This is a genomic window from Pseudoalteromonas luteoviolacea (genome assembly GCF_001696455.1).
Classification (GTDB): Bacteria; Pseudomonadota; Gammaproteobacteria; order Enterobacterales; family Alteromonadaceae; genus Pseudoalteromonas; species Pseudoalteromonas luteoviolacea_C.
Map to the genome: position 1 here is coordinate 1 of NZ_MAUJ01000002.1, position 115,343 is coordinate 115,343.

102 protein-coding genes and 1 pseudogene (1 of these 103 running past the window's edge) are annotated in these 115,343 nt (G+C 41.9%); 57 read left to right on the forward strand and 46 right to left on the reverse strand.

The genetic code is table 11. The features are described 5' to 3' along the window. The 6 genes from A7985_RS08650 to A7985_RS26430 all read left to right on the forward strand — a co-directional run. Nucleotides 1-764 (forward strand): transposase (locus A7985_RS08650; protein ID WP_065790065.1); only part of this gene is annotated, 764 nt, incomplete at its 5' end. 470 nt (nucleotides 765-1,234) lie between these two features. Next, on the forward strand, nucleotides 1,235-3,343 hold the full coding sequence (locus tag A7985_RS08655; RefSeq protein ID WP_065790066.1) for an ATP-dependent nuclease: 2,109 nt from the start codon (nucleotides 1,235-1,237) through the stop codon (nucleotides 3,341-3,343). Then, a complete protein-coding gene (locus tag A7985_RS08660) occupies nucleotides 3,328-5,220 on the forward strand; it encodes a UvrD-helicase domain-containing protein (protein WP_065790067.1) in 1,893 nt (630 codons plus the stop codon). Before A7985_RS08655 ends, A7985_RS08660 begins: the two co-directional genes overlap by 16 nt. A 40-nt stretch (nucleotides 5,221-5,260) precedes the next feature. Continuing rightward, on the forward strand, nucleotides 5,261-5,935 hold the full coding sequence (locus A7985_RS26885) for an RHS repeat-associated core domain-containing protein (RefSeq protein WP_065790068.1): 675 nt from the start codon (nucleotides 5,261-5,263) through the stop codon (nucleotides 5,933-5,935). Beyond that, nucleotides 5,936-6,451 carry a hypothetical protein gene (locus A7985_RS08670; protein WP_065790069.1) on the forward strand — a complete coding sequence of 172 codons (516 nt, stop codon included), beginning with the start codon at nucleotides 5,936-5,938 and terminating at the stop codon, nucleotides 6,449-6,451. Between the two features lie 93 nt (nucleotides 6,452-6,544). Next, the gene (locus A7985_RS26430) at nucleotides 6,545-6,697 is read left to right on the forward strand and encodes a hypothetical protein (RefSeq protein WP_176716711.1); all 153 of its coding nucleotides are present in this window, start codon (nucleotides 6,545-6,547) and stop codon (nucleotides 6,695-6,697) included. 518 nt (nucleotides 6,698-7,215) lie between these two features. Here the strand turns inward: A7985_RS26430 and A7985_RS08675 are convergent. The 7 genes from A7985_RS08675 to A7985_RS08705 form a co-directional block, all read right to left on the reverse strand. Further along, nucleotides 7,216-7,755 (reverse strand): cytochrome b, encoded by a 540-nt coding sequence (locus A7985_RS08675; protein WP_065790070.1) that lies wholly within the window; start codon nucleotides 7,753-7,755, stop codon nucleotides 7,216-7,218. A 317-nt stretch (nucleotides 7,756-8,072) separates the two neighbouring features. Beyond that, a complete protein-coding gene (locus A7985_RS08680) occupies nucleotides 8,073-8,933 on the reverse strand; it encodes a LytR/AlgR family response regulator transcription factor (protein ID WP_065790071.1) in 861 nt (286 codons plus the stop codon). Between the two features lie 189 nt (nucleotides 8,934-9,122). Then, nucleotides 9,123-10,475, reverse strand: a complete 1,353-nt coding sequence (locus tag A7985_RS08685) for a DUF1501 domain-containing protein (RefSeq protein WP_065790072.1) — start codon at nucleotides 10,473-10,475, stop codon at nucleotides 9,123-9,125. 11 nt (nucleotides 10,476-10,486) lie between these two features. After that, nucleotides 10,487-12,406, reverse strand: coding sequence for a DUF1800 domain-containing protein (locus A7985_RS08690; protein WP_081310483.1), 1,920 nt, complete (start codon nucleotides 12,404-12,406; stop codon nucleotides 10,487-10,489). A 109-nt stretch (nucleotides 12,407-12,515) separates the two neighbouring features. Next, the gene (locus tag A7985_RS08695) at nucleotides 12,516-13,796 is read right to left on the reverse strand and encodes a sensor histidine kinase (RefSeq protein ID WP_176716712.1); all 1,281 of its coding nucleotides are present in this window, start codon (nucleotides 13,794-13,796) and stop codon (nucleotides 12,516-12,518) included. A gap of 94 nt (nucleotides 13,797-13,890) precedes the next feature. Beyond that, a complete protein-coding gene (locus A7985_RS08700) occupies nucleotides 13,891-14,568 on the reverse strand; it encodes a response regulator transcription factor (RefSeq protein ID WP_065790074.1) in 678 nt (225 codons plus the stop codon). 136 nt (nucleotides 14,569-14,704) lie between these two features. Next, nucleotides 14,705-16,759, reverse strand: coding sequence for a S9 family peptidase (locus A7985_RS08705; protein WP_065790075.1), 2,055 nt, complete (start codon nucleotides 16,757-16,759; stop codon nucleotides 14,705-14,707). 136 nt (nucleotides 16,760-16,895) lie between these two features. On the opposite strand from A7985_RS08705, the gene A7985_RS08710 reads away from it, so the two are divergent. Then, entirely contained in the window at nucleotides 16,896-17,411 is a 516-nt protein-coding gene (locus A7985_RS08710) for a DUF2975 domain-containing protein (RefSeq protein WP_065790076.1), read from the forward strand. Nucleotides 17,412-17,413: 2 nt separating this feature from the next. Continuing rightward, nucleotides 17,414-17,620 (forward strand): helix-turn-helix domain-containing protein, encoded by a 207-nt coding sequence (locus A7985_RS08715; RefSeq protein WP_065790077.1) that lies wholly within the window; start codon nucleotides 17,414-17,416, stop codon nucleotides 17,618-17,620. A gap of 81 nt (nucleotides 17,621-17,701) precedes the next feature. On the opposite strand, the gene A7985_RS08720 is transcribed toward A7985_RS08715, so the two are convergent. Beyond that, nucleotides 17,702-20,980: a two-component regulator propeller domain-containing protein gene (locus A7985_RS08720; RefSeq protein WP_065790078.1), complete on the reverse strand. Its 3,279-nt coding sequence runs from the start codon at nucleotides 20,978-20,980 to the stop codon at nucleotides 17,702-17,704. 307 nt (nucleotides 20,981-21,287) lie between these two features. Next, the gene (locus tag A7985_RS08725; protein ID WP_065790079.1) at nucleotides 21,288-21,854 is read right to left on the reverse strand and encodes an HD domain-containing protein; all 567 of its coding nucleotides are present in this window, start codon (nucleotides 21,852-21,854) and stop codon (nucleotides 21,288-21,290) included. A 109-nt stretch (nucleotides 21,855-21,963) separates the two neighbouring features. Here A7985_RS08725 and A7985_RS08730 point away from each other — a divergent pair, with 109 nt between their 5' ends. From A7985_RS08730 to A7985_RS08775, 10 genes are all read left to right on the forward strand, one after another. After that, complete coding sequence (locus A7985_RS08730) at nucleotides 21,964-22,908, forward strand: GlxA family transcriptional regulator (protein ID WP_065790080.1); 945 nt, start codon at nucleotides 21,964-21,966, stop codon at nucleotides 22,906-22,908. Between the two features lie 185 nt (nucleotides 22,909-23,093). Beyond that, complete coding sequence (locus tag A7985_RS08735) at nucleotides 23,094-23,840, forward strand: MipA/OmpV family protein (protein WP_065790081.1); 747 nt, start codon at nucleotides 23,094-23,096, stop codon at nucleotides 23,838-23,840. Further along, nucleotides 23,830-24,918, forward strand: coding sequence for an efflux RND transporter periplasmic adaptor subunit (locus tag A7985_RS08740; protein WP_065790083.1), 1,089 nt, complete (start codon nucleotides 23,830-23,832; stop codon nucleotides 24,916-24,918). The genes A7985_RS08735 and A7985_RS08740 overlap by 11 nt, the downstream gene beginning before the upstream one ends. Further along, nucleotides 24,911-27,949, forward strand: coding sequence for an efflux RND transporter permease subunit (locus A7985_RS08745; protein ID WP_065790084.1), 3,039 nt, complete (start codon nucleotides 24,911-24,913; stop codon nucleotides 27,947-27,949). Before A7985_RS08740 ends, A7985_RS08745 begins: the two co-directional genes overlap by 8 nt. Nucleotides 27,950-27,967: 18 nt before the next feature. Beyond that, entirely contained in the window at nucleotides 27,968-28,633 is a 666-nt protein-coding gene (locus A7985_RS08750) for a response regulator (RefSeq protein WP_065790086.1), read from the forward strand. After that, nucleotides 28,630-29,997, forward strand: a complete 1,368-nt coding sequence (locus tag A7985_RS08755; RefSeq protein WP_065790088.1) for a sensor histidine kinase — start codon at nucleotides 28,630-28,632, stop codon at nucleotides 29,995-29,997. The genes A7985_RS08750 and A7985_RS08755 overlap by 4 nt, the downstream gene beginning before the upstream one ends. Before the next feature lie 30 nt (nucleotides 29,998-30,027). Continuing rightward, entirely contained in the window at nucleotides 30,028-30,489 is a 462-nt protein-coding gene (locus A7985_RS08760; protein WP_065790090.1) for a GNAT family N-acetyltransferase, read from the forward strand. Nucleotides 30,490-30,675: 186 nt separating this feature from the next. After that, a complete protein-coding gene (locus A7985_RS08765; RefSeq protein ID WP_065790092.1) occupies nucleotides 30,676-31,803 on the forward strand; it encodes a glycosyltransferase family 4 protein in 1,128 nt (375 codons plus the stop codon). Nucleotides 31,804-31,912: 109 nt separating this feature from the next. Beyond that, a complete protein-coding gene (locus tag A7985_RS08770) occupies nucleotides 31,913-32,593 on the forward strand; it encodes a hypothetical protein (RefSeq protein ID WP_065790096.1) in 681 nt (226 codons plus the stop codon). A 114-nt stretch (nucleotides 32,594-32,707) separates the two neighbouring features. Beyond that, on the forward strand, nucleotides 32,708-33,703 hold the full coding sequence (locus A7985_RS08775; RefSeq protein ID WP_065790098.1) for a substrate-binding domain-containing protein: 996 nt from the start codon (nucleotides 32,708-32,710) through the stop codon (nucleotides 33,701-33,703). Between the two features lie 58 nt (nucleotides 33,704-33,761). On the opposite strand, the gene A7985_RS08780 is transcribed toward A7985_RS08775, so the two are convergent. The 7 genes from A7985_RS08780 to A7985_RS08810 all read right to left on the reverse strand — a co-directional run bounded on the left by A7985_RS08780 (nucleotide 33,762) and on the right by A7985_RS08810 (nucleotide 41,428). Then, nucleotides 33,762-34,631: a 2-phospho-L-lactate transferase CofD family protein gene (locus A7985_RS08780; RefSeq protein ID WP_065790099.1), complete on the reverse strand. Its 870-nt coding sequence runs from the start codon at nucleotides 34,629-34,631 to the stop codon at nucleotides 33,762-33,764. A 195-nt stretch (nucleotides 34,632-34,826) separates the two neighbouring features. Beyond that, nucleotides 34,827-36,149 (reverse strand): Na+/H+ antiporter family protein, encoded by a 1,323-nt coding sequence (locus A7985_RS08785; RefSeq protein WP_065790101.1) that lies wholly within the window; start codon nucleotides 36,147-36,149, stop codon nucleotides 34,827-34,829. 1 nt (nucleotide 36,150) lies between these two features. Continuing rightward, the gene (locus A7985_RS08790) at nucleotides 36,151-38,100 is read right to left on the reverse strand and encodes a transglutaminase family protein (protein ID WP_081310486.1); all 1,950 of its coding nucleotides are present in this window, start codon (nucleotides 38,098-38,100) and stop codon (nucleotides 36,151-36,153) included. Next, nucleotides 38,090-38,842, reverse strand: a complete 753-nt coding sequence (locus A7985_RS08795; RefSeq protein WP_176716713.1) for a DUF58 domain-containing protein — start codon at nucleotides 38,840-38,842, stop codon at nucleotides 38,090-38,092. Before A7985_RS08795 ends, A7985_RS08790 begins: the two co-directional genes overlap by 11 nt. A gap of 197 nt (nucleotides 38,843-39,039) precedes the next feature. Continuing rightward, nucleotides 39,040-39,951: an AAA family ATPase gene (locus A7985_RS08800; protein WP_065790105.1), complete on the reverse strand. Its 912-nt coding sequence runs from the start codon at nucleotides 39,949-39,951 to the stop codon at nucleotides 39,040-39,042. Then, nucleotides 39,948-40,331 carry a response regulator gene (locus A7985_RS08805; protein WP_065790106.1) on the reverse strand — a complete coding sequence of 128 codons (384 nt, stop codon included), beginning with the start codon at nucleotides 40,329-40,331 and terminating at the stop codon, nucleotides 39,948-39,950. Before A7985_RS08805 ends, A7985_RS08800 begins: the two co-directional genes overlap by 4 nt. A gap of 224 nt (nucleotides 40,332-40,555) precedes the next feature. Beyond that, entirely contained in the window at nucleotides 40,556-41,428 is an 873-nt protein-coding gene (locus tag A7985_RS08810) for a hypothetical protein (RefSeq protein WP_065790107.1), read from the reverse strand. 266 nt (nucleotides 41,429-41,694) lie between these two features. Here A7985_RS08810 and A7985_RS08815 point away from each other — a divergent pair, with 266 nt between their 5' ends. Continuing rightward, the gene (locus tag A7985_RS08815) at nucleotides 41,695-42,177 is read left to right on the forward strand and encodes a hypothetical protein (RefSeq protein ID WP_065790108.1); all 483 of its coding nucleotides are present in this window, start codon (nucleotides 41,695-41,697) and stop codon (nucleotides 42,175-42,177) included. Nucleotides 42,178-42,191: 14 nt separating this feature from the next. On the opposite strand, the gene A7985_RS08820 is transcribed toward A7985_RS08815, so the two are convergent. After that, nucleotides 42,192-43,472, reverse strand: a complete 1,281-nt coding sequence (locus tag A7985_RS08820; RefSeq protein WP_256096666.1) for a dicarboxylate/amino acid:cation symporter — start codon at nucleotides 43,470-43,472, stop codon at nucleotides 42,192-42,194. 545 nt (nucleotides 43,473-44,017) lie between these two features. On the opposite strand from A7985_RS08820, the gene A7985_RS26435 reads away from it, so the two are divergent. Beyond that, complete coding sequence (locus A7985_RS26435) at nucleotides 44,018-44,173, forward strand: hypothetical protein (RefSeq protein ID WP_176716714.1); 156 nt, start codon at nucleotides 44,018-44,020, stop codon at nucleotides 44,171-44,173. 98 nt (nucleotides 44,174-44,271) lie between these two features. On the opposite strand, the gene A7985_RS08825 is transcribed toward A7985_RS26435, so the two are convergent. After that, nucleotides 44,272-44,754, reverse strand: a complete 483-nt coding sequence (locus A7985_RS08825) for a hypothetical protein (RefSeq protein ID WP_065790110.1) — start codon at nucleotides 44,752-44,754, stop codon at nucleotides 44,272-44,274. Nucleotides 44,755-45,374: 620 nt separating this feature from the next. Here A7985_RS08825 and A7985_RS08830 point away from each other — a divergent pair. Together A7985_RS08830 and A7985_RS08835 are read left to right on the forward strand one after the other, a co-directional pair. Further along, a complete protein-coding gene (locus A7985_RS08830; RefSeq protein ID WP_065790111.1) occupies nucleotides 45,375-47,060 on the forward strand; it encodes a hypothetical protein in 1,686 nt (561 codons plus the stop codon). 246 nt (nucleotides 47,061-47,306) lie between these two features. After that, complete coding sequence (locus A7985_RS08835; RefSeq protein WP_065790112.1) at nucleotides 47,307-47,600, forward strand: hypothetical protein; 294 nt, start codon at nucleotides 47,307-47,309, stop codon at nucleotides 47,598-47,600. A gap of 120 nt (nucleotides 47,601-47,720) precedes the next feature. Here A7985_RS08835 and A7985_RS08840 read toward each other — a convergent pair whose 3' ends face one another. Then, complete coding sequence (locus A7985_RS08840; RefSeq protein ID WP_176716715.1) at nucleotides 47,721-49,844, reverse strand: winged helix-turn-helix domain-containing protein; 2,124 nt, start codon at nucleotides 49,842-49,844, stop codon at nucleotides 47,721-47,723. Between the two features lie 458 nt (nucleotides 49,845-50,302). Here A7985_RS08840 and A7985_RS08845 point away from each other — a divergent pair, with 458 nt between their 5' ends. Then, nucleotides 50,303-54,724, forward strand: a complete 4,422-nt coding sequence (locus A7985_RS08845) for an FG-GAP repeat domain-containing protein (protein ID WP_065790114.1) — start codon at nucleotides 50,303-50,305, stop codon at nucleotides 54,722-54,724. A 48-nt stretch (nucleotides 54,725-54,772) separates the two neighbouring features. Continuing rightward, entirely contained in the window at nucleotides 54,773-55,672 is a 900-nt protein-coding gene (locus tag A7985_RS08850) for a hypothetical protein (protein ID WP_065790115.1), read from the forward strand. Nucleotides 55,673-55,777: 105 nt separating this feature from the next. On the opposite strand, the gene A7985_RS26440 is transcribed toward A7985_RS08850, so the two are convergent. Further along, nucleotides 55,778-55,939 (reverse strand): hypothetical protein, encoded by a 162-nt coding sequence (locus tag A7985_RS26440; RefSeq protein WP_176716716.1) that lies wholly within the window; start codon nucleotides 55,937-55,939, stop codon nucleotides 55,778-55,780. A gap of 366 nt (nucleotides 55,940-56,305) precedes the next feature. On the opposite strand from A7985_RS26440, the gene A7985_RS08855 reads away from it, so the two are divergent. The 3 genes from A7985_RS08855 to A7985_RS08865 all read left to right on the forward strand — a co-directional run bounded on the left by A7985_RS08855 (nucleotide 56,306) and on the right by A7985_RS08865 (nucleotide 58,150). Continuing rightward, complete coding sequence (locus tag A7985_RS08855; RefSeq protein WP_065790116.1) at nucleotides 56,306-56,497, forward strand: hypothetical protein; 192 nt, start codon at nucleotides 56,306-56,308, stop codon at nucleotides 56,495-56,497. A gap of 152 nt (nucleotides 56,498-56,649) precedes the next feature. Further along, entirely contained in the window at nucleotides 56,650-57,180 is a 531-nt protein-coding gene (locus tag A7985_RS08860) for a hypothetical protein (RefSeq protein WP_065790117.1), read from the forward strand. Nucleotides 57,181-57,619: 439 nt separating this feature from the next. After that, complete coding sequence (locus A7985_RS08865; RefSeq protein ID WP_141685309.1) at nucleotides 57,620-58,150, forward strand: hypothetical protein; 531 nt, start codon at nucleotides 57,620-57,622, stop codon at nucleotides 58,148-58,150. Nucleotides 58,151-58,325: 175 nt separating this feature from the next. Here A7985_RS08865 and A7985_RS08870 read toward each other — a convergent pair whose 3' ends face one another. Further along, nucleotides 58,326-61,118: an amidohydrolase gene (locus A7985_RS08870; RefSeq protein ID WP_065790119.1), complete on the reverse strand. Its 2,793-nt coding sequence runs from the start codon at nucleotides 61,116-61,118 to the stop codon at nucleotides 58,326-58,328. A gap of 689 nt (nucleotides 61,119-61,807) precedes the next feature. Between A7985_RS08870 and A7985_RS08875 the strand changes: the two genes are divergently transcribed. From A7985_RS08875 to A7985_RS08910, 10 genes and pseudogenes are all read left to right on the forward strand, one after another. Beyond that, nucleotides 61,808-63,097 (forward strand): efflux RND transporter periplasmic adaptor subunit, encoded by a 1,290-nt coding sequence (locus A7985_RS08875; RefSeq protein ID WP_065790120.1) that lies wholly within the window; start codon nucleotides 61,808-61,810, stop codon nucleotides 63,095-63,097. 7 nt (nucleotides 63,098-63,104) lie between these two features. Next, nucleotides 63,105-66,257, forward strand: a complete 3,153-nt coding sequence (locus tag A7985_RS08880) for an efflux RND transporter permease subunit (protein WP_065790121.1) — start codon at nucleotides 63,105-63,107, stop codon at nucleotides 66,255-66,257. Between the two features lie 6 nt (nucleotides 66,258-66,263). Then, on the forward strand, nucleotides 66,264-66,884 hold the full coding sequence (locus A7985_RS08885) for a TetR family transcriptional regulator (RefSeq protein WP_065790122.1): 621 nt from the start codon (nucleotides 66,264-66,266) through the stop codon (nucleotides 66,882-66,884). Between the two features lie 320 nt (nucleotides 66,885-67,204). Next, nucleotides 67,205-67,588, forward strand: coding sequence for a DUF6678 family protein (locus A7985_RS08890; protein WP_065790123.1), 384 nt, complete (start codon nucleotides 67,205-67,207; stop codon nucleotides 67,586-67,588). A gap of 280 nt (nucleotides 67,589-67,868) precedes the next feature. Next, complete coding sequence (locus A7985_RS08895) at nucleotides 67,869-68,432, forward strand: GNAT family N-acetyltransferase (protein WP_065790124.1); 564 nt, start codon at nucleotides 67,869-67,871, stop codon at nucleotides 68,430-68,432. 42 nt (nucleotides 68,433-68,474) lie between these two features. Continuing rightward, nucleotides 68,475-68,857: pseudogene (locus tag A7985_RS26225) on the forward strand (transposase); the annotation flags it as partial. A 474-nt stretch (nucleotides 68,858-69,331) separates the two neighbouring features. After that, nucleotides 69,332-69,943: a hypothetical protein gene (locus A7985_RS08900; protein ID WP_141685311.1), complete on the forward strand. Its 612-nt coding sequence runs from the start codon at nucleotides 69,332-69,334 to the stop codon at nucleotides 69,941-69,943. 88 nt (nucleotides 69,944-70,031) lie between these two features. After that, nucleotides 70,032-70,664, forward strand: a complete 633-nt coding sequence (locus A7985_RS08905) for a hypothetical protein (protein WP_065790126.1) — start codon at nucleotides 70,032-70,034, stop codon at nucleotides 70,662-70,664. 612 nt (nucleotides 70,665-71,276) lie between these two features. After that, a complete protein-coding gene (locus tag A7985_RS26445; RefSeq protein ID WP_176716717.1) occupies nucleotides 71,277-71,414 on the forward strand; it encodes a hypothetical protein in 138 nt (45 codons plus the stop codon). 402 nt (nucleotides 71,415-71,816) lie between these two features. Beyond that, nucleotides 71,817-72,353: a hypothetical protein gene (locus A7985_RS08910; RefSeq protein WP_065790127.1), complete on the forward strand. Its 537-nt coding sequence runs from the start codon at nucleotides 71,817-71,819 to the stop codon at nucleotides 72,351-72,353. Nucleotides 72,354-72,530: 177 nt separating this feature from the next. On the opposite strand, the gene A7985_RS08915 is transcribed toward A7985_RS08910, so the two are convergent. The 8 genes from A7985_RS08915 to A7985_RS08950 form a co-directional block, all read right to left on the reverse strand. Then, nucleotides 72,531-74,327: a hypothetical protein gene (locus A7985_RS08915; RefSeq protein WP_065790128.1), complete on the reverse strand. Its 1,797-nt coding sequence runs from the start codon at nucleotides 74,325-74,327 to the stop codon at nucleotides 72,531-72,533. Next, nucleotides 74,294-75,439: a hypothetical protein gene (locus A7985_RS08920; protein WP_065790129.1), complete on the reverse strand. Its 1,146-nt coding sequence runs from the start codon at nucleotides 75,437-75,439 to the stop codon at nucleotides 74,294-74,296. Before A7985_RS08920 ends, A7985_RS08915 begins: the two co-directional genes overlap by 34 nt. Nucleotides 75,440-75,444: 5 nt before the next feature. Continuing rightward, nucleotides 75,445-81,366 (reverse strand): phage tail protein, encoded by a 5,922-nt coding sequence (locus tag A7985_RS08925; RefSeq protein ID WP_176716718.1) that lies wholly within the window; start codon nucleotides 81,364-81,366, stop codon nucleotides 75,445-75,447. Next, nucleotides 81,291-81,971, reverse strand: a complete 681-nt coding sequence (locus tag A7985_RS08930) for a hypothetical protein (RefSeq protein WP_065790131.1) — start codon at nucleotides 81,969-81,971, stop codon at nucleotides 81,291-81,293. The genes A7985_RS08925 and A7985_RS08930 overlap by 76 nt, the downstream gene beginning before the upstream one ends. After that, entirely contained in the window at nucleotides 81,964-82,431 is a 468-nt protein-coding gene (locus A7985_RS08935; RefSeq protein ID WP_256096667.1) for a DUF6950 family protein, read from the reverse strand. The genes A7985_RS08930 and A7985_RS08935 overlap by 8 nt, the downstream gene beginning before the upstream one ends. Beyond that, the gene (locus A7985_RS08940; protein ID WP_065790132.1) at nucleotides 82,412-82,999 is read right to left on the reverse strand and encodes a hypothetical protein; all 588 of its coding nucleotides are present in this window, start codon (nucleotides 82,997-82,999) and stop codon (nucleotides 82,412-82,414) included. The genes A7985_RS08935 and A7985_RS08940 overlap by 20 nt, the downstream gene beginning before the upstream one ends. Further along, nucleotides 82,999-83,532, reverse strand: coding sequence for a hypothetical protein (locus A7985_RS08945; RefSeq protein WP_256096670.1), 534 nt, complete (start codon nucleotides 83,530-83,532; stop codon nucleotides 82,999-83,001). Before A7985_RS08945 ends, A7985_RS08940 begins: the two co-directional genes overlap by 1 nt. Before the next feature lie 147 nt (nucleotides 83,533-83,679). Then, nucleotides 83,680-84,879 carry a hypothetical protein gene (locus A7985_RS08950; RefSeq protein ID WP_065790134.1) on the reverse strand — a complete coding sequence of 400 codons (1,200 nt, stop codon included), beginning with the start codon at nucleotides 84,877-84,879 and terminating at the stop codon, nucleotides 83,680-83,682. A 95-nt stretch (nucleotides 84,880-84,974) separates the two neighbouring features. On the opposite strand from A7985_RS08950, the gene A7985_RS08955 reads away from it, so the two are divergent. Next, nucleotides 84,975-85,904, forward strand: a complete 930-nt coding sequence (locus A7985_RS08955; protein ID WP_065790135.1) for a hypothetical protein — start codon at nucleotides 84,975-84,977, stop codon at nucleotides 85,902-85,904. A gap of 360 nt (nucleotides 85,905-86,264) precedes the next feature. Here A7985_RS08955 and A7985_RS08960 read toward each other — a convergent pair whose 3' ends face one another. From A7985_RS08960 to A7985_RS09005, 11 genes are read right to left on the reverse strand one after another with little or no spacing between them, the layout of a single operon-like run. After that, a complete protein-coding gene (locus tag A7985_RS08960) occupies nucleotides 86,265-89,207 on the reverse strand; it encodes a tape measure protein (RefSeq protein ID WP_065790136.1) in 2,943 nt (980 codons plus the stop codon). Then, nucleotides 89,167-89,508 carry a DUF1799 domain-containing protein gene (locus A7985_RS08965; RefSeq protein WP_065790137.1) on the reverse strand — a complete coding sequence of 114 codons (342 nt, stop codon included), beginning with the start codon at nucleotides 89,506-89,508 and terminating at the stop codon, nucleotides 89,167-89,169. Before A7985_RS08965 ends, A7985_RS08960 begins: the two co-directional genes overlap by 41 nt. A gap of 20 nt (nucleotides 89,509-89,528) precedes the next feature. After that, the gene (locus tag A7985_RS08970) at nucleotides 89,529-89,855 is read right to left on the reverse strand and encodes a hypothetical protein (RefSeq protein WP_063365144.1); all 327 of its coding nucleotides are present in this window, start codon (nucleotides 89,853-89,855) and stop codon (nucleotides 89,529-89,531) included. Between the two features lie 5 nt (nucleotides 89,856-89,860). Beyond that, on the reverse strand, nucleotides 89,861-90,757 hold the full coding sequence (locus A7985_RS08975) for a hypothetical protein (RefSeq protein WP_065790138.1): 897 nt from the start codon (nucleotides 90,755-90,757) through the stop codon (nucleotides 89,861-89,863). Then, nucleotides 90,754-90,915: a hypothetical protein gene (locus tag A7985_RS26450; protein WP_155734335.1), complete on the reverse strand. Its 162-nt coding sequence runs from the start codon at nucleotides 90,913-90,915 to the stop codon at nucleotides 90,754-90,756. Before A7985_RS26450 ends, A7985_RS08975 begins: the two co-directional genes overlap by 4 nt. Then, nucleotides 90,912-91,349, reverse strand: a complete 438-nt coding sequence (locus A7985_RS08980) for a phage tail terminator protein (protein ID WP_065790139.1) — start codon at nucleotides 91,347-91,349, stop codon at nucleotides 90,912-90,914. Before A7985_RS08980 ends, A7985_RS26450 begins: the two co-directional genes overlap by 4 nt. A gap of 14 nt (nucleotides 91,350-91,363) precedes the next feature. Beyond that, the gene (locus A7985_RS08985; RefSeq protein ID WP_065790140.1) at nucleotides 91,364-91,786 is read right to left on the reverse strand and encodes a phage virion morphogenesis protein; all 423 of its coding nucleotides are present in this window, start codon (nucleotides 91,784-91,786) and stop codon (nucleotides 91,364-91,366) included. Nucleotides 91,787-91,789: 3 nt separating this feature from the next. Next, nucleotides 91,790-92,260, reverse strand: coding sequence for a phage protein Gp36 family protein (locus tag A7985_RS08990; protein ID WP_065790141.1), 471 nt, complete (start codon nucleotides 92,258-92,260; stop codon nucleotides 91,790-91,792). A 56-nt stretch (nucleotides 92,261-92,316) separates the two neighbouring features. Beyond that, a complete protein-coding gene (locus tag A7985_RS08995) occupies nucleotides 92,317-93,249 on the reverse strand; it encodes a capsid protein (protein WP_065790142.1) in 933 nt (310 codons plus the stop codon). Between the two features lie 11 nt (nucleotides 93,250-93,260). Then, entirely contained in the window at nucleotides 93,261-93,641 is a 381-nt protein-coding gene (locus A7985_RS09000; protein WP_065790143.1) for a hypothetical protein, read from the reverse strand. Beyond that, the gene (locus A7985_RS09005) at nucleotides 93,641-94,795 is read right to left on the reverse strand and encodes a hypothetical protein (protein WP_065790144.1); all 1,155 of its coding nucleotides are present in this window, start codon (nucleotides 94,793-94,795) and stop codon (nucleotides 93,641-93,643) included. Before A7985_RS09005 ends, A7985_RS09000 begins: the two co-directional genes overlap by 1 nt. A 523-nt stretch (nucleotides 94,796-95,318) precedes the next feature. On the opposite strand from A7985_RS09005, the gene A7985_RS09010 reads away from it, so the two are divergent. Both A7985_RS09010 and A7985_RS09015 read left to right on the forward strand, forming a co-directional pair. After that, entirely contained in the window at nucleotides 95,319-95,825 is a 507-nt protein-coding gene (locus tag A7985_RS09010; RefSeq protein WP_065790145.1) for a hypothetical protein, read from the forward strand. A 43-nt stretch (nucleotides 95,826-95,868) separates the two neighbouring features. Beyond that, entirely contained in the window at nucleotides 95,869-97,338 is a 1,470-nt protein-coding gene (locus A7985_RS09015) for a KAP family P-loop NTPase fold protein (protein WP_065790146.1), read from the forward strand. Between the two features lie 16 nt (nucleotides 97,339-97,354). On the opposite strand, the gene A7985_RS09020 is transcribed toward A7985_RS09015, so the two are convergent. Genes A7985_RS09020 through A7985_RS09035 form a run of 4 tightly spaced genes read right to left on the reverse strand, consistent with a single transcriptional unit; the run spans nucleotide 97,355 to nucleotide 102,391 of the window. Then, the gene (locus A7985_RS09020) at nucleotides 97,355-98,623 is read right to left on the reverse strand and encodes a hypothetical protein (RefSeq protein ID WP_065790147.1); all 1,269 of its coding nucleotides are present in this window, start codon (nucleotides 98,621-98,623) and stop codon (nucleotides 97,355-97,357) included. A gap of 3 nt (nucleotides 98,624-98,626) precedes the next feature. Then, entirely contained in the window at nucleotides 98,627-101,317 is a 2,691-nt protein-coding gene (locus A7985_RS09025; protein ID WP_065790148.1) for a sensor histidine kinase, read from the reverse strand. Nucleotides 101,318-101,367: 50 nt separating this feature from the next. Then, complete coding sequence (locus tag A7985_RS09030; protein ID WP_065790149.1) at nucleotides 101,368-101,889, reverse strand: hypothetical protein; 522 nt, start codon at nucleotides 101,887-101,889, stop codon at nucleotides 101,368-101,370. Between the two features lie 10 nt (nucleotides 101,890-101,899). After that, a complete protein-coding gene (locus tag A7985_RS09035; RefSeq protein ID WP_065790150.1) occupies nucleotides 101,900-102,391 on the reverse strand; it encodes a helix-turn-helix domain-containing protein in 492 nt (163 codons plus the stop codon). Nucleotides 102,392-102,533: 142 nt separating this feature from the next. On the opposite strand from A7985_RS09035, the gene A7985_RS09040 reads away from it, so the two are divergent. Genes A7985_RS09040 through A7985_RS09085 form a run of 10 tightly spaced genes read left to right on the forward strand, consistent with a single transcriptional unit; the run spans nucleotide 102,534 to nucleotide 108,537 of the window. Next, nucleotides 102,534-102,848: a helix-turn-helix domain-containing protein gene (locus tag A7985_RS09040; RefSeq protein ID WP_065790151.1), complete on the forward strand. Its 315-nt coding sequence runs from the start codon at nucleotides 102,534-102,536 to the stop codon at nucleotides 102,846-102,848. A gap of 38 nt (nucleotides 102,849-102,886) precedes the next feature. Beyond that, nucleotides 102,887-103,309, forward strand: a complete 423-nt coding sequence (locus tag A7985_RS09045; RefSeq protein WP_065790152.1) for a hypothetical protein — start codon at nucleotides 102,887-102,889, stop codon at nucleotides 103,307-103,309. Nucleotides 103,310-103,369: 60 nt separating this feature from the next. Continuing rightward, a complete protein-coding gene (locus A7985_RS09050) occupies nucleotides 103,370-103,705 on the forward strand; it encodes a hypothetical protein (RefSeq protein ID WP_065790153.1) in 336 nt (111 codons plus the stop codon). Continuing rightward, nucleotides 103,693-104,280 carry a hypothetical protein gene (locus tag A7985_RS09055; protein ID WP_065790154.1) on the forward strand — a complete coding sequence of 196 codons (588 nt, stop codon included), beginning with the start codon at nucleotides 103,693-103,695 and terminating at the stop codon, nucleotides 104,278-104,280. The genes A7985_RS09050 and A7985_RS09055 overlap by 13 nt, the downstream gene beginning before the upstream one ends. Beyond that, on the forward strand, nucleotides 104,280-105,926 hold the full coding sequence (locus tag A7985_RS09060; protein ID WP_065790155.1) for a Mu transposase C-terminal domain-containing protein: 1,647 nt from the start codon (nucleotides 104,280-104,282) through the stop codon (nucleotides 105,924-105,926). The genes A7985_RS09055 and A7985_RS09060 overlap by 1 nt, the downstream gene beginning before the upstream one ends. Continuing rightward, nucleotides 105,919-107,157 (forward strand): AAA family ATPase, encoded by a 1,239-nt coding sequence (locus A7985_RS09065; RefSeq protein WP_065790156.1) that lies wholly within the window; start codon nucleotides 105,919-105,921, stop codon nucleotides 107,155-107,157. The genes A7985_RS09060 and A7985_RS09065 overlap by 8 nt, the downstream gene beginning before the upstream one ends. Nucleotides 107,158-107,204: 47 nt before the next feature. Continuing rightward, nucleotides 107,205-107,561: a hypothetical protein gene (locus A7985_RS09070; protein WP_065790157.1), complete on the forward strand. Its 357-nt coding sequence runs from the start codon at nucleotides 107,205-107,207 to the stop codon at nucleotides 107,559-107,561. Next, a complete protein-coding gene (locus tag A7985_RS09075; protein ID WP_065790158.1) occupies nucleotides 107,558-107,944 on the forward strand; it encodes a phage protein GemA/Gp16 family protein in 387 nt (128 codons plus the stop codon). The genes A7985_RS09070 and A7985_RS09075 overlap by 4 nt, the downstream gene beginning before the upstream one ends. Continuing rightward, nucleotides 107,937-108,128, forward strand: coding sequence for a hypothetical protein (locus tag A7985_RS09080; protein WP_063365122.1), 192 nt, complete (start codon nucleotides 107,937-107,939; stop codon nucleotides 108,126-108,128). The genes A7985_RS09075 and A7985_RS09080 overlap by 8 nt, the downstream gene beginning before the upstream one ends. Continuing rightward, the gene (locus A7985_RS09085) at nucleotides 108,121-108,537 is read left to right on the forward strand and encodes a Mor transcription activator family protein (protein WP_063373733.1); all 417 of its coding nucleotides are present in this window, start codon (nucleotides 108,121-108,123) and stop codon (nucleotides 108,535-108,537) included. Before A7985_RS09080 ends, A7985_RS09085 begins: the two co-directional genes overlap by 8 nt. Nucleotides 108,538-108,654: 117 nt before the next feature. On the opposite strand, the gene A7985_RS09090 is transcribed toward A7985_RS09085, so the two are convergent. Beyond that, entirely contained in the window at nucleotides 108,655-109,356 is a 702-nt protein-coding gene (locus A7985_RS09090) for a hypothetical protein (protein ID WP_065790159.1), read from the reverse strand. A 118-nt stretch (nucleotides 109,357-109,474) separates the two neighbouring features. Continuing rightward, the gene (locus tag A7985_RS09095; RefSeq protein ID WP_065790160.1) at nucleotides 109,475-109,915 is read right to left on the reverse strand and encodes a hypothetical protein; all 441 of its coding nucleotides are present in this window, start codon (nucleotides 109,913-109,915) and stop codon (nucleotides 109,475-109,477) included. A gap of 348 nt (nucleotides 109,916-110,263) precedes the next feature. Between A7985_RS09095 and A7985_RS09100 the strand changes: the two genes are divergently transcribed. The 7 genes in view from A7985_RS09100 to A7985_RS09130 are tightly spaced (at most 4 nt apart) and all read left to right on the forward strand, a layout consistent with a single transcriptional unit that may run on beyond the window. Beyond that, nucleotides 110,264-110,680 carry a glycoside hydrolase family protein gene (locus A7985_RS09100; RefSeq protein WP_065790161.1) on the forward strand — a complete coding sequence of 139 codons (417 nt, stop codon included), beginning with the start codon at nucleotides 110,264-110,266 and terminating at the stop codon, nucleotides 110,678-110,680. After that, nucleotides 110,670-110,921 (forward strand): hypothetical protein, encoded by a 252-nt coding sequence (locus tag A7985_RS09105; protein WP_065790162.1) that lies wholly within the window; start codon nucleotides 110,670-110,672, stop codon nucleotides 110,919-110,921. Before A7985_RS09100 ends, A7985_RS09105 begins: the two co-directional genes overlap by 11 nt. Further along, nucleotides 110,921-111,421, forward strand: a complete 501-nt coding sequence (locus tag A7985_RS09110; RefSeq protein WP_065790163.1) for a DUF1804 family protein — start codon at nucleotides 110,921-110,923, stop codon at nucleotides 111,419-111,421. The genes A7985_RS09105 and A7985_RS09110 overlap by 1 nt, the downstream gene beginning before the upstream one ends. Next, a complete protein-coding gene (locus A7985_RS09115; protein ID WP_065790164.1) occupies nucleotides 111,421-113,163 on the forward strand; it encodes a hypothetical protein in 1,743 nt (580 codons plus the stop codon). The genes A7985_RS09110 and A7985_RS09115 overlap by 1 nt, the downstream gene beginning before the upstream one ends. Next, complete coding sequence (locus tag A7985_RS09120; RefSeq protein WP_065790165.1) at nucleotides 113,156-114,628, forward strand: phage portal protein family protein; 1,473 nt, start codon at nucleotides 113,156-113,158, stop codon at nucleotides 114,626-114,628. Before A7985_RS09115 ends, A7985_RS09120 begins: the two co-directional genes overlap by 8 nt. Before the next feature lie 4 nt (nucleotides 114,629-114,632). After that, the gene (locus A7985_RS09125) at nucleotides 114,633-115,247 is read left to right on the forward strand and encodes a DUF3164 family protein (protein ID WP_065790166.1); all 615 of its coding nucleotides are present in this window, start codon (nucleotides 114,633-114,635) and stop codon (nucleotides 115,245-115,247) included. 1 nt (nucleotide 115,248) lies between these two features. Further along, a protein-coding gene (locus tag A7985_RS09130) for a phage head morphogenesis protein (RefSeq protein ID WP_065790167.1) crosses the window boundary here: on the forward strand, nucleotides 115,249-115,343 show its 5' portion. Its footprint extends 1,048 nt past the window's final position; 95 of the gene's 1,143 nt are visible here — the first part of the coding sequence; its start codon is at nucleotides 115,249-115,251; the stop codon falls past the right edge of the window.

A 115,343-nucleotide genomic window follows, 5' to 3' on the forward strand; every position in this document is an offset into this window, starting at 1 on the left:
ACCATACGCATATTGTTTTATATGTTGATGATAAAAAAGCAAAACGTCTAACGGATAAAGCCATTATTATACGCTGGCACAAGCAATTTAAAGGGACTTGGCTGACGCATAAGTTTATCAATGGCGATTCACTGACCAATTCAGAGCGTTGTTTACTGTCAGAGTTAATAGACAAATACCGAACACGACTAGCTGATATAAGCTGGTTTATGCGCACGCTAAATGAAGATATCGCGCGCAAAGCCAATAGAGAAGATGGCTGTACAGGGCGATTCTGGGAAGGGCGTTTTAAATCTCAGGCTTTGTTAGATGAAGCCGCGCTGGCAGCGTGTTTAGCGTATGTGGATTTGAATCCAGTAAGAGCCAAAATGGCAGAGACGCCAGAAGAATCAGAGCATACCAGCATTAAAAAACGTATTGAAACAGCAAAAGCGGGTAAACAACCTAAGTCACTTATGCGCTTTGCAGGTAACCCAAGAAAACACATGCCAAAAGGCCTGCCATTTGAATTCAAATACTATATAGAGCTTGTTGATTTAACTGGTCGATGCATACGTGAGGATAAATGTGGGTTTATCACAGACGCTCAGCCCATCTTAGCAAGACTCAATATCCAACCAGAGAATTGGTTAAAGCTCACCACTCAGTTTACCAAGGTGTTTAAAGGTTCAGTGGGTAGGCCTGATGCTAAACAAAAGTATTGCGAGCACTTAAAGTTAAAACGACGAGGCAATCTCACTCAGTGTAGTGAATTGCTCGCTTAGTCCTTAATATACATTAACACGCCAATTTCAACGTGACTTTTAAAAGATACGTGGTTAGTCATGTCTGAAATCCCGATAAAGTTATCAAGTTAAGCAATTTATCAAAGGTTCAAAGCGAATTGAGCAATTTTTAGTGGTTTGTTTCTGCTTTGAGAAATGTCGAGGGGTAGTTGTGGTATAAATTAAGATGGGTGTCAAGCTCTTAAAGATGGGTGTCAAGCTCTTATCAAGCTCTTAATGTATGTGCAGGAGTTACTTGGGCACGCAGATATATCGACCACTCAAATATATACCCATGTTAGCAGAGCTAAATTAAGTGCCGTGTATTCAGAAACACATCCATCTGCTCAAGGCGATAGTGGACTGTTTGATTAGCTTTATAAATTCTTTTTAAGACATATCTTTTGTGTTAGTTTTAAGTATTAAATTGCTGATAAATAATTATTTTATTCGGTTTTCAAGGAGGAAGGGTGAGACTAGAGCGCATAACGATAGATAACTTTCGGTTACTAAAGGAATTTGAGCTAAATTTAGAAAAAGACCTATCACTGGTAATTGGAAAGAATAACACCGGAAAAACTTCAATCCTTTCTGCGTTGGACAAGTTAGTAATTCAATCTGAACGCAACTCAATTAATTATGAAGACTTTAACGTTGACTTACGCTCTTTTCTGGAAGCATACCTTGACGGAAAATTAGAGTTACTGCCTGAAGAAAGTTTTGTGCCGCTGGGGATAAGATTAAAGCTATATATAAAATATGATCTTAATGATGACTTATCTCAAGTGAGTCAAGTGATTATGAACCTAGATCCAGAAGACGATAATATTATTCTTTCTTTTGAGTATTTAGCGGAATATAACGAGCTTTCTCAACTAAAAGCTGATTATCTGGATGCAGCGGATAAATTTGAAAATAAACCCAAATTATTCTTGAAAGACAAGCATAGCGATTATTTTGGTCGGATTATTAAAAAAAGTATTCTCTTTGATGATGAAAGCCAGTTTATTGACTTACAGAAGGAGCGGATTAATTTAAAGGACATTGTTTCTATTCAGTTTATTAGTGCAAAACGTAGTGTAACCAATAAACAGAATGATAAAACTCTATCTAACCAAACATCGACTTTATATAAACAAGCTGATGAGTCGGAAGAACAAATAGAAGCTTCCGATGAATTCAAGAAGGAACTTAGAAAAACTGATGAGGTTCTAGGTGGAATTTATCAAAAAATGTTTGATGGAGTAATTCAGAAAGTTAGTAAATTTGGTGGGTTATCACCGTCAGAAACCGATATCAGAGTTGCTTCAACGCTTCAACATAGAGAACTTCTAGAGGGCAATACGACTGTTATGTATGCCCACCGAGATCATGAACTCCCAGAGCACTACAATGGTTTAGGCTATATGAACCTAATAAGCATGATTTTTGAAATAGAAATGCTTATGAGTAGGTTGAGAAGATCGCTTTCCGAAAAGCCAGCTGCGGTGAACGTTTTGTTTATTGAAGAGCCTGAAGCCCACACTCATCCACAAATGCAGTATGTTTTTATAAACAATATCAAAGAGCTACTTAAAGAAAATCAGAAACGAGAAGATGGCATAGTTATCCAGCTTCAATCGATTATTACAACACATTCCTCGCACATAGTAGCTGAAAGTGATTTTGATGACATAAAGTTTCTGAAAAAGTGCAGTGTTTCAAACAGAGTAGTTGCTAAAAACCTTAAGGAATTAGCCTCCCGATATCAAAGTCAGGACGCTAGGGAGGATGAGATTCTTCAGTTAAGGTACAAGTTTCTTAAACAGTATTTAACTCTAAACCGAGCTGAATTATTTTTTGCAGACAAAGCCATATTTATCGAAGGTGACACAGAGCGAATTGTTTTACCTGCGATGATGAAAAAAATAGATATGGAGGAGCCAAATCAAGATGAACTTCCTTTACTGTCTCAAAATGTCTCAATAGTTGAGGTTGGTGCTCATTCACAAATTTTTGAAAAGTTCATCGAGTTCTTAGGTATCAAGTCACTAGTAATCACTGATATTGACAGTAACAAGGAAGTACCTGATGACGATGACCCAGAAAAAATGAGCCGAGAAAAGTGTAAACCATCCGACCCTGATGCTTCACAAACATCAAATAGTTCACTTGATTTTTACTTCGGCACTAAGGAACTAGAATTTTACAAGAATCTTGAGTTTGACAAAAAGTCTTTAAATAAGTCAGGGAGAGATAATACTTGGAAACAAGACGATGGTGGTTTTCTCAAAATAGTTTATCAAACAGAGGAGCAAGGTTATTTTGCTAGATCCTATGAGGATGCTTTTTTTAGCATTAATAAGCCTCTATTGGAGCTTGGTCATGACGCTTTCCCATCGCTTACGAAAAAGTGGCTAAATAAATATTTGGATGGAAATATTGATGCATATGAATTTGCAGAAAAAGGAGTTGGAAGTAAGCCTTCGCTAGCAATTGAGATTTTACTTCATAGTAAACCTAATGCAGGAGGCAATGAATTTTCGAACTGGCAAGTTCCTCTTTACATTAAGGAGGGGTTGTTATGGCTTCGAAATTAACAGAACGGGATATTTCTGAAGAATCCAATAGCATCATGGAGCTAATTAGAGAAAAAAAGAACTTTTTACTCAGTGGTGGTGCAGGCAGCGGAAAAACTTATTCTCTGGTAGAAGTATTGAATTGTGTTCTTTTGGAAAACCCTTCGTTTAATGTCGCTTGTATCACATATACAAATGCCGCCGTTGAAGAAATAGAGAGTAGAATCGATAGTGAAAACTTATATACATCTACTATTCATGATTTTCTATGGGGTAATATTAAGCACTTCCAAAAAGAGCTTATAGAAACTTTTATAGAGTTATTAGAGGATGAAGAGCAGTCAAGATTTAAACTACCGGAAGGACATGTAATTGAAGATATAGCCACAAGGGTGGAGTCTATTCAATATAAAGAATATTTAAGGCTAGCAAAAGGAATCGTTTCTCATGACGAAGTAATTATTTTGGCCGCAAAAATGTTTGAAAAGTATGAAAAGCTTTGTGCAATAGTTAAAGATAAATACCCGCATATTCTTGTTGACGAGTACCAAGATACAGACCCTAAAGTGATTGATATTTTGTTGAAATACCTTGCCAAAGCGAATAAAGAAAACGTTATTGGATTTTTTGGTGATGCGATGCAATCTATTTATGAAGGGAGCGTTGGAAATTTGCTTGTGTACACCTCAACATATCCACCTCAAGTTCATGAAGTGCTCAAAAAACAAAATAGACGAAATCCAAAGAGTGTTATCGATCTAGCCAATAAGCTGCGCCATGATCAAATCGTGCAAGAGCCTTCGAACGATCAAAGTGCCCCTAATATTGACAACTCAGGTAATGTAAAGCTCGGTGAAATAAAGTTTTTATATTCAAAAGAAAATGAATTACACAAGGCCAGGAATTATTTAGGCTGGGATTTTGACGATACGGAGCAAGTAAAAGAATTAAATTTGACTCATAACTTAATATCTCAAAAAGCTGATTTTCCAGAGCTAATGAGAATTTATGATAAAGATAAAATCCGCGATTATGCCAAGAGGTTAAAAAATAGGCTTAAAGAAGAAGCCCCAGAGTTTGAAACTGACGGCAAAACACTAGCTGAAGTAATAACTCATGTGAAGGCCCCTGCGCCAACTCCAGCTCAAAGAGAATATATAGCTGCTCATACCAATTATTTTGAGTTAGCAAAACAACAGCCCTTCAGAGACATAGCACAAGCATATATTGACAAAGAACAGTTACTAGATGATAAAAAAAGCCACATTGGTGATCCAGACAAACCAGGTTCTAACAGAGATAACTTAATTCGTCACCTGTTCAAAATTGAAAATTGCGTTCGATTATATCAGGCAAAACAGTTTAATAAGTTTATAAAGGCTACTGACTTTCAAGTTAAGTCAACCGAGGGTAAAGCAGTGCTAAATGACGCTATTCGTTCATTTGTTTTGGGTGATGAAGTTACTATAGGCGAAGCGATAGAACTGGCGGACGAGCTAGGACTAGTTGTGAAAGATGACAAATTTGAAGAGTTTAAAGCAAATAAGTTTTATTTGTTCAAACAAGTATGTGACGTTAAATATTTTGAGTTTAGAAGGGTATACGAATATTTAGAAGGTATTCTGCCTTTATCTACACAGCACAAAACGAAAGGTAGCGAATACCCCAATGTATTAGTGGTATTAGATAACGGACGTTGGAACCAATATAACTTTAAATACTTATTTGAAAAAACAGGAAATGAAAGCGTAAAACAGCGTACCCAGAAACTGTTTTATGTATGTTGTACTCGCGCAAAAGAAAAATTAGCGGTATTTTTTCCCAATCCAACGCAATTGGTGCTGCAAACAGCGAAGGAGTGGTTCGGAGAAGAGAATGTTGTCAATCTCGATGAGTAAATAGGCTGCTACAGATTTTATTGGATCGTATATGTAACTAATGTATATGCAGGCACGATACTATGATCCGGTTATAGGGAGGTTTTATTCGAATGATCCTATTGGTTATACGGCTAAAAACCCTGTTATGTCGTTCAACCGTTATATGTATGTAAATAATAATCCTTATAAATATACAGACCCAGACGGTGAATTTTTTAATTTTGCATTAGGTGCAATCGGAGCTACTGTAGGCGCTATAACTGGTGGTGTTTCTTCTTATATGCAAAGTGATGGTGATTGGGGGGCCACTATGGAAGGAGCTGGTTTAGGTGCAGGAATAGGCTTACTGGCAGGGGTTACTGGAGGAAGTAGCTTAGTTGGTTTTGGAAAGGCTGCTGATATGTCATTTAAAGCTAGTTCAGCCTCAAGTGCATTAAGCACAATGGGGAGCAGCTCGTTGAAAATGGCTGCGACATCTGGGGCATCAAATGCCGCAGGGCAGATAGTTGGAGGAGCAGAGGAAGTAAATATGACTCAAGTTGCGACTTCAGCGGCAGGTGGATTAATTCCTGGAGCAGGTGCGGGGGCGATTTTAGCATCCACTGGGACAAAAACAGTTAACTCTGTTGCTGGTACTGCAATCGCGACTGTAGTTGCTGATACACTTAATGTGGGAACACAAGCTGTGGCAAATGAAGTCGCGAAAAGTCTAGAGAAAGACAAACAACAATAAATGAAAAAATCATTACCTATTAGTAACATATTAACAAAATACGGCAGTTTTTTAGCTGTCGTGTTTTGTATTGGTGGAATCTTTCCAATACTTAGTTACAGCTATCAATTAAATATTCCTTTTTGGTTCACGTTTAAGTATTTGGGCAGTGTAATAGCCATTGTAGTTATTGCGTACACATTGCGTGTGTTTAAGACTCACGGGGCTATTAGAGCGTTATCATTTTTTATTGATAAAACTCTTAAAAGTGGAGTCCTATGCTTGATGACAACAGGATATGTATTAGTAATTAACGCAAATGTAGGTACTCAGACAGAAACTTGTTTTGATGGGAAAGTTATCGATAAAAAGATAGACAGACAATCAGGTCTTACTTCGACTTTTATTATCGAATTAAATAAGGGTAATAGCACTTCTAAGTTGATAGTAAGCAAAAAAGAATTTGATCGTTATGTAAAGGGAGATTCTTATAAGTCTTGTTGGAATGAAGGCTTGCTCGGGTTGCTGTATAAGTAGCCTGCATTCCATGATACTGTTTTTGCTATGAAAGCCTCGCAACTAGCGGGGCTTTGTTATAATTGGGCTATAAATCTTTGAACATGAAGCGCAATGAATACTCTCTTTCTTTGTACAGCTAATATCCACCGTAGTAAAACCGCTGAAGAACTATTTCAAGTGTTTGATATCCGAAACATCTATCGCTCTGATGGATTGAGTGCAAAGTATGTGGTCAAAGCAGGTTCAACTTTACACTCAGAATAACTGCGAGTGTCGCTGATAAAAGTTACTTTTTTGAGCAAGCTCATGCAGACCGAGTTAGCTTGCAAACCAGAAGCAAACTTATCAAAAATCATTAGCCTTAATACTCCTGCTGGATTTTAATATTTCCAACGCGAGTTGGTACTTTTACTACTAGAGCGCCTGACAAGATCAGATGTAACGGGTTAAATGAACGTCTATTCTCAATGTGATTTATGCCTTCTTTTCGCCTAATTAAGCGCCGTCTTGTCATGTTGAACAAATTACAAATACCCCCAAACTAATCATTTTTTTGGTTTTTTCTGTGGCTTTTCAACTTTTCTCTTTGCTTGCGACCGACCCAAAATAACAGATAAATCGCAACGATAATGAGTATAAGCGCCAAGCTTCCGGCATTCGTAGTAAAAACCATAAGCAAAATCCGAAATCAGTTTGATGAATAAACGATAGCGCACTTTGCTTGAGTTAGCATTGCACCTAAATCATTTTCAGGCGCTAATAAACTCAATACACAGCGCGTATTAGACTTTGCCTGTCATACGCTTTAAAGTGTCGTCTTTGTCAATGACGTGGTGTTTTATTGCGCCAGCAACATGAAGCAAAATTGCAGCACTCAAACAGTAGCCAATTACCCAATGGCTTGCTTTAGAAATTACGAATATTGACTCGTTATATGGCACAATACTGTCATCAACAACATTTTCACTGACTAAAGACAAACCAAAAATATCAACGCCATAGCCACCAAAGCCCGAATATAACATGCCACTTACTGGCATCATTAAGGTGCCAATGAGCAAAACCCAATGGACTAAATGAGACACTTTCTGTTCCCATTGGCTATGAGCACTGTTCGCTTCTGGGAAGCCTTGAATGAGCCTGTAAATTACGCGGGGGAGAATCAGTAACAGCGCCAAAACTCCCATGCTTTTGTGTATGTCATATAATGCCCAGACCTCAAAATTAGCCATATAAATACCAACAATGATTAGGCTCAACATAGTTATACCGACCAGCCAATGTAATGAGCGGGTCGCTAAAGAGAAGGATGTATTTGTCATAGTGTGTTCCTACCTAGATACTTTAAACAAAGCCTAATGACAGGGCGAAGCAAAATAAAGCGAGCAGGGGCCATTGGATTAAGTTTGGGACGTTTTACCAACATCCTCCATTCGTCCCAATAGCTATTCATTGATTTTTATAGATATATTTTTTGAAAAGGCAAAAGCGCCATTAACCGGTACTCGCAATGTTTAGTTAAACAGTGAATAAAGTGCATTATTTGTCATTAATTGCAGAGGCAGATTTCAGTGCTAAAAAGAACTGCAATCTAGCGCTAATAAATGTAAAAGGTATGGGCGAAGTCAGAATGTAGGGCTTAACTAAGGGCATCACGCACTGTGGCGCGTTTGCTTTTGCTAACAGGCACCACTTCGCCATTCGACAAACATAAATCACCATGGCCCGAGCGATGATTCTTAAGTGATTGGATCTTAGACAGGTTGACAAGATACGAGCGGTGACATCTCACAAACTGACCATCATCAAGCAACTGCTCCAGCTCTTTGAGCGTTTTCCTAACAAGGTGTACATTATTGCTTGTTTTGATCTCAAGGTAGTTTCCACATGCTTGAACAAAGTAGACTTCGTCGTGATTAAGCTCAATGCTTGGGTTATCTAACTTCAGTACACTTTGACTGCCTTGATTTGACGGCGCCTGTTCATAGGTTGAAGCTGGCAAACAAGGTGCATTAGATGTTTTTAGTTGTAACTGGTGCGTATGTGCTGGTGTATTTGAAGCGGGCTGCGTTTCTCCGTCAATCCTACGCATCATTTTCCACACAACGACAATCGCAACAAAGGCAATTACATGCTTGTGCCAGCTATAAAACAAGCTTTCTTGCCAATGCAACTCTTCAGTGTAAACATCAACAAATGTACTTACAAATAGTGCAAAGCCAATTGCATAAAAACCTGTCACCGCATAATTTAATATCGGTCTTTGTTGATTGCGAGACGCATTCAAGACAAAACAAATAGGGGGAGTCATTACAAGCCAAACACCAAACTCCTTTAAAGACCAACCTATGGAGGAAATGATGTCTACTTGTTCTTTTGCAATGAGTAAACTGTGGGCCGTGCAATTAAGACATACTGCAGCCAGCACAAAGAGCCAACCGATTAATATCAATTGATAATCTTCAAATCGTCTTAGGTTGTTTAGAATCGAATGCCCCATTTTCGCCCCTGCTATCTATTTTTCCAAAACCATTAGATGAACAGAGCCAGTGTACCTTTTTATTGAAAAGTAACAACCTTACTCAGTATTTATTACTTTGGCGCCAAATAGCGGCTGAAAATAGCCTGTAGCGGAGTTTTAATATTATATAACTGCGCCGGCATGGGCGCAGTTATATAGCTTGGCGTTTTAAGCAAACAAATTAGGGGTTTGACCAAATTTGCTCAAGTTTGGAAAAACATCGTTTAACGTTGTATCGTCCAACCCAAGCCAACGCCCTAATGAGGCCGCATATTGATCCACAGCCATGGTGGGGATCAAACGGCCGCTACCAGCATCGAGTTCATGATTGAACTCAGCTTGAGGAATATCACCGAAAATCGTTCCGCCGTTTATTGCCCCTCCCATTAAAAAGTGATGAGCTCCCCATCCATGGTCGGTGCCATCACCATTAATAGCCAATGTTCGACCAAAATCAGATGCGGTGAAAAGCGTCACATTATTACTTAATCCCATGCTTTCCATCGCGCCATTAAATGCGGTCAGTGCGCCATCAAGCGCGGCCTGTAGCCTAGGGAGGCTTCTGACTTGTTCAGAGTGCGTATCAAACCCGCCCATCGCAACCACAAAAATTTGTCGCTTGGTTTGCAGTTGTTCTCGAATTGCAATGGCTCTTGTAACAGACTCTAATTGACGACCAAGTGACGTTTTTGGAAACTCTGCAATATTAACCGTTTGACCAGAAATCGCTTGGTTGTACATTGCATTGGCTTCAAAAGATTGATTTATTTTTGCACTCAAGTCTTGTTCGAGGATGTTATCGGTCTGATGTCCAAGTGCACTAAAGTGAGCTTGCACCTCATCATTTCCAGCAAACTGTGCTAACACATCAATGGTTGCGGCCTTGCCGTCCGTTACATGATAAGGCGTGGTGTTTGTACCTGTGACTAACAAGCCAGCGCTTGAAGTTGTGATTGCAGAGAACGTATTCGCCTGCTGTGCGCCAGAGTTAATCAAGGCATCATTGAGCTTGCCAGCCCAACCAAACTGCGCCCCCTCCGCTTTACCAGACATCCAAGTACTTTGCTGATCATTATGCGAGAATAACCTTGATGGTAACTTGGCGGTCTCAGCCTGTATTTGGCTTGCAGTCACAGGCTCAAGCAAAGGGCCAACATTACCTACAATTGATAGCTTGCCTTGCTGGTATAAATTTGCGATCCCCGCCATTTCTGGAGGTAAGGCGAATTGCCTCCCTGCAAATCTCGCTGGCGTGTTAATTGGTTTTAACCCCGCCAAATCACGTTTGGTTGTGTACTGATTTAGTAATGGCTGTCTAATTTGTGCCCATTTGTTATAGCTGTCAGTATCGAATGGAATAACCGTGTCGTGATTGTCCATTCCCCCATATAAAAATACACATACTAATGCTCGGTACTCATCACCTTCTACCGCAGTGTTTGCCAATACCTCTCCCATGTTCAAAATAGAAGAAGCCACTACACTTGCACTCGCACTTTTCAAGAAATTACGTCTATTCATAGTATTACCTCCTATTTTTGAACCAAGTAATCTGGCGAAGACATCACCATAAGAATTGCTAAATGAACACGAGGCAAAAGGCCATCATCCTCATCGCTTGGGACTTTGGATAACGCAGTCGTGATATTTTGTTTTGTTTGATCACTTAGCTGCTGAGCACATAATAGCAAGTCTAAATAGGCAACTAGCTCAGTAGGAGAGTCTGCAATTTCTAGTAGTGGGTCATAATTGGGTCTAAAACTCTGCAACGCCTTCTGGAGATCGAACTCAACACCTATCTCATCGAATTCTTCTTTTAGTTCATCGACATCGGCTTCTTGTTGCTGACCCATTACAAAGTAGGTCATAAAGTTTATATAGCCGGGAATGGAACTTGCGTTTGTTATTTGCAATTCAGGCGCCACTAAACCAAGTTCGGCACTTTTACTGCCCGGCGCTTTATATCCCGGACGAAAATAATTAAACACGCTCGGAGAACGGTAGGGGTGTTGTCCTAAATCTGCTGTTGCGCCTGTTTCCCATAATTGTGGAATATATTGAGGTTCAATATTTTCCACATTGAAAGCCCTTGCCCAATGGGTAAAGCGTAAAATGGGCTCGCGTATTTTACCGCCCTTGTCAGCTGCTTGTGTTCGAGCTTCTTCGTCAAACAAAATTGCAGCGAATGTTGCTGCGAGATCGCCTCGACCTGATGACCCGACACTTGAACCATCTGGTAACTCATAGACTCCAGACTCAAAGGCACTTACCACACGAGAGATATACTCTGGACTTGGGTTTGAAGTAACAAGCCTTTGAATTAACTGCTTACCCACAAAAGGCGCTAGATTCGCATGATTGAATATATGGTCTAATGCCTGTGTAATAGAGGCCTTTGCACCCGTTCCAGCAGGGATGGTCAAACCTAAAAATACTTTATCTTTTTCTGAGTGTGATTCAGGAAAGATTTGCATCGGCTTGGTAAATCGCGTGTTGATGAGCTCTTCGGGATCGTCTTCATTCAAATTTAAACCGGTAAACACTCTGGCCAAGCCTGTAATGTCGGTGTTGTTGTATAGCTCCACTGGCGCATCTTCACTATTCAGTTGCACACTGCCATCTTTATTCAGCGCGACGATACCCAATGTAAATAATTGCAGTAGCTCTCGGGCGTAATTTTCATCAGGCATCCTGCCGGTTTGCTCGTTGCCTTTTTCACTGCCCATGTAAGTTAAGTAGTGGCCCATTGCAGGAGAGTAAGTCACCAGCTCTAGAATACTACGGTAGTTACCGAAGGCATTTTGAATCAGTATATCTTGATAGGCAGCAACGGCTTCTGGAATGTCTGTTAGCACTTCACCGCCTGCATTTGAAACCACCAAGAGTTCAGACAACGCAAACGCCATTCTCTGTCTGAGTTGATCCTCTCCTGCAATGCTATTTCGCCAAAAAGCAAGGGAGGTCTGCTCAATATGAAATAAGTTAAATCCATCGTCCGGGTCATCTGGTGCCGCAGCAACTACCGAAGGCAAAACTAAGCTAGCAGGTTGTTCCATTTGGGCCTTAAACCATTCAGACGCACTCTTTTCATGTAAGGACACAATTTGCGCAGGTGTTGCACCAAATGTGGCTTGCTGTATGAACTGAGAAACTTGTTGTTTTGATGAAAAAGTGTCGTCAGACTGAGTCGAATCGCTCTGATCTCCGTTATCTTGGTCGGAACCACTCTGGTCTGAACCGTCTTGACCTGAATTATCATCGCCCGAGGTATCTCCGCCTTGGTTGTTGTTATTATTGGTATTATCTTGACCCGTATTAGGACTTTGAGTTGATGTGCTATTCGAAACGTCACCATTGCTACTTTGTTCACTACCTCCACCGCCACCACAGCCGACTAACAAGCTGAAAAATAGCACAAAGGTATAGTGCAAGATGGTACTTTTTATTGTCATGATCTGGCCCCATGCTTATTGTTATCACTGTCATAAGTGTAGAGCCAAATCCCGTTTTTGTGTTTTACACTTCTCATACAAGAAGCATACAAAATTGTATAGTTCGCAATTATGATGTGGATATTGGGACTTCAATATTAAAAACCGCGCCCTTTTGTCCGGGTAGCAGGTCTAGTTTTGCACCGTGAACCTGACAAATCGCCTTAACAATGCTAAGTCCGAGTCCGTTTCCTGGTTTAGAGCGACTGATATCTGCACGATAGAACCTCTCAAAAACATGAGGCTGGTCACTTTTGGCAATACCCGGACCATTATCCCCAATTTGTAATAGCGCTGACCCCGTATGACTTTGCAAACGCAGCCACACTTGTGCATCATAGTTGCTGTACTCAAGTGCATTTTCTAGCAAATTACAAATGAGCTGGCTGAGTAAATCAGCATCCCCAAAACAGATCACGTCTTTAACTGTGGAAATTTCGAGTGTGCGACCTGAGTCCTCAAACACGGGCAAATAACTCTGTGCCAAGTCATAGATCAATTCAGATAGGTTAAGCTTTACAAACTTTTCTTTGTGCTGGCCTGATTCAATACTATTCAGACGAACCAAATTATTGAAGGTTGAAATGACAGCATTTAAATCATTGCTCGCATGGTTTAGGTGCGTTTCAATTAGGTGTGGGTCATTAATATCATGCTGCATACTTTGCAAGCGATTGGCCACTCTCGAAAGCGGTGTTTTCAAGTCATGCGCAATACCCACTGACATGGTCTTCATGTTACCGTGTAAATCGGTTATCTCATCTAGCATCTCGTTAATGCTCTTTGCCAAATCTCTATCACCACTTGCGTGCTTAGGCACGGATAAGCGAACCGAGTCTGGCGCTTTAGCAATATCTAGTAGCTGCTTATCGATACTGGACCTTTTTACTTGATCACGAACCTGAATATAAATAAAGAGGCCGAACAGGCTTATCGCAAAAAGGGTTACAAAATACAAATACACTTGCCAAATTGCAGCTGCAATAAAACGACTTTCATAGCTTTTCGGCTGCAAAATCGTAACCGACAAGGACTCGTCTAAATCAACCCGAATAGTTAAAAGCTCAAACTGCCGAGCGCTATCAAAGCGCAAGGTTTGCCACTTCGCAGTCTCTTGTGCCGCAAAACTTAGCTGACTCCCGAGCAACAATTGGCCAGATTGTACGACTTTAAACAAATTATCATGCTCATCTAAGCGTTCTAAACTTTGACTACGATTCCAAATAGGCATTTCGTCAAGTTCCAAATCGTCTAGTATCCAGTCTAATCCATGTTCTTCATATTGCGATTTAAGTTCTTCTGTTAATTCAGTCAATTCACTTTCTTGCTCTTTCGAAATTGAATTAATCAAAACACTGCCACATAAAGCGAATAGGGCAGTGCAAAGCACCGTTATCACACTCGTCAGAAAAAGTGCATGTTTAAAGTTATAAGGTTTTAAAAGGTTAATCATGATCAGAAATAATGTACCCGCAACCACGAATGGTTTTTATCAACTCAGTGTCAAAAGGCTTGTCCACCTTATTTCTTAGGCGACTAACATGGGTTTGCACCAAACTCGTTTTAGGGTCGAAATTAAAGCCCCATACTTTTTCTAATAACATGGTTTTGGTTACCAGTTGTCCAGGATTCAACATTAAATATTCGAGAATTTGATATTCCTTCGGATTTAGATCTAACGCTTGACCGCCTCTCGACACTTTACGTGCAGTGCGCTCTAAACGCAGATCAGCAATATTCAGTGACAGGGCTTCTTGCTTTAATGGCGTTCGGCGTGTAAGCGCCTTCAACCTTGCATATAACTCCGAAAAGTCGAATGGCTTTACTAAGTAGTCATCAGCGCCGGCATCTAAACCAGATACGCGATCAGCCGTTTCGCTTAACGCCGTCAACATGATAATGGGTGTAACAACATTACTGCCTCTCAAAATACGTACAGCATCTATGCCGTCCATCTTTGGCAGTAATCGGTCAAATATGATTACATCAAATTCTTCGCTAGTGGCCAGTACCATCCCTTGTTGCGCTGTACCAACATGATGAGCGGTGTCGCCATTTTGCTCAAGTCCTCGTTTAATGAAGTCAGCGGTATCAAAATCATCTTCAACAATAAGTACTTTCATATCATCGTTAATTGTCTTTTTTTACAGTGTAACCGATTAGTGATGATCGCTGAGATACAATTTTGTATGAATGTTGAAATAAGAAGGCCAGCATGACGCTGACCTTGGAGTTTAAGTTGGTTGTGAAACTATATTGTTATAATTTACTGGTATCTACTTTCAGAGAAGCGAGATGTGCTTGAATTTTTGCGTCCACATTCTTCGATTTAGTCCCACCTAAATGGGTCGCAAAGAAAGCTTCCATCGCAATAACTGTGGCAACTTTATTGTCGTGCTTTTTGAACCCATGCCCTTCATCTTTAGCTAAAATATACTCAACATTTCTACCTGTCTTATGTAATTCCCTCGCGATATTGTCAGACTCTAATTGCGTAACGCGCGGGTCATTTGCGCCTTGAATCAACATTAACGGTGTTTTAATTCTATCTACAAAATTAATCGGTGATCGTGATGCCATATCTTGTCTATCAGATTCGATTAAAGGGTCACCGACTGCTTTAAACCAAGTGCCTAAATAAGGACGATATACTTCAGGCCAAGACTCAACTAACGTGATCAAACTAGAAGGCCCTACGTATGATATCGCTGCTTGATATAAATCAGGTGTGAATGTAGTACCAGCAAGGGCAGCATAGCCTCCATAAGATGCTCCCATAATGCCGATGCGTTTAGGGTCAGCAACTCCTCGTTCAATCAAAAACTTAACCCCATCGGTTAAATCCTGCTGCATTAAACCAGTGCCCCAATTACGTTCACCTTGCATCGTAAATCGTTTACCAAAGCCTAGAGAACCCCTAAAGTTAGGCTGCAATACCGCATAACCTCTGTTTGCAAAGAAGTGAGCAAAAGGGACAAAATAATTACTGCTGTAACCCCAGTAATCTCGATGCCAAGGACCGCCATGAGGTAGCACAATCAAAGGGAGATCTGTTTTTGCTTCTCGCGGTAATGTTAAATAAGCTTGTATCTGCTGACCATCCGACGCGGTATATGTAATACTTTTCCTAGTACCAAGTAGACTAGGATCTACTTTTGGCGTTTGATTTAGTAAATCGATGAATTGTTTAGTATTTTCCGAGTATACAAATTTTCGTTTTGGTCTTTGAGAGGAAGATACAGAGATGTGCCACTGACTTTGCGCGTGATCAATTCTATCTACCAAAATATCAACGTCTTCGTTAAAGCTTGCATTAATTTCGGATAGCACATGCTTAGCAGAGTCTGTGAGCGGGTAATTTCTCAACCGACCGCCGTAATACGAAACAATCAAAGGCTTCCCCGCTTTATCAAACACAACATGATGTAAATCAGATTGGCTAATCGGGTCTTTATGAGCAGTTGTTATCTTATCATTTGTTAAATCTACTAGGAGTAATTCTTGCTTATCTCTACCTTGAATATCGGCGCTTATATATGCTGTGCTTGTTTCTTTATCATAGCTATGAAAATCAAAGCTCTCGCCGGGCAAAGAAGTCATCACGGCAACCCAATCGCCGTCCTTAAGCTTATATAGCGTGCTGGAATTATCTCTGTTTAAATTAGCGCCGAGCACTGTTTGGCCTTCATCATCGATAAACTGCGCAAAAAAACCCAATTCATTAATGAATACGTTGGTCATTTGCTTCGTATTCATGTTTAAGTGAAAAAGATCGATTCGGCCTCTTTCATCATGGTTTGCATCAACAACCAGCACATCAGGCGAGGCCTCTAATTGCGACTGAAAACCATAGTTAACGTCGTCATGAGGCGTCAACCTTTCAAGTTTCGGTGTAAGACTCAAATCGTCTTCAAAGCTAAGCCTAAATATTTGGCTGTTCTCATTGCCTTCATTGTCCCTAAACACAAATAGCTCGTTACTGTTCGTAGACCATTGAAACCCATCTACACCGTCACGATAGTTGGTAAGCGGTGCCGCCTGATTTAACGTGCCATTCTGAGGAACTACAAACAAGTTTTGTGCGCCCTCGTGGACTTTCATAAAAGCTATCCATTTACTGTCCTTCGACATAGAGACACCATGAATCTCACTTTTATCGAAAATAGCTTCTACTGGAATAAGTGCGTTTTCAGCTGCTTGAAATTCTGCTGGCCGAGCAGAGTCCGTCGTCGTACCGCAGCCCGTTAGTAATAAGCCTGAACAGATTGCAGCGCTAATTAGTGACTTTTTAATCAAAGAAAATTTGTCTGTCATAGTGAGATACTCCGTAATCAACTTAAAAACATCATTGCATGAATATTTATTATTGTAAAACGATAATTTTATGTTTTTTTACAGCAATTATTTTATGTGTTACCATTGCCATAGTTTAATTTTGGAGTGCCTATGCATGTCACCGTACGCATATAAAGTACAAAAACTCAGTAAAACCGTTCGATGGTCAATACTGGGGGTTTCTGCGATTGTTTTACTTTTTATGAGTTATCAATTGTTGATAAATGGCCAAATAAGATACATCGATAGCAGACCTTTTATGACGTTATGGGAATCAAATGAGGTCAGTCGCACCATCTTGTTTCTTGCATCTGCGCCAACACTGTTTTTGGTGTTTTTTAGCATTTACTGGATGAACAAGTTGCTCTTAGAATTTCAACAAGGCGACTTTTTCAGTCACACATCATTTCGTTGTTACATTGGGTTTGTTTGGACAAAAATTATCGCCATCTTGTATGGTACCGTGCTTAATTTCGCGATGGGTATGTGGCATTCAAAATTTTATGAGTCAACAGATCTCGTGGTTAAGATAGAATTTGGATACCTTACAACACTGGTACTCCTTGCTATTGTTGCGCACCTACTCAAGGCCGCTAAAGCGCTAGAAGACGAAAATAAAGAGTTTGTTTAACCATGGAAATTATCGTAAACCTAGACGTGATGATGGCCATGCGCAAAGTATCGTCCAAAGAGCTGGCCAAGGCCATTGGTATCACAGAAGCAAACCTATCATTGCTTAAACGCGGCAAAGTTAAAGGGGTTCGATTCGAAACACTTGCCGCAATTTGCAACTATTTAGAGTGCCAACCAGGGGATATTTTGGCTTTCAAAGCAGATTAAACCACCAAACAACGTGAATCAGATAAAGAGGGCACTTTTCGTGCCCTTTGATTATTCAGCTAAGTCTTGCGACTAATCTAGCTACTCCAACGTGTCTAACGTCATTACTATGGATAACCCACCCAATTCACTATGTTTTGCAACAATGCTGCCGCCATGTCGTTCAACTAAATCCTGACAGATAGCCAGGCCCAATCCAGTACCACCTTTGTACAGAGACTTATTTTTCTCACTTTGATACATACGCTCAAAGATAGTCTCAAGCTCGGTATTCAATACACCGGGTGAACTGTCTGATATGGTGATCAACAATTTTTGCTCAGACAAACTCGCTGCTAGTTCAATTTTTGCAGGTGACGCTGTGTACCTTAAACTGTTAGACAATAGATTAGTAAGGACTTGCGTAAGTCGGTCTTTATCGGCACTTATCTTAACTGTACTAGATAAGTCTAAATGATATTTAAAATCATAGCCCTGTAATTGCGATACTCTTGCTCTGGCATCATTACACCATGACTCTAACCATGACTTTACAATCACATCTTCTAAGTTAAGCGCTCGCTCATCTAACTCGGTGCTGGCTAACTGGTCAATATCAGCGACCAACAAGTTAATATCCCCGATCCTGCGATGCAGCAGTTGATAAGTTTTTTCGGTGTCTTCTAGGAGGTTATATTCCAGACCTTCGATAGACATTTTCAACACGCTCAGTGGGGTTCGAATTTCGTGAGATACTTCCGCTAACAACTGTTTTTTCCTTTCTAACAGTGCCTCGGAAAACTCTGCTCTATCTTTAATGCGTTGTTGTTTCGCTAAGAAACTAAAACGCCATTTAATTGCGTAATAGAGGAGCAAAACAACCGTACAACACAAAAATGTGTATGCCCACCATCTCTGCCACCAAGGTGCCAACAGTGTAAACGGGTAGCTTGTGATCTCACCGATATCATTTGCAGTTATTGCCCTTACTTGAAATTCATACTGGCCTGGTGTTAGGTGGTTATACGTGATCTCACTGAAAGGAGCTGGCTCACTCCATACCTCACTACTCCCTAATAAACGTGTTTGATATATAACTCTCTCTGGTGCCGCCCAATCATTGTGACTGAATTTGAAAAAGATTTGCAGTGTTTGAGGAGAAAACTCAACGCGTTTTTCAGCTGGGCTTTCATTTGGTGCATGGGCGTGTGAACGGGTCCCACTTAATGAAAATGCTTCTAAGATCCGACTTTGTAAACTTACGTTTAGCTCTAGCCTTCTCGGGTCAAAGTACGTGACGCCACTACTGGACCCCCAATAGAATGTGTTATCTAAGTACACCGCTGTATTTAGCGTGGCATCAACCGCCAAATACCCGTTATCATAAACAAATGAGTCTAGCTCCAAAGGCTTTTGGGTATCAAAAAGGTTTGCCGTACGCAGTCGATTATTTCCTCGTTCTGTTCCTACCCACAAATAGTCCTCAAGAACTTTTAGCCCTAATACAATATGACTGCTTAGCCCTTCTTTCATACCAATATGTCTGCCTAACCAAGCATCTCCTTGCTCTTGCAGTGCAAAGACGCCTCTACGAGACCCAATGAACATGGTGTTGTCATTGCTTTGCGCAATACTATATGCCCAATCGCTGGGTAAACCATCTGCTTCGTTGAGCCTGTACACAGAATCATCTTTTACGAAATAAGTGCCACCGCCATTGGTTACAAACCAAATTCGGTTATTCTTGTCCGAAAACACATCAATAACGTACTCTTGTTGGTCTAATGCTAGATACTGCAGCGTATCGTTACAGCTTCTATAAAGCCCTTTTTCAGTCGCAATATACGTGCATTTACTCGGGGTGCTGATAATTTGGTGAATGATATTCGCTTGTAAACCTTGATCGTGCCAAAGATGAGCAACACGGTCTTCACCAAGAACCATAACCCCCTGCCTACTGCCGACCCAAACTCGGCCCTGGTGATCTTGCGAGATAGCGTGAACATATTGATTAAACAACTCAAGGCTGGGTTTCAACCATTTGCCTTTGTCTAAGACTTGAATTCCAGTACCATACTGGCCTAACCACAGCTGCGAATCGATGGCTACTAACGCACTGACTCGCTCTCGTAACAAGCCACTGCGCTTGGTCAATAATCGAAAGCCATCTTCCTTAATTCTATTAATACCCGCACCATACGTAGACACCCAGATATGCCCCTGTGCATCTTTCATCAGCCCACGTATATGTTGGTCACTTAAGCCATTTTGCTTGTTGTAAAGATACGCACTACCACTGCTTACTTTAACAACGCCCTTGCTGTCATCACCAATCCATAGTGTATCCGCCGCTTCGTCAAAAAGTAATGCCTTAACATTGAGCGTACTGACACCCGTTAATTGGTTTACGCTTTGCTCATTCTTATCCAAAGTACAAATGCCAAGATTTGAAACAGCAAAAGTAATTCTTTGCGTTGAGCTGGCAATCGCGGATACCGCACCGTTGCAAGCATGGTCAAAAACAATCGAAGACAATCGTCCTTTTGAGAGGCGATGCAGTCCAACTGAGGTAGCAATCCAAAGATCATCTCCATCAGCCACTAAATCTCTCACTTTGCCTAGATCTTTAGCGACTTTTTCTAGCGTACCTCCTTGGTAACGATATAACGCAGTATCGGTCGAGAAATAAACCGCGTCACCTAACGTCTCGACGTGATTCACCTTATCTTTAAAGTCATTGTTGTCTATTGTGAGCGAGTGAAACTGATTACCATCAAAAACGTTTATGCCTCTGTCTGTAGCCAATAGGAGCGAGCCGCTCGGCTTAATTTTGATATCCCATATTCGGTTGTTATTAAGGCCGTGTACATCGGTAAAACACCTAAAATAGTCTGCAACGTATTGGCAAACACCTTCACCATTTGTCGCCAGCCACAGTACACCTTCACCATCTTGCGCCACCGCGTAAACCGCACCGGTAGGTAACCCTTGGCGAGGGGAAAAGTGTCTAATGTCGGATAGCGTATTGAGCTCGTATTGAGCCGATTTCACTTTACTCCAGTGGTTAAACGCTTTCTCTTGATGTACTTTTTCAAAAGTTACATTCGGGATGACGTCAAATGCTTTGACATTGTCTTTGAAATCGAACTTACTGACAAAATGCCACTGAGCCTGTATCGCTTGATCTAAATCTATTTGGTTTGACTCAACTAACTTTGGCTTGCCCGATGGTAGAGTATGCGCTGATACACTCTGCCAATCGGCCTTGTATAACAATTGCGCTTTTACTTCAAAAACAGAGTCTTCTAAAGAGGTAGTTTGAGCCTTAACAAAACAACATATACTAAGACATAACAACAATGTGATTAGTCGATACAACAACAGATTTCCTAATGAGGCTTATATAAATTTTATAAGTAGAGGTTTTACTAAAAATACCGCAGTTATTGTTCCCACAATTCGTTATTTCTCACTATCACGGCTAAATAAACAAGTAAAATCAGCGGCCAAGCGCAATAGTATCACATAAAGTTATTAATTAAATGATAAGGGTATCAGGCCATAGTTTGAGTATCTGTTGCATAAGCATACACTTATTCTAGTAATGCGCTGTGTCATCACCGTAGCGTGTACATTGGCAGGTAGAGCAAGCGCCTGAACGACGCTTTAAGATCAGTTTACTCACTAATTAAGATGACTTATTGTATAAGTTTTTACGGCGCATCATCGGTAGGGGATCCCAAGGCTTTCTCAACAGCTGTTTGAAGGTAAATCGCAAGAGGGTTAAATGAAATCCTGCATTGGGCAAGGCTGAATTAACGGCTTTAATAAAGCTAGGTTCAATACCAAACTTAATTAAACCGCCGGAAAAATCCACAAGATCTGCTTTTCTGAATATTTCTGTTAATTCTTCATATGGACCCTGGTACGTGCCTATCAAATGATGCATATCAATGATGATTTGCACTTCCTCAGAGATATCTTCCATATTTTTGTCAATTAGGTATTTTTTACATTCATTATAAGACGGCACCAAATAATCCACTCGATCATGGGTCCACAACGCAATATCATGAAAAGCGGCGGCAATTTGCAATTTTCTACTTTGCACTTCATCTATTTCAGGCAGTAAGTAATGGCAATAGTTCAGCATGCGCATCACGTGATTTCTATATCCAATAAAATCTGAATCTATCTTGATTTTATACTCTAACAGTACCTTCTCTGCGATTGGGTAATGTGTGTTTACTTTCATACTGACGCTCATAGTGTAATTGAATGATATAAGTTGAAAGTGTACATATGTGAAGCGTTCTGCAACAATGGCCAAATAGACATTAATCAATACTATTAGGCCAACTACTATGAAGCATATCGCTATTGTCGCATTTGATGAAATCAGTATGTTTCACTTGTCGGTCCCGTTGGCAGTGTTTGCAGATGCAATTCCAGATTGCGACAACTACTTTTCGACGACTGTGTGTGCCGAGCGAAAAGGGCGTGTATCTGTTTCTGGCGGGCTGGATTTATTTGTATCTCATACCTTCGATGAATTAAGCAATGCAGATATTATTATCATTCCAAGCTGGCCTCCCACAAAACAAATTGATGTTAGCCTTAAAGAACATCTTCAACATGCAAAGGCAAGCAACAAGTTAATTGTGGGTCTGTGTTTAGGCGCGTATGCGCTGGCATATTCAGGCCTACTCGATGGTAAAAGAGCGACAACACACTGGAAGTTTAGTTATGATTTTAGACAGCGATTTCCCGATGTTGACCTCGATACCAACCCTTTGTTTGTCGTTCATGAGAACATCATAACTTCCGCAGGCAGCGCGGCCGCTATCGACTGTTGTCTTCATATAGTAAAAAGTGTTTATGGCGTTAAATTTGCGAATCAAATAGCCCGAATGATGGTCTCACCGCCAAGTCGAACTGGAGGCCAAAACCAGTTTATAGATAGTCCTGTCGTCCACAGGCCCAGTGATACTCGGCTTGCAAAATTAGTTGATACATTTCAAGGCGACTTATCCACCAGCCTGTCAGTCGGTCAAGCAGCCAATTTGTGCTCTATGAGCGTGCGTTCGTTCACTCGTCACTTTAAAGCAAATTACGGTACGAGCTTTATTACTTGGCAAATATTAATGCGATTGAATGCCGGCCTCGAATTACTCGAATCATCCGACGCCAGTATCGCAACGATCAGTGAAACGATTGGTTTTAGCTCAGAGCAGGTATTTCGAAAGCACTTTAAAGCACAATTTGATTGCTCCCCTCAAGCCTGGCGACGCTTATTTAATAACAAATGACACTCTGCGGCCTGCAACACGAGTAAGACCGGGTTTCACTATTTCCCTCAATTCATCTTCCGAGTCAATTTGACCAATTCTTACGAAAACTTTCGTCCTGTAAGTTTCGAGAAAGTTTGTCCCTTTATTCTCTCGTTCGTAGACAAATTAATTGCAACGAATTTCGAGAAAACTAAGGAAAACTTATGAAACTTTCAGTAATGGCTTTAGCAACAATAGCAATGTTCAGCACCACAGCTATTGGGCAAGAACAGGAAGACGAGCTTCGCTTTGGCCTAGGTGGGGCTGTTGTAGTGCAAGATGAGGGTTACAAAGATGTCGGTAGTGAAACACAATTTGTGCCAGCAATCGCAATTGAGTACGGCGACTTCAGATTATTAGGCCCTTACGCTTCGTATACTTTTTTCAAAACAGATAACTTTGAACTTGCAGCAACGGGAATGTTGCGCCTAGATGGGTATGAACAAGCTGATAGTGAAATCTTCAAAGGCATGGAAGACAGAGACATGAGCTTTGATTTTGGCCTTGAAGCAGAGATTGACACGGACTTTGGTGAATTTGGTATTAAATACACTCAGGACGTCACCAACACGCATGAAGGATATGAAGCAACACTTTCATATGGCATGCCATTCACCGTAGATAGAGGTCGTATCGCGCCATACATAGCAGTGAGCTTTGCGAGTGAGGACTTAGCTAATTATTACTATGGCGTCAAAGCTCATGAGGCAACAGCGAGTAGAGCTTTCTATCAGGTAGATAGCGCAACGAACTTTGAAATCGGCGTAAGCAGTGATTGGTTTTTTGGTCAAAACCACATGATTAAGGCCGATGTGAGTTACACATCATTCGACAGCACCATTAAAGATTCACCATTAGTTGATAAGTCGGGGACATTCCAACTGCTTTTAGGGTACGTTTATGTATTTTAACCGAAGCCCAAAAAGCCAATTAGCAGCTTTGAGTTGTATTACATTTTTAGTATTGCTAAGCGGATGCGAAGACAACACTGAAATTGCGCCTGAAAAACAGGTGCAACACACCGCACGCGCTATAACCTATGCAAAGCCTGTTTCTCCTCCGAGTAAAGTGTTTTATGGCAAGATCCAAGGCAGCATAGGCTATGATATTGCCTCATTTAGCGATGGCAGAGTAGATTCTATGCTCGTTAAAGAAGGAGAGTATGTCAAAAAAGGCCAGCTTCTTGCGAAGCTCTACTCTCCATCGCTGGAAGCCGTCGTGTTGCAAAGGCAAGCGCAGCTTAACGCAGCGATTACGGCGGCGGATGATTCTGTGCGAGAACTCAAACGGGTGACAAACCTTCATCAAAAAAACTTAGCGCCAGAAGCCACCTTAGAGCAAGCTCAACGAGCAGCACAAATAGCGGCAGAGTCGGTATTAGAAGCGAAAGCTTTGCTTTCACAAGCACGTAATCAGCTTAAAGACATTTCAATTTTTGCCATTGAAGACGGGCTTATTGCAAGGCTATTTGCTCGAGAGGGACAGTTTGTATCCTCAAGTGAGCCGATTATTAGATTAGAAGAAATAGGTAAGCAAAAGATACAATTTTCAATCCCAGAAAGTGATGCCTTCAAGTTAAGTGTCGGCGATACTGTTCAGGTCTTTATTCGCGCATCCAAAAAGACATTTAAGGCAAAAGTAACAGAGAAAGCCATTCCCAAACTCTCAGGGCCCTCGCTATTTTCAGTGACCGTTGAACTGCAAGCGCATACACCACAATCTTTAGGTTTAACTGCACAACTAAGAATCCCCTTAACCGAGCGTCAAGTTTACAGCATAGATGCCAGTGCCGTTCGCTTTATGAGTGATGGGAAAAGCTATTTGCTGGATGATAATTTACGCCATTATGCCATCGAAATACTTGCAACTCGCCAAGACAAACTTTTGATTAGTACCGCAGCCTTGATACAAGGGATCGCTTTCAACACATCACCAGAGCCTACCCTACAAAAAAATCTGATGATTGCCAAAGAGGGCACATATGAGTAGTACGAATGAAACACATGAGTCTTGGTATCAAAACCCAAGGCTCATTCTTGGGATCATTAGTATCTTTGTTTTAGTTGGTGTGCTTGGATGGTTCACAGCCAGCGAACAGGAAGATCCTCAATTCCCGTATCGTAACGGATTTATATCACTCAATGCGGATGGATTGACCATCGCCCAGATTAGAGACAAAGCCGTCATTCCCATTGAGCGCGCACTCAGTGAAATTGATGAAATTCGCACTTATCAAGCACGCATTAAAAATGGCAATGCAACGATTGATATTGAACTTGATGAACAGATCTATAACACCGATACAGTTTGGCAAAGAATAAAGAGCGATATAGCCGCTTTAGAAGGCAAAATAGCCCCCATAAAATCCACCGTAAACGATCGCGCCCAAGACACTCAGGGAATCGTGGTCGCTATCACTAAACCGCATTCACTCGACGAAAAACGCAGACTTGCATTAAAACTGCGCTCAGAACTTGAGCAAATTCCCACCATTAGAAGTGTAACGCTGGTTGGTGATCCCCAAGAGCAGATTGTTATTGACTATTCAATGCAAGCAATGCGCGATACGGGCGCATCACCATACAAAATTGCCGCTTTGTTTGAAAACCCAGACGGTAACGCTGCTACATTACAATCGAATGGGCTTACGACTAATCTCAACCCCATTGGTAAAATCGACAACATTAACAAGGTAAAAAATACGCAATTACAATTATCTGATGGAAGTACTCTCTCATTGTCCAGTATCGCCGATGTCTATTACAGAACAAATCCATACGCGCCAGAGCAATTTATTTTAAATGGTGAGCAAGTTGTTGGGTTAGCAATCTCTTTACCAGCCAATACTGTTCGAGTAACAGAAGTCGGGGAGCAAATATTAGATTCGATTGAAACATTTAACAGGCGCTATGAACACGCACCCGCTGAAGTGGTGTTATTTCAACCGAAATGGACCGCTGAGAGAAAATCTGGGCTACTCTTGTCACTTGCCACAGGCTGTATTGGCGTAGCTGTCATTTTAATAGTCATGATGTCAGCCAGAACAGCGCTCGTTGTTGTTATTTCTATCCCCACCATTGCCCTTTGTTCACTTGGCGTATTTACCGCTGGTCAAGGTGTAATTCATCAAATGACCATCGCTGGCATGGTACTCTCGTTGGGTTTAATGGTAGACAATAGCATTGTCCTAGCCGAAAAAATTTTACAGCTCATTGAACAGGGAAGATCTAAATTCGATGCAAGTACAGATGCTGTAAAGGCGCTTTACAAGCCATTGGCGACTGCTACTGCAACAACCATAGCGGCATTTTTACCCATGCTTTTAGCGACAGGCAGCGTTGCAGACTTTATCGCTTCGATTCCTGTTTTGGTGATCCTTTGTATTAGTTTTAGTTATATCATTGCATTAACGCTGGTACCCATTCTTGCTAGATTTACTTTTAAACCTCAAGGACTGAAACACCAATCAGAATCTAAGTTTGGTCGTTGGGGCAGAAAAGTTGCGACTGTTGCGCTTCAAAAGCCAAAAACCGTCTCTTTGGTTTTTGTGGCAATGTGCATTGGTACTTTTATATTGCCATCTAAAACTGGTGAGTTTTTTCCAAAAACAAACCGCAATCAAGCATATGTCGATATTCAACTTCCTTACGGGAGCGATATTGTGCGCACATCACAAACAGCGCGAGACGTGAGCCGAGCGATAGCGTCTTATACAGGTGTTAGTAAGACCTTTTCGTTTAGTGGCTCATCAGGACCACGCTTTTATTACAATTTAGTTCAACAGCCCGGCGAAACCAACATAGCCAGAGTTGTGTTTGAGGTGAAACCCGAAGTTGATGTTTCATCCTTAACAGCACGTCTGAATAATAACTTGCCAGCTCAGTTTCCAAGTACGTTTATTGTCGCAAGAGAACTCGGGCAAGGCCCGCCAATTGAAAGCCCTATCGAGCTGCGTTTAATAAGTGACAAGCGCGTTGATTTATATCGCGCCGCAGAGGAGATGCTCGCTATTCTAACATCTCGAGAAGAAACTCAGAATGCAAGGCGCGCTTTTAGCTATGGTGTACCGCAGCTTTCAATGAATATAGACCAACATGCGCTCAAATCTGCAAACCTAACGGAGCAAGAGTTGAGTAGTTACGTTGCTTGGCAAGGAACAGGGCTTCATATCTCTTCACTTCTGTATAAAACGGAACCAGTTGAATTACTAATCCAAGATACATCTTCATCCCAAGATACGGAGCGACTTCTTACTTTGGATGTGGTTGACGGTGAAAACGCATTTTTACCATTCTCCCTACTTGCGAACGCACAAATACAAGGCATGTTAGGCGTCGAAACAAGAAGAAATGGCAGAAAAGAAATCAGGCTGCTATCTGATGTAAAAACCGGTATAGATGAAGAGACTATATTACTGTCTTTGCTTCCAGAGCTTTATGATATTGCCAATCGATATCAAATAACGCTTGAACTCGGTGGCGAATTTGAAGAATCAGCAGAAGCCAACTCCGCTTTGTTGCTCGCACTGCCCGCGGGGTTTGTACTGCTATTTGTCGCCTTAATATTGCAATTTAATTCTTACCGACTGACATTATTGGTAATGTTAAGTATTCCACTAGGAGTACTTGGCGCGCCAGCGATGCTGGCAGTGGTCGGCGTACCGTTTGGATTCATGTCTGTACTCGGCGTCTTAGCACTTACAGGTATCGTGGTTAATACTGCGATTCTACTCATAGACAACGCAATTAGTGACATAAAACAAGGCATAGACAAAAATGAGGCAATCATAAAAGCTGTAGAAACAAGGTTGCGAGCCATAATGCTAACTACAGTGACAACCATTGTTGGTATGCTGCCGTTGACATCTGCACAAAGTCCATTGTGGCCACCACTGGCATGGGCCGTGATAGGCGGATTAATAACGTCGACATTTTTAATGCTGGTCATTATGCCTATCTGGATGAATCTGCTAATTGATCCAAAAAAGTATGTTCAACGAATTAATGAGTGCACTAAATAAAAAGGACAGTCAAAATTTATGCGAATTTTAATCACAGAAGATAACAACCAACTCGCACAATTTATCCAACAAGCCATTTTGCAAGATGGGCATGCCGCAGACATCGCAAACTGTGCAGGAAAAATGCAATCTCTTTTGGACGGTTGGCAGTATGACGCGCTCGTTTTAGATCTTGGCTTACCTGATACCGATGGTATCGATGTCATCCGTGAGTTAAGGGCCAAAGAAAACCCAATACCCATTTTAATTTTGACTGCGCGGGGCGGCGTCGAAGACAGAATAAAGGGACTCGATTTGGGCGCTGACGACTACCTAAACAAGCCGTTTGCCATTGATGAACTAAAAGCAAGGCTGAGGGCAATTTTGAGAAGACCTGTCGAATACTCAGGTAATGTGCTTACTCGCGGAAATATTGCTTTGGATACTAAATCAAGGCGCGTCTTAATTGAGGATAAGAACATCAGCATGGGTAAGACCGAAGTTGCCATTTTAGAATACATGATCAGGCACGCCAGCTTAACGGTGAGTAAAGACGCAATATACGATGCAATTTACGCTTTGGGTTTCGAGGTTACAGACAATGCAATTCAAGTCGCAATGCATAGGATCCGCAAGAAGTTAGAGCAAGCCGGCGCAAGTGCTGAAATTAAAACGATAAGAGGGATAGGGTACATCTTGTCATGAAGTCTAACCGTAACGATTCACTCGCTCGAAAGCTATTTTTATTGTTCACCGTACTAGGGTGTGGAGTCTTCGCGTTAATAGCTGGGATTTTATTTTTGTTCTCAATCAATTTTGCCAACATCGCTGTCGAAAAAAGCATGCACGGCATGGCTGAGGATATTCCTGACACGCTACATTTTGACGAAAGGGGAGCGCTAGTTTACACCGCAACGAACATAGCAAAAAAATGGGGATATGATGCGCTGTTTAATAACCTTGCGTTTAAAGTCTCGGACAGTATAACGGGTGATGTCTTGTTGACATCTAACCCCCATCAAGCAACGTCCGTAGCTTTGCTAGCCCTGCCACAATCGATGCCAGAGGGTTACTCTTTTTCAAATGGTATCGATAGGTACCGTATCGCCGTAGAAATACAAGGCAGAGCACTGTTCGTAGATCTTGCTCGTGATGACATGATTGGAGAGCTCGCCAACGAGGCCGTGTTGCCCATGTTAGGGCAAGTACTGACATTGACGATGGTTTCTGCATTTCTCATATTCATATTTGTTGGGTACATTTCTATCAAGGCGGTTGTAAAACCAGTTAAAAACGTCGCTTCTCAACTAGATAGTATCGAACCATCTCAACTTGATAGGCGATTAGACAAGCTGGGGGTACCGAGTGAGATGCTGCCACTTGTCAACGCATTGAACGACACAATGGATAGGGTTGAGACAGGGTTTAACGAACAAAAGCGCTTTGTAGCCAATGCAGCACATGAATTAAAAACGCCATTGGCCGTTTTAAGAACTCGATTAGAGCTAGCTAATTTGCCAGATAAAATAGGCTGCGAACTAATGGGGGACATCACCTATATGACAAGAGTTGTAGAGCAGCTGTTAGATTTATCCAGAGCACAAAACCAAAATAGCTACTTACATAAGTCGGTAAATATATCAGATGTTGCAAAAGATGTTTGCATGCTGCTAGGGCCCCTTACATTAACCTATAAGAAAGACTTAGCACTCGAGGAAATCGACAAGAATGCGACGGTGATTGGGGATCAAGCTGCACTGATTATAATGCTCAAAAACCTTTTAGAGAATGCGTTAAAGCATGCAGAAGAAGGTGCGCAAATCATTGTCGAGGTCGCATGCGACAGAATATCTGTAAAAGACTCAGGTCCGGGTATTAATGAAGCAGATCGCGTAAAGTTGTTCGAGCGTTTTTGGCGAAAAGAACAATCAACGTTAACTGGTAGCGGACTCGGATTAGCCATAGTCAATGAAGTTGTTATTGCTCACAACGCTCGTATCGATGTAGAGTGCAATAACGACATGGGTGGTGCCACCTTCCATGTATATTTTTATGACAAACCCCATTAAATACATATCTCGCATTAAAAGGACGTAAAAATGGAAATCAGATATGCAAAACAAAAAGACGTTGAACAGATAACAGCACTTATCACCCATGTCTCAGAGCTAGACGTTCTTCCGCTATTTGATTCGCAAGGGAGGCGCGAATATATGAGCAGAGTGATCCCGGATATTGAAACTACTTTTAATACCAATTTATTTGATACGTTCGTCGCCACCCAAAATGAGCAAGTTGTTGGATTCGCAGCGCTTAGGGATAAGCACTATATCACTCACCTATTTGTCGCGAAAAAATTGCAAGGCAGCGGATTTGGAAAAGCTTTGCTTGATAAATTACTCGCACAAACCAGAGCAAAGCATGTGTCATTACGTTCTTCTGTCAATGCACAACACTTTTATGAAAAATATGGCTTTACTGCTTCTGAGCCTGAGTGCGCGTTTATGGGAATAAGGTACGTGCCTATGACACTAGACAACAGATTACGAGCAAACGGATAGAAAGCAGTAGTACGCACGTTAAAACTCAGCATAAGCTATCACTCAATTTGCCATTCAAAATGCGATGCAAAATGGGAAGCTTTTCGTTAGCTGCCCACCAGAAAACATAAGTAGCTGTTTATCATAAGTAATAATGTTGGTTCAATTCTTGTTAGGTCTTGGTAACTGATTCAACGAGGCCTCTACATGAAACATATAGCGATTTATACTGATAGTCGGAACCTACAAGAAGTCGCAATGCTCATCAGCGAAGCAAATGCACTCGCAGAAATGGGTCACAAAGTAACGATAATCACCAACGTAAAGTATAAAAACGTTAGAAACCTCAAACCCGACGTAAATATGAAGTACGTGCCTACACCAGGGCTTAGTGACTTAGCGGGTCAGGTTGCAAACTTTAAAAATTTAAGGAATTGTTTTTCGATATGGTATAAATACAGAGTTGGTAGCTTAATTTCTCTACTATGCAGAGGCTTAAAGCTTGCCAAAGTCCTACAGCAAAATGATATTGACCATATACATTTTGAATCAAGCGAGGCGATGTATCCCGCAAGTCTAGCGAGTGCTAATTGTGTCGGCGCATCCATTTCAAGTTTTTCAGACGTCGCTTGTCCGAAAGGTCCGGCCAAATGGGTTGCAGATACCTGCAACTTATCAGTCTTAGAGCTCGAAAGTTTGAGGACCACCAAAAACAGCGAGGCAATTGTACTTAAGCGCGGACTAGACTTATCTTTATATAAAACGGCGATTAAGAACAAAAGCGCGATAAAACTTATTTTTGTTGGCAATATCGTCGAAGGGTCAGGCCTGCAATACTTACTCAAGGCACTCGCGGCGTTACCATCTCGTACCGAGGTCATGATAGATGTTGTCGGTAACGGCCCGATGAAGAAACAACTCGTCAATGCCCTGATAAAATTACGGCTCAATCAAAAAGTGCATTTTTTAGGAGACAAACCTAGAAAGTGGCTATTGAAGAATTTGCCTAAGTACAGCGGGATGATCACGCCATTTTGCTCTGACGCCGACGTTATTAACGTAAACAACATTAATTATATTAAAGAGGCTATGGCATGTGGTTTGCCGATATTAACCTCAAATATCGCTGTATGTGATGAGTTAACTAGTTCAAATACCGGGATGAAATGCCCCCCTAACAGTGTCGATGCACTCAAAAACATGTTATTAGCTTTTTTGAAATTGGGCCCTTACCATCAGCACTTGCTTGGCGAAAATGCGCGTAAATATGCAGAACAAAACTACAATGTTAAACATCAAGCGCGTACGCTTTCTCGCTGGATTCAAGCCCTGTAAAAACAGATATGAACTACACTTTGAGGAGCGTCTGCTTTCGGTATTGGCTGTACCTGAGACTCTGTAACACGTCGCAATGATAAGCAGATATAAATATAAGGAGATTTCCATGTCTGACTCAATATACAGAGCACTTAAAGGGTTAAGTCGTAAAGAAAATATTAGCCACAATACCCACTCTAACTTACCAAACCAATTTGAAATCAAAATTTACCTAACTTACCTCACAAGCATTATCGTTGCGATAATCGTGGCATTTATTTGGCAAATAACCCAGTTAGAACAGTTTAAGCTGACCTCGTTAATTTTACTCATGCTTGGCTATATCGGAATAATCATCCACCCTGCAATTATATTTTTCCTGCGTAGAAGTGAAATAAGGGATAGCATCAGAAACCCATTAGCAGTCCTTTATAATAATGCCAAGCTAAACGACTGCTTTGATAAAAAGTACATGGTGTTTTTGCACTCTAAAAGCTTAGAAGATCTTGAGTTCACATTACTAGAAGTCAAAGCAGAGAAAGTGGCGTTTGAAAAACGTACTTCGTTGCTCGTCGGCTCCATTGAAAGAGTAGGCTTTGCGCCTGGAGTGTTAGCATTACTGATATCTCTAGACAAATTAAACGAAATTGAGCTCGATTGGGTGCTTTCAATTGCTTACGCAATTCCTATCCTCTATTTTTTTGGTGCTTTTAGCCACATACTCGCAACAAAAATTGGTAGACACATTGCGATTATTGAGCTTGTAATTGAAAAGAAAAAGGCACGCGCACATCCCCGTAGAGAATGACGCCTTACGTTGTCCGAAGTTATATCAACAGGTTTTCATTGCCTTAGTCCCAAAAAGCGTTAAACTCATATCATATGATGCAGGCTAATTGCAATTTTGTCAGGGACTTAGCATTTGAAAATCAGGTTGATTTACTTCCTAGGCTGGAGCTTAATACCGCTGTTAATGTTCAGCTCAAACGTGTTTGCTCAACTGACGTTTGCCTTGATTGGAAAAACGAAAAACGACTCTTTTTATGAGCAATCGTTTAAAGGTTGCCAAGCATTTTCGCGTACAATTGCAGATCTAAACTGCGTATATGACGGCGCAGATGACTATCAAGATGTCCGCACGCAAGTGCTGATCGTAAAAGAATACATCAACCGGGGCGTAGACGGCCTTTTGATTTCTACAACGGATTCTAGCTTTTTGGTGTCAGGCGCGCTAAAACTGGCGCAACAAAAAGGGATACCCGTCATTACGTTCGACTCAGATCTCTTGAAGGAGCACCATGCTTATCGCCTTGCTTATGTTGGCACTAATAATTTCGATTTTGGTGTTGCATTGGGGCAAGCTGCCAAACAATTTAAACGACAAGATCCACAACCTATTTGCATTCAGTCTGGCCATCAGACTACCCCTAATTTAAATAAACGCATACAAGGTGTTCGACATGCTTTATCCGGCAAAAAAGAGGGTAAGCTCGATGGAAGTTCGGGCTGGATAGAGTATGATCGTTGCCCATTATATACCATGGGTAGACGAGACGATTCCCTCAGCCAACTGTTAACCATTTTAGATTACAAACAACCTCCTATATTCTTAGCAGTCGCCGGGTTTGCTCAATTCAACCCTGAGTATTTAACCAAACTGTTACCCTATAAAAAGCGCATAAAAGAGGAGAATATCGCCATTATTTCAGCGGATACTGAGCAAATTCAGCTCACAGCGCTAAGTAATAGCCTCTCTAGCATTAATATTGGTCAAAAGCCTTACGAGATGGGCAAGCTAAGCGCAGAGCTATTATACCGTTATGTTAAATCAGGCACTAAGCCAGAGAAAAGTGAGCATTACCTTGATTTTCATTACTGTAACCAGAAGAACGTGGCTACCTGTACTGTTAACTATTAAAAAAGCGACTACCCAAAAAGAAGTAGCCGCTCTCGCACGCACCATAAATTAAAAAGACTTAGTTTCTTGTAGGCTCTAAATTGATGCCAGACTGCTTGATTGCGTTCATGGTTGCGAGCGTCGGCACCTTAAACAGCTCGTCCATCATATCCAATGTGTTGTTAGTACCCACATCTTTTGGCGAGTTAGACTTACTTTCTCGATAATGAAAGCTGAGAATATCTGTAAACTGATTAGAAATAGCAACATCGAAAAACTGATATCCAATCTGATTTTTCATCCATTCTAAATAACGCGACGCGCTGCACCCTTTCAACAATAAACTTCCCGTAACAGGAGTATCAATTAGTAACCTACTTGCTGATGTTTCTAGTACTGCATTTTTAATATCTTGTATGAGTAGTAATGGCATTAAATCAGTGATGGGGTTACAAGGCCCAAAAATGAGTAAGTCGGCTTGCGCTATCGCATCTATCGCACCGGCAGGTGAGGGAACATCTTTTGACAAAAACACCTCATGAGGAAATTCAGCTAACGCATCAATGTTTTTTGTGCCAACGACGGTGTTGCCGCACTCTGTGATTGCAACTAGATCAGTAGCATAGTCTGACATGGGATATATACAGCTTTTGCTGTTAAGCGATTTATTAAAATAACTGATGGCTTCTGTTGGTGTGTTGCACATCAAAGATAAGAGCTCTAAATTTGCTGTGTGTCTTGTTTCAGCGCGCTCTTTGTTGGAGCACAACGATAGACTCATATTTTGTAGCGTTTCTAGTTGGGAGTAAGAGAGTAGAGCGCACTTGTTGTCAATATCAAAGCTTGCCTCTGGCGTGGCGCAAATGGCACTCATATTTCGACAAAGGGGTTTGAGCTTTTTCATTATCCCTAGCATTTCTTGGCCTGCGCCAATAAAAACCACATTCATAGTGTCACCTTAAAATTTAGTTAATCTAACCTTTAAGTGCACTATATGTGCCAAATGATAATGCTTTGTTTTTGTTTTGTTTTCTGGAATTTAAACTGATTAAGTCGCAGTTTGCTTCTCACAATGAAAAGTGAATTTTCGATTTAAAAATTAAATGGGCTCCTCTCTCAAAATGAGCCCACATGCGCACTGAACTTACAATACCATTGCCGCTATCCAGCCAAAAATTAACAACGGTATGTTGAAATGTATAAAGGTGGGAACAACAGAGTCCCATATATGATCATGTTGTCCGTCAGTATTTAAACCAGAAGTTGGACCCAGCGTGGAGTCTGACGCTGGTGAGCCTGCATCACCCAAAGCACCGGCAGTCCCAACTAAAGCCACTGTAGCCATTGCAGAAAATCCTACTTCTAATGACAGAGGTACAAATAACGTCGCTATGATAGGCACCGTAGAAAATGAGCTGCCAATACCCATAGTAATTAATAACCCAACTAATAAAATGACGGCAGCTGCAAGCGGTTTGCTATCTCCAATAACTTCTGCACACGCCGACACTAAGGACGCAACATCACCGGTTTCCTTCATTACCGACGCAAAGCCCTGAGCAGAAATCATAATAAAGCCTATCATGGCCATCATCGCGACACCTTTGGTGAAGATATCAGAACTTTGATCCCATTTTACCAAACCAAACAATGCAAACATCATGACGCCGACCAGTCCGCCAAGTATCATAGAACCACTGACATTTTGCGCAAGTAGAGAACAAATAATTGCAATACCACCAGCAATTAGTACTTTTCGTTGATCCTCAACCTTAATGCTAGATTTGGTGTCCGCTTGATTTTCATCTCTATATTCTCTTGGTTTACGGTAGCTAATAAACACTGCAATTAATAAACCGACCAGCATTCCGAGTGCAGGTATAATCATCGCATAAGGTACAGCGGTATTTGCGATTTCTAGCCCATTGTCAGTGATGTTTTTATGTAAGATTGAATACAAATAAATACCACCAAACCCGTAGGGCAATACCATGTAGGAAGTCGCTAAGCCAAATGTGAGTACGCACGCAATGGCTCTTCTATCCATCTTTAATTTATTAAAAATGACAATTAGAGGCGGAATTAAGATGGGAATAAACGCAATATGAACAGGTACAAGGTTTTGTGAAGCCACGGCACAACCCATTATTACCACTAAAATCAGCATACTTAAATAAGAGGCAGAGTCTTCGTTCTTACTGTTAACAAGCCCAAGTAGCTTGCTAGCGAGGATAAGGGTTAACCCGGATTTTGAAATTGCCACCGCAAATGCACCTAGCATTGCATAACTGAGCGCAATTTCTGCACCGCCCGACAGACCATCGTTAAATGCGTTTAAGGTTTGTTCAAGACCAAGTCCCGCGGTTAAACCTGCAACCAAAGCACTCAATGTCATTGCGACAATCACATTCACCCTATAAAGGGATAGGCCAAGCATTAAGATGACCCCAATAGCTACTGCATTCATATTATTTTATTTTTGCCTTTTTTATTATTTGCCTGTTTAGATAATACAGCCTCTTATACTGCGCTGGCGAAAGCGCAACATTCTGATACCTTGCCGATTCAAACAAGTCGTAAAACTCCGCAAGCTCCTCTTGGACATCAGGGAGCTTTTGCTTGAGTAACTCAAACGATTGCTTCGGTGTTAGGCCAACCGATTGTACCTTACCAAAGTCCAGCAGCCTATTATAGAGCCTAATTTCTTTTGGTTGCTTGTTCCAATTTCTAAAGTTCAAATACGCAAACCAAGCACCAAACGCGGTAACAAGTAATAAAACTACAGAAAGTGCAGGTAAATAATTACTCTTATTACCAAATAAGGCTTTGAGTAAAGAAGACTGTTTTTTATCATCGAAATTAAGTACCCACTGAGTCCAATGAAAGTCTAATTGCTCTAGCTGTAGGCGCAACCAGTTAATTGCTTGAATATTAGAAAATGAGGCTAAACTGATCCCGAGGTTATCCTGAAATTCTTGCTGTAATTGCGCTAAATCAGACAGCGAGCCAAACATTCGATCTGGTGCAACCCAAGAAGTCGGGTCGAGTCTGAGCCAGCCCAACTGTGGGACATAGTACTCAACCCATGCGTGTGCATCGTATTGATAAACGGCATAGTATTTACTTTGTTGGTTAAACTCTCCACCTAAATACCCAGATACCAAACGCGTTGGGATCCCCGCCGTACGCATTAAAAACGCTGCCGATGAGGCAAAATGACCACAAAACCCTGTCTGAGTAGAAAACAAAAATTCATCCACATTGTGTTTTTCTAAAATGGCCGGCGGCGTCAGGCTATAATTGAATTCGCTTGTTACAAAAAAAGACTTCATTTTTGTAATGAATTCCTGCGTATTACTGGTTTGTTGATCCCACTCCAGTGCCAACGCGACTGCCCTCGGGTTATAACCTTCAGGCAATTGCGTATTCATCGCGTATTCCCACCTTGTCAAGCGAGCATCGTCTATATCCACAGGTGACACTTCATATTGGATGGGCTTATTGGACAGCTTTTTCTGATAAATTGTCCCAAAGTTATTAACACCCATCCCTTTGCTTGCAGGGATCCCATCACCTAAAGTATAAAGCCAGCGAGTACTTGATGGTTCAGCAATGACCGAGTATACCGGCCCCATTGGCTGATAAGTTCTCTGCAGTCCAACACCTTGTAAGCGAGACTTTTGCCACTTTTTTCCATCAAACCTATCGTGAACTATCGCACGCCAATAAAACGGAGGCTGAAACATATCAGCAGCGGGTAACAGAGCACGAAAGGCGAGCTCTGATGAACGAGAAAGCTCGGAAATTTCAAAAGGGTCTACGTCTTCTGATAACCCTGAGTTTGCTGATTTCGCATTTGGTAATTGCCAAAAAGGTGGAAGCTTGGGTACAAGGAGCACCATTGCAATCGCAAGCGGTAAGCTAAAAACAAACTTTTTAACCGAGCCTTTATAAGCTTGCTTAATGGGTAAACTATGTGAAATGCTAAACAACTGAGCCAAATTAAAAAGCAGTAAAGCCGCAACGAATGTAAAGGCCAAAATATTTTGTGAAAACAAATAAAAGCAAGGATACGTAAAGAAATTCAGAATGTAAGTCGATGCTGCCTGTTTGGTCGTGGTTACTTGCAACATTTTTAAAGCGCACGCTCCTAGTAACATGGCCACAAACATTTCGATGGTATTTTTTAATCCAAGAGAAAGGAACACGACAACAATAACGGTTACAGCGAGCAAATTAACCACAAGTTTAGAAGGATGCTTCACAGCGCCTAACGATGTGCTCAATTTGAAAATAGTCACCAAAATAATAGAGACACAAAACACATAGCCCAAACTTTGAAAAAGCAGCAGCGATATTGCGCAGTATATCAAAGATGTGATTAACGTATTCTGCTTCACAAAAACATTAGCACTCACTCAATGCCTCCAAGCACTGCGTCACGTGTTTTTCACCAGAGCCCATCTTGATATAGCCATTTGGCAGCTTAAGTGCAAATTCATGACCTTGTTTATCTGCTTCTGTCACTTGATAGCACAACTTGGACAGCTTGGTTTCTTTCGCCCCTTCTACTTTGTAAAAATCTAACACATGGCTGATTGACTGTTCTTCCCCTTCGTAATCTTTGACTAAAAGCTCTTGGCTCTTTGCAAAATGTCGCCATGAAATACGGTTTTTGCTCATTCCTTTCTGATATTTAGTCAGACTATTAAAGTCTTCGAAGCTGTCGGAGCGCCTTGATTTAACACCCGTGTCGGTATCAGCTTCTAGAGAGCTGTGAATATCGAGCTCACATTTAAGAGGCGCTGGATATACGTAAAATTGCTTGTTTGGCAGCAAATAGCTCCAGACATTTACAAGACCAAAGGGATAACTGCTTTGGATCTTGAATTTTCCGCTACTGTATTTACCTCTCTGCTCAAGATGTAACTTTATGATTTGGTTTTGCGTCTTCGTATTTAAATGCTTATTCTGAAAATCTAAATTCGAAAACTCTGAGTGAAATATGTTCAGTGAGAAAACTTCAGAAGAGGGGGTAATTCGAAATTTTGCTAGATTGTGGTTGCCAGCAAAATTGCTTTTAATATCTAGCAATTCTACCCGCATACCATGGAGGTTCATATAACCATAAAACAATGCCGAAATCTGCAACATCAGCATAAGGTAGGAAACCCCTAAGATTAGGTTGTTTTGATAATTAATCCCTATTACAAAATTTAAAAGCGCAAAAAATAAAAACAAAAAGCCGCTTTTTGAAGGAACGACATAGATATTTTCATGACTGAGCGCAATCGAGTTCGCTGAATGCTTTTTTGTTATAACTTTATTTAGCCAGTCTTTGTATGAACCCGATATCATTACATAGGTACCGGAACTCGATTAAAAATGGACTCAACCACAGGCAACTGTTCATTACATGGCACATTAAGCCTATGACCCGCGACAGGCCCAAACACGGCTTGTACATCATCAGGCAACACGTATTCACGACCAGAAATCAAGGCATACGCTCTTGACGCTAGGCCCAAGGCAATACTTGCTCTTGGGGAGAGTGGATCAGCAAATTCTCCAGAATCTCGCGTAAAGCTAACTAAATCGATAATGTACTGGATTACCGGTTCAGAAAGTTCAACGGTCATGACTTGATTTTGTAGTTTAGATAGCTCTTCAGTGGTCAGAGCAAGGCTAAGATCCTCAGATTTTATCGCGCGGTCATTACCAGACACAATCAAGCTTTTTTCTGCCTCAGTATCTGGATAACCCAAACTAATACGTATAAAGAACCTATCTAACTGAGATTCTGGAAGTGGGTGGGTTCCGGATTGATGAAGCGGATTTTGTGTCGCAATTACAAAGAATGGCTGCGGCAACGCATGTGTAGTGCCATCGACAGTAACTTGGCCTTCTTCCATTGCTTCAAGTAAAGCACTCTGAGTTTTGGGACTTGCACGATTAATTTCGTCAGCTAATAGTACCTGACTGAAAATAGGACCTGAATGAAAATCAAAGCTGTGCGTTTGCGTATTAAAAATACTCGACCCTGTGATATCCGCGGGAAGTAGGTCACTTGTGAACTGAACTCGCTGGTAACTTAACCCAAGTACATTTGCAAGCCCATGAGATAGTGTCGTTTTACCCATTCCTGGCAAGTCTTCAATTAGTAAATGACCCTTGCTCAGAAGGCAGCATAAAGCGAGTTTAAGCTGCTCGTCTTTACCTAATATGAGTTTAGACAGTTTAGATATGATATTTTGTGAGACTTGATTCATGCGATCATTTCTAATCTTTTCATAACTGTATCCACTTTCTTCGCGTTAAACGGCTTTGCTATAAAACCTTTCGCTCCCAATTCCCAAGTATTTTGAACATTTTCAAGGCTATTGTGTCCAGAGCACATAATAACGTGTGTATTCGGATATGTGTCGTTGACGTATTCTAGTATTTGCGTGCCGTCCGTATCAGGAAGCTCTATATCTAAAAATAATACATTGGGAGATTTTGACTGCAACAATGGCTTAGCTGAAGAGAAGTCCTTGGATTCATAAATTTCTTCAAACCCTAGGTTTTCTAATATTTCGATTAAGTAGCTACGTACTTCTTCAACGTCATCGATGATGAGAATTGGTTCTAACGGTCTAACAAGTTCCATATTGTAATACTATCTAAAAACAACTGATTTAATACTAAGGCATGGCGCCAACGAGAACAATGTTTTATTTACATCTAAATTTGCTTTTGCAGATTTGTAAAACATGAAAAAGTATTGAATACAATCTACAAGCAACCCAAAACAGTTATACATAAGACTTCATACCATTTTTTGAATACTTTTCATATCGTTACTAGTTTCCTTCATAGAGTTTATGCTTTATTTCAATTACTAGACTTGACCACTTTGTTTTGATAATAGCCTTTAATATAGTCATCTAGGGCGGAGTGCTCGCTAGCTGGTAAGTAGTCTGTATGTGCCTCTATAAACTCTTGACTTAAATACAGCTCCATGAGAACCGCATTCACTTTCACTATGAACTTTTCACTTAGCGCATTTTTATTACACATAATATGACCAATCACAACTTTTGGTGCATTAGCTATGTGGTAAGACTGAACAGGTAATTCTTGGTTATTACTGTATCGATGAAACTCAGCGGGGTAGCTGAGTAAAAAGTCAACTCGCCCCAATATAAACATTCTATGGACGGTTTCGTAATGATCACTGCCTCCTCGAATAACAAGATTGTGTTTGTCTACTTTTTGCAATTGAGTGTCCAGAAAATCGCCGTAAGAAAAGTTGTCTGCAATCACAATCAATTTATTTTGAAATTCTTTAAACATTTCGGGTAAAGAGCTAATTTCACCTCTGGAATTTAGAACGGCTTGCATATCAGGCTTGTTATTGTTGTATGTATATAACTTGTGAGACCAATAAAAGTTGACTGGCAGGCTGAACAAAAACTTTGACTTACGATCAACCGTATTAATTTTATTGACCGTACATGCAGGAAAATCGGCACCTTCCATAATTTTAATCGTACGATTGAAGCTCGCTTTTGAGAAAATCATTTGTGTATTTTCACCGAGATTAGCAAATACAAGTTTGTTAGTTGCACCTGCGATGTTCTCAGGCTTGCTGTTGGCATTATTAAACAGCTCAAAATCTAGCTGATCGTCTAAGTAAATATGCACTTTTTGAGCAGCATGCGCGTTAACACAAATACAAAACAGCATAACTATCGTTTGCTGCATTCTGCTAAACCATCCCACTCACTATCCCCATTACTACGTTCAATATAAAGTGTAGTGTAAAAATAAAAAAGGGATACCTTTGAGCTAATCGCATGATAATATTATGAATATAGCATGGTGTCTCAGACCTTACTGAAGTAAAAACCTCATTCACAGGCGCTACAAAGAAAAGTTGTTCATTTAAATCAAGGCTGTTATTGATTTAGATTAAAAACATCAACAATAACCAAATTTGGATACAATTGAACATGGAAGGAAAAAGATATATGTGGTTGTTTATTACAATATTTTTCTCGACTGATGGGTTGACTAGCGAATCACAACATTTGGCGCTTATCAATGGCCATTGGCACTGTGTACAGAACATCAAGGAAAGTGAAATCTCGATAAAGATCACCTCAAAATATAGCTACAATGCTTCTGAATATACCTACATCTATGATGCTGTTAGCAAATATAAGTACCTTGATAAGCTGGACATAGGCTCGATAAACGTAAGAATTAAAGGCAGTTTTACGTATAAAGAATCAAAAATGAAATATACCACTGCACAAATTCAGACCAATATTATCAGCAACCCTTTAGGTGGCATTAGCACGGATATGATAAAAGACCTCGAGCAGGCATTTAGAGAGGACACCACTGAGTATCACACAACACTCATAACGGATACCGAATGGGAAACCGTAGACCCGACAAATAATGAAAAGACCCGTTGCTTTAGGCAGCCTTCCAAATTAGAGGTTTAGTGCAGGGCCTGCCATCAATCACGAACCGGTAACCAACGGTTCATCACCACGCATGCGGTTAAATCACCAGTAACGTTCAAGGTTGTGCGGCACATATCTAATATTCGGTCTACGCCGAGAATAAGCGCAATGCCTGAAGGCGGAATCCCAAAACTGGCCAATACAGAGGCTAATATCACGATACCTACGCCTGGGGTGCTGGGTGAGCCAATCGAAGCGCCGACGGTTGTTAGCATCAATAATACGACTTGGCTATTTGAAAGGTGTATTCCAAAAACCTGTGTTAAAAACAGGGCAGCGATTACTTGATATAAGGCGGTACCGTCCATATTAATAGTTGCCCCAAGTGGCACAATAAACTGGACAATTGGTTTTTTAACACCAAGCCTGTGCTCAGCAATTTGCATAGACAAAGGCATCACAGCAGCTGAACTAGATGTTGAAAATGCCAAAAGTTGTGCATCCTTTATGGACTTTATAAAAGTCCAAGGGTTCAAGCGAGCAATCAAGCAAACCAACGACAAATAGACGAAAAGTAAAACAAGCAGACCGACAATCACAGTTCCGACATAGGCTGAAACGCCAACCAAAGCATCAATGCCAATTCGAATTGTGATATCACAAAGCAGGCCAAATACAGCAAATGGAGCAAGGTGCATGGCCCAATTCACAATCTTTAAAGACAAAGATTGTACGGCTTGCGTTAAATCAAGCAGTAATAACTTTTGCTTTACTACGAGTGTTGTCAATGCAACCCCGATGAAGCCTGCATACATAACCACTGCAAACATGTCTTTATCTAGTGTTGATTGTGTGAAATTTGCAGGGATCATCGAAGCCACTCGTTCAGGAATGCTCATTGCTGCTAAAGGCTCTGATGACGTCGCTGCTATGCTCACACCCAAATTGGTTAACAACTGGCTTTCTACATAAAAACCTGGGTTGAACAAGCTAACAATGAGTACCCCTATACTAACAGAGATAATTGTAGTGACGACAAAGTAGGGGAATATTCTTAATCCGACCCTTTTCAAAAAACGCGTATCTTGATTTCCGGCTATGCCCAAAATAATCGATGACATCACCAATGGGATTACCACCATCTGAATCAGCGCCAAAAACAATTTCCCTGGCAGCGCAACCCACTGTGCAACTTGCTCTGCATCTTGCTGATCCAGTAAAGCGGCTCCTTTTGGCGAAAGTACTAAACCAATCACGACGCCAAGGGTAAGTGCTATTAAGATCTGTAACCAAAGTAGTCTCTTATTAAACAACAAGCTTGTAAAATCGCGCATGGACATGTTCCTTATTGTCTTGGGAGGCTTAATCTTAACAATGACTAGGTCTGCACAGATTGATGGTTATCAACATTAACCCCGTTTTTAATAACGCCATAAATCGACACCATCCAAGTTTTGTAATCCACCCGAGGGACCAACAATTTTGTAAGGGAAGTAATCGCGTTCTACAAACACAGCCCGCCGCAGTTACCCACCTGTATAAACAAATGGCACACTGATTTGCTCTTACAGGGATCGTCAGTAGGAGAGACTCAAACCTCTAGTTCAACGAGGCGTAGTCGCTTACTTATTGGGTAAGTTACGTAAAGCTAGGGAAATGGAATAGGGGGCAGCAATCAAGAAGCAAACGCTGAAACGCTTTGAGATATTGCAATTATCTAAATATACAGGTAAGTTTTTATTGTTGCGCAAAATATAACCGCACAACGAGGGCAGGTATATCTCAATAAAAGAGACAACCTGTTTCAATAAAATATAAAACCGTGCATTACCCACATACAGGGTTCAGTTTTATTACTTTAAATTTTTAAGGAAATAAAATGAAAGTAATATTAATTAAAAGAAAATTAAAAAGTCTTAGCAACGATGGTAAGTACCTATCTGAAGAAATAACGCCAAAAGTTGCGGGTGGCAAGCCAAAAGATTCTGCATATACACATTTTTGCACTGCATACTCTGTGTGCCGAACGCATTAACCTCAATCAGGTAATAATAGATTAGTAAAACCGGGCTTGTGACAGTCCAAGCCCGCTTATTAGCACTTATTTCTTTAAAATAAGCCAATAGACCTTGTTTAGCGTTTTCTTATACCAGGTACACACGCGTAAAAATTAGTTGGGGGGGCGCCAAACCAACTTGTTAGCTTAGATGCTTGAACAGCATAAAGCTCATACTCTGCACCCGGCTCTAGAGTCACAGCGATTGACGCTTTTCCGCGATATCCGCCAGGATTTGTATTTTTGTTTAGATTGCATTGTAAATGTAATACCACCTCACCGGCCGCGATACTTCTGGGCTGGCTTCCTTCACCCGTGTAGTAAATACTGTTGTTATCATCATAAGTTACCTCTGGTAACAAAGCGGCGTTATTACCATCAAAGTCAAAATCATTGACTGTTGACACTCTAACTACGTCAACGTGAGCATAAATAGCCTGATCTGGAACTGTTGGAGGCGTGAGTATTTGATCATACGAATAAACTGTTGCCGTTGTTGCCAAGGCTACGTTTGGCAGAACGACAGTTGATAAAGTAAGGGCTGCTAGCATTTTTTTCATTTCATTATCCTTATTTTTAAACTGCTCATGCAAAGGTACACACTAGAAAAATGTGACAAAAACCAGTCTCTTTAAATCAAAATGTAAAAACAATTGAATTATTTGTGATCAAAAACACCAATTTACCTTTTAATAAATTTCAACAACGTTGCTATCCACTTTATCTATTTATCCGTTAATAGGGTGATTCTGCCACTTATTAACGTGGACTTTCCCCACGAGCATTGTAAAAGCTTAACTAGACTCACCATCATTTAAGCAAATATAGATTTCTCCACTCTCATTTCATTCGATGAATGGCAATCCACGATAAATGAAAGCATAAAGCATTCGTCCTATTGCTGATTCTAAAAAAACAAGTGTATACAATATATTGATCGCAAAGTTCAGCAGTGATAAATTATTACAACCACACCATGCTACACAAAATAGTTAGGTTAGTTTGCAACAATTCATTGTATTTCCATTACCCGTCTCGCGCTCAAAATAGCTCACATTATAAAGCAAGAGCCACAATAAAAGTCTTTCAATAATCGAGGAGGCTATTCAACCTCACTAATAAAATGCGAACAATCAAAAATATGTAATCAAATCAAAACGTACTTAAAAGGAAATTTATTTTGGAAAAAAATATATTCACCACAAGCGGCATCATGCTGCTCACAACGCTTATGTCTACAAATTTGTATGCTCAGTCAGGTTCAACTCTAAGTCAGATTTACGACATTGATTTTCGTCAAAATAAGATTACTGATGCACTGCTTGGAGACGAGTGTGGGGCCATAGGAGTCACAGCATTTGCATATGAAGAAGGAAAAAAAATAACATACTCCCTTACCGATAATGCCGACGGATGTTTTGAAATAAAAAGTGGGAGCGGCAAGGTGTTTATGACAAGGTATGAGTGTCTGAATCCCTTAGACAATCCAATAAAAAATATCACAGTAAAAGCGGTAAGTGAGAGTGGAAGCACGGTCGAGGCTAATTTCGCCATTGACCTAGCTCTTCATACGCCGCCTGATAATGGCGGGGGCGATGGCGATCCAAATGATGGGAACGAGCCGCCCGAAATACCGATTGAATCAAATGGCGTACTGTTTGATTGGAACAAAGGCTTGAATCAATCTTTAGAAGGGTGGACTTGGCAAGATGACGTTGCCTACAGCAACCCAGGTTGGATACTTGGTAGCCATTCAACTTTAGGAGATGGCGAGCGATTTAGATGGGGGCAGGGCCCACGCTCATTCAACAAAGGGGATTATGGTAAATTAAACACTGCGAGGGTAACGGTCACAGATAGAGCACCTTCTACGAACTCAGGTGGCGCGCTTGTCGTAGAGGAATTGCCCAATAGCACCGACCACAGAAGCACTTGGTGGCTTTGGTATGATGGAAAACCATTAAGTGAAAGGGGGATCACCAATAACAGTACCGATAGAATGAGTTTTTACTTAAAAGCAGAAGGTTTAGCGCCGATGAGCGATGACGGCGGTATGGGCAGTATAGGTACAAACTTTCATGTCGGCACATATCTATGCTGGCGAACTGGAGGTGACCCATCAGGCAGTGGTCAAGGGTGCCCATATGAGGGTCCGGGTAATCAACATTACTATCATTATTTAGGAATAAACCCAGGCGCTTGGATCCACGTTTTACTGGATCAACACCCAACACATCATCGTGGCCAAAACGGTAAGCCGTTGGCTAATAACCCCACACTAGAAAGTGATGGAAAGCATTATTTTGCACAGCTTAATCAGATGTATATGGAAATCCGATACCCGCAACCAACCAAAACAAGTTATGTCATCGATGAACTGAAATTCTACTCGACTTCTGATACAGATGAACCTCATCAAAACGATGAATCAATTACGTCACTTTGGGTTGGCTATTGGCCAAACACAGACAACTGGGAAATAGGCTTTAAAGACAAGTCGTTCGACAAGCTGGGCAACGGCAAGTTTAGTACATTCGAGATTCGCTGGTCTCTGGCCCCCATTACCAACGACAACTTTGCTGACGCAACGCCCATCAATGCACTTAAATATTCTGGCGAAAGATATACGGGAACCACAAATACCAGCAGAATTCGAAGACCTAACGATTGGAAACCGGACGTATGGACTCGTTTTCAATTACCAGATGAAATCGAACAAACCGACAAGAAAATTTACTTTGCAATTAAGGATGTCTCTGTCGCTGGTGGAAATGCCGGTACAGGCTGGCCTTGGAACAGAACTGATGGACACAATTCACCAAGCCCTTATGTGAAAGTCATTGATTACCACTTAAACGTTCATTAATTCTCTTTCGCTCATATCTGGCGTTTATGCTTTAGGTCTTAATTTTAGGTTCCTCTAGCAGTCAGTTATGAGCGAATTAACACCGCTTGCCATAGTGATAATAATGTTAAATTGAAGCCACGAAACATTTCAGAATCTTGTATTGAAAATGTTTTCAAATAGAAGTTGTTCAATAATTGCTACTTTATTTTCATTATTGTCTGATTTATTGTGGTTTTTCTAAAATGAAAACTGGTAGGTGTGTTGATGGAACCGAGAAATTGGATTGGACTGGGATTTATAATAGTGGGTGTGGTGCTTCAACCTGTCGGATTTATGTTCGTTTTTTGGATTCAAATATTATCTTTCATACTTATTTTCTTAGGTGCTGCCATTTTCAGCACTCAAAAATATTTAGATCATAAAATGGAAAAGGAATACTCTTCTGGTCACCATAACGGACAAAAACTTCCCGGTGATATTCATGATTACAGTGGTTGGGGGGAAGGGGGTCGTAGTGAAAGCTGGCAATCTTCCGATGGTGGAGGTGGTGGAGAATAAACGTCTATCACAAACAATCTTGCCTCAATAACTGAGCCTATCAATTCAAATTGATACTTTAGTGGTGCGCAACGCCTTTCTTAATATCTTACAAGGCTTACCTCATTCAAAGCGCTACAGCTATATTGCACTGCAAATTGGTAAAAGTGTTTTATTTAGTGCTTTTAGCTGTTGAGTTTGTAAGTTCTCCATTTTCTTTCCAGCTAGTATGACTTCTTTATTCACTTTCGCTGTATTAACAACCTGCTTTAATAAAGGTATTGAACGCCAAACCGTACAAATCGCGGGGCTTTTTTTACAGCCATTTATAATCGCGTTTTCAGCCTGCTTAATATCGTCGTAAGAGGTAAAGTACAATGCAGAAATTAAGTTAGGTAGAGCAGTTTCGTCGTACTTGATTGTTCGGGCCAGTGTTTCAAATTGAGAAAGGTATGAAACTCGCTCTGCGGGATTTTCTTGATCAAACCAAGTGTGGGCCACCGCATTGGCTATCTCAATGGTACTCGGTCGACTAAAAGCGGATGTTGCGTGTTGAGTTAATCCATAAGTGTAATTAGCTGATTCTAAGTTTCCAAGTGCATAGTGGGTCAAGGTATTTAAAAATAATGGCTCATATAAACTGTCGCTGCCCAGTACCTCTTTTTGATAACGGGTATACCACATAGGGTATTCGCCAAGCTTTTGTTCAAATAGGTAGTTTGAAAACACAACCCAAGGAATTCGCCAATCTCTATGATTAATTCTATTGAGCGGCTGTAACCATTGCTCGCTATCTTGAACATTGCCAAGAGACGCATTTAGCAATGCGAGCGAGCCTGCCAAATCATCGTTACAAGATAACTTGCCACTTAACCCGACTAAAAAGGAAATGGCCTTATCAAATTGGCCATGTTTGACGTATTGATTGAATAAAATAAAGTGGCTTGATGTGGAAAAATAGTCACTATTTAATAACCTCTTGCTATGCTTTGAAAGTTCTTCACTAAGGTCACTTTCAAATAACTCTAAAAAGTAAAAAAAGGTGTTATCTTCAAATTCTGGTGCAAGGCTAAATACCCGTTCAAAATGCTTTAGCGCGCGATCACTTTCGTCAATTTCTATGTGCAATAACCCTTGCACAAACGTAAGAAATAAATCTTGTTCAAGATTTTCAACTAATTGAAACGCCACATTAGGGCTACCTCTATCTGCAATAAATAGGGCTGCGGCAATCAGTGCATAATTGCTTTGGTGGTAGCGAGAAACTAAGTAATTTATGCCGGATAACAACTTCTCATCGCCATGATCTTCCAACCGATAAAATGACAGTAAGGTGTCTATAAAAGCATACTTAGCTCTTTTTTGATCTTCGTTTAAGCTATTAGACTCGACTTCTAGCAACAACGCAGATTTAACCTCTTTGAATGATGCACTATTCGACACTGAAACAAGTGCCTTTAATTCATTGTTAGACGCTGCCAGTGTCGCTATGCCAGAGTTGCCTCGCGTTAATACAGACTGCTTGATCTCCCCGAATAAACTAGTAAAAGCTTCATTATTGTCTAATTTATTTACGTGTTTGAGGTCTACATAGCTTAGGTGAGCAGGGGTACCCACAAAGACCATACTCAATACGTGATTATTTTCAGGTATAAACTTGATCACGACTTTAGTACTGGCTTGCTGTTGGTTAAGTTGTTCAAACAAGTTGATTTCATTTATTGTTTTGGCTTTTTCTACCTCTAATAATTGTTCAAAGTGTTCCACCACATTACTTTTATTTGCATGCTCTATACCGTCTTTAATCACTAGCAATTGCATGTCAGTTGGCTGTATATCATTTGAGGCACTTTTTGATAGATTCCACCACAGCAATACCCCAAGAATTAGAGGGATAACTGCAATTATCAGTAAATAGGCTGTATTAAAGGAAGTCGCTACAGGCTCAGATTCACCGCTCAACTGCTCAATTGGTGCAACCAATTGATAACCAAATCTTGGAATTGTTTTTATATATACTTGCTCGTCGGAGTCTTCTAATGCCAATCTAAGGTTTCTAATTGTCTGATACACAAGGTTGTCGGTTGTAAACTCCGTTTTCCAAACCTGCTCTTTAATTGTTGTAATAGAAATGACCTTAGCCGGATTGGAAATAAGTAACTTTAAGAGCCTAAAAGATGTTGGCGTCAGCTCCACACTTCTATCGTCGCAAGTAATTTTATACTGGCGATCATCCAAAACCCATTTCCCAACTTTAAAATGCAATTTTACCTTCCTCTGTAATCTAGTCAGCTTAACATTACCGAACACATACATCGTAACAACAATTACTCCATATATCGGTACGACCTCTTTGACTCATTACACGACCGGATAAACGGGACGATTAATTCAAGCAGTTACAAAATTGCTACTTTTTCATGACATTTAACGCTCTCTCATTTTAAGAATCGAGTACCGCTTTTAGTGAAAATCAAATGCCAATATCTAACTCGTATCAAATATAAGCAAAACTTTCATTGAGATAAGAGTCAACACACACATGATTTAAGACCATTTAAGAACTATTGTGAGTTATTCACTTAGTCTGCTGGTGCAGCATTGTTATGTTCGAAGACCGTTAATCACCCAGTGGTTAGCTTTGTTGATGGCCGTTTAAAGCGTGATGAATTTGCATGTAAGCGGCCTCAACCAATACGAATAACAAAAGAAGGACATTAACAGTGAATAAACATTACATAGCGCAAAGCATTATGGCGGCGCTGTTGATCTCTCCACTTTTCAGCGCGAATAGTACAGAAACAGACTCTGTACATAATGGTTATGTTCCCTGGAAATATAAAGAGCTGAACGCAACGCAATACGGCACTTGGTCTTATGCAGAAAAGGTGTATACCACAGATATTAATGGTGATGGCAATGCAGACATAGTGCGTTTAAACCCCGAGTCTACAGAACATGCAATAAAGGTTTTTTTAAGTAAAGCAACTGTCCAACACAGGGGGAGAGTCGGGGCCACACCACTTTCGACAGACGAGTCTATCTACAAAGGGAGCTATGTGGACTTTGTAAGACCCGCATGGGCAAATGAAGCCAAGTCTGGGCTGCATATTTTCAACGGCGAACATGTCTCTCTGTATGTTGGTAATTTTGACTATGCGCCCGGTAAAGATCTGCTCAGACAGGAACGCTCTGAAAGTTGGGGACATGACGAATTCCTGTCTGCGAATATTCACAGTGGCTTCACCACTGACGGGAACTCGATGCACTTCTCGAGAGGCCAAGAGCTGAGTGATTTATATAATGGCTACAAAGGCAATAATGTCTATATCGGCGACTTTAATGGCGATGGGCTTGACGATGTTTTACGCACAGAGTCTGGGGATCTTGCCGAAGACATTGGCTTAAATGTGACTGTCGCATATAACCATCGAGGCCAAATTGGCACAATGAAAAACCTTACAATGAGCAGCGACAGTGACAACACAGAAGACCGCCCTGGACGCTTGTTTCCCAATGACAAGTCCTTTGTTCGAATAGCTGACTTTAATGGCGATGGTTTAAGCGATATCTTGCGCTGGAATAAAAACGAAACAATTGAAGGCGTTGACGAAAATAGCGACACCGAGCCACAAATTGATATTTGGTTTGGCCAGCCAAATACCGAAGGCAAGTTTAAACGCAGCAAAATCTATATTGATGCAAATGACGATCACCTAAAAACCCGCAGCGATGACGAGTTAAAGGACAAAATGCAAGATGTAGAGTTCTTTAACCTGCGTACAGGTGACTTTAACGGTGATGGCAATGACGACATCGTATACTTCTCAGGGTATAGCTATACCGTCTTACTTAGTCGAGCTGTTCATACCAAAAAGCAGCAAAACCAATCACAGATAGTCAGAGAGAACATTGCTTTATTTAGCAAAACGCAGCTAGAAGTTGCTGGTAAAACGGTTTTTGACAACAAACAGGTGGGAATAGGGGACTTTAATAATGATAATCGAGATGACATCGTTATTTGGAATGGTGTGCCATTTATTCTGTACTCAACACAACCCCAGCAACAAGAGCAGGATGCAGAGCTTAAAAAAATCGAATTCGTTGGCGTACATCACAAAAAAACCATGAATTTGAGTGGGCAGATCACCAATCATTTCAGTGGTCACGCCAATACTTATAAAACTATGAGAGTTGCTGACTTTTCTGGTGATGGTTACCCAGACCTATTGATGATACCGGAGTCAGGAGAGTCTGCATATGTGTATATTACCCCGCCATATAACCCACTAACAAACGTTCAGTTCGATGAAAACAATTCGGTTTCTATAAGCCAAGACGTTAACTTCAAACAACAAAACTTTGTTTTTTATAATGATGGCAACCAAATCAAGTATATTGTCAGAGGGGACGCAGGCTGGAAAAAAGCCAAAACATTGCCGTTGTATCGAAAACGTCATGATCCTAGATGCCAAAACGATTTACCGTCTGGGGCGCGCTTTTTAACCGCTGCCGACTTTCCAAATCCAAGTAGTGGGACAAACTTACATGTTAAACCTATATGTAATGCCGCCTACACAGGTGAGAAATTTGATGTCACAACTGACGGAAACTACTTATATTTATTCCGCGAGTACCAAAATAATGTCATTGTTGAACGCTTTACGTACTCAGACGTTGCAAGCGAGGTACAAAGACTGGTTGAATCTAGGTATAAAGCAGCACAAAAGCGCTTTGACCGTTCAGTTCAAGTCATTAATGACCCCTCTCAAAATCAGCGCTTTGCGACTAGCGACATCATAGATACCTCAGATGCGTTCGGCGACTTGTTTTACGAGCCAGCCTTTGAAGTACCGTTTGCAATACACAATGGGCAAAGCTGCGAACTGGGGAGTATCACGGCGACGACGTCTTCTACAGGTCAAAACTCACAGCGTATACTCCTTGCTACCAGCTGCAAAAACAGGTCATTAATACGCATTTCCTCCGTAAAAAAAGGCGAGGATAAGCTATTTGATACAAGTGATTTTGACTACATCAATGAGCAGGACGAAAAGCAGTCTTTCAGCTGGTATCAACAAGTACAAGCGAGTGTTAGAGGGGCTGTTCAAGCGCTAGATGCGATTACAATCAATGCCACAGTGACAAATGAAGACACTCAGAAACGTGTTGTACTAGACGAAGAGCTAGTCGTTGCCGCAACCACCAAGGCATCTGGTCAAATTCGTACGAGTACACTGCATTATCCTATGACAAAGTCAGGGGGTTTTCGCAGCACGTCAGACTCTGTAAGGCCCGCCTATAAACTACAGCCATTTGAAGTTGTGGGCTTTAATTCAGCACCAAGAATGACTTATGCAAGTGATGGCTTGATCCATATGTACTGGCGTGGCAGCCATTTATCACACAATGACCGCTCTAATATTTTAATGGAAAGTGTACTTGACCCCAGCTTATATCAACGATTCGGTAAGCTAAAAATGTCTTGGGGTGCACAAAACCGAACAACCGAGCAGAGATTGACATTGGATAACCGCTGGGTAATGGACTGGCACAGCAATTCGCCAAGAACTTGGAGCAACAATAACGTCTATATCTACACGCCTAAATTTGGCACTTACTATCATGGTGAAGACAAACCTCTAGAAGGGTTTAGTACTGCTCCAATTGTATTTGAAAATGGCCGTTTAGTAGATCAAAACGGTGAAAAGGCAGGCATTTTATATCGAGAGTTTTTGGAATTGCATCAAACATATAACGGTAAACATCAATTTGTGGCGAGTGATATCGCACTTTATCGTCTGACTGCTGAATATGATAAACGTATTACGGCGGATGCAAGCCTAATTGGCTTTATCGAAGGTGCGCCCCCAGTACCAAAAGAAAACCTCGGCCGAGATCAAAACGGTAAATGGGGTTATTCGGATGCAACATCGGCGTCTATCAACATAGAAAACGGGGTAACTTACAGCTTGGACTTGGACCAAAGCGCTGGCGCTAATGTCTCTGGCAGGCTCACCCTTGGTGGGAAAAGCCCATTTGTTAGCCAAAAAATCGATATTACGGCTGAACTAAGAGCAGGTGCCATATTTGGTGGTGATAAAGAGTACAGCCTCTCAGATTCGCTGCAACGTGCATCAATACTGACCGGTACTCCACCTAGTGAAGCATGTAATGGCGATTCTAACCCTTGGACCAACAACTGTATCAAGACAGATGATGACGGCAATGTCACTGAATTGTGGCAACCGCACAATGAAGGTGCGCTATTCGTTTCAACTTTATCAGCTGATAGATACGCGTTATACAATCCAAGAAACAATAAACTCATTGGCTATGCACTCGACTTTAGTCGGGCAATCGAAGACGAAGCTCCGATTAAATTTAAAATCAACCCTGCGTATCAATTGGCTGGCTCACTAGACGGCTATATAGGTGATTATAAAGTATCTACTGGTCAGTCGTACTTTAACCCTGGTCAAGAGGTTGCGTGGCTCATTAAATATAAACGACAAAGTGAGGAGTTATTGAAACGTTACGGCCAGTCCGAGTTCAAAGCAAACAATGAAAGTGCAGAGGGCTTTGCACTAGATAAGTTATTGACGGCGAAAGTGAGTGTTACAGATGGCGCTTTTTTATCTACAGACAGTACCGCGGCCAGTTCAATCACTGACTACTTTGGATATGACTTAGAGTTTAACGCTGGCGTTAGCTGGGATGTAGAAATTGAACTAACCGGTGCTGGCTGGGGGGCGTCTGCTGGTGGATATTATGCGCGAACGTACAAGCATACAAAAGGCAGCAATAGCGAAATAAACTTCTCTATTGATATTGACAACACAATCGCCAGTGAAGTCCAAGATGGCGATAACAATACATTGCCTGGCGCAGTGGATGCTTACACAGTGAGGAGCTACTTTTTGCCCGCAAGTGTCGATAATTACTACGACCTAATCGATATCGTCGTAGACCCTTCGATGCTCGGTCGAGAAGACGCTGTGCACTCCAGTGATGTGAGAGCTTTACGGATCCTTAAACAGATTCAAGACAAAGCTAAAAACACTGGAAACCCTGCAAAAATCTGGCGTGTGGTACATAGGGTCGATGGCGTCAGCAGACCAATCCATAACCCAATGGGAAGATAATTAAAACTTAGGCCGAGCTATTTCACAGTGGCTCGGCAAGGAGAAGTAATGAAAATCCAAGTAATTACCACATTTTGGTTGCTAACCTTTTGTCTTTATTCCTCTCATGCATGGGCAATACACAATAAGAGCACAACCCTTCAACCAATCGGTTTTGCGAACAACAAGATGTTCTATCACGACATAGAAAAAGGCACGGTCGTTATCAAACAAGGGGGTAACAAGACGCCTCTAGAGTCTATACCCATTCCGCTGAATCTTGGTGAGCAATTACTGGCATGTCAGAAGTTTAAAAGCCAAGAAACTCAGCTTATCGCTCTACTTTTAGACAAAGGCATGCTGCACATTCAAAAAGATGACCGATTGAGTAGTGTTTCTCTCAAAGCCGAACATTTAATATCAGGCCTTTGCGGCAATATTGACGCTGATATTTTGCCGGAAATAATCATCTTGGCTGAGAAAAACAGAGAGGTATTCTTATACATATTCAGGCAAGGCAGTCATCAAGATAGCAACAATATAATACGTCTAAAACTAGATGCGCCTGTCGGAAATTATCAGTTACACGCAGATTTTTCTAAAAGCTCAGCACATTCCATTGTCGTTTTGGATGCTCGCAACAAGATTGTTGAACGTATTTATCCTCATCAACTACTACCAAGATTTGAATACCAAAAAGTCGACCATTCTACAATGTGGCAACACTATACCAATATGAATCGCGCTTCCGCTAAACTAATGTGGAATGCTGGCGCTCGTAGTTTGGCTAAACTCGATTTGTATGTCGACTCAGTGACTGAACCAATTAGTTTTCATGAGAAAAGGGCACCTGAACAAGTTAAAAAAATTCTAAAAAACTTATCCGTAAACCAACATCAGCAAGCAGTCGATGAATTAACTCAGGTTTACATCAACTGGAAACGAGGCAAAAATTACAACGCTGATTGAGTTACAAAAGTGCAGGGGAGATACAAGGTTTGCATAGTAAGCCGCAAGCAATACGCGCGGCTTACAAATTAAATTTTTAACGTAATCGGTTAGAACTTTGTCCGTTTACACTTCAATATAACATCGGTCAAAGTTTGCACAGCTAGGGCGATTTGATACTCCAGCATCTAATCCAGCACCACCAATTTTGGGGGTTTGGTTTTTATCAACTGGCTGAAGATTAGAAGATAGGTTTTTAACTTTTTTCTTGTTTAATAGTAACTTCATTTTGCTTTCCTTATTTGTTTATTATTTCACCAACAAGGTAATCACAATAGTTTCACATTGTAAATATTTTATTTTAAAAATTCACTATATGAAAAATATTATTTTCAAAAACATATTCTTAATGTACAAGTATTCTTTGCAAAAGAGCCAACTCGGCTAGGTGCGGCCAATTCGCTACTTCATCAAGAAATACGAACAGCAAAAGGTTACAAAGCAAGGATCAGTTATTCGCAATAAGCATTAAATTAATAGACCTCAATGCCCAGCAGGTTTGAAAAGCAAAGTTTATTCGAATATCCGGCATTGTTGACACGAAACCACATAATTTAATATTGTATTCTTTGAACTTGAAAAAGGGGTTTATCAATGGACTACAGTAACCTACTAGATGGAATTATTTTATTGACTAGCGGTATCACAATTTCTTTATTTGGATCAGGTAAATTATTTCCGCACCTTGGTGGCCATGAACACGCCAGTAAAATGAAACTGGTTGTAACAACGGGTTTAATGATATCACTTGGCGGTTTCGTGCAGCTAGTAAGGCAATTGGTTTAGTAAATTTGCAAAAGCCGTCTAATAAATAAAATAATGTTGATACCAATTACTATTGTCGGCAGTTTTTCAAGCGTACTTTATTGGTATCGTACTAAATGAACACTAACCAATGTATCAAAAATGACATCAAAATTTGGGGTGGTTAGATACTTATGAAAACAGACAAAACGTCTCAGCTTTTATGGTTCACCTTTCTAGTTTTAGGTATATGGTTTTCGTTCGAAACTGTGGATAGAACCTTTTATGGTTTAGAGCTTGTGATTGGAACTGCTTTAATTGGTCTTGTTATAGGCCTTGCTTTACATAAAAAGCGCAACCCATCTGAACTATGGGACAGTTTTGTAGACAAAAGAAACTTTTTTAGAAGTCAGCGCCGAACAACATATATGTTCTTTTTTCTAACCATTGTCGGACTCTTAAATTCTTATGCATTTATTGAAGAGCCGAAGTTCTTAGAAACTGAAATTACCGAAAAGCGAATAAGTAGAAGTAAATCAACAAGCCATATCTTGATTATTTCCCCAAAAAATCTCGGGACGCACGAACTAAAAGTAAGTAAGGAATTTTGGAATTCTCACTCAGTCGGCAATCGGCTTCAAATTGAAGTTAGGGAAAATCTGTTAGGTTTTTTTGTAATTACCGATTATAAACCAGTTAGCAATCAACCAAAGAGGGATTATTAGTTTTCAAACCAAGTTTAAATCAATAAATAATAGCGCCTCATGAATACAATAGCGCAAAGAAATATTAGTAACGATATTTATAAGAGCAGTCCTTTTATAACTGAGTAACATGGCGCGTCTGTATTTATACCTCTTGGTTTCATATTGGCAATTCACTAAGTGGGTCCTTTCACCATGCTGTTTATCTATCTCTATCCGCTGCATGCTATTATCAGTATATTTTTGTGTTTTAGACGCTAAACTTGAAGCCAATTTTTTCAAGCGTTTTAGGTATTTACACCAGTTGTGTCAATTAGCAGTGTTTTATATATTGTTTCCAAAGCCTCGCTGTAAGATACACATAGCAAACAATGTGCATAGAAAGTCAGCATTTCGGTTCATAGTCATTGATTTAGCGAGATAGTTTTCACCACTTAGACAAACGAGACATGATTAATTTATGTTTAGATTCTGTTTTTTGATTTTTACTATTATTAGTTTCTCAGCTTTAGCCCTGCCGCTTGGAGGGTATTGGAAGCCAGGGTTTAGACAATCTATTTGTTTAATGGAGCAGCAAACGGATGTGAAAATATCATCAGAATTTAAGTTACATGTGCTTGCCAGCTTCTCTTATATGGGAAAAGGATACAAATTATCTGAGCAACAAAAAATTCATGATTTTAAAAAAGGAAGCCATGTTTTGGGCTTCTACATTATTCGGGCAATAGATAATATGGTCAATAAAGTTGATTCCTCCTTAGACGTCTACGTAGATGGAGAGAAATTAAATAAATCGGAGAGTGCAGACGGTCAATATTTTTTTGTAACTGGCCAAAAAGTAGCGGCGGTTCTTGAACGAGCAAGTAGATCTCACGCTTTTAACGTAGAGCTCAAATCTGCATCGGGAAAAGTGTACCCAGTTGAGTTTAATAATGAGCAGCTTTCTTTAGGTACAAAAATGTATTTCACTTGCTCAAAAAACATCACATAAATAAACATGTAAACTTAGTTATTCGACCTGCTGGCTTCACGCGCGGGATCAAATTTATTTAATCACAATATACACTTGGTTAGTGCCATATAAATTTAATTGAACATCCCATGAAAAACCCACTCGAATTGGGAGTGGGTTAATTTAAAAATTGTTACTTGTGGAACACTACTTTTTAGAGAGTACCAATTGGGTTAGGTTTATCAACACAGTGAGTGACTGCATAAGCCGCAATTCTATAATTACTACCTAAACATAAACCCACTTTGTAGGTTTTACCTGACTCTAGGTTGAGGTCATCTAGGTCGATGCGACTTTTTGATAACTCATCAAATGTCAGGTTTTTATAATAGTAGACACCCGTATGCTTGCTCGTTCCTTGTGTTGAATCGTCCCCTTCTAAATTTGGTGCGCCCTGGCCATTACCCCAACCATAGTTGGTGTTAACATCTGTAATAAACAACCAGCAAGTACTATGTTCAGGTTCTTTTATGCCCGGCGGTACCTCAAAACTAACAGAACCAGATGATCTGAATAGATGTAATTCGTTAATGCTCGTTTTATAGTTCACTTCAGATGTGCCACTGCATTTATCAATAAATGCTTTTGTTGCAATCACATCCGCTTGTTTTGATTGTAAATAAACACCTGCAACTAAATAAAAACAGCTTAAACTTTCAAAATCACCAAGAAATGTCTCGAACTGGGAATTAAAATACACGCTATTCATTGACTCAGTATACTTAGGAGTTAATGCATCGCCATTCTCATCTTGCAGCTGATACCAAATTTGGGCCTCAACGCCTTTTGGTGGTGAAACTTTTGGCCCTGTATATTTAAAGGCCACGGTTTTGCTGTCATTGTCCCATGAAATGTTAGACAGGTATGATTCTTGAGGCTGTGCAAATACTTGTTTACCTCCTTTAAAAGTTTTAAGCACAGGAATGTTACGCATACCTTGTGCAGGGTAAGCCATATTTTTGCGGTTTTGATACCTCAGCGGTGACTCTGCCAAAATCGTGAAGTCCGCGCATTTACCAACTTCCAACGATCCTACCCATTTATCTGCGTGGCATTGCCAGGCCGCATCATAAGTCATCGCTTTAAGAGCTTGAAATGGCGTAAGTCGTTCATTCGGATTTAATACTTCTAAGCTTTGGTTTGGCGCACTTTCCATTAACCGAGTGATGGCCTGCTCCATATAACGCAGAGGCCCCATAGGCGTAACACTATAATCACTATGAAGTGTTATTCGCATACCATGGTTATTGATGGCTGATGCGCATAAATCTAATTGGTCTGCTCGTTGTTGACCTATAATGGTATTTTTAAAATTCCACCCCCAGTAACCGACATGCCCAATAGTAAAACTTGGTGAAATGCCAAGGTGTTCCATTTCAGCCATGGTACTTGGTGAAAGCAAGGAGCAGTGCTCAATCCTATCACGCCGTTGCTCTTTAGTTTTTTCTGTGATGCCAGCTTGTTTGAAGGCACTGAGCGTTCTGTCAATTGCGTGATCGCCATTAGCATGTGTCATCGTCGGCCAACCATAATTATTGGCTATTCTCATTAGTCCATTAAACTCCAATGGATAGCCATAATTAAACAGGCCAGTAATATTTTGCTCTGCTAAATTCTTGATTTTATTTTTATCTTTATCTGCTTCATTGAAGTCTGACTGTTCGGCTTGGGCAAACACGTCATAGTTTTCATTGCAATCATACGGCGTATACTGATAGCCAGTTAACCCTTGTGAAGAGCCATCTGCTATTAGCTTTAAAAAAGCAAGATTAAAGTATTCGTCACCTGAGTTGGGCAAACCCAAAGAGCCGATGCTTGTATTCAATTGATCCAAACTATCTATCAAATATGCACCGCCTATGCGCACCTTACCCGTTTCGGCATACGCTTTTAAAATCTCTATTTGCTTCTCATCTAGCGCAGCATCCAACATATATGTAATGCCGCTAGACACCGCATTTTCAAATAGCTTCTCTAACTCTTGTACAATTCGTTTTTTTGCTTGTGGCTTAAGTTTGTACGTTACCTTATTTTCGTCATCTTCCTCAGCTTCGACCTTTTCACAGTCATATTTTTCTATCAGAACTTCTAAAACTGGCACCATCTCCGAGAGTTCTTCAAGTACCCCGTTGTGACCTGTGCTAACTTCTTTTTTATCAGGGTACTTACTGCTATTTTCATTGCCTTCATTGCCTTCATTGCCTTCATTGCCTTCATTGCCTTCATTGCCTTCATTGCCTTCATTGCCTTCATTGCCTTCATTGCCTTCATTGCCTTCAGCATTATAATCGTCAATGACCTTAATCGCCGCATTATTAATATATGCCAAATGTCCTGATGTATTTGTAATGTAAATCGGCACAGAATTAGATATGCCATCTAACGTGTCCGCATTTATAACTTTATTCCCAGAAGAGAATAATGAAGGGTCCATATTATGTCCTAGAATCCAACCTTCACCAGCTGTTATCTTCGCTGCTTTTTCTGTCAAGACCTTTTTAATCCATTCAAAGTTATATTCCTGTTTGGGAAACACATTCTCCCGCAGTTGCTGACCATAAAAAGGGCTTAAATCTAACCCTGTATTAATTACTGCGCTGGGAATAATATGCACATGAGGTTCAATAAATGCTGGAATTAAAGTGGCAGAACCTTCTATTTTAATCTCAGGATCTGAGTCTGAGAAATTTGGTTTTACATCTTCAAAACTACCTACAGCAAAAATTTTTCCGTCTTTAATACCAATTGCTTCGACGTTTTCATTCATTCCCTCCCGCATTGTTAAAATTGTGCCGCCATTTACAGCGTGCATAATAAAACTCTCTGGCGCGTTATCTTCGGTTTGATCATTCAATTCGAAAGACGGGTTAAAACCTTTTGGCAATAAGCTCTGCCATAATTTACTGCCACAAGCGCAGTTAAATAATTGATTACATTTGTGAGCCATGGTTCTGTCCTTAATCGGTGTTGATAGCACGTTTATCATCTAGGAATTTATTAATAAAGCCCAAATCGCTGTGCACCTAGCAATGAATAAGCTATTAATAAATTAACCTAAATATAAAATTTCTATGGGTATAGTAATATTGAACTCTAAAAACATTAGCACTCAACAACCGCTACAAACATTACATATTGTTACATGCAGTTGGGCATCATCTATCAATTAATTAGTGCACTGATAACAACAGAAAACCCCTCGTTTGCATTCTTGGCGAACAAAATACGTTTTACATTGATATTCAAAAAGGCGTCGGGTACATGACTCTGTATAGGTTGACTGATATATGCAGAACATCGGCATTCTCAAATTTTATACTACCAAATCGCTATTCATTGCTGCTGATATACGGAATGACCAAGGCCTATCTGACCTTGAATACTAAGGGGTTTCCAGCGCTACAGTTTAGGTACAGCGTTCTGCGCACCTAACTAAGGACACCTTATCAAGGTTTTTTGTTTATGCTTCGCGTTCGAAAAATCACTGTTAGTTGTATGCAGCCATTCTAAGTTGTCATAGTTCAGTTTCGTCATTTCACATTCTGGTTCGATCAAATTTTTACTTTATACCTACCCTTGAGTATGTATAATGCAACCAACATACATACCAGTAGGTATATATAATTCAGGTGGAACATGAACAAATCAACTTTCAAAATTGCTAATGCACAACGCATCCTTAATGGCTCATTGGCTATGCCATTTGCGGCTTTAATTCTCTTTTCTCCGTATTTGTTTGCTCAAACGCAGCCAAAAGTAGCGGTGGAAGTAAAAACAGTATCAACAAGCACCATTTATGATTGGGCATTCAGTGAAGGGTTAGCTCAAGGCATTCGCCGAGAGTATTTGAATTTCGAAACAGATGGAAAAATTACGTTTATTGCTGAGGATCAGAATGGTATTGACGTGCGAGCAGGCAGTCATGTGATTGGTCCTAAAGCTGGAGAAAACTTTGGTCAACTGTTGGCAAGAGTTGATGAACGTAAAGATTTGGAGTCCGTGAAAAACTATGAGGCGGCACTCAGATCTGCTCAGTTATCCATTTCACTTTCAGAGTCACGTATCAAGCAGGCAGAAAACAATTACAACTTAGCAAAAACGAGTTTTGAGAGAACAGAAGCGGTGTGGAAACAAAAGCTAATTCCAAAAGAGCAATACGAATCATCTAAAACCGAGCTTCTTAATGCGCAAGAAACGTTGAAAACAGCGAAAACAGAATTGGCGAATGCAAAAAACCAAGAAAAATCGGCAATTGCTCAGTTAAACCAAGCAAAGCTTGGCTTAGAAAAGACAAGTATCTTTGCGCCTTTTGATGGAGTGCTTCGCAAAGTAAATGTCAGAGAAGGTGACTTTTGGGCAGGGCCTTCCGCTAGCGTGTCTGATCGAGAAAAAGAAGTTACATCTGCAATGGTTGTAGTCGACAATAGTCAATATGAAGTGACTCTCAATGTGCCTTATTACGCCGCTGGAAAGTTAAAAGAGAACCAACCTGTCTACATTAGTTGGAGCGCTGCTTTACTATCGAAATCTGCGCAATCTCAATTTGGCGACGAGCTTGTCGCGCACGGTAAAATATTTTCGGTTAGCCCGAGTATCAGTTTGGAACAAAGGGCCATTGAAGTAAAAGTTCATACAAACAAGGGCGCAGAGCTATTGAAGGACGGCATGCATGTTATGGCATGGATCTTAGTCGATAAAAAAGAGCAGGTACTAATGGTGCCAGATGAGGCCATGGTGGTGAGAAACAACAAACCTTATGTGTTTGTTGAGCAAGATGGTAAAGCGAAACTGACCAAAATTGAAACTGGCATAGAAGGTCTAGATAACGTTGAAGTTATCTCTGGTCTCTCAAAAGGCATGAAAGTGATTACAGTTGGCAAGCACAAGTTAGTTGATGGAACTGAAATTAGATTAGTTCAGGAGTAAGTCACTAATGAATAAACAATCTTTCGCCTATAAATTATTTGTCGATAAGGTTATTTCGACCTTATTATTGGGGGTTATTGTGCTTGGCGGCGTAATGGCTTACAGCTCAATGCTAAAAGAAAACAACCCCGACTTAGAAATCCCTCAAGCTATTATCACCGTGGAGTGGCCAGGAGCGGCTGCTGAGCAAGTCGAGAAAGAAATAACAAAACCATTAGAAGACGCGCTCAACGGAGTAAAAGGGCTAAAAAAGCTGCAAAGTGGTTCGCAATTTTCTTTTGCCATCATTGCAGTTGAATTCACTACCGAAGTGGCCATTGCGGAGGCTATGCAACAAGTACGCGCCAAAGTAGATGAGGGTAAAGCTGAATTTCCCACTGACGTAAAGAATCCTAAAATAGAGCAGGTTTCTGTAAACGACTCTCCTGTCATCGAATATATGCTTTACGGCAAACTAGATGACTATGCCTTTAGTCAGGTCGTTAAGAAAATAGAAAAGCGCCTTGAATCTCACTCAGGGGTAAAGAAGGTTGAAAAAGGAGGCTTTAGAGATACTAGCGTTCACGTTAGGTTACTACCTGATAGGTTACGCTCTTTAGGCATTTCTCCTCATGTCATTACTCAGCGCTTACAGCAAGCAAATAAAGATATGAGCTGGGGAGAGTTTGATAGAGGAGAGTCGATAATCCAGCTCTACCTAGCTGGTAGGTTTGAGAGTGTAGACCAATTACGTCAGCTACCAGTGCACCGAATGGGTGATAATAGAGTGGTGAGGCTAGAAGAGGTCGCCCTCGTATATAAAGGTCTAGATAAAGTGAAAGACCTTACTTATTTCTCACAGAACGGTGCTGAGTTTGCCAAAGGTGTCTCTTTGGGCATTAAAAAAAGACCGGGTGTAGACACCATTACTTTGATCAACGAAGTAAAAGCGTTAATGAAAGACTTTGAACACCAGAGCTTTTGGCCTGACGGATTGCAAGCCGCCATTATTAGCGATGAAAGCGAAATTATAGAAGAGTCTTTCTCAAGCGTATTTAACAATATTTGGCAGGCTATGATAGCAGTGTTCCTGATCCTTATGGTGCTGCTAACTTGGCGTGAAGCACTCATTGCTGGACTGGCTATTCCAATTACCTTTCTTGGTACTTTATTTGTACTCAGTATGTTCGGTTATACCTTGAACAGCGTGGTAATTATAGGGATGGTGTTAGCGTTAGGTATGCTTGTCGACGTTTTTATACTCGCGATGGAAGGTATGCATGACAATTTGTACAGCAAAAAGATGCGTTTTGCTGAAGCTGCACTAAGCACTGTTAAAACTTACGCGATGCCGGCGTTTTCTGGTCAATTAACCACTATTCTAGCGATGGCACCCATGCTTGCTATTGGTGGTACTGATGGCAAGTTTATTAAATTAATTCCAGTAACAGCTGTGCTTTGTTTAGTATTCAGTTACATAATTGCATTTGTGATTTGTATTCCTCTGTCACAATACCTCCTAAAGAACACAACCAACAGCAAAGAAAGCAAGGTAGACAAACTTGCAAGAGCCGCAGGCATAAAACTTAAATCTTGGTTAACCGCCAATGCACTCAGCTCCAAGAAACAAGCAATGGGCTGGGTCGGTGGCGCTTTCATGTTATGGGTAATTTCAATGTTTTTAGCCAGTAATTTACCTTCGCTACTGTATCCAAAGGCCGATGGCAGGAACTTGGCTATCACGATTGAGCTGGCTCCCGATGCAACATTAACTGCAAGTAAAGAAGTAGCTGAGTTAGCAGGAGAATACTTACGTAGTCAGCAAATATTTGAAAATGTCGCAATGTATGTTGGGCAAAAAAGCCCAAGAGCGATAGGTTCTATCGGCGAGCAACTTTCAGTTAATGAAAGCCCTCATTTGGTCGGTTTCTCCGCACTTTTTGTGCCTAAAGGTGATAGAGATAAGTTGGCCTTTGAATATATCGATGAGCTGAGAGCCGGACTAGAACACGCACTCATTGATCAAGCAGGATTAACAATCGTATTCAAAGCGGAAGTCGGCGGCTCTAGTTCAGACGACCCCATGCAAATTGTATTGCAAGGTTCTGATATGCAGGAACTATCAACTATATCATTGCAAGTTGAAAAAGCGCTGGCTGCAATAAAAGGCGTAACAGACGTTCGCAACAATTTGGGCGCTTGGCAAACTCAAGTTAGATTACGTGCAGATGCCGAAGCATTGAATTTTCATGGTATTACAGAGGATGATTTTGCAGGCCAACTAAGGCTAGCTACCGAGGCTGACGAGTACGGTAAATTTAAAATCGCAGGTATTGAGGACGATTTAAAAATACGTGTTGGTACCCATTGGGAGAGCCGAGGAGATGAAATTGGTGGACCTATGTCGGTTTCAGAAATAAGTCTGCTGAGTGTTTTCACACCGCAAGGCAAAGTTATCCCAGCAGGAAACTTGGCTGACTATGAGTTACATGCTATTCCGCCTGTTTACATTCATAATAAGACACAGCGAGCTGTAACTGTTAAAGCCAAAGTTGAGGGGATAACTGTCGGTGAAGTTGCCGCAGTTATGGGGCCTATTTTGGACCAGTACAAGCAGCAATGGCCGGAAGGTTACAGCTATCACTTTGCTGGTGAGCTAGCGAGCTCGGCCGATACATATGGTGCCGTGGGCGTTGTGTTCTTTATCGCTATTTTCTTAGTATTTGCGATATTAACTTTGGCACTGGGTTCGTTCAAACAACCTTTAGTCGTGTTAGTCACTATTCCATTGGCTTTGATTGGTACATTTTCAGGCTTTTGGCTATTCAATATCCCATTTTCATTTCCAGCCATGATAGGCGTGATTGCATTGGTGGGGGTAGTCGTCAATAACGCCATCGTAATGATTGATACGATTAATAATCACTTGGCTAATGGTAAAGACCTAGTTTTAGCATGCGCTTCGGGCGCAGCTGATAGATTGAGACCAATTGTTGGGACAACCATCACAACCATAGTGGGCTTAATTCCATTAGCAATGAGTGACGCTATGTGGTTTCCCCTATGTATGGCAATTATATTTGGTTTGTTGGCCTCAACGGCAGTTGCCATGATTGTCATTCCATCTATGTATATGTTAGTTTCTGCACCCAAGGCGGCAGAAGCTGTGGAACAGAATTAAATATATATGGCTAGAAAAACCAAAGAAGAAGCTGAGTTAACTAGAAAAAAGCTCATTAAGTCCGCTTTATTGTTATTCAGTGAACAAGGGGTCGCGCACACGACCATTACTGACATTGCGAAAAAAGCAGAAGTGACAAAAGGCGCATTCTATTGGCACTTTAAAAATAGGCTTGAAGTATTCGACGCAATTATCGATGAGTATTCAACACCAATTGAAGACCAAGCTGACGTGATGCTCAAAGAAGGACAAGACCCGGTAGAGTCTATATTCAATACCGTGGAATTTTTCTTTAGTAAAGTAGAGAGCTCTCCTGAGTTGATTGCGTTATACGATGTATCTTACTTTAAATGTGAATACACGGATGAGTTTGCTTCAAGACTTAAATTTGAACAGGAGCAACTACTTAAGACCAAGGATGACTTTGCGAAAGTCTTAGCTAAAGTAGAGGCAAGTGTTTGGCCAAATAAGTCTGACGACTTGATTGAGCAAATATCGATGAGTATGGTTGATATGATTCTTGGTACTTTTATGCGCTGGATAGGCTCAAGAAGCGGTAGTTTAACATCGCAAGTTAGAGACTCGATGGCGATTGTATTAAAAGGCGCTGGAATCAAATTCAATTAGCTTAAATTGCGCTTTTAGCCTGTTGACTCAATAAAAGCCTCTATTGTAATAGCTTGGTAAATTTGCCTCTTACCAAGCTATTTTCTTTCTCTTTATATTACACTCGAAGAATAACGGAGTAGTCATTCACATTTTGGTTTTAAAAGCCAATTGTGGCGCACGTTTTGAAGTTGGATAAAAACACATTTGAAATTGAACTTGGTTAAACTACGGTTAGAGGCCAATATCTTTAGTATCAATTTCACTGGCGGTCAGTTGTGTGCGATTGAAAGTCAGAAATATGGGCGGATTTGCGCTCTCTTAAATTATTGGGTGTACACATGAGTTTGTTGCCAATGGCAGATGCGGTTTCCGATGAAAAGGTCAAACAAGAATCCAAAAGGATCATTGCTGAAAAACAGTTAGTTGGAGCAGCTAATAATACCAAATGGAATAAGCTCATTTCTGAGGTTCGTGAATTTCCCGAAAAGCCTTGCTACCGAACTAAAGTGGTTAATGGCTACATTTCAGGTTGGGAAAACGAGTGGTATTATCATTTACCATTTCCATTGCTTTGCGTTGAATGGATTGACATTGAATTAAGCGAATCAATCTTAAGCTTAGTAAAAGGTATTGGCTTTGAATTCGAAGTTACAGGTTCAATAATAAGAATTTGGGGTTATTTGCCAAAATGCTACAAAGGCTTTGGTGAAGAGTATACCTAATAAGGTGCTCAAGGACGGACACAAGAGTTTGGTTTGTCTTTCTTACCTCACTTATTTACAGCCAAACTTTTTTCCACATAGCTTCCATTTTCAAGAAAATGCGCACGTTGCGCACTTTATCTTTTTCAAAAATTAATAACCTTTATTTTTAGTAATGCTGGCAAAGAGTTATCAACTTTGTTAATAATAAATCATTCAGAAAAGTGTTCGATTGAAAGCCCGAAAGATGGGCGATTTGCGCTCTTTTAAATTGTTAGGTAACACAAGGAGAGTTCTCTATATGATTCAGATTATTGAGCCCCAAACTGCTCGGCTAAAGCTTCGCCAGTGGGTTGCCAGTGACCTAGAACCATTTTTTGCCATGTCTTCAGATCCTAGAGTAATGCAGTACTTTCCAAATTTATTGAGTAGAGCAGAGAGCAATGCCATAGCAGAAAAGTGTCAATCACTCATTGCTGAAAACGGATGGGGTATTTGGGCTGTTGAACTCATCGAAACCAAAGAGTTCATAGGCATTGTGGGCCTGCACGCTCCATCCGAAAAATTACCGTCATCACCCTGTGTAGAAATTCTTTGGAGGCTTGCTCAACCACATTGGGGGCGAGGATATGCGACAGAAGCAGCAACAGCTGCTCTCAAAGTTGGTTTTGAACAACTTGAATTGCAAGAAATCGTTTCTTTTGCAGTACTGAATAATACTTCCTCCCGTGCAGTAATGGAGAGGATTAACATGACTGATACTGGCGTGACGTTCAATCATCCAGATGTCCCCGCGCCTGCACATTTGAGGGAGCATTGCTTATACAAAATTTCTCGAGATAGTTGGACGGAAAATGTTGTCTAACACAGGTTTACAGGTCGAGAAATAAAGTCAACCAAAGCAACGGCAGAGACGCCAGAAGAGTCAGACCACACTAGCATTAAAAAACGTATTGAAGCAGCAAAAGCGTATAACAACCTAAGTCACTTATGCGCTTTGCAGGTAACCCAAGAAAACACATGCCAAAAGTACTGCCATTTGAATTCAAATATTATGTAGAACTTGTTGATTTAACTGATCGATGCATACGTGAGGATAAACGTGGGTTCATCACAGACGCTCAGCCCATTTTAGCAAGACTCAATATCCAACCAGAGAATAGTTAAAGCTCACCACCCAGTTTACTATGATGTTCAGAGGGTAGGCCTGATGCTAAACAAAAGTATTGCGAGCACTTAAAGTTAAAACGACGAGGCAATCTCACTCAGTGTAGTGAATTGCTCGCTTAGTCCTTAATATGTATTAACATGCCAATTTCAACGTGACTTTTAAAAATTACGTGGTTAGTCATGTCTGAAATCCCGACAAAGTTATTAAGTTAAGCAATTTATCAAAGGCTCAAAGCGAATTGAGCAATTTTTAGTGGTTTGTTTCTGCTTTGAGATATGCCGAGGTTTAGTTGTGGTGTAAATTAAGATGGGTGTCATCTATCTAATTTTGGTTCGAATATTAGAGTTTTGACATCAAATAATGGATATTATAATTATGGTGCAAAAGATTTCGCTAATAGACTAACTGAATTGCATGGAAATGGGATTTCAGTGTCACCAGGTTACCAAAATATCCAGGGTAAAACAGGTTGGATTTATTACGATAATTATCATGTAGACTTAAGGACTGGTAGTGATATGGTCGGAAATAGAGGGCATTCTTTTTTTTAGTGATTATACCTCTAGAAAAGCGACATTTTGGGAGAGCAAGTAGTGAATTTATTTATTTTTTTAATATTTTCAATTTCTACAAACTTAAAAGCTTTGGAGGTTGAGCAAGCTGAATCTGAGCAAGATTGCAATTTACAGGTTAGAAGCTTTTCCAATGGTGAGTTAGCTTTGTTTATGAGTCCAAGGTGTTCTGAAACTGCTTTACTTATAAGTTTAAAGGATAAGTTTGCCCAGAATCTGTTTGGGAATCGTTTTTATTTGATTTATCAAATGGTAGATTTTAATAGTTTTGGCCAAGCTGAGAGGTTCGATGTAAACCAAAATGTAATTAGTTTCATATACGAGCAACAAAGTAAGGGGCTTATTCAGGAAGGTTTCGAAGTGTCAAATACACAGTTTAAAGAATCTTTTTTACACAAGATACAAAGTTTCTCCTGGTATAAACTCATTAGTAGCTTTTTGCTCGCAAACGGCTGTGATATCCCTTTGGGTCAGAAAGACTCAATTCTCGATGGGAAGATGCATTTAATGGATAAAGAGACAATAGCAAAAAACTATAATTTGGAATTAAATACACTTACAAAAAGTCACTATTCTGTTGGATTTGAATACACTGCATCGGTAGTATGTAGAAGTCAAAATATAGAGAATTAAAGGTGACCCCCTTATTATATTTGTGTGGTATAAATTGAATTGATGTCATGCACCTAATTTATTTGCTACCAAAATCGAGATTGATGTTATGAAAAAGACAGAACTGAAAACTATTGTTGAAAGTTATGGATTTAAAAAAGGTCCGTCGGTTGATAGTTCCCTTATATATTTTTATGGTATCGATGAACGATACTCTATTGGAGTAATTATATCTATTCATAAAGTAGGAAGTGTTCCACAAGTTCAGTACGGTATTTATGATAGTTGCCTTGCAAAGGTGTGGGGGAAAGTTAGTGATTTTGACATGGCGGTAGATTATTGTTTAACAATACAGCACCCATTGAATTATCGAGTTTTGCGAGATGGCAGAGTATTAGCTATTGAACATGTTTTTGATGAAAAATTCTTTAGAGCTTTTATAGAAAGCTTTATAGAAAAAAAAGATGAGTTAGTTGAACAATATGTGGCTTCACTAAATTGCTTTAATTATCCAGAACCATTGATTCCTGTGGAGAATTTTTTTAAAGCACTTACCAAGAACCAAGGCGTGTACTTTGGGTTTATGTTTAAGCTGTCTAATGGTGAAAGAGTTTCGCTAGAAGATATTGAAGTACAAAGAGATGACTTGAGTAAAATGTATGGACTAAAAGGGTTTATAAAGAGAGATCTAGAGCTTTTAGAAAGCTATATACAGTGTAACATAGACACAGAAAATATTTAAGAATAAACCCAATTAAAATTTTTGATGGTCCTAATTCTAAAAATATGAAAAAACCACTATTTAGCTTAGGAGGAGGATACTCGTGAGCCTCAAGTACTTATAGTGCAGGAACATGCAACTTCAATTTTTCTTACTGTAATGCGCGTTTTGAAACAGAATAAAAAAGCAATAGAAATTGGACTTTGTTAAACTACATTTAGAGGTACTTATCTTAAGTATTAATTGCACGGGCTGTCAGTTGTGTGCGAGGAACGGCCGTTGAGTAAATTCAAATAATCAATACCAAAATTAATAATATAAACAGTTATATGTAACGTGAACCAAAAAAACGGTGTAATGGTCCGTTATGTAACCACTCTTTTGGCACAAATAAGTAGCAGATAACATTAACTAACTAAGGATAAACAAACTATAAATTTACGTATCGCGTCATCTAAGGCCCGCATATCTCTACTCTCGTTTCCTACAAGTAAGATCGATTTAGACATTCAGTACTTTATTTGATAGCCTCCTGACTTTGTTTATAAATTTTTAGCATGCGTTCAATTTTCAAGTGTTTTTCTTTCAGGCTTAACCTGAAATACACGCTAATACACTGTTCAGGAAAAAAGTATGAGTACATTGGAAGAATTCAGAAAAAGTAAAGAAATCTGGTCTGAATTGGCTTTCAAGGAGGCCCGAACAGATGATCGCGGAAACTACGATGAAAATGAAAAAGCTCGCTATTCTTTATTGATACAACTCCAATAAGACTTTCAAGAATCAGACCGAGAGCTAATACGCTTTCTCTTTGAGCAAGAAGTTATCGCAAGAGAAAAGGATAGTTTTCAAGGTATCAGCAATGCACTATGTTTAGGGGCTTACCTGCTTGCTAAATTCGAAAATCCTAGTGATATTGCAATTTTTTACAGGGCAAAAAACTCTAACTTCGATACTCATTGCGGTTTTGATATCGAGTTTGTATTTTGGCCACTTAAAGAAAAAACTGACTCGTATCTAGGTAAGCATAATCCAGAGCTGCGAAATGATCTAGGTGGCGTTTACTTTGAATCAGACCTAAATGAAACCATTGATGAATGGTGGGTTGATCAGTTAAGTCAATACCCTGATTGTGCTGAAGACGAATTGCCTCTTGTCCTATATGAACGGAATTTGTATTTCGACGATATTGAAAAGGCAAAAGCCTATCTTGAATTGTGGGCTTCGAATGAACCGGAATCAGATAGGAAGCAAAGCTATCTTGAATACGCATACAAACAAATAGGTGAATTTGAAAAAGCAATTCAAATAGTCAAAAAAAGCATTGAACTTAAAGAGCCTGGCTTTGATAAAGCAGGGGCTTATAGAGATCTTATAGAACTCTATACTCAGATAGGTGCACCTTCAGATGCAATTCAATATATCGAATACATAGATGTGGAGTTTAGAAAATTCGATAATTGGAAGCTAGTTGGTCTCGGCCATATGACTGTTAAATCTGTTTTTGACTATGCTAGCACAACTAACAACCCAAGCTCTGGAAAGAAAGCATTTAAGTATGCTGATGCATGGAGCAAGCAAGTGAATAAGCTTCCTTATGTTGCGTTAGAGTCAGGAGTGCAGGCAGCCGTGAGATGGAACATGTATTTAAAAACCAAAAAATATAGAAAACTAGCGGAAAAAGAACGAGCTAGAATTGACAGCATGTAACACGTGCATTTTCCCGGACTGTCAGAAGCTACATAATTCAGCTAACCGACATGACAGTCTAATCTCAAACAATTTAGATTATGTTAAATTCATCAAGTTTAAAAGTTGTTTGGCTCAAGTTACAAACACTAAGTGAATTCGGAAGTATCTAACTCAACGTAACTTTCCCTTTATATATCAAGCATCACATCTTATCCACCCCAAAGCCTCAACCGTTTGAGCCGTGCCAAACACAACCGTATCCCCATTCGTGTCTAGCATGGTATTCAAACCATTCGCGATAGGTATATTGCCCTCACAGCCCCAGTTGTTTGCGACTGAATCATAATGCAGTTCAGCAAACGCATAATTAATAAAAGCCTGGCCATTTTGTTCAACTGCATAGTTAAGCGCTTTTAGCCCAGAGCTGTTGTTGTCAGGCAGCGGAAAAGCGGGCGGAAAATCAAAGTGCCTTGGACTTGTTGGAAAGAATGCTCCTAAGTAAAGACGACCGAAGTCTTTTAAAAGTGCAGTGCTTTCGCTTCTTGCGTGAGAGCTTCTTACAATCACTTTATTTGTCAGTGAGAAGCACAAATCACGTTCTAAATAGTTCTGAGTTAAATACACGCCGCCAATACCCGCATGTGCTTTGTGTATCACACCATTGTTCGAAGGCACCGTGACTTTTGCTTTAGTTTTGTAGGGCTGAATTGCGACCACATTGACGTTAATACTGCCTGTATCTTCATTCAAAACAGCGTCGATTGTTGGCGTGAGTGATTGCCATGTGGCACCATTATCGGTGGTATATATACGTGTATAGCTACTAATACAAGGCTGTGTTAGCTGATAGCCAGTAGAATTGTCGGGTACCTTACTTATCCATCCACCAATCCAACCATTTTTAAAATCCTCACATTGCAGTATATTTTGTGGCTCACCGATTACGTCAATATGCATATAATCTCCAGCAACGGATACACTCATTTTTGTTGATGTGTGCATGGTTGTAAACCCTATGTCATTCAGGCCTTCTATTCCGCGCATACTTAATATGATGTCGCCGACTTTTGGTTGATAGCCACCAAAACAGCGCGCGACGGTTTTGCCGTTGTAATTTGTGCCGTATGAACTGGCAAAGGATGCGTCATAGCTGCTTGTTTTCTCAATTCGCCTATCCGCAACGTTGTAAATAAATAGATTTTGGGCGTGACCAAATGGCTTGGTGCCATTGTCTAAACCACCATCCACTTGCGCTCCCAAATAAAACGGGTGCGGTCTATCGACTCTGAATATCGAATAATTGGCATCTGAATTGATAATCTCAATCACTTTACAAAACGCGGTCAGTCTTAAACTCTCAACACCACGATATTGTCCTGATTTTACTTTTAGATCTGCAACAGCTAAGTCTGCAAGGCTCAAACCGCTTGCTAAATATCGCATATCACGACACACACCGCCTTGGCCACTGGCGTAAATTGCATCGTAAAAACGCCCATCAGGCCGACCGGAAGTTGTCGATGCGATGTGGCCACTTGAGGTGTCAGGTAAAACCGAAAAGCAATCTGCGCTGCTGGTGTAACTAACGCTATCGTCATGCCAATAGAGCTGCGCGCCGTTTGACATGGAGGCAGCAAATTGCGTACCTTGCGGGTTGAAACTCGGGTGATATGCGCCTTGGTTTAATCGGTTTACAGTACCACACACCAAGAAGTAGCATTGCTCATTAAGTGCGTGTGCACCTTGTGTTGTTTTTGTTATTTGATACAGGCCTTTTAATGACGTGTCATAGTCACTGTGCATAGCAGACTTATACAAGTTGGCAGTCGAACTACCTTGCGCATAAACTGCATCGCTATTGCTAACGCCTTGAGCAATGATGCGGTGACCATCTTGGTTTTTTCCGAACCACTGTCCAATAGGTCGTGCGATATCATAGTCCGATAAATTACCGTTTCCTAAACCCGCAATCGTACGACGCGCGCACTCCATTGATAAAACTTACCGGTTGCGTCATCAAAATACAGGTTGTTTTTAGGGTCGCTGGCAATTGTGATACGCTGCGCGGGTGAAGCACTTTGCCAGTTTACGCCTCTTCCGATGCTTGTTGTGTCTCCTTGATACCAAGCGAAATACGAGGCTGGCCTGATACCATCAAGCGTTGTGGCAATGCCGTTGATGCTCTGTGCTTGGCTTTGAATTAGACCGTGCTGATAAACAAAGGGGTCGTCATCGTTTATCTGTCTTAAAAACACTTCAAATCCCCACATATCAATGCGTGATGTGACCACTTCATTGGTGAGTGTTTGCGCTGCAAAGGCGACTTCTGGCGCACTGTGTATGACGGTTTTACCTGTACTGCTATCGTAAGTTCGACAACCATTTTCTGCCTCTGGAAATTTTATGATGTTTGCAATGCTTGGCTGATTAATTGAGACGTATTGAAGTTCGATTATGAGGCCCGCAATACACAGAGCAGGGTATTGACCCCCGTGTACACCCATATTCAAGTTATCCAAAAAGGCCCTTGTATTCTCATTACCACTGAATAGACTGGGGCCTGCGCTGATGTAGTTGGTGCTAGATAAGGACTTACCAAAATGCACAAAGCCACTGGCCACATATCGGTTTAGATTTTGCTGTCTTCTCGCTTCAAACTCACCTTTGCGCATCGCCCAAGGGTAGGGATTCGCAGTGTCTATTTCGCTTTGCATTTGGCGCAGCGTTTTAACACTTTGGGTATTGCCTTCTAAATCGCTGAACTCGACTGTTCCCGTTTTCGTTTGCCATTCAATCATGGCTTTGTAGTTGTCGTTGACCATTTTGGAGGCATTGTTGAGTGCAGAAACGGCGGTATTAAAATCCCCAGAGGTGGGTAAAACCACACAAGGCACTTGGTTTTGGGTGGCATTGGGCCAAGGTTTGATGAGTTCGACGAAGGTGCCGTGTGTGGTGACATACGCTTTGGCAATTTCAACGGGGGCGAAAGCCCCTAACACCAATGCATCACTTGCACGAATGTTGGCCACACTTTGATTGTCGTTGATTTTGATGATGTTACTGCCGTTGGTGGCATTTGAATTTGCAGAGTTAAACCAGGTCATTGTTATTATCCTCGTAAGTAGATGACTGCGATTTTTTTGATGTGTGTTGATGATGTGAAAGTCACGTTATGCCGCGCTTGGGCAAGGGTGTAAGGACGCTCAAAACGTTGGTCAGTTTGGCGCATCGCTTTGCCTGACATATCGCTAGAGCACAGATAATCGCCCGCTTCAATGTCGCCGCCTTGGCCGCACACATTGAGTACGCCTTCACCAAGGGCGTTAAACTCAATGACATCATGGGTGTCTTTGAGTGTGTTGAACCGCTGCGCGCCTTTAAACCCACTCAGCCCCGCGGGTAAAGTGTCTGCGGTGAGGGCTCTGCGTGCGATAAATACGCCGCGTATATTGCGCTGATTGGTGTGTGTTGCACGCGCCATTTCACATATGGCATTGGACATATCTGCAATATTTATGAGCTTGCTATCACACACGATGTCACCGGGTATCAGTTGAGTCCCTTTTGGTACCAGCCCTTGGTGCATCCCAGTAAATGGCGTATAGCCTTTGGCGGCATAGAGTTTGAGTGGTGTCCAAAGGGCGGTAGATGTGGTGTTGTTTGCGCGCACTTCGATGACATTGCCCGTGCCAGATGCACGAATGGCATTGAGGCCGCCGCTGACTTCAAGCCCATTGCCATGTGTGCTATTGAGTGTCAGCGCCGTGGCCAAGGTTGAGTCGCCAGAATTATAAATCATGCCCGCGCGGCCAGTTCGGTGCGTTGCAATGTTAATTAAGTCACTTTGGGCATTGGGGGCATAGACGCGAATACGCCCACTGAATGTACCAACGGCGGCGGCCAGTTCATTGGCGATAACCGTACCTTCGACCAATTGATTGCCATGAATGTGCAGCGCAAAGACTTGCCAAGTCGCACCATTCCAACTTTTGGTGGTTTGTATGCTGGGGTCATCGGCTTTGTAGAGTGTCACCACATCAAAAAGAACAGCATGGCCGCCTGTACAAGCTGCGTGGGCGAGGGCATCTGACCAAACGCCTGTGGATGTGGCATTGACAAAACGTCCTGCACCACGCGCACCTGTTTCGCCATTTAGACCGTCTTGACCAGCGTCACCGGTCTGGCCTTTGTCACCCGGAATGCCTTGGTCGCCTTTGAACTTTGACCAAGTGTAATCAGCGGGGTTAGTGGATTCTATTGCCGTGGGTTGATTGACCGCAATGCCAATATACTCGGTGGTATTGTTTGGAACTTGGTACATATTTGCCCCGCTTGCATATTGGCTATAAGCTATCCAGGTATAGAGACTTTGACCGTCTTCACCGCGCTCACCTGCAATGCCATCAGTGCCATCTTTGCCTTTGTCTCCTTGGATTTTTGACCAGATATAATCGGCAGGGTTATCGGACTCAACGTAAGTGGCCTTGTTATATGCCAACCCCATATACGCTTTATTAAAGGGGCTATCGCTTAAACCCGCACCATCGGCGCTATCGGCGTATTTCAACCATGTGAATTTGGTTTGCCCTGGGGGTCCTGGCAGGCCATTTTGACCGTCCTTGCCATCAAGTCCGCGAATATCCTCTTCAGACTCAACCACAAAATCTCCCAGCTCTAAACGACCACGAAACACGTGAACTGGATTTGCTGGGTCGCGATTATCAATATAGGACGTAGGTATAAACGAATCACCGACCATCACACCTTGGCGTATGACATCACCCACCAAGTCAAGGTTGCCGATTTGACCATCGTTTAAGCCAACCACGCCGGTTGCATGGCCTTGGTTGTTAATCAAAAAGCCGCCCCGAGCGATAAGCCTGCCATCCTGTGTTTCAAATGCCTGGCGAATATCTGAAATGCTGGCACTTTGTCCGTGCTCATTATCGATTTGCAGCTTGCGGATAAACTCAGCGAGTGGGCCATCCACCCAACTATGGCCTGCAGCAACACACAGGGTGGCATCGGTCTCACTCGTGAGATTGCCTTGGGCGTTGATGCAGTAGCCAACAGCAGCGCGTGTATAGGAAATCGCACTGGCTAAAGTGGACGTGTCGTCTTGTTCAATTTTGGCAACCAAGTCTTGGCGTTGCGTGGCCATCGCTGAATCAAGATTGGAAATAAGCTGAGTCGTTTCTTGAAAAGCCGTTTCTGTGTTTGCAGCAAACGCCGTAAATGTTTGGTCACGGACTAGGTTTGCGCTATCTAACTCAGCAAAGGCGGTAGTTACATCACTAAACGCCGCCTTTGTTGATTGAGAGAAAGCAGCAAAGCGCTCATCACGCGAGACCGAGGCTTGACGTTCGTTGGCGAATGCTTTGGCGACAGACGTGACAATGGCACTGTTTTGCTGATGTATGGCACCCAGTTCTAGCGTGTAACTCGCTACACTTTCCAGCTCATTGGTTGTGGCTTTTAATTGCTCTTGTGCCAGGGCGAGTTTGATGTCTAATTGCTGCAGCTCGTTGTTTTGAAGTAGGGCGTTATAGGCGGTAATGACTTCATCGAGACTCTTTGCATCAGCACCCAATTGCAAACCTTGAACTTGCACAATACTTTGGTTTATCTCGCCTTGAATGGCATCGAGTGTATTAGACACGTTAGAGAACTTTTCATCCACACCGTCTTCTTGGGCATTAAATACGGTAATTTGGTCTTTGATATAACCAGCAGCGCCCGCAATAAAGCGCTCTGCGGCGTTGGCTTTCTCTAACGTGCCATTGTCATAAAATGATTGGAGTGCGGCAGTGATACCATAGACGGCATCAAAGGTGCTAATCGCCTGGCTTACTTGACTGGCGGTTTGATAGCCTCGGCTGTCGACCAGTAACGTAGCTAAGCTCATAGAGCGCTCTACCACAGGGCCATCGACCCAAATATGACCTGCCAGTTCGCACGCAATCGCATCCAGTTCGTCCGTTCGATTGCCTTCACTGTCTACGCAATACCCCACCAGAGCGCGGGTAAAGCCTTTGGCCTCTGCAATGGCTTTTTGGCTTTCATGGGTAATTTCAGCACGCAGTGTTTCAGTGCGTTCGCTGCTTGCTTGGCGCGCATTGGCAAAAGCTTTACCGAGAATATCAATACTGGCGGCACTTTGATTGTGCAGCGCGATGAGCTGGGTGGATTGAGACGATAGCGCACTGACGTCATCGGTGACTGCGGATAGTTTCTCACTGGCATGGGAGAGGGTAATAGATTGCTCAGCCAAATCTTTCTCACGTAAAAACTGGTTATACGCCTCTAATACCTGGTTTAAATCTTTGTCGGTCAAATCAAGCTGAATGCCTTGTATTTGCGTGACCGATTGCTGTATTTCCCCAGCCAGTGCGTCAATGTTTTGCTCAGCCATGGCTAGCTTTTGGTTTACGCCGTCATCTTCATTGAGATAACTGATAACCTGATCTCGAATGGTGGCGTTTGCGCCGTCAATCCAGGTCTGCGCCGCATTGGCTTTGATGATGATGTCATTGTCACTGAGCGCCTGTAGGACGGCGCTAATGCTGTATTGCGTATTAAATGAGTCTATGAGCGTTTGCACGTTGCTTTGGGTCTGATAGCCCAAACTTGATACCCACGCCGTGGTGGCATAGTGCGCCATCCGTCCTGTGCCTGCATCGAGCTCTTGTTCGAGGGTGGTGGTGCGACTGGTGATGTCTTTGAGGGCTAAATCATTGGCCCCGCGTTTGCCGATTTCAATAAAGTCGATGTCACACGCGCCCAGCTCGAACTGCAACCACGCAATGAGTCCGGTAAAACCTGCCGTGCCGGTTGCATCAATTTGGATAACCTCCCAATCAAAACTTGCAGGCTCGGGCAAAAACAATGCGCCACCTTGAAATTGAATGCGGCCAAGCCAAGTACTGTTTTGATGTTTGCGTACGCGCAGCCTAAACATGGGATTGTCGATGGCATCGAGCGAGATAGCAGGGCTAAAGAGCGTGCTTTTACACACCAAATACCCCAGCGCATGATGACTTTCAAAACCAGCAAAGCCCTCACTGCCGCTGTTAAACTGCCAGCTGTAGGCAGGCGTCAGCGCCGCCATGGCACCGGCAATTTGGGCGTTCACTTCACTGAAAGTGGCGCGCTGTAAAATCTGGCCTGCCTGCAGCGCGATTTGTGCACGGGCATCAATGAGCTTTTCTTCGCTCTGTTTTATGCGCCGAGACTCAAAGTTAATGCGCGCATGGGCACCATCCACCAAAGACACCGCTTCACTAAATTGCGTGTCCGTGTATGAAAACGCCCGATTAACAATGGTGCCAGTCTCGGTATCAATAAACACCGCCGCATCAATCAAACGCTCATTGTTTAACGTCCTGCGCTCATATTCGTTCCTAAAATTCGTATAGCCTGCCGCCACATCAAACACGCTTTTTTGCATATCAGTCACCGCCAACGCGGTTTCATCGAGCTTCACTTTATTCAACGCGATTTGCGCTGGAATACCTTCAACAATGGAGTCATCCAAGACTTTGGTGATATCTTCCAAACCTTGTATTTGTGCAATGTTTTTGGCAACCAGTGCGGGGAGGTTGTTTTCAGTCTCAGGGCGCAATCTATCGACTTGGGTGTTTAAGTCGTTTATTAAGTCTTGGGCTTCTTGGCTTAACTTCGCCAGTGGCATGTCGTTAATAAATTCAGTTAAATCCACCTCGGTTGTGGCGGCGGATATGCGCACCCAATCACTGTGACCTAAATGGTTCACGGCACGACATTGAAAGTGATACTCCGTTAAAGGTTGTAATCCAATGCGGGTGTAGATTTGCGTAAATACAGCGGGACTTTGCTGCGGCGCATCATTGGAGCCCAAGAACTGAAACTCAAACTGAGTGCCAATCCCCATAGCTGGCAAAGTCGCAGTGAGGGTAATTTGGTTATAGTCCGCCACAAAAGAGAGTGCGGGTTTAACCGGCGCGGATACCCTAAATTGAATGGCCACAGGCGCTGCGCGCTGGCCAAAAATGTTCCTGGCATACACTTTGGCGGTGTAGGTGCCAAGGGCGAGCTTTGGGATAAGGGCCTGCGTATAGGTCACTTTCTCTTGGTAAATACGTAGGCCTGTTTGATAGTACTCTACATCGTATTCGTGCACGGCCAACGGGGTTGGATGCGCCCACTTAATAATGCCATTGCCGTCCACATCCACGATGACTTGCACATCAACAATGGGCGAGGGCGGCCCTGTCACATAGTCACTGTTCGGGGTGATATCTGATGCCCCAGGGATTAAGTCATCGGCCCAAAGCAGCGGGCTGTCTTCTATGCAAGTGAGGGTAATACCGCCATCTAAACGAAACTTACGCCCCACCACGCGATACACCTTTTTAGTGATGTGCTCTTTGGGTAAGTTCACATACACGGTACGACCCACCGCTGCTTGCAAGGCCTTGTGCTTCAGTGGCAGCTCGATGGAGCCCAGTCGCGTTTGCTCTAAGTGAATTTTGGCCAATCGCTGGGCCGTAGTGGCACTTCGCACAAAGGGCAGTGAAATCGTCGTTTCAAGCAATTGGTTGTCTTTTGCGATATAGCCCTGCGCCCGTATTGGCGGGGCATCGGTGCGCTCATAATGCTGATTGGGGTCGGTAAAGGTGGCGCGCACTATATTGGCTCTATCACGCAAGTCCGCATGCCACTTGATTTTAACGTTGCCCATCACATCAGATTGGTTAATCGTATAGGTGGGGTTGCCATACCAAGCGCCGACGCGCACAAACCACTGGCCCATCTGGCGAAAAATTTTCCCAGCAAAGCAGCGCTCTAGCTGATTTAAAATCTCAATGGGTTTGCTGGTAAAGCGAAAGGTGCCATTACAGGTGTAGCGCGGCTCATACCTATCCACGCCATCGGCATCTTGGTACAGGGCGTTTTCATCACACACATTGGCTGCCGCTACCCACCAATTAAGCGGAATGCGATGATAAGGCAGTCGTGCGCCCCATAAAAACGAATGTAGTGCAGGGCGCACAGCACCGCGTTTTGAGACCATGCCCAAGTTGCAGAGTCATCGGGTTTTTGCTGGCTGTCGCGTGGGTCCCAAAGACGGGTGCCACGTATTAAAAACTCACAATCGGATATGCCATCAGGGAATGCTTCTCGGTTGTTTTCAAGCTCTATAAACAAATGGGCTTGCCCAAAGCCCACATGCGCATCCGTCCAGCCAGCCATTTTAGACACCGCCTGGCTATTCGCTGACGTGTGATTGCCATCAGAGAGGGCATAATCCCAACTATCCTCGGGATAGTCTGAAAGCGGCTTATTAGCAATGTAGACTTCTTCTAGCGCATCAATGGGCGCACCATTGATTAGCACAATTAGCTGCACCCATTTCTTTTCATCACGCTCGACGGTGGCTTGATGGGCAATCACACCGCCTACACGGTCGCGCCCAAAGGTGATACGCCGTGGTTGGTCAATGCCTTTTTGTAGCCCCTTCGCCAAGGTGGCATAGTCGGTTTCTGGTACATCGGGCGTGAGGCTATCCCACAGCGCGCCCACGGTTTCATCCCAGACTTTTTCAACAAGGCCAAATGGGTCGGCCACATCTTTAACAACATCAACTACCTTACCCATGCGCACCGCCCAAAGCAGACAGTACCTGAGAATAACAAGAATTGACCACGCTCATTTCCAGCACACTTAAGCCAATATTAGTGACGCAATACACACTGTTCATGCACACAATGCCGCCGACCAAGTCGCCTTCAAATTCAACCAAAGCAATGTCCCCGCGCTGGGCATAGGCTATGTCAATGGGCTTTAAATGGTGTTTAAACACACTTTGAACATCTGAAAAGCCTAAGCGCGTTAATCGACGCTTTGCGCCAATGGCGCTCTTATAGCGCCCACGAAAATCCGCGGCCACATCCACGCCATTGACCACCTTCAACCAATCGGCCACAAACAAACAGCAATCAAATGTGCCAAAGCAAAACGCTTTGTCTTCGCATGCATCTAAATAACGCTGCAAGGCAAGGGGGCGCGTATTATGAGTACGAGGTTTAATCAACGCATTAGGGCAAGTGGACACCATCACGGCCTCCCACTGGGGAACCAGGTTGGGTATCGGGTAATACCGTACTGGTTGCCGCACTGTGCTCACTAAAGAACTTATCCTCGGGATATAGGGCGATTTGTGTGGCGTGATTCCAACGCTGATGAACCCGCGATTGCTTCCAGCGCTCAGACTCGCCCGCCACCGATAACATCACTGTACTGACTTGGCCGCGCTCTACATCACACGCCACGATATAGCCACTTTCTAAGAGCTGGGATTGATTGACGCGATAGTGTTTATCGACCGTCACCAAATAGATTTCAACGCCCACACCAATGGGGTCGTTTTCGGCCACTTCACCCAAAATCGCATCACTTTGGGTGTGCAAAGACAAACGAATGCGCGCCGCATCGTTTTTATCATTGGCTGGGATTTCCCCAATGCGCCCAAGCATACCAAGACCAAACCAAGTACGACCCAAAAAGCGCCGCTCCCCAACACCAGTATGCAATAACACATCGCCACTTTTAAACGCCAAGCGCACAAAATAACGGGGGCGACACTGGGCAAGCTCAGCCACCAAAGCTCGATTTAACGCTTCCATTAAAACGCCTCCCGACCTTTGATTTTCCAAGATGTCACAAAGCCGTTTTTAACCTGAGCTTCTGCCAATCCTTGCTTGTTATCAAGCAAACGAAACACGCCAGCAGGGCGCTTAAAATAGACAGGGGTATTGCTGGCAGGGATTTGGCGCATGGGCGATTCAAACTCAAGCGTACACGCGCCATGGCTATTAACAACCACATCTGCCGTCAGCACTTTAAGCTCGGCGTTTTCACCCACACCAATCTGAATGCGATTGCCGGCTTTGGCATACACCCCATTCACAGGCAAACCAGACACGTTCAACACATTGCCATCTTGATAAGGCTCTACAACACGGCCAAAACTATCTAACTCATCCTGTAAAAACCGATAATCAAAACACAAGAACTTGCCAACCGAACCGCGACACTTGGCCAAGAACGCATCCAACGCCAAGGCATCAGACTCAAGCACATTGGCAAGCTCAATCTCAAACTCCCAATACGCGCCTTCAAGGTCATACACCTCAGAGGCATTATTGGTTTTACTCACGTGCAAATGGCTATTGGGAACCAGCCGAAAAACGCAACGTTTTGGGGGCTTAGGTAGGGGAAGGTGCTCCATATTTTTTATCGCTCTTTGCTTTACTGTGTGAGCGAGTTTAAAAAATTAGGAGCAGGGATTTAGGTGGAAAATGTTTTACCTAGGCAACATCCTACTTAAAGCTTTCAACCCTTCATACTCAGCATTAGTAAACGAATAGATTAGCTCTTCATTCAATATAGCTTTATGCTTTTCATTTTCAGCTGCTGATATAATACCCAAATTACTGTTGAGCATGTTGAAAGCAAGTATTTCCTGTTGTTTAAGTGGTGCGCTAATTCGCAAAGGGTTACTTTCGCACATAATGTACATTTTTAGTGAATCATGTAAAGCTAGCTCCCTTAGCATTCTGGTTGAAGCCAATAGTTCTCTGTGACTAAATTCCTTAAAGTTAACGACTTTCATATATGAGTCTACAGTATGTTTGCCATAAAGCGATACGATAGTATTGTACGTTACCGGCTCAACATTGAAATTTCGACAAAGAGTGTCAAGAAAATCAAATGGTTTATTTGGATCCAATTGAGGAACCAGATGAATGAGGTCATCTGGAAGCTTGCTCAAAAAACATTTAGCAAATTCATCTAATAATAAACCGTTGGCAGATTGAGAGGAAAGTTCCTTCAAACGAAAGTTGGCACAGTACACTAATAACTGTGAGGGTGGGTTATTTAGGACGCTCTTTAAAGTTTTAATACGCTCCCTTAGTAGAGATAATGAACCCTCCAATTGTTGAGCTTCTGTTTGCATTTTCAATGTCACGGACGTTTTGTTAAGTTCTTTTTTGCTTACTTTCCAAGTTTGAAATAAAAGATATACTGTCAATATCAATAGAATTGGACTCAAATAATTATTGATTGCGATTGCAGCAGACTCAAATTTATCAAGTGGCTTTTCATTACCTTCAAGATACAATGAGCATATTAGAGTAGTAGTAACAACAGTTGCTATTAATAGAATTGACCAGAAGAGCCTATCACTTTTCACTTCGTCAAGCGAAGGATCATTAGGTATATTAAGCTTTTTAACTTTGCCATTTACGTTGGAGTGAACTCCAACTTTGCTGCTAATTACTTCTATTTTACGATTTAATCCGTCGATGATTAAAGATTGAGCCTCAACTTTACTACTTGTAATGTTTATATCACGGCTTAAGTTGTCAATGATTAAAGATTGACCTCGAAACAATTCCACAATTTCAATCATACTTTTAATGTAAAAATATATGAATCCAAGCGTTATGGCTGCATAGAAAGCTAATAATGTTAATAAAATGGCTACCGTTGCTTCAAGCATAAACTTCTCCTTTAATTCTATGAGCATGTTAACATGAAGGAATATAATATTTTACCTGAACCAATTTTTTAATATTAAAAACATAAAGGAACTGAATGAGCTATTACGTTATCGGAAGTAAATATGAAAAGAATCCTAATGATTTTGAAGATAAGCTTCCAGATATGCTACGAAGAAGTGTAGTTTCTGTGGGGTTTGCACGAGGGGTAAATTTAAGTGATTTTGTAGGGGAGTCGCATTCCAAGATTGTCCATCACCTTAAAAGTGTAGGTGAAAGCTCTAGTTCATATACTGCATTAAAACATTTTTTGAGCCTTAAGCCTGGTGATCTAATTGCGGTTAAGATTCACGGGGCACCAAACGGTAAGCAAGCTAGGTTATTGATTGGTGCATATGCTGTTGTCAAAGGCGATATCACTCCAAATTACAATACTTGCGAAGAATTGGGTCATACGATCGAAGTTGATTTTATTGAAAGCGAGCTATCGTATTTAGTAAACGCTTCTTATGGACAGACAATGCACCATATTGTGGATAGCACAAAGGTTGCACAAATATTCGGTTTGTACTCGACTTTTGGTAATTCAACAACGCCTATTGAACTAGATTCACCAGAACACAAAAACACAGATGAAATAGAAGTAAAAGCATCTTCAGCATATATCAGGAAACAAGTTCACAATAGGATTCAAAATGCACTTCTTGACGAGTTAGTTTCTCAGTTTGGTAAGAGTAAAGTTGAGAAAGAGGTAGACTATATTGACGTATTAGTTGAGTTGGAAGATAAGTATCTAATATATGAGGTTAAGTCATCTCCTTCACCAGAAGCCTGTATTCGAGAAGCGTTAGGTCAAATAATGCACTATGGATATCAAAAAAGAAACCGTAAGAAAATTGAGTATATTGTCGTTGGTACGGGTTCTGTTGATAATTCAAAAGACTCCTACTATTCATATATTAAAGGCTCGATATCAGAAACTTTTTCTTATAAACAGGTAGAGATAAAATTGACTGAGGAAGTCTAGGAGATAACAGCCTGCGGGAACTAATTTTATAGCAGTACAACAGTGTAATTATGAGCTATATAAAAAGTCCGTAAAATATGTTATAATGTGATACCTACGAAGCGTGCTTTGAGGATAACTTCTTTCAAAGCACGCTTCGTAGGTATCTCCCACTTCTTGCTAAGAATGCTTCTCATTTTTACTAGAGTGCGAGTGATTTCATTTTTTCTTTTATTCATTTTCATAATAATTTCCTACAAATATAATAGTGTTTATTTAGTCTTGGTTGGTACATTTATTATACCATACCTCTATGACAAGCTCAAAAAATAAGGCTTGGAGTTAAACTTTTAACCTATTGTTTTATAGTTGTTTTTTTGACTATACTGCATTCTTTAAAACCCTAAACACAGCCCCACGAGAGCTAATACTCTCAACAACAACAGCTTCAATTTGCCGAGCAATGTTTGCACCAATCTCATTACTTTGCTCGGCATTGGCAGCACCTTCTACGGTGATCTGATTGGTAATATTAAACACCACATTTTGACCTGCAGCTTGGCGGTTGCCTGCGTTGTAGTGTCTGGCCATGTGGCTGATTTCGACGTTTTGCTTGGGAGAGAGGACACGTTCACCGCGTTGTAGGATGTATGTGCTTTCATTTGGTACGTAGTCTAGGCCACCGTGCGCGATACCAGCGGGCTGCTGTGATTTAATCACCCGAACTTGTTGCATACCCATAGCAATAGCCGCAGCTGCAGCGGCTGCACCAAGGGCAGGCCCCACGATTGGTATGTGTGACAATGCCGCAAATGAACCAGTTGCCGATTCATAGGTTTTGATTAGGGCTTGAGTGATTGAAAACGCTTTGTAGAGTTTAAACGCGGTTTTACTTTGCCCAGCCATGGCTTTAAAACCTGCTGCGCCAAGGCCGACTACTGCAGAGGTCTTCTCTCGGGCATTTTTCGTCTCCCAGTTTGCAAACTGCATTAGGTGTTGTTGCATGGCACCGGTATTACGGGTGCGCGCCTGCATCAATCGCTCTTGGTGTGCGTATTCATCTGCTTCTCGTTGGCTATGGAAGCCTCTAGCCGCGTTTAGTTCTTGCTGGCGTTCTATGTTTCGAATTTGATTGTCGGCGTTGTATTTAATTTCACCCACTTCATCATTTGCAGCAAGGCCAAGCATGCTTCTGCGTTTGGCATCGATGCGCGCTTGTTGTTTTGCTTCTTCTACGCGTACTTGGCTATCATAAGCGGCGAGGGCTTCGCGGTTAGTGAAACCTTTAATTTGCGCGATTCGGTCTTCTAGTTCTTTACGTAAATCATTGCGGCGCTTTTCCTCTGCTTGGTTTTGGATGCGTGTTTTTTCTGCTTCTCGCTTTTTGATTAGGGCTTGTTGGTCAGCATCCAGTTTGGCATCGAGCTGCTTTAAAATGGCATCGTATTTGGCTTTATTACCCAAGTCGTTTTCGCGCGCTTGTATCACCATTTCTTTGCGCTTTTTATAGCTGGCTTTGAGCCTGGCTTCTTCTCCTAAGAGTGAAAGCTGCAGCTGCTGTATGTTTTGGGGCAGGGCATTTGTTGCTTGCTTTGTGCTTTCAGCGATTTGCTTCCAATCCAGCGCCTTGAGGTTTTGTTGCAGGTTGGCGGCTTGTGCTGCGGTTTTCATGGACTCGGCGCGAAGCTTTGCTTGCTCGTTAATGTAGCGCTCAATGCCTGCAATTTGGTTTTGATAGGTGAACTTAGCGCGGTCGCTGCCCGCATTATTCATTTGTTGGCGCAATTGTTTAATGCGTTTGTACGCGTTTTCAATGTTGTTTGTGTAATTGATGGTTTGCTTTGAAGCCGAGGCAATTTGCGCTTTTGCGCTGACATTACCCACGGAGTTAAAGGCATCGCCTAAGTCATAGAGGTGTGTTTCAAGCCTTTTTGAGCTGGTACTGGCATTATCGCCTTGGGTAGCAAAATAGGCAATGGCTAAACCAGCGGTCACGGCCAACCCAACAGGGCCCCCCATGAAGCGCAATACGCCGCCCAATGTTCTACTGGCAATTGAGGCTCTAGCTGCTGCTGCCGTGTAAGCATTGGTTGCCGTTGTTAATGCTGTTTGTGTTACCGTTGCACGCGTATTTGCCGCAGCGAGACTTTGTGTGGCCATTTTTCTTACGTGCATGTTACTCGCAAGTTGTAATTGCCGCCTTGCAGCGTCACGCTCTTGTATTGCTTTGGCGTGCTCTGTTGCGGCCAATTGTTGATTGGCAGCCACAAGCTGCAGGTTGGCTTGCGCTGCTTTGTGTGACGCAATGACTTTCGACCCCAGTATGGCGGTCGTTTTTGTTATGTTACCTGCCAATTTACCCCCGTAAACAATCGCCAAAGCCGTTGCTGACGTGGTTAACCCTTCAACCAATTCTTTGTTTTCGCGTAGTTCGCGCATGCCTGCGGTCACTGCATTGGCCACTTCAACCACTGCAAAGTTAACGGGCTTTTCGTATTCGCGAATAAGGCGCTGATACTCATTACTCATTTCAGCGAACGATGCGTTGATTTTACCTTCAGTAGCTTCTGCTGCACCGGCATACTCGTTTAAAGCCTTTATTAAATAGCGTTTAAACATTTGGCTGGTGATACGGCCATCATTGACCAGTTGCCTAAAGCCACCTGCAGCCACGCCCGCCGCTTTATCAAGCTTTTGTAAAAGTCCAGGCAGAGGCTCTGTGACTTGGTTGAGTTCTTCGGCTCGCAATACGCCTGCGGTCATACCTTGTGTCATACCAAATAAGGATTGCTCAAGTTGTAGGTTACTCGCGCCCGTTTTAGCGGCGGCGTTGGCCATGCCTTCAAGGATTGCTTTGCCTTGTGTCTGGGTCACAATGCCGACTTGTTGCAGGTTGAGGATTTTAGAGTAGGAATGTGCAAGGGTGATGTATTGGGTATTGAGCCTGTCTGCAGTTTCAAATAGATAATATTGTACTTGTTGATATTCACGCGTAGAATCGGTCAATCCTTGCAGGCGTATGTCTAATTGCTGCGCGGCTCCTGTATCGCGAATAAACATGGCGGCAGTGCCAATAGATGCAACACCTGCGAGGGTTACCCCCAATAACTCATACCCTGATTGTAATAGGCCAAGCTGTCTACCCATGGCGGTTTGTTGCTGCATTACTCTTGCCTGACTTACACCTAAGCGCTGATTCGCAGCCACCTGATTTTGAATTGCGTGAGGCAGGCGGTTTAAGTCTTGGACGTTTTTGTGGGTGCCAGCGGTAACGGCTTTGCCGTCATACTTTAAGCGAAGCGCTAGGTTCAGTTGGTTTTTCATCGGGCCGCCTTAGTAATCCTATTACAGTGCGCTCTAAGAATTGGAGCTTGTCAAAATCAGTAGGGGTGAGGGCAATGTCGGTATAGCGCCAAGCGATTTCAGCCCTGGCATAATCAAGGGCGAGCTCTATGCCGTCTTTGCAGTATTGCCATTGGGTATTGGCGGTTGAAAGCGCTTTAACAGCTGCCCAGTTTTGCGGGAGTACGTATAAATCTGCTTCGACTTTTTCTTGCTCAACCGGCGCACCAAAATGGGCTAAGTCATCGTCTAAATGTTTGCTGTGTGTTGCTAGGTCGCCCACAAACCACCTAGCAACGTCGATTAGTTTTTTTCCTGTACTCGATACTGCGCATTAATACACTCAGCAGATAACCGCCCAGTAATGCCGCCAAAGCACAGCATTTCGTCTAGCACGTCTTTTGAAAAGGTGATGTCTTTGCCTTCATCAATAAAACCATCCCAGCCAATCAGGAGTTGTTCAACGATGGCTTTATCCGTTGTACTTTGCGGGTTGGTGAGCGTTTCAATGTCGTTTTCAGGTACCAATTTAATGTGTGCGTTGAACTTAAACTCCACACCGCCATACTCAAAATGAATGGGCGCATGGATGGTGGCGTCTTTTAATTTCGCTAACTTTTTTAATTTCATTTGGATCACTCAAATACTAAGGTTAATTCGTCATAGCCACTGTCTGAAGGCACCAACTTGCCGTCCAGTTCGTAGCCTGTGAGCTCGCTTTCTAAGCTTGCATACTTGGGCGTGGGCATTTGAAAACGCCCTAATAGCGTCACTTTGTTGCCTGCGCCTTGCCCATGGTTAAACTCAAAAGGCTGAATGCTGCCAGCCAATTCAAACGGATTGAAGATAGACAGGGAATCACTGGTAACAGTGATATTCGCCGTCGATTCATGGCCTGTTATGAGTATTTCTTCATGATTAATGGCGCGGTCAAACACTACGTTGTTACCCACATCGATGGTTAATTTGTGTAAGGTGCGCGCAAGGCCATTGAGCTTGAATGCGCTGCTATTGGTCACGCCAAGCGTTGAGGGCTTTTTCCACCTAGACCAATCCGTGGCTGGCGGGGCACTAGATTGTATGGGCGCACTGAACAAGCCTTTAAATTGCCAATTAATCACGGGTTGGCCTTTTTCAAGATTAATGCTGAACGTGCCTAACATCTCAGAGATTTGATGCGTGTTTTGCCCAAAGCGCATTAAACATGTGGCTTTGGTGGCAGCGCCTTTGGTGAATGTAACCGCATTGGCACTGGATACTTGCACCATGCCGCATGCTAACAGTAGGGGCGCAATGGCAGGGGCAGAGCCCGCGCTGCCACTCATGGCCAAGGGGGTTTTAAAGTTCAGCGTCACATGCTCGCCATAGATAATCTCCATGCTTGCGCCAGAATACGCGCGCTCTATGTCGTCTTTTTCGGTTTCGGCCTCAATGTTAAATTCCACTTCACTGGCGTATATCGCATGGTTGCCTGTGAGGGTTGTGCCGAGAGAGTCGGCCATAATTAGCCTGTCTTTAAATCGCCAGCTCATTTGCTTGCTCCTGGTTTAATGGTGTCGCCATCGAGTACAAATGCACCAGCGGCATTACTGCGATTGCCGTTTTGTTTAAGGGCGTGTTGCACTTGCTGTGCAATCTCCGTTGGGCTGCTCGGTTTTGGTGGCAGGTCATGTTCTTTGTTCGCTTTCATGTTGGTTCCTTGGTGTTGATGGTTATGTGCCCACTTACTGAAAACTGGCACTGATAAATAAGGTTATTGGTTTGCACGTTGAGCTCCACCATGCGGCCCCGATGTAGCTTAATGGGCTCATAAGGCGCAAAAGTAAGGCCAGCCAATGCCGTTTTGACTCGCTCGCGGAGTGTTTCAATTTGTTGGTCGGTTTTTCTGTTGGCGCTATGACAAGGGATAACTATCATCACGGCAAACAGCTCCGTTACGGCGTATTCGTCTTGACCTGTAATACTGTTGGTTGATTGGTAATCTTCATCGAGCGGCAATACATACAACAAAGGCGCGTGCACTGATTTACTGCGCGCCTGGTTAAAGTCTTGTGCAAAACCCACCTTGGCAATGCGCGCGTTATTTAAAGCCTTTTCAATGTGGTTTAAATCAAAATTAAACATGCTTTAAACCCCGTTTAAACCAGCCAGCCTGTAAGCGTTTCAACAATGGCACCGGCTTGATATTGTTCTATGCCAATAATCGGGCGTGCAGGGAGCGTAATGGCATGGCCTCGGCCTGTTTTGCCCCCAAAGTGATGTATGGCAGCGTATTCTTCACCCAAGCCATGCAACAATTCATCGCCTTCCACATTGTGTGTGACAGAGCCCGCTAAATTACGTTGGTCGGTCAGCGTTAACCCTTTACGCGCTTTTGCAGCTTCGGATTGTTCCCAGCGGGTGCCATCTGGAGCCAGCTCGTTTAAAAAACGAGTTGTCACGTCCATATCTAAAAATGCGCCTATGTCATCCAACACATCTTCAGGGACTTGGCTTTTACGATTGAGCACTTGCAACTTCTCTAACGCATCGCCCGAAATATCAATGAATACGCCCGCCATGACTTAATACCTTTGCCAATCAAAGTTGCTCGCCAAAAGCTTGGTTTGAATAGGACCAGAGGCCAAAGGCGAGGGCGCTTTAATTTGAATGGTCCCCGCCTCAATATTGCCAAGCTCTAGCATGGCGTTTTTACGCCTGGTCATTAGCCCTTCGTCGGCATCGTTGTTACATAGCTCATAACGCATTAAGTCTGCGGCTATACCCAGTAAAGGGGAGGCATCCACTTCCGCTTGTGTGAGTTCAAGCTTTGCCACATAACCCATGATGGTGTTATTTACGTTGGTTGAAGCGGTGTTAAACCAATTTAAAAGGGTGGTTTGAATGTCTGTTTCTGGTGTGGCCAACAGGGCTTTGTTTAAATCATTTTCAGTGATTTGCTGGGCATCGTACGCAAGAGCAAATGTACCATTAGCAAATTCCAACAAGCGACTTAACCCAATTGTACTGACTGTGTGCTGTGCATTTACAAACATCGTGTTGTCCTTAGATAAAGGGGCCGAAGCCCCACAGGGAGTTAATGGCTAAGTGATTAAGCGGTCAGTACATCAGTCAGTAGCACACCACACCCTTTGGCAATGATTTGCTCTTCGACTGATTCACCTACAATGACCTTGGTACCGCCACGTAAACCGGCAGATACCGGCTTGCTGCCTGATTCACGGTTCTTGTAACGGGCAGTGAGTCCAAAGGTCATACGTTTGTTTTCAAAACTGGCCAGCGGGTCATGGTAGGTAAGCGCTAGGTTGTCGCCCCATGCGCGCTCAAAGACTGGTGCTTTGCCTTTTTTAGCGATGTTTAACCGTGCTTGGCCAATATTGATATGCTCTATTTCAAGCGCTTCTTTGATGTAGGCCCAAGGCACCAAGCCTTCGTCTCCGGTTGTGCCGTTATAGCCTTTTAGTAACTTTTTGTTGGTCCTAAGTGCGGTTGCCACTTTAAATGACATGGTCATGCAATTTGGGCGCATTAATGGCTCGTCGAGTAAGTTGAGGAACCAACGCAATATATCCAACTCAGGGTCATCCAGTTTTTTTAGGCCTGCCGTGCCCAGTTTTTTGTGCATACCGAAGTTATCGGGATCAGAGAACTTTTTAGCCACGCGTATTTCTCGGCCAAGCAATACCAAGTCCGTAATGTTTTCGGTCGCCACATTCAACGGGTTGTGGTTTGGTGGCGCGTTGGTGATATCGTCGTTTGGTACAACATCAGATAAACCGTAGTCAGTCACAGAGCCAGTTCTTTCGTCATAACCAAACTCAACTTGGTTTGGCTCTGACTTACGGCCAATTTTGGTATCTGGTACCGTGAACTTATCCGCTAGATTGTACTCACCCCATTTGTATTCGCGTCTGTTCACAGACGCGTAGGGCAGTAACCTATCGGCTATTAACTGACGATTGGTATAGGCAATTGCTATCGCCGTTTGCTGCACGTCGGGGGTAAATGGCATACCATCACTCATGGCAACTCTCCTTATTTAATAATCACAAATGGGGCGATATGAATATCAACAATGGTGCCCACGTCGCCTTTTTCGAGGACCTTGCCAGCTACATGGATTTCGGTATCTTCAGCATGTGCGGCTGGGTCTAGGGGTATGGCGCGGCCTTCGCTGTCACTTACCGCATATTCCCCCCCAGAAAAGTCGCCACCTAGCTCTATGGGCGCAAGTTGGGTCATGACCACATCAACACGTAGCTTTTTATCTGTACCTTGCTCTGTGACCCCAAGAATAGGGCTGTTAATACCCGTGGCATTGGTGGCCATAAAATCGCCGATATCAGCCGCGACGAAACGGTTTGCAGGCAATGGGGTGTCAGACTCAAAGTTTCTAATTAATCCTGGTATGGCCATTAGTTTGACTCCTGCGTAACGTGGTCCATCGCTGTACTTAAACTGATTGTGAAACCTTTACTCGCTTGCGCACTTTGATACTCCACAGCTCTTTGAGCCAATGCATCAGCCGAGTTATCAATCTCGGTTTCTTCGTTGTCGTCTTTGCGGCTGAATTCTTTGGTAAGCCCACTTTGCTCGGGCAATGAAAGCAGCAAGGTTTTAAAGAACTCTGCGGGCTTGGCTGACGAGGTTTGGTTGCCATCACTTGCGGCAAATTCAAATGTGTTGGCGCTGTCTGTTTCAAGGTGTGCCATAAATTCGGCCAAACCGTCTGTTTTTGTGATACGCGGGGCGTTGCCACCATTGACCTTGGTATCAATAAACGTTTGCGCATCAAACTTGCGTTGGTTGAATTCATGTTCAGCGTTACGCTTGTTCGCCGCGTCCAGTTTGGCCTGCAATGCTTTCTCGGTGTCGGTGGGTTCGTTTTTAGTTTTGTCACTCACTTCTTGTTCCTCGGGGTTATTGGAAGGGGCGCTAAAGGCATGGTCGCCAAAGCGCTGTTTGTCTTGTTCGTGTTCAGCGATGATGGTTTTGCGGTTAAGCCAGTCGGCTTCCCAATTTGGAATGAGGCGGTTTGCGGTATCTAGGTCATGCTGCTCAATAACCCACTCACGGAAGTGACTCATAAAGTCAGTAAATAAACGCGCGGTTTGCATGGCTACATCTTCAACGCGTTCGCTGGCTTCATTGGCTGCAAACTCAAATACAGCGCCTTTTGACTGCTCATTGAATTGCCAAGGCATGCCAGCAACAGCAGGGGGCTTACCACCCAAGTAACCAACGTGACCTAAAAAGTAATTACCTGGTTCACCCTCTAAACGCACACTACGATTTGGGTAGCGTTTTGCTTCGACTGCTTCAGCAAACTCAGTGGCCACCTCTTCAGCTTTGGCAAACAACTTACCGTCTTCGACTTTTAAGTCGCTGACCCAACCCCATGCAGGGTCGTTAGTCTTAGGGTGGCCAATGACTAAAGGGCTAGTCTTAGGAATAAAGTTTGTGACCACAGAGTCTAAATCTGCGGCAGTAAACTCTTGGGTATTGCCGTTTGAGTCGGTGTGGGTGCCGGCAGTAAAAATCTCGTACCAGTCAAACTCAGTGTTTTCCATTGTGGGTGCTCATCGTTGAATCAATGAGCTCAGAATAGCGGGGGAGGAATAGAAAATTAGGCGTAAAATGTTTTACATATTAGGTGTTTGGAGCTATTTAATAGACTAAACAGCCAAGAAAAAACGATCAACTATAAAAGACAAATAGTTGAGCACTGCAAGCAATGCCTCCTCTGCACCTTACACTACTCAGGTAACTTTGCAGGTAAAAGTTACCACCCAAATACGAAACATGACAGTGATGTGCACAGAAACTCTTTTTAAAACCTTTTTAAAAACCCCTCAATCTTTTTAAAAACACTTGAGTCGAACAAACACGCGGGGTTTAACCTTAAGCGCTCAGAGAGAACTACAGAGCTTTTTAATTGATTTATTTACTTGGCATAACATGGATCATATAAACGTTTACTTTTATTGAATGTGGATGCCCTGGTGAAATATATTATTCTCAAGGTGTGTTGGAGGGGAATTACCCAAGCACAAAGAATAAAACGATATTCAAAATTTTAGAGAAAACTATTTTATGAATAAACATTCGGAAAACTCCTCTTATAGAGAGAAACTAATAGAGCACCTGTTTATAGGCGAGTTGTTAAAACTGTCATGGAGAGAAAAAGACTGTCGATTAGAAGTGGGTAAACCCGAGATTGGCAATTCATACTATGATGTCATCTTACAAGAGAATAAAGTAGTACGACATGTCCAGCTAAAAGCTTCATTTATTGGAAGCAAGACCTCACGTCAAAACGTAAACCTAAAACTCGCAGATAAACCCTCAGGTTGTATCATTTGGATTTATTTTGATGAAGAAAGCCTTAAGTTAGGTCCTTACTATTTTTTTGGAGATATACCAGGCCAACCGTTACCAAGCCTAAGTGATGCAAACGTTGCAAAACATACAAAAGGAAACCAGGAAGGCGTTAAAACTGAAAGGCCCAATCTAAGAGTACTCAATAAAGGTAACTTCAAAATATTCGACACTATTGAACAATTGTACGAAGCCCTGTTCGAAGCCAAAAAAGCCTTTTAGGCCGCCAAGCTGATATCCGGAAATTTATTAAAAGGAATAAAAAATGTCTAATAAGCAAGACCCATTTCTAAGTTGGAAAAAGAAGTACAATTGGGACAATTGTAAGCTTGGAAGCAAAGGTTATGGAGACTTTATATCTTCATATATAAAAGGCCAAACTCAACCGTTGGTTATGAATTTAAATGGAAGCTGGGGTATAGGAAAGACACACTTTTTAAGACAATTGTATTGCCAGCTAAGATTTGTTGATCAGAACCCTGTCTTTTACATAAATGCTTGGGAATCTGATTTCAGTAAAGACCCAATGCTTGTAATAATAAATGAAATGATAAGACAGCTTGCTTACATACATGAAGGAGAAGCTGCAGCTCAAGCTGAGGATGTAATAGCAGACAGACTGAAGTGGCTTTGGAATGTTTCGGCACTAGGTGGAGCAGCGTACCTATCCGGGAAGTTTGAGAACACAGCAATATATGAACTAGTAAAAGATAAAGCAACTTTTGATGATACAGGTAAATTGCAAAAAGTTGGGAAAAAACTTTCAGATAACTATATCTATCAGAAGAATGCGTTAGCCGATATTAAAATGCACTTGACTCACTTTGCAGAGTATTACAAAGACAGAAATATTATCATTCTAGTTGATGAACTAGATAGGTGTAGGCCTAGTTACGCTATTGAATTTTTAGAGATAGTTAAACATTTATTTGGTATCAAAGGGTTTGTTTTTGTTATGGCAACGGATACTGAACAATTAAGCCACTCAGTACAGGCGGTATATGGACCTCAGTTCAATGGTGCAGAATATTTATCTCGCTTTTTTACAAGGAGTGCTAGATTACCTGAGCCCAATAAAGTTGAGTTTTCTAGACTGTTGGTCGATAGCTCAGATAACTTGGACAAAATATATGAGTTGTCCTGGCCATTACTTAAAGAAGATGAGTCTATCAAAGATCATCTATCAAGCGTACTTGCCTGTATCGGTATTATTTATGGCTTGTCTCTTAGAAGAATGACCCAATTATTCGAAAAATACCAATCAATTATTGTATGTGTTCCTGAAGATGAAAAGTTTGACTCTTTCTTACTCCTACAATTACTTTGTGAGTACGATCATCCTGACTTCAAGTTTTCGTATGAAAAGAAGAAAACTGAAAAAATTTCTAGAGTAGACCCTAAAGTTGCAGAAAAGCACAATAAGAATGTAACTTCTAGCAGTAATGATTCAGCAGTCTTTGCGCGCAGTTTATATAAAAACGTCCCACAAAAAGCTAATAGTATATCCAGTATGTTTGGCGTAATCTTTGAAATATACAAAAGTAGAACAGCTAGCCAGGGTAAGAGAATCACTATGCCCTATAAAATGCCAGCGCCAGATGAAATAGAAAAGCCCATAGAGTATGTAAAATATATGTACAATGAAATAACTAATCAGTTTGACCTTCCTGAAGAGTATTGGAATTTAGATAAATACTTTAATTACGTTGAGCTTGCCAGCTCTATCACCTCATAAATGGAATATAAGGCGATCATACGATCGCCTTTGCTGCTTCTTGAAGTGCTGTGAACAATAGATTGCCACTGGCCCCATACATAGAGTTTTCCATCAAATCAATTAATGATTTAGAAGTTGAAGGAGATTGCTTGCAAATCAAAGTAGCGACTTCTTCTGCTTTTTTTGGTGATAGGGTATTTGTTTCTAAAGTTTCTTTAAGATCTATTAGCAGAAGTTGAGTATCACTAGAGCTTTCTAACGACGCAATTAATCCATCCAAAGTTTTATTATTTTGGTTAACTTGCGCACTCATTAGCCCGACTTGAGATTGAGTTGTTTTTTGACTCTGACCAGTTAGAGACTGCTGATTAGCAAATAGCTCCGTTAAGCTATTTACTTTCTGTTCCAAAGACTCAACCCTGTCTTTATAGTCATTTACTCTTTCTGAATGTCGAGCTTGCTCAATCTGTAGTAAAGAGTTTGTATGCCTAATCTCCATATTTGCCATTTCTAACTTGTGACTTAACTGCTGAATATGAAGGTCATTATCTAATAACTCTCTCGGGTCTGCTTTATTGATTACTACCAATGAATATGTCTCAAGAGCACGTTCAACAATATCAATACTGCCACAGGGAAGTGATACTATCATTCTAACTTTCGAACCTTCCTGTTCAATACTAACTGTAGCTTGAACATCAGGATATTTTTGCCGCAATACTTCTGAGAAATACGATAAAATATTAACACCAGATTGATAATACTCTGGTGGGAATTCGAGCTGTTTTGTTATTTCGTTTTGCTTCTCTACCGTGTCTATATGCTGGATTTCTAATTCACTCTTCGTAAAGCTGTAGCCAAGTATGAACACAGTAACAGGAACTAAAGAGAACTTTAAAAAATCCCTAATCTCTTCAACACGTTGTTCAAAGCTCTTATAGAACATTTCTTCAAGAGAGGCAAAAGTGCTCGAATCTTGGACTAACTCATCACAAATTAAAAAAGAAAAGACATTAAACTGGTGCCGTTGATATCCAGTAATAACGGAACTTTGAATTATGTTATTTACTTCAAATGTTGACGGGACAGTTATTATATTTGCGCCTATTAATTTTTTAACGTCTTCAATCAAACCCGCTTCTAACATCTTAGACCTAAGAATCTTTTCATTATCTATTGTCATGTTTGAAGAACTTATACCATCTATCTTAGAGAGTAACTTTTCATACTCTCTATATAATTTGCTCTCATCTTCAATTTCAATACGTGAAATATTGAAAGCTGCTACTTTATTTATATACATAAACTACATCCTTTCCCTAATCTCTCTCTCAATATCTTCCTTACTCTTTCTATCTCTTTCAATGAGCGGGAAGACGACCTGAATCTTAGTACCTTTGCGCGACGACTTAAGCTTAAACTTGGTTTTGTATGACTTGGCTACATCGCTCATTTTGTATAGGCCTTCGCCGAAGTGGAGGCGAGAACGTAGCGGTATGCCAATGCCGTCGTCTTCAATGTTTACGTGAATTTTAGATCTAAGCTTGTGCACGAATACGTTAACCTCAGCGCCTTCTGAGTGATGCACAGCGTTATGAAGTCCGTGATAAACAACAGCGTAAATGTCGCGCTCTAGCTGCGGCTCTAGCTTTACGTTACCGATTACTGTTTCAAAGTTAACTTTAATTTTTGCCTGCAAGCTAGACTGCATTTGAAGTAAGTCTAAGCCAGCAAGTAACCTTTGCTCGCCAAGATAAGGGCCGTTATTAACTATGGGCGCTACCAGCTCAGATATTTTATCTAGCTTAACTAAGCCCTCAGTAAACATAGTGTCGTCACCGGAGCTAATAAGTACTTTAGCTTGTTCGTTTAACAGGGCTACTTGGCCAACGTTACTACTTTGGCGCTTGTATTCATTCTGGCGGTAAACTCTTCTGAATGATTGAATCCAAAAGTAGGTATAAAACGCTATCGCTGCCACCACAAACACCGCAATTGCAAAGTAAACACTGATTGCCTTTGGTGAGTTATACCACTCAGAGCGCACCTTAAACTCATATGTTGTTGGTTCGCTTACTGTGTTACCGAGTACTTGGCGGAATTGAATTTGGTAGCTATTTGGCTTTAGGCCGTTTAAGTGCAGCTCGGCGCTATTAATAGGACGCCACTCACTGCCATTAAATTGATACTCAAAGTACACTCCTTCATTGTTTGCGTACTGAAGGTTTGAAACAGACACAACCATCCATTCGCGATTTTCAATTTCGAGCGCATCATCTTTAAAATGAATGCCACTTGGCGTTTGTATAAAGCTCACTACCGGTGGCGCTAATTCGTGAAACTGTGTTTCGGTTAATTCTATAAACGCTTTGTCGCTAATCGCGATAAACTGGTCATCAACAATTCGTAAGCTGCCAACAATAAAGGAGTGGTTTTGCGTTTCTCTAATAAGCCTTGTAGCGTTGTATTCACTACTAAACACATGTATTCCGTTGTTGGTTAATAAGTACAGCTTGTCTCTTGCTTCGACTATTTCTCGAATATGCGAAGGAGAGGGGATCTTAGTCCATTCATTGTTGTTTCTAACTAACAGCCCATCACCATATGTAGACATATACAATTGGTCGTTTAACTCTGCTGCATCGGTGACTTTATGGTTGCCCTGGTACAACTGAGAAACCCCATTTTTGCCTACAACTTTATCCAGGCCTGCGGCAGTACTAATGTAAATATCGCTACCAATTTGGGTCACGTTTAGGACTTCTTCACTGATCAAAACAGAGTTGATGGCATTAAAATCTTCATACTCAAGCTTCGCGTTGAGACCAACAATTGCGTCATCATTAGTCGCCAAATAGAGCTTTTCATCAATCACGGATGAATTTAAAACGTAGCCAGCATATATCTTGTCTACCGTTTTAAGCTCTGGAGATACAGCAAACGAGCCAATACTAGTAGATACAATCAACTTTCCTGCAAAGTAAGAAAACGCGGTAACTTCAAACTCTTTACCATGGCCAATCGCATCATTTACCCAAGTTACAGGCTCTTCATCTACATAAATGCCTTTCGTACTGCCAATCCACCAACTTTTGCCCACACGCTCAATTAGGTTGTAAGCAGAGCCAAGCCTCAATGGTGTGGTACGGCTGCTACCTTCAACAACCCCAAATTCATTGATGTTTAAACCCCAAAGTTGTTGGCTCTTATCAGCAAAAAGTGAAAGGTAAGATTTACTCGTTGAGCTAATGTCTGATCTGGTTTTTTCTAACGTAGAAAGCGCTACTTCGTTTACTGTGTCTCGGTCTGTGTAGTAAACAAAATAAGGGGGAACGTAAGTTAAATTACTCGCGTTAGAAATCTTATCGTTTACTAGGGTAGTGTCTTGAAGGTGTGAATAATACCCTAGGTGATCATTAGCAAAGTAAACGGCACCGTGTGGGGTGACTTCTAAGTTACCTTTATTTACTTGCTTTGGTACTACGTTTTCAGCGTCTACTCGTTTTATGTGGTACAAGCCATCATTGGCTAATGCATATACACTTTCGTATCCGGTATCAATATCAAGGATATGCTCTTTACCAGACAACCTAACCGAAAACGTGCCTGTCACTAAGTCGTACTCAGTGATTCGATTACGTTCTTGCGCAAATAATGAGTCTTTGGTGATCTCGATGTTAGTCGCAGTCGTTTCTGCAAACTTTTCAGAGTTAAGCGTTTTAAGATCAATCGACCAAACCTGCCCAGATGTATATAAAACATAGGCTACGTCGGTTTTGCTGATCTCAATGTCATTAGCCAGCCCTTTAGGTAAATCTGAAAATTCACTTAAGTTTAAAATATGCTGACCATCGTATCTCAACAACCCTTTATGAGATGGAAAGTAAATAAAGTTTTTGCTGTCTTGAGCTACGCTGCTTAAATGCTCTAAATCCAACGCGCAGGCTAAGCCACTTTGCATTGCTAGCGCTGCAATTATTGTCCTTGCTGGTAACATCGCTAAGAATTCCTTCCTGCTAAGGGGTGAACCTTCACCCCATAAATGCGTTATTGAACCTGTTGAGAATTATGGTTTCTTACACCACAACCAGCCAATACTACAGGTATTTGCGGTTTAGTTTCTGATGCTTGGTCCAAACTATTTGTTTCACTTATACTAACACGTGATAATAAATTGTTAAGTTTATTCGCTTTATTTGGTTTCCAATTGATGTCTTGCTCTCGTGGAGCGAGGATAAATAGGTAAGTTGGTTTGCGTGGGTCCGAGGCATTTTGCTTAGTTTGCCAGGTATCCATAACCGCTTGGCCAGCGGCTTCGCCGTAAAGGTGGGTGTATGCAGCAGCAATTAACTTAGCGCCAGAGTCGCTCATTACCATAACTGCGGTGTTTTGGTAGTCGCTACCACAATCAAACGACACATCCACATTGAGTGTGCTGCCATCTGGTAGTAACAAATCGGTATTCATATGCTGTACACGAGCTCTGTCTGGTAACGGTTCTAGAGCGAGAGAGGTGGCAGACAGCAATCCAAACGCGAGCATTGCTGTGGCAAGTTTTGTTTTAATCATAATCTATCCTTTAAAAGGCCATATAGAGCGCTCCTTCCGCAATGGTTTTAACCATGACTTCGTTAAAGTTATGCTCAAATGTTTTTTCGATTAACATTGGCCTTAACTTTTTACGGATCAGAAGTTCACGCTCTGCATCCAAGTTTTTAGGGTAAAGTAAATCATCTATTATCTGTTCAACAAGCGCGATTGCAGCTAGCGCATCTTCAGCACTATTTCTGCTTACTTCTTCACTCTTTGTTGGTTCTTTTTCTTCCGTAGAGCTACTGCCAGATGCTTGGTCTACTTCAATGCCAAACACCTCATCCAAGGAAATTTTTTCTTTCTTACACATGCTCACAATCGCTGCGTAAGGCAAAGAACGCTTTTTCTTAGCCATTGCAATTACGCTATGTGAAAGCCCAAGCTTCATTGATAAAGCTCTATCGCTTTTAACAGCAAATCTTTTTTGAAGTCGATCTACAACTTCTTCAATTTCCAAATCGATACTATCGTCTATCATATTTAACAGTCAATATCTTTTTTATTTAACGATAAAAGTTTTGCTTGAATATTGACATCTGATTTATTTACCACTAGCTTGATAAAAAAACAAACGTATATAATATTTAGCGAAACAAAACACACTATAAGGTAAATCTATCATGACAAAGAAAAAAATGACATTTGAAGCCATCAAGAAAGAGCTTATTGCCAAAGATATTCAATTCTCTGATATAGCAAAAGCAGTTGATGTTACTCCTAGTCACGTATCTAACGTGGCAAGAGGCAGTGCTACATCTATGCATATCGCGAAGGCAATATCTTTATCTTTGGGGAAACCTTTAGAACATGTATTTGGAGAGGACTACTCCCATACCAAAAAACGTGGACCTAAAGACCGCACTCAAAGACGCAATCAAATTGTTGAAGCTCTTCAAGCTGGTAAGCCAGTGCCAAGCCCAAGCATGAACCTATAGAACTACCAAGTCTAGGTTAATTTAAGGAGATTTTTACCATGTCTGAGAACCAAGATCCCATCAACATTTTAGATAGTGAGATACCGCCTGATTGCGAAATTCTCCACCACTTTAGCCAGTGCGTGAATGCATGTATGCGTAGGTGTGGTTTTACTCGTCAAGGCTTGGCGCGGCGCATGAATGAAGCTTTAAAAGTAGAAGTAGTAGAGGTTGACGAAGGAAAGCTTAATAAGTGGTTTGCACCAAGCCAACCTGCATCGATGCCTATACAGTACCTACCAGCTTTATGTTGGGCGATTAAAAGTGTAGAGCCTGCCAATGTACTGCTCATGCCACTGATGTATAGCGCTTCAGACGAACGTGCCAAAAAACTGCAAGAAGCCTCAGAGTGTGAGGTGCAAATGCGCGAACTGAAAGATAAGCGCGAATCCATTCTCGAAGAAGTCAAAATAAAAACCTAATTTCGGAGCTTAAAACCATGCCTATCAAAGACCAAGATCTACCTGAAATCCGGAGTTTTTATGCGTAACCAAGAACTGGCTGAGTTAGTAAATGACGAGTCTCAAGATGAGGTCAATCATCAGATTGCTCAAATTGATTCTCCGCTAAATATTGTGATGCCAAACACTATTGAAGAGTGTATGGACAGAGTTGTTCATTTAGCAAATCGTCAGTTCTGCGATGCGGCCGAGATGGGTTTTATATTGCTTCAAGTGAAATCCGAGACAGAACATGGAATGTTTTACTCACTTTTAAATGAGCGAAAGATCCATAAGCGTACGGCCCAAAGAGCTATGGCAGTCGCCAAAATGCTTCAAGCATTGCCAAAACGCAATGCGACACCGTGTCGCTTTTAAATTTCAGTCAAAAACAGCTCACTGAGCTGACTAAAGTTCCGATCGAAACGCTAAAAGAACTAGACGACGAAGACTATGAAGTACTAGCCGAGACCTCTAGTAACGCCATTAAACAGCAAGTCGCTAATTTGATGAAAGAGCGTGACGACCTACAAATAGCAGCTGCTCAAGCCATTAATGACTTACAGCATGAAAAGCTGCGCAAGGTGCCACAAGTACGTTTTGACATGCATGTGTTTATTAGTGAGATACGCAAAGACGCCATTTGTAACACAGAGCTATTAAACGAAGCGCTCGTAAACACCATTACGCAGATCACGCAATTGTGTAATAACCGCCAATTGGACTTTGATTCGCGCGTGAGTGCTGCACAAGTACTGCATCACACATGGGCTGCAATTTACACCCAAATTGGCACCGCGCTTGAGCGTTTAAGTGGCGAGTTTGCTGGGCATATTGAAGGCATAGAGCACCTACCGAAATTTACCAAAGCTGAGTGGCAATACGTAGAAACAGAGCGTAACCGGCTGCTCGAACAGTTTTTACTCAACAAGCAAAGCAAGGAGATTAAGTAATGCATCCTGCTGTGATTAGATTTAACAACTTACCAGCAATTGTGAGCCAAAGTGCATGGTCAGAGGCCAGCGACAAAGCACGCAAAACAGCACAAAACCGAACCGCACTGGTAAAACATATGCTCTCAAGTGGCTTAAGTGTTGATAAAGCAAGAACAGCACTGATTGAGTCAATAAATAGTGGGCTGGTAACACCTGCCATACATCAAGCTGTGACTGACCTTGGCAAAGTACCAACACGTGCAACGGCCTTTAACTGGGTTAATGCGTATAAGCTTGAAGGTGTTGAGGGTTTGCTACCCAAGCACAAAGGCCGCATGCCAGCGCAACCTAAATGGGCAGCAAAAGCGTTAGAACTTTACCACTGTATAAACTCGCCCAGTTTTGCACTGGTTGCCGAAGACTTAAAAAAGCTCGGTTTTGATGCAACGGCAAGCCAAGTCAGGCGCTTTATAAATAGTATGCCGCACGAACTTGGCCCGCAAAGCCCTTACCGTATGGGTGCAAAGCTTTACCGCGAAAAGCACAAAGACTTTATTATTCGATCCACTGAGCATATTGCTCCTGGCTTTATTTATAACGGCGACGGCCACCAAGTAGATGTGTATGTGGCACATCCAAAAACAGGTAAAGCATGGCGCTTTGAGTTAACCGCGTTTCAAGATGTGGCGAGCCGCTGCATTGTGGGGTGGGAGATTAGCGAGTCAGAAAACGCCATTGCCACCATGACGGCGCTAACCCGCGCGATTCAAACCCATCAGCACATTCCTAGCATGTTGTATGTAGATAACGGCAGTGGTTATAAGTCTAAAATGATGTCTGACAAGTGCTGTGGCATGTATGCACAGTTTGATATTGAGGTCATTTTTGCCATACCAGGTAATGCGCGCGCAAAGTGGATAGAACGCTTTTTTAAACATATGGAAGAGCACGTGGGTAAACGCTTTGAAAGCTACTGCGGCCCAGACCACAACGAGCGCGAAAAGCTAAAACTGCTTAACGATGTTAAAAAAGGCAATCGCGAGCTGCCATCTTTAGACCAATGGATTGCCGAATTTAAAGCGTTTTTAGAGCACTACCACAATAGCCCACACCCTGAAATTAAGGGCAAAACCCGCATGCAAGTATGGGAAGAAGGGCTCATTCAAGAGCAGCCAGCAATAGCCGACTTTGTGGTCTTGCCAAGAACCAAAGTTAAAGTGGCCCGTGGCCAAATCAAACTACACAAACGCGTTTATACCGCTGACTACCTATTTCAATTTAACGGTAAAGAGCTGGTTGCAGGTTATGACTTGCACGACGACACCTACCTTGTGCTGTATGAGCAAACTGGCGAATTCATTATGAATTGCCGCATTAAAAACAAGGTTGAGGCATTGCCAACAAGCCGAATTGAAGAAGCCGACCTTAAGCGACTGCAAGGCCAAGAAAAGCGTATTCAAAACCAGCTTTCTGAAAAGCGTGCAAGAGCCGATCAAAAACGTGTGATTGACGTAGACGCCGTTGAAGAACTGGCCGCAGACGTTGACGCCATTCCTGAAATTGAACCTGAAGTATTAAACATGGACCTCTCTGACTTTGAGGTTGAAAACTTTGAAGCCGCTCAGGCCAATTACCAAATAGATTTAGGAGACCTTCATGAGTAAATTCACTAGCCATTACAGCGACGAGCAACAAATTCAAGTAAAGCTGATAAACCAAGAGATTGATTTTTACGCCCTTGGCCCTGAGGACTATTGCTTGGGCTATGACTTAAACCAAGTAAACGCAGTACTTACTGGCAAGTCACCCATTAACCCAAAAAAGCTATTGAGTGTTTTGTGGGCGCACTTTTTTGGCGACTTTGACCCCAAAGAATTTAGCGCTGAGAGCGGCTTTTCGGATTGCTACAACGCCAATGACAAGTTACTTGTAGCGCGTATTAAAAAGCGCATGACCGATGAAGACATCGTAAACCAAGGAGTAAACAGCACTTATATTGCCAAAAAGATTAATAAGTCGGCCTCGACCATTAGTCAGTTGCTCTCTGGCAAGTATGCAGCAAGCCCAACTAAGTACTTACATGACATATACGCCATAGTCGCGCCTGCTGGGACCGATGCGGCAGACGACAATGCGAATGACGACAGACCCGTTATTACTATTCGATACGGCGAAGTGCCTTTTGTCCCAACCAGTGTTGCAAAGATGATTAGCATGGCGTGCGAACACGCAAGAGCAAGGCGGCGCTTTGCGGTGGTTGCTGGCCAAGCTGGCATAGGTAAAAGCAAAGGGCTGGAGCGCTACTGCGAAGAAAACTCACAAGCCATTTTGATTGTGGGCAGTGAGCAAACGACCAGTAAACAAGTGATTGAGTCACTGTGTGTCTCTTTAGGTTTGCCAAGAAAACAGAGTGTTTCTAAAAATATCGAGAACATTGTTAGAACGATTGAGAACACAGAGCGCATCATATTGTTAGATGAAGCCGACAAATGTAAGCCTAATGCGTTAGACCCGCTTAGAACCATTTCGGATGCTGCAAAGGTTGGGGTGTGTTTGATTGGCAATATTCAGCTGGTAGACAAACTGCAAACCAATGAGCGTTACGAGTTAATTTCGTCTCGTGTGTGCTTTTGGCCAAAACCCATTGGTGAAGTACCTGTAGAAGACATCAAAAACCTATTCAATGAATTAACCCAAGGCACTGTGCCGCTTGAGTCGAACGATGACCAATGGTGGCAATGGTTGCATAAAAGGGTAGAGGGAAATTCGAGGCTCCTAGTCGAAAACCTGCTCCCTCATATCCTGAGTCACAGCCGGAAAAACCCAAACAAAAAGTTAGACAAGCTCTTGGTGAACTCAATCTTCGCCAATGTTCTGAATCAACAAGCTGTATAAAACAACGAGCCTAGCTGCAACTGGGCTCATTAATTAAGGAAAACACCATGTTAAGAGTAAAGATATATCACCATACCTTTGGCGGTCATTTTGTATTAAACGACACGCTTACCGACCAACACATGCTGAGTGTTTTGGCCACAGTGGACCCAAGCGGGACCATTTTAGATGGCGTAAACGGCAATGTACCAGCGGCGTTTTGTATTTTCCTAGGGCAAAGGTTATACGAGTGCAAGCAGATAGCCAAGGTTAATTTAGAGGTAAGTTTTACCAAGGAATTTACCAACCGTTTTGGGCACATAGCGACTTTATGCATTGATGACACCAAACCCTGGGACTTTGAACTAGAAGAGTTTGCAGTATTTCCAGAGCACCGAGTAGAACGTGTGGAGAAAGCAGCATGAACCCGATGATTAAAGCAATAAAAACTGCGCAACAGGCGGCAGGCATTGATCAGGTATGCCATGTGAAAAACGTGAAGCAAATTAGTGGCGGGCTAACCAATAGCTGTACTGGGCTGACTCAAAACCAGCAACGCGCGCTGCTCAAGCGCTATCAGCAGATGGTTCCTAAGCAAGAATTGCCAAAGCAACTTAAGCTGATTTATAGCCTTTGGGGCCAGCTGGCCCGTGCAGGAAAAGTGAAACAAGACTCAAAACAAGCATGTGATGCCTTTTGTGAGAAGTTTTGTGACGGTAAGCGCCTATATAATGCCGAAGGTCACTGGCAAGCAGTGACTGAGATATTAAAACAGTGGTTAAATCGTAAGGAGACGAATCATGCCTAAAGGCGAATCAATTGTTATCAACCCAGACAGGCCGCTTTTTGAAGAAGCGCAATACGACAACTTACCGCCAAGTATTAAGCGTATTGGTAAGCTTAGGACCAAATGGGATGAAACAAGAGAAATGCAGGCCGCATCAAATGAGTTCAGCATTGAGTCGCTTCTTGAGGAATTAGACGATGGCTGAGCATGAGTTAGATGTGTCTTTGCTACCACATGGGCTTAGATTATTTGTAGTAACTATGGGGCTGGATGATGCAGTAAAAGCCTTAAGTGAAGAGCAGGGCAACTTGTTTTTTATTCCCGATACGCCAACGCCTAACCACGAATTTTGTAAGCGGTTTAGCGTTGATATGGCAAGGGCGTTATCTAACCATGCGGGCAGTACTTACCAAATACCAAAGTTGGACAAGATTTTAATCCAGCTAAGAAACATTAAGATAAGACAGGAGTTTAAGCAGGGCGCTTCAGTCCAAAATTTAGTAAGACGCTATAAGTTGACCAGACAAATGATCAACTTAATAGTGACCTCCGAAGCCGATGGCGCACCGATTTTAGTTGGCGATGCGCATAAGCAGATGGAGTTGAAGTTGTAGGTTTGTGATCAGCCTTCGTTGTTAGGTGTGGGGGCTGGTTTCTTTGATTCTTGAATATGGCCTATCAGATTTTATTTTCGTGAAGGCGAAAATGTTCGATAGCAGCTGCCCACTTTTTTAAGTCCGTTTAATTGGTTTGCTAGCTATTTTATACCAATAATCTTTACCTTTAGGTCTCACTTCATCTTCAAAGATCTTTTCAGATAAAATTCTAATTTTGTCATTAACTTTAGATTGTATATGTTTAACCAAATCGATGAAGCTTATTTCAGTTGAAGTCAAATAATCAGGCTGCATAAGTTCCCGATAGATAAACGGTTTCGCATTTGATCTTTTATTAGGGTACAAGACTAAAACGACTTTAACTTCTTCAAAATTATCTGACCCACTATGAGCAGCAAAATTATGTCGCATATGCATTATTTGGTCATGAAATTTTCTAAATTCTTTATCTGGGAATTTTCTCGGAAGGCTCAAGAACCGTCCTTCACATGATGTAAAGCATTTACCATATATTGTAAGTGCTGCGACATACAACCCTTTAATTAAGTTAAAGTGGTCTCGATCGCTACCTACACCACTTGCACTCGCACTTTGTTCCGGCTCCATTTTTTCTATTTTTTCTAGCCAAATAAGAGCGTTTCTAAGATCTTTTTCAATTAAAGTATATGCTGCAAGTTGCTGTGAAAGCTTACTATCCAATTCGATTCTGGGAGCAATTTTTCTTTTATGAAAGTATTTGTTGTACCGAACCTTTGTATCTGGCTCGAGAATCTCATGAATTTCCCAACCATTATTTAACTTCTTCTTACGTGCCATGTATTCAAACTCTGAACTAATAACTAACGCCTCGCTAAACCGACGCAAAATAGCAGGCTAAAATTAGCTACGAAGGAGCGCAAGCCCGCTGTTTTGCGTCCCTTGGTTGAAGCGTTTATTATGTTTCAATGTACTCGCAACACGTTTGAAATGTAAAACTTTCGTTTTCACCAACACCTTCATTATCAAACTCAATGAAAATAGTTCCAGACACCTTGAAACTTCCGTCTTCATTTTTCGTGATAATTAACTCCTTAACATCACACCAGTTATGAGCACGACCAATATAAACCGAACCTTCGGCATCTGTATAAATTGAGTGACTCAAATTCATTCCATCTAACCTTGAAGGTGAGCTTAAGTCCAATTTATACCAATCTAAAATAATTTCAGTTTTAGTAGGCTGCTCATCATAACCTAGACCAGAATCAAACTCTGTAAGAGGAAGGGTTACTCTATGAAAAAGAGTTTTAGGTAAGCCAATACTCTCGTTTTCAAACCAGTATGATTGGATAACGCCATTCTTAACTTGAGTTTTACTCTGTAATCCGATTTTCACCTAAGCCTCCTTGAAACATGGCAATTCAATATCGACCCAATATGTCGTTTTTCTACCACTAGTTGGGTCAATTAACTGATCGGTCCATTTTTACCATAAATAATAACACGTTGCTACATATCATCATTTTATGGTCATGGTGTTTTACTAACTGACCCAGTTGTTCGTTTCCATGACTACAGGGGCAAATTGCTAGTTAAGGAGCTAAAACGAGGGTTGCGGCTGCCAAATTTTTACTTTAGCCTAATGTATCGGCTTTACTTCAAAGCACCGTAAAACATTTTACACCTAATTTCCCACTCCTAATTTGCCAGACTAGCCATGTGATCAACCACATGTGGAAAAGGCATGGAAAAACTAAAACAACAACTGATTGACCATGAAGGATACGAGCATAAAGTGTATGTTTGCCCAGGTGGCTACCAATCGATAGGCGTTGGCAGGAACCTTGAAAAAAGAGGGCTGACTGACGACGAAATCAATTATCTACTTAACAACGATATTGCCGATTTTACTGCCCTAGTAGAAAAGCACATCGATACCTCAAAATGTAACCCCGCCCGCAAAGCTGTACTTATCAATATGGCCTTTAATCTTGGCATTCATGGCTTGTTAGCTTTTAAAAAAACCATATCAGCCGTTGAGCGAGGTGATTGGGATAATGCTGCAATTGAAATGTTCGATAGCCGCTGGGCTGTACAAGTGGGCGAGCGTGCTAACCAGTTAACCGAGCAAATGAAGACTGGGGAATGGTATGACGCCTGAACAAGAGAATCAGCTTTTCCAGTCTATCGGCCAAATTCAAGCAACCCAAACATCTATTTTGAATGAAGTCAGGCAGATTAAAACAGACCTTAATGCCCGTGTAGATAAGCTTGAAACACGTGTTGAGAAAATAGAAGACAAGGTAACACACAACCGAATTAAAATTGCATCGATGGGTGGTGGCGCTGGGTTAGTCGTAGCCATAGCTGCTGAAGTGTTAAAACTCGGTGGGGGCTCTTGATGGCGCACCCAGAAGATAAAAAGAATGCGGTGCGGCACAGCTATGTGAATGAGCTTTTAGCTTTATCGGTTGCGGCGATTAAACACACCGTTGCAGACAGTACAGCGAGGCGCTGGAAAAGTGAGGCCAAAGCGGCGGGTGATGATTGGGACTTAGCCAGAGCAGCCGCACGCAAAGCAACAGGCCCCGCGGGTGAATTTACCCAAGACTTTATTGAAGAGTTTACCATTCAAACTAACGCCACCTTTGAGCTAATCAAACAAGACGACGGGCTATCAATTGATGGCCGTATTAAAGCCCTTAATCAACTTAGTGATACATATTCAAAAATCATGAAGCTCAGCGGCGGTAATAAGTCTATTGAAAAGCGTGCTGTTGCCGCCGATGTGCTTAAGAAACTCGCAAGCTTTGTATCTAAATATCACCCTGATTACGCGCAGCAATTAGTCGAGATATTAACCGCGTTTGGTCCTCAACTTAGTAGCATGTTGGACGACTAATGGCTGATATTAGCAACAAAGAGTTTTTAGAAGAACTAGAGCAGATTACGGCTGCGCTACGAATAGATATTGAAGCTAAGCAACGCGATATTGACCCAAGCCCAGAAGCGATTTTAGAGCGAAGACAACGTGTACTAGGCGGTGATTTTGAGTTCTTTGTTTATACATATTTTCCTCATCATATGTGGCTAGATGAAGGTCAAAAGCCTAGTGAGTTCCAGCAGTATTTTATGGACTGGTTTCCCAAGGCCATAGACTTAAACAACTATTGGAAGCATTGGTTTGTTGCCCCGCGTGGTGAAGGTAAATCAACTTTAGCTGTAAAAATCGCGCCCGTATATATAGCGGTTTTAGCGCTACTACAGGATGAAGCCGTATGCGAAGAACTGGGCCTGACAAAGCCCAATATTTACATCGACTTTGTCATTCTATTTGGTGCAGAGGCAAAGATGCCTGCCAAAACGCTTGAAGTAGTTAAAACCGAGCTACTGAATAATGGCAACCTTATGTTGGACTTTCCAGAAGTCTGCGCCAAGTCACCACTATGGAAAATAGGTGAGTTTGCTACCCCCCAAGGTGTGCGTTTTGAAAGCCGTGGGTCGGAACAATCAGTTCGAGGCGCATTCCACGGCGCAAGCCGCCCTAAGTTACTATTGTCTGATGACATCATCACCGATAAAGAAGCCAAATCAGCAACCGAAAGGGACAACCGCTGGGCATTTTTAGAGGCTGCCGTGCAATACCTTGGTCCGCCAGGTAAAGGGGTTAAGTTTCTTGGTGTAAACACCGTTCTAAACAATGACGACCCAATATCCAGAGCTGAGCACGCCGCAGGTCATATAGTGCACCGCTTTAAAGCTATTTCACAGCTACCTGAAAACATGGAGCTTTGGGAGCAATGCCGTGAGCTCATGCTGTACAAAGACAAACAATTTGAGAAACAAGCAGCGAGTAAAGGAAAAGCGGTCGCCCTAGAAGAAAAGCCCAGCTTTAAATTTTGGATTAAGAATAAAAAGCACATGTCTAAAGGCGCAAAAACCAGTTGGCCGAGTGTGCGTAGTTTGTATGATTTAATGGCTATGCGAGCCTCAAACAAACGTGAGTTTAACCGTGAGATGCAAGGTATTGCCAAGTCAGATGAAGAGCAGATCTTTTATCGGTTTGAAACTTGGATTAACCGCTTAAACCTGTGGACACCCTATGGCGCATGTGACCCAAGCATGGGCAAAACCGCCAGCGCCGACCCAAGTGCTTTGCTTGTAGGTTTTTGGGCCAAAGAGTTAGGGCAATTGCACCTAGAATACGAAAGCCGCAAAGTTCGCGGCCCCAGCCGCCTTTTGAAAGATTTAATAAAGCTGCAGCTTGAATACAACTGTTTGGTATGGGGCTTTGAAAACAATAACGCCTTTGATTTTATGCGCCAAACCTACATCAAAGATGCATTGGACCAAGGTGTAGCTTTGCCACTTAGAGGTATTACGGCCACAGTGCCACAAGAAGAGCGCATCGAGGGGTTAGAGCCCTTTGTGATCAACGAACCTGCACAGATTCTTTTTCATACTCGGCGCACACGATTACTTATGGACGAGTTAGAAAACTGGCCCGAGAAACAGAGCAGCCACCATTACGATTTAAGCTGTGCACTCACGCTGTTATGGATGGTAGCCAGTACTGGTGCGGGTGGTATTCCCAAGGTAAGAAGCAAAAAAGTGACCAAATCAATAGGGGGCTATCATGTCTAAACCCCACCTTTCATACAAAGGCTATCGCGCATTACAAAAAGCATTCAGCATGAGCAAAACAGACCCTGCTTTATGGGCCATGATGCGCGAACTACCCAATCCAGATCCAATACTGCGCAAAGCTGGTAAAAGCTCGCTGATATATGACGAGATTGCCCGTGATGCCCATGTAATTGGTGAATTGCGTAGTTTGCGCTCTGGTATGTTCGCATTTAATGCTGAACTTGTGCCAGGCGGTGATGATAGCGCAAGCATGAAAAGCTTTGAGAATGCAAAAAGCTTGATGGCTGCAAACCCAGCTAAAAATACACAGTGGATGGACATTGATTGGCACAACTACAGCGCGATTTTACACGGCTTTGCGGTCACGCATTTGGGCAAGTTTGAGAAAAGTGACAATGCTTGGATACCCAGCACTATTGAGCAATGGCCTGCGGGGCGCTTTGCTTTTAATTCAGATCACGAGCTCCTTGTTAAAACCCGCGAGCACCCAGAGGGTGAGCCAATCAATGAAGACCGTTGGACATGTGTTAGGCATATGCCCGAGGCCAAAAACCCCTATGGTATTGCGCTTTTAAGTAGCTGCTTTTGGCCTTGGATGTTTAAGCATGGTGGCTTTAAGTTTTTTGTTCAGCTGTGCGAGCGCTTTGGTGTGCCGTTTCCCGTTGGTAAATATCCCATAGGCACACAAGACGATAAAATTGGTGAGCTGCTGGAAGGCTTAGCGAAGTTAATAACTGAAGGTATTGCCGTCATACCTGATGATTCGAGTTTAGACATTATCGAAAGCAAAATGTCAGGTGAGCCAGTCCAGTTGCAGCTTATCAATCTATGTAACTCAGAAATGAGTAAAGCTCTGACATCACAAACGCTCGCTACAGAGCAAAAAGCCGGTGCCCGTGCAGCTAGTGAAACACACGCTAAACGTGCAGGTGAGAACCAGCGTGCCGATAGGGCGCTTGTGTCTGGCTATCGAAATCAATTACTCGAAACCATCCATAAAGTGAATTTTGATGGCGGCGAGCCACCTAAATATGTCTGGCGAGATAAAAAAGAGATCAACCTCGAAACGGTTAATGTCATTCGTGAATCAGCCAAAATGGTGCCTGTTTCAGAGGACTACGTTTACAAGACATTGGGCATTCCAAAGCCACAAAAAGGCGAAGAACTGTTAGAAATAAAAGACGACAGCCAAGGCATTGCTAGCGCACCAAAGCAAGACTTTTCGAGTGACGAACAAGGTGCTGACATCTCTGTTTTTGACGAGTTTGACCAAGCAACTGACGCCGAAATTAAGCAGATTTTTGAGTTTGCTAAACAAGCAAACAACCTCGACGAACTAAAACAAAACATCCTCAATGAGTTCCCAAACATCTCCAATTCAGCCTTGGCAGAAGTCGCCACAAAGGCCCTTGAATTGGAGGTTTTACAAGGAATGAATGAGGCAAATCAACAGGAGATTTAACCTTATGAATGCGATACCCGAAGGCTTTTTACAAGATGGTAAAGGCAATTTAGTTGCACTCGCGAATGTGAAGCAAACTGACCTAATAAAGGACGAATTTGTCAAAAAATCCATAGAACTTGCAGAGAAACAGCAACAAGCACTCGCCGATTTTAAGCACCAACAAATGGAAGAAGCAGACGACTTTTTAGAGCTGCTAGCACAAGAACATGGCGTGAATTTAGGTGGCAAAAAAGGCAATTTAACACTGCGCTCTTTTGACCATTCGTTGTCTGTGAAAATACAAATTCAGGAGCGAATTGAACTGGGTCCTGAGCTACAAATCGCCAAAGAAATGATAGATAAATGCATCAGTGATTGGACCGAAGGCGGTAATCAAAACATCAAAGCCATTGTCAATAAAGTGTTCTCTACTGACAAGCAAGGCACCATTAATCCGCAGCGTATTTTGGGTTTACGTAAGTTAGAAATCCAAGACGAGTCGGGTAAATGGCAAAAGGCGATGGACATCATTGCCGAGTCTGTAACCACCATAGATAGCAGTCGATTTATCCGGTTTTATAAGCGAGATGAGCAGGGGGCTGATCAAGCAATTTCTCTAGATATAGCTAAGCTCTGATATGTCCGATATCCCTTCCCAGTATGGCCAACTCGTAAAGTTCGACGAGGCCATTTCAAATTTAAAGTCAAAAGTTCAAATACCCACTGAGCCATA

What these genes read in the sequence shown, in the direction of transcription:
- A7985_RS08660 (WP_065790067.1), top strand. Translation starts at nt 3,328, where the DNA reads ATGGCTTCGAAATTAACAGAACGGGATATTTCTGAAGAATCCAATAGC.
- A7985_RS26885 (WP_065790068.1), top strand. Translation starts at nt 5,261, where the DNA reads ATGTATATGCAGGCACGATACTATGATCCGGTTATAGGGAGGTTTTAT.
- A7985_RS08670 (WP_065790069.1), top strand. Translation starts at nt 5,936, where the DNA reads ATGAAAAAATCATTACCTATTAGTAACATATTAACAAAATACGGCAGT.
- A7985_RS26430 (WP_176716711.1), top strand. Translation starts at nt 6,545, where the DNA reads ATGAATACTCTCTTTCTTTGTACAGCTAATATCCACCGTAGTAAAACC.
- A7985_RS08675 (WP_065790070.1), bottom strand. Translation starts at nt 7,755, where the DNA reads ATGACAAATACATCCTTCTCTTTAGCGACCCGCTCATTACATTGGCTG.
- A7985_RS08680 (WP_065790071.1), bottom strand. Translation starts at nt 8,933, where the DNA reads ATGGGGCATTCGATTCTAAACAACCTAAGACGATTTGAAGATTATCAA.
- A7985_RS08685 (WP_065790072.1), bottom strand. Translation starts at nt 10,475, where the DNA reads ATGAATAGACGTAATTTCTTGAAAAGTGCGAGTGCAAGTGTAGTGGCT.
- A7985_RS08690 (WP_081310483.1), bottom strand. Translation starts at nt 12,406, where the DNA reads ATGACAATAAAAAGTACCATCTTGCACTATACCTTTGTGCTATTTTTC.
- A7985_RS08700 (WP_065790074.1), bottom strand. Translation starts at nt 14,568, where the DNA reads ATGAAAGTACTTATTGTTGAAGATGATTTTGATACCGCTGACTTCATT.
- A7985_RS08705 (WP_065790075.1), bottom strand. Translation starts at nt 16,759, where the DNA reads ATGACAGACAAATTTTCTTTGATTAAAAAGTCACTAATTAGCGCTGCA.
- A7985_RS08710 (WP_065790076.1), top strand. Translation starts at nt 16,896, where the DNA reads ATGTCACCGTACGCATATAAAGTACAAAAACTCAGTAAAACCGTTCGA.
- A7985_RS08715 (WP_065790077.1), top strand. Translation starts at nt 17,414, where the DNA reads ATGGAAATTATCGTAAACCTAGACGTGATGATGGCCATGCGCAAAGTA.
- A7985_RS08725 (WP_065790079.1), bottom strand. Translation starts at nt 21,854, where the DNA reads ATGAAAGTAAACACACATTACCCAATCGCAGAGAAGGTACTGTTAGAG.
- A7985_RS08730 (WP_065790080.1), top strand. Translation starts at nt 21,964, where the DNA reads ATGAAGCATATCGCTATTGTCGCATTTGATGAAATCAGTATGTTTCAC.
- A7985_RS08735 (WP_065790081.1), top strand. Translation starts at nt 23,094, where the DNA reads ATGAAACTTTCAGTAATGGCTTTAGCAACAATAGCAATGTTCAGCACC.
- A7985_RS08740 (WP_065790083.1), top strand. Translation starts at nt 23,830, where the DNA reads ATGTATTTTAACCGAAGCCCAAAAAGCCAATTAGCAGCTTTGAGTTGT.
- A7985_RS08745 (WP_065790084.1), top strand. Translation starts at nt 24,911, where the DNA reads ATGAGTAGTACGAATGAAACACATGAGTCTTGGTATCAAAACCCAAGG.
- A7985_RS08750 (WP_065790086.1), top strand. Translation starts at nt 27,968, where the DNA reads ATGCGAATTTTAATCACAGAAGATAACAACCAACTCGCACAATTTATC.
- A7985_RS08755 (WP_065790088.1), top strand. Translation starts at nt 28,630, where the DNA reads ATGAAGTCTAACCGTAACGATTCACTCGCTCGAAAGCTATTTTTATTG.
- A7985_RS08760 (WP_065790090.1), top strand. Translation starts at nt 30,028, where the DNA reads ATGGAAATCAGATATGCAAAACAAAAAGACGTTGAACAGATAACAGCA.
- A7985_RS08765 (WP_065790092.1), top strand. Translation starts at nt 30,676, where the DNA reads ATGAAACATATAGCGATTTATACTGATAGTCGGAACCTACAAGAAGTC.
- A7985_RS08770 (WP_065790096.1), top strand. Translation starts at nt 31,913, where the DNA reads ATGTCTGACTCAATATACAGAGCACTTAAAGGGTTAAGTCGTAAAGAA.
- A7985_RS08780 (WP_065790099.1), bottom strand. Translation starts at nt 34,631, where the DNA reads ATGAATGTGGTTTTTATTGGCGCAGGCCAAGAAATGCTAGGGATAATG.
- A7985_RS08785 (WP_065790101.1), bottom strand. Translation starts at nt 36,149, where the DNA reads ATGAATGCAGTAGCTATTGGGGTCATCTTAATGCTTGGCCTATCCCTT.
- A7985_RS08795 (WP_176716713.1), bottom strand. Translation starts at nt 38,842, where the DNA reads ATGCTGATGTTGCAGATTTCGGCATTGTTTTATGGTTATATGAACCTC.
- A7985_RS08800 (WP_065790105.1), bottom strand. Translation starts at nt 39,951, where the DNA reads ATGAATCAAGTCTCACAAAATATCATATCTAAACTGTCTAAACTCATA.
- A7985_RS08805 (WP_065790106.1), bottom strand. Translation starts at nt 40,331, where the DNA reads ATGGAACTTGTTAGACCGTTAGAACCAATTCTCATCATCGATGACGTT.
- A7985_RS08810 (WP_065790107.1), bottom strand. Translation starts at nt 41,428, where the DNA reads ATGCAGCAAACGATAGTTATGCTGTTTTGTATTTGTGTTAACGCGCAT.
- A7985_RS08815 (WP_065790108.1), top strand. Translation starts at nt 41,695, where the DNA reads ATGTGGTTGTTTATTACAATATTTTTCTCGACTGATGGGTTGACTAGC.
- A7985_RS08820 (WP_256096666.1), bottom strand. Translation starts at nt 43,472, where the DNA reads ATGCGCGATTTTACAAGCTTGTTGTTTAATAAGAGACTACTTTGGTTA.
- A7985_RS26435 (WP_176716714.1), top strand. Translation starts at nt 44,018, where the DNA reads ATGAAAGTAATATTAATTAAAAGAAAATTAAAAAGTCTTAGCAACGAT.
- A7985_RS08825 (WP_065790110.1), bottom strand. Translation starts at nt 44,754, where the DNA reads ATGAAAAAAATGCTAGCAGCCCTTACTTTATCAACTGTCGTTCTGCCA.
- A7985_RS08835 (WP_065790112.1), top strand. Translation starts at nt 47,307, where the DNA reads ATGGAACCGAGAAATTGGATTGGACTGGGATTTATAATAGTGGGTGTG.
- A7985_RS08850 (WP_065790115.1), top strand. Translation starts at nt 54,773, where the DNA reads ATGAAAATCCAAGTAATTACCACATTTTGGTTGCTAACCTTTTGTCTT.
- A7985_RS26440 (WP_176716716.1), bottom strand. Translation starts at nt 55,939, where the DNA reads ATGAAGTTACTATTAAACAAGAAAAAAGTTAAAAACCTATCTTCTAAT.
- A7985_RS08855 (WP_065790116.1), top strand. Translation starts at nt 56,306, where the DNA reads ATGGACTACAGTAACCTACTAGATGGAATTATTTTATTGACTAGCGGT.
- A7985_RS08860 (WP_065790117.1), top strand. Translation starts at nt 56,650, where the DNA reads ATGAAAACAGACAAAACGTCTCAGCTTTTATGGTTCACCTTTCTAGTT.
- A7985_RS08865 (WP_141685309.1), top strand. Translation starts at nt 57,620, where the DNA reads ATGTTTAGATTCTGTTTTTTGATTTTTACTATTATTAGTTTCTCAGCT.
- A7985_RS08870 (WP_065790119.1), bottom strand. Translation starts at nt 61,118, where the DNA reads ATGGCTCACAAATGTAATCAATTATTTAACTGCGCTTGTGGCAGTAAA.
- A7985_RS08875 (WP_065790120.1), top strand. Translation starts at nt 61,808, where the DNA reads ATGAACAAATCAACTTTCAAAATTGCTAATGCACAACGCATCCTTAAT.
- A7985_RS08880 (WP_065790121.1), top strand. Translation starts at nt 63,105, where the DNA reads ATGAATAAACAATCTTTCGCCTATAAATTATTTGTCGATAAGGTTATT.
- A7985_RS08885 (WP_065790122.1), top strand. Translation starts at nt 66,264, where the DNA reads ATGGCTAGAAAAACCAAAGAAGAAGCTGAGTTAACTAGAAAAAAGCTC.
- A7985_RS08890 (WP_065790123.1), top strand. Translation starts at nt 67,205, where the DNA reads ATGAGTTTGTTGCCAATGGCAGATGCGGTTTCCGATGAAAAGGTCAAA.
- A7985_RS08895 (WP_065790124.1), top strand. Translation starts at nt 67,869, where the DNA reads ATGATTCAGATTATTGAGCCCCAAACTGCTCGGCTAAAGCTTCGCCAG.
- A7985_RS08905 (WP_065790126.1), top strand. Translation starts at nt 70,032, where the DNA reads ATGAAAAAGACAGAACTGAAAACTATTGTTGAAAGTTATGGATTTAAA.
- A7985_RS26445 (WP_176716717.1), top strand. Translation starts at nt 71,277, where the DNA reads ATGAGTACATTGGAAGAATTCAGAAAAAGTAAAGAAATCTGGTCTGAA.
- A7985_RS08915 (WP_065790128.1), bottom strand. Translation starts at nt 74,327, where the DNA reads ATGGAGTGCGCGCGTCGTACGATTGCGGGTTTAGGAAACGGTAATTTA.
- A7985_RS08920 (WP_065790129.1), bottom strand. Translation starts at nt 75,439, where the DNA reads ATGACCTGGTTTAACTCTGCAAATTCAAATGCCACCAACGGCAGTAAC.
- A7985_RS08930 (WP_065790131.1), bottom strand. Translation starts at nt 81,971, where the DNA reads ATGGGTAAGGTAGTTGATGTTGTTAAAGATGTGGCCGACCCATTTGGC.
- A7985_RS08935 (WP_256096667.1), bottom strand. Translation starts at nt 82,431, where the DNA reads ATGGTGTCCACTTGCCCTAATGCGTTGATTAAACCTCGTACTCATAAT.
- A7985_RS08940 (WP_065790132.1), bottom strand. Translation starts at nt 82,999, where the DNA reads ATGGAAGCGTTAAATCGAGCTTTGGTGGCTGAGCTTGCCCAGTGTCGC.
- A7985_RS08950 (WP_065790134.1), bottom strand. Translation starts at nt 84,879, where the DNA reads ATGCTTGAAGCAACGGTAGCCATTTTATTAACATTATTAGCTTTCTAT.
- A7985_RS08955 (WP_065790135.1), top strand. Translation starts at nt 84,975, where the DNA reads ATGAGCTATTACGTTATCGGAAGTAAATATGAAAAGAATCCTAATGAT.
- A7985_RS08960 (WP_065790136.1), bottom strand. Translation starts at nt 89,207, where the DNA reads ATGAAAAACCAACTGAACCTAGCGCTTCGCTTAAAGTATGACGGCAAA.
- A7985_RS08970 (WP_063365144.1), bottom strand. Translation starts at nt 89,855, where the DNA reads ATGAAATTAAAAAAGTTAGCGAAATTAAAAGACGCCACCATCCATGCG.
- A7985_RS08975 (WP_065790138.1), bottom strand. Translation starts at nt 90,757, where the DNA reads ATGAGCTGGCGATTTAAAGACAGGCTAATTATGGCCGACTCTCTCGGC.
- A7985_RS26450 (WP_155734335.1), bottom strand. Translation starts at nt 90,915, where the DNA reads ATGAAAGCGAACAAAGAACATGACCTGCCACCAAAACCGAGCAGCCCA.
- A7985_RS08980 (WP_065790139.1), bottom strand. Translation starts at nt 91,349, where the DNA reads ATGTTTAATTTTGATTTAAACCACATTGAAAAGGCTTTAAATAACGCG.
- A7985_RS08985 (WP_065790140.1), bottom strand. Translation starts at nt 91,786, where the DNA reads ATGGCGGGCGTATTCATTGATATTTCGGGCGATGCGTTAGAGAAGTTG.
- A7985_RS08990 (WP_065790141.1), bottom strand. Translation starts at nt 92,260, where the DNA reads ATGTTTGTAAATGCACAGCACACAGTCAGTACAATTGGGTTAAGTCGC.
- A7985_RS08995 (WP_065790142.1), bottom strand. Translation starts at nt 93,249, where the DNA reads ATGAGTGATGGTATGCCATTTACCCCCGACGTGCAGCAAACGGCGATA.
- A7985_RS09000 (WP_065790143.1), bottom strand. Translation starts at nt 93,641, where the DNA reads ATGGCCATACCAGGATTAATTAGAAACTTTGAGTCTGACACCCCATTG.
- A7985_RS09005 (WP_065790144.1), bottom strand. Translation starts at nt 94,795, where the DNA reads ATGGAAAACACTGAGTTTGACTGGTACGAGATTTTTACTGCCGGCACC.
- A7985_RS09010 (WP_065790145.1), top strand. Translation starts at nt 95,319, where the DNA reads ATGAATAAACATTCGGAAAACTCCTCTTATAGAGAGAAACTAATAGAG.
- A7985_RS09015 (WP_065790146.1), top strand. Translation starts at nt 95,869, where the DNA reads ATGTCTAATAAGCAAGACCCATTTCTAAGTTGGAAAAAGAAGTACAAT.
- A7985_RS09020 (WP_065790147.1), bottom strand. Translation starts at nt 98,623, where the DNA reads ATGTATATAAATAAAGTAGCAGCTTTCAATATTTCACGTATTGAAATT.
- A7985_RS09025 (WP_065790148.1), bottom strand. Translation starts at nt 101,317, where the DNA reads ATGTTACCAGCAAGGACAATAATTGCAGCGCTAGCAATGCAAAGTGGC.
- A7985_RS09030 (WP_065790149.1), bottom strand. Translation starts at nt 101,889, where the DNA reads ATGATTAAAACAAAACTTGCCACAGCAATGCTCGCGTTTGGATTGCTG.
- A7985_RS09035 (WP_065790150.1), bottom strand. Translation starts at nt 102,391, where the DNA reads ATGATAGACGATAGTATCGATTTGGAAATTGAAGAAGTTGTAGATCGA.
- A7985_RS09040 (WP_065790151.1), top strand. Translation starts at nt 102,534, where the DNA reads ATGACAAAGAAAAAAATGACATTTGAAGCCATCAAGAAAGAGCTTATT.
- A7985_RS09045 (WP_065790152.1), top strand. Translation starts at nt 102,887, where the DNA reads ATGTCTGAGAACCAAGATCCCATCAACATTTTAGATAGTGAGATACCG.
- A7985_RS09050 (WP_065790153.1), top strand. Translation starts at nt 103,370, where the DNA reads ATGCGTAACCAAGAACTGGCTGAGTTAGTAAATGACGAGTCTCAAGAT.
- A7985_RS09060 (WP_065790155.1), top strand. Translation starts at nt 104,280, where the DNA reads ATGCATCCTGCTGTGATTAGATTTAACAACTTACCAGCAATTGTGAGC.
- A7985_RS09065 (WP_065790156.1), top strand. Translation starts at nt 105,919, where the DNA reads ATGAGTAAATTCACTAGCCATTACAGCGACGAGCAACAAATTCAAGTA.
- A7985_RS09070 (WP_065790157.1), top strand. Translation starts at nt 107,205, where the DNA reads ATGTTAAGAGTAAAGATATATCACCATACCTTTGGCGGTCATTTTGTA.
- A7985_RS09075 (WP_065790158.1), top strand. Translation starts at nt 107,558, where the DNA reads ATGAACCCGATGATTAAAGCAATAAAAACTGCGCAACAGGCGGCAGGC.
- A7985_RS09080 (WP_063365122.1), top strand. Translation starts at nt 107,937, where the DNA reads ATGCCTAAAGGCGAATCAATTGTTATCAACCCAGACAGGCCGCTTTTT.
- A7985_RS09085 (WP_063373733.1), top strand. Translation starts at nt 108,121, where the DNA reads ATGGCTGAGCATGAGTTAGATGTGTCTTTGCTACCACATGGGCTTAGA.
- A7985_RS09090 (WP_065790159.1), bottom strand. Translation starts at nt 109,356, where the DNA reads ATGGCACGTAAGAAGAAGTTAAATAATGGTTGGGAAATTCATGAGATT.
- A7985_RS09100 (WP_065790161.1), top strand. Translation starts at nt 110,264, where the DNA reads ATGGAAAAACTAAAACAACAACTGATTGACCATGAAGGATACGAGCAT.
- A7985_RS09105 (WP_065790162.1), top strand. Translation starts at nt 110,670, where the DNA reads ATGACGCCTGAACAAGAGAATCAGCTTTTCCAGTCTATCGGCCAAATT.
- A7985_RS09110 (WP_065790163.1), top strand. Translation starts at nt 110,921, where the DNA reads ATGGCGCACCCAGAAGATAAAAAGAATGCGGTGCGGCACAGCTATGTG.
- A7985_RS09115 (WP_065790164.1), top strand. Translation starts at nt 111,421, where the DNA reads ATGGCTGATATTAGCAACAAAGAGTTTTTAGAAGAACTAGAGCAGATT.
- A7985_RS09120 (WP_065790165.1), top strand. Translation starts at nt 113,156, where the DNA reads ATGTCTAAACCCCACCTTTCATACAAAGGCTATCGCGCATTACAAAAA.
- A7985_RS09125 (WP_065790166.1), top strand. Translation starts at nt 114,633, where the DNA reads ATGAATGCGATACCCGAAGGCTTTTTACAAGATGGTAAAGGCAATTTA.